This is a genomic window from Geodermatophilus sp. Leaf369 (assembly GCF_001424455.1).
Classification (GTDB): Bacteria; Actinomycetota; Actinomycetes; order Mycobacteriales; family Geodermatophilaceae; genus Klenkia.
In genome coordinates this window covers 852,963-962,812 of sequence record NZ_LMQA01000002.1, presented here as the reverse complement: position 1 = coordinate 962,812, position 109,850 = coordinate 852,963, and the positions used below count along the sequence as shown (strand labels likewise).

The window sequence follows — 109,850 nt, the reverse complement described above, 5'->3', positions numbered from 1 at the left end:
ACCGGCCAGGCTCACCCCTCGGGAGGGGCGGGCCGGCCAGGGTGTCGACGGAGTCGACGCAGGGGTCAGCGGCCCCAGCGGGGGTTCCGGCCCCAGCGGGGGTTGCGGCCCCAGCGGGGGTTGCGGTCGGTGGACATGGCGGTGGTGCTGGACATGACGCCTCCTCAGGCATGGCAGGACTGCTCAGAGATGCGGGCAGCCGCCCACGCGGGGGCAGAGCAAGGTCGGCACGGACCGCTTCCTCAAGACTCCGGCGTGTCACCCACACGAGCAAGCCGTTGACAGCACGAACAGGTGACGACATGTGGCGTCATCACTCTGCGTCGAACCGATGGCACCCGGTGTCATCGAACGGGTGACACCCGGGACGGGTGGGTCAGGACGGGCCCCTGGTCCCGGAGTGGTGTCCGGAGTGGTGTCCGAGCTGGTCAGCGCGGGCCCGGCGCGCCGACACCGGGGTGGCCCGGCAGCACCGGTCGGCCGGGGCGACCGTCGGTGCGGTCGGGCAGCGCGAGCTCGGGGGCCACTGCCGGGGACGGTGCCAGCGGCACCGGCAGGGCCAGGGCCGCCGCCACCTCGTCGTGCGCCTGGAGCGCGCCGGCCAGCACCGCGGGGTCCAGCGCCGCTCCGGGGGACGTGTCCAGGCGTGCGGCGACCCCACCGGGACCGGTCGGCACCGGGGCCGGTGCGGGGCGGGCGACGGATCCGTCGGCGTGCAGCACCGGGGCGAGCAGACCCGCACCGGCCTGCAGGGCCTGGCCCCAGGGCCCGCGCACCAGCAGCACCGGGAGGGTGACGAGCAGGTCGTAGTCGGCCTTGCGGCCCGCGGCGTCGTGCCGGGCCACCACGGTCGGCAGCAGCCACGCCAGCCACCGCGCGTGGTCCTCCAGGGCGACCAGGGCGCCGGTCACCGCGGCCGAGGTGTCCGTGCCGGCCGCGGCCCGCTCGACGGCCGTGGCGACCAGGCCGCGGCGTTCCTCGGTGGACCCGAGCAGGGCGGCGCCGGACAGCAGGGCGGCCGATCCCGGCGCCCCGGGACTCCCCAGCCCGGCGACCAGGGGCGCGGGGTGGTCCACCGCCACCCGGGTCAGCGCAGGTGCCACCACCGCCCAGGTGCCCGGGTCGACGGTCAGCACGCGGGCCGAACCGGGCAGCAGGTCGGCACCGGCCGCGGTCAGGGCAGCCGCGACCACGTCCTCGGCCGCCGCCCCCGACCGACCCGCCAGCTCGACGAGGTCGACGAGGTCGGCTGCGCCGTCGGGCCAGGTGCGGCCGAGCAGCGCGTCCCAGGTCGGCCGGTCCGACAGCAGCCCCGCCGCGGTGTCGGACCGCCCCGCCGCCACCAGCACACCCAGGCCCACGGCCACCGGGTCCGGACCGGTGCCGGTGGTCCGGTCGACCGAGGACGACCCCTGCGCGGCCTCCCGGTGCAGCAGCCGGCGGACCCACCGAGCCGCGAGGTCGGCGCCGGCACCGGGCTCGGCCAGCACCGCCCCCATCCCCAGCGCCACCACGTCGGGGTCCCCCGACGGGTCGTCGGGGTCCAGCACCCCGTCGAGGACCGGGGCCGCGCCCGGCACGCGGTCACCGGCAGCCCCCGCCGCCCCGAGGGTCCGGGCCAGCACGCCGGCCAGCGGGTCGGTCGACCCGTCGGCACCGGAGGCCCCGACCTGGGTGAGGAGCTGGGTCAGCCCGCTGCGCCCCAGGGCCACGACCGCAGCCGCAGCCACCACCGGGTCGGCGAGGACCGGTGCGTACCGCTCCGCCGCGGCCACCACCTCTGCCGCGGTGCCCGGGGCCGTGAGCGCCCGGGCGGCCTCCCACCCGAGGTCCAGGAGCACCGAGGTGCCGTGGCCGGGCAGCACGACGGCCAGGTGCAGGGTCACCGCCGCCGAGGCCGACGACCCGCCCAAGTCCCCTCCCCCGCCCACCCCCGCCAGCGCACCGGCGAGCACGGCGGCGGTGCTCGCCGCGTGCTCGGCCACCGATCCCAGGAGGGCGGCGTGCTCGGCGGCGCGGTCGGCCTCGGCGGCGTCAAACCCGGCGAGCACCCCGGCCACGCCCGGCGGGTCCACCACCGAGCTGACCTGGGCGGCCGGGTCGACCAGGCTCGCGAGCCGGGTCTGCGCGTCGGCCGCGTCGGCCTCCTGGTCGGCCCGCAGCACGGACAACCGGGCACGGGCGGCGACCAGCTCGTCGTGGTGGGCGTCGACGGCGACCACCGCCGAGGTCACCGCGTCGTGGAGCGTCTGCACCACCGTGGCCGCCGTCCCGGTCTGCAGCGCCGCCGCCGAGGCATCGGCACCCAGCCACGCCGCCGCTCGGGCGGCCGAGCCCTGGAGGTGGGCGGCCGCCACCCCCAGCGCGAAGCCCGCCCCGGCCAGGTCGTCCCGCGCCGCGGCCAGCACACCGGGGTCACCCGGCGGGTCGAGCAACTCCACCGGCGGGGGCAGCACCGCGGTCACCGGGCCACCACGCCGCCCGGCGGCGCCAGCAGCGAACCGTCCAGACCCAGCCACGCGTCGGCGACCGCGGCGATCGTGGTGCCCAACCAGTCCAGCTCCCCCGCGACGAGGGTGGCTGCCGCCGCGGCGGCGGCGCAGAACGAGACCAGGGCCGGCTCGACGTCCCCGCCCACGGCGCCGTCCCCCAACCGGGCCGGGACGGCGGCGACGGTGGAGGAGGTGGCGGTCAACCCGTCGGCGAGGTCGTACAGCTGCCCCGGTGGCACCTCGATCGTCATGCCGGGGAGTGTGTCGCCGCCGTCCGACCGTCCGGACCCGTCGTCCACAGGCCCGTCGTCGTCCACAGGGCGGCCCACGGACGTCGCCTCCGGCCCTACAGTGCGCGCGTGGTCCCGCCGCCGAGGAGCTCCGAGGAGGGCTCCACGCTGCCGTTCGTGCTGGTCTGCTGGTCGGTGGCCGCCCTGATGGCCTTCGGCGCGATCGCCGCCTCGGACGCCTTCCTCGAACAGCGCCGCGTGCAGTCGGTCTGCGACGGGGCGGCGCTGGCCGCGGCCAACCGGACCGACGAGGGGCTCGTCTACCGCGAGGGCGTCGGCACCAGCCTGCCGCTGACCCGGGACAGCGCGCAGGCCGCGGTCGCCGACCAGCTCGCCGACGGGGGCACCCGGCTCGAGGCGTGGTCGGTGCAGACCGACGGGGTCGAGGTCACCGTCACGTGCACCCGCACCGTGAAGATCGCCTTCGGGTGGCTGTTCCTCGCCGGTCAGGGGCTGGAGCGCACCGCGGTGGCCAGCGCCCGGGCCCCCACCGCATGACGACGGCCCCCGACCGTAGGGTCGGGGGCCGTCGCACCAGGCGTGGCGGGTGAAGGATTCGAACCTTCGAAGGCTAAGCCGGCGGATTTACAGTCCGCTCCCATTGGCCACTCGGGCAACCCGCCGCGTGCGTTGGTGCCCGACGAGCGTACAAGACCGATCGGGCCGCCCACCGGGTGGTCCGACACCAGACAGAGAGGACCCCGGACATGGCAGATGCGTCCTTCGACGTCGTCAGCAAGGTCGACCGCCAGGAGGTGGACAACGCCCTGAACCAGGCGGGCAAGGAGCTCAGCCAGCGCTTCGACTTCCGTGGCACGAACGCCGCCATCGCGTGGGCCGGCGAGGAGGGCGTCACCCTCACCGCCGACACCGAGGAGCGGGTCGCCGCCGCGCTCGAGGTGTTCAAGGAGAAGCTGGTCAAGCGGGGCATCTCGATGAAGGCCCTGGACGCCGGCGAGCCCCAGGCCTCCGGCAAGACCTACAAGATCTCCGCGACCATCCAGCAGGGCATCGCCTCGGACAAGGCCAAGCAGATCGCCAAGACCATCCGCGACGAGGGCCCCAAGGGCGTCCAGGCCCAGATCCAGGGCGACCAGCTCCGGGTCAGCGGCAAGAAGCGCGACGACCTCCAGGCCGTGCAGGCCCTGCTGAAGTCCACCGACTTCGAGATCGCCCTGCAGTTCGACAACTACCGGTAAGGACCCCCTCGCCCCCCGCGCCACGCTCCGCGCGGCGCGGGGCCCTGCGAGGGGGCCGTTCCAGCACGTCACCTCGCGGCCATGGCCTCCAGGCGGGCGATGCGCTCGGCCATCGGGGGGTGGGTGGCGAACATGGTCGCCAACCCGGCCCCGCGGAACGGGTTGGCGATCATCAGGTGGCTCTGGGCGACCAGCCGGTCGTCCTGGGGCAGCGGCCGCGCCGTGACGCCGCTCTCCAGCTTGCGCAGCGCCGAGGCCAGCGCGAGCGGGTCCTCGGACAACTGCGCGCCCGAGGCGTCGGCCTGGAACTCCCGGCTGCGGCTCACGGCCATCTGGACCACCCCGGCCGCGACCGGACCCAGGACGACCAGCAGCAGGCTGCCCAGCGCGTTGCCCCCACCGCCGCGGTCGGACCGGCCGCCGAAGAGGCTCGAGAACGCTGCCACGTGCGCCAGCCAGGTGACCACGGTGGCCATCGCCCCGGCCACCGACCCGATCAGGATGTCCCGGTTGTAGACGTGGGACAGCTCGTGGGCCAGCACGCCGCGCAGTTCGCGACGGTCCAGCAGCTCCAGGATCCCCTGGGTGCAGCAGACCGCGGCCTTGCGCGGGTTGCGGCCGGTGGCGAAGGCGTTGGGCTGGTTGGTGGGGCTGACGTAGAGCCGCGGCATCGGCTGGCGGGCCTCGGTCGCGAGCTCCCGGACGATGGCGTACACCTGCGGCGCCTGCGTCTCGGTCACCGGGAACGCCCGCATGGACCGCAGCGCGAGCTGGTCGCTGTTGAACCACGCGTAGCCGTTGACGGCCACCGCGACCACCAGGGCGACCAGCAGGCCGCCCCGGCCGCCGATGAGCGCACCGGCGGCGAGGACCACCCCGGCCATCAGGCCCAGCAGCAGTGCGGTCTTCAGACCGTTGTTCCAGCGGTGCACGCCGGGGTCAACGCGGGGGCCCGGGAGGCCGTTCCCCGGCTGAGGCCCCCGGACCGGGCCGGTGCACCTCGTATGCTCGATCGATCGCCCGCCCCCCCGCCCCGACCGCCACGGAGCACCGTCCCATGAGCACCGACACCAGCACCGGCGAACAGATCTCCCTGCAGCCGGTCCTCCGGGACACCGCGCAGGACTCCGGCCCGCTGCCCAACCGGGCGTCCACGCGCGACACCCGCGAGATGGTCGCTCACGTCGCGGCAGCCCGGCCCGCGGCCGTGGCCCGGGTGGTCGAGGCGCTGACCGGGCCGGGCGTGCACGGCCGTGAGGTCACCGAGCTGCTGCAGTGGGTCGCCGTGCTCGCCAAGGAGGTCGTCGGGGACTGCGACGCCGCCGGCGTCACCGTGCTGAAGGACGGCACGCCCTTCACCTCGGCGTGGACCGACGAGCGCACCCTGGCCGTCGACCGGGACCAGTACGACGCCGACGAGGGCCCCTGCCTGCACGCCGCGCGGGAGGGCGTCTGCGTCCGGGTGACCGTCTCGGAGTCGATGCAGGCCTGGCCGGAGTTCACCCAGGCCGCGGTCGCCGACGGGGTGCGGGCCTTCCTGGCCTGCCCGTTGGTGGTCGACGACCAGCGTTTCGGGGCGCTGAACCTGTACAGCCACTCCCTCGACGGCTTCTCCGACGACGACGAGGCGGTCGCCACGCTGATCAGCCGGATCGCCACCGGGTTGGTCGCCGGGCAGCTGCAGCAGCACCGGTCGGCCACGCTGATCAGCCAGCTCGAGGAGGCCATCGCCTCGCGGGCGGTGATCGAGCAGGCCAAGGGCGCGGTCGCCGTCGTCCGGCGGATCTCCCCCGACGACGCGTTCGGGGTGCTGCGGACGGTCTCCCAGGACACGAACGTCAAGCTCCGCGAGGTCGCGGCCCGCACGCTGGCCGACTTCGGAGCACTCCCGAACCGAGCCGGCTGAGGGCACCCTCTGTGGGCTCGGCCACTGCAGGGGTCCTGAGCCGTCGCGCCCGCGACCCGCGCCGTAACCTCGGCCGGTGGAGGTACACCCCTGATGACTGACACCACCCCCGCCACCACCCCCGAGACGCAGCCCTCGGCGCCCGGCGGGCTCGTCAAGAGCGTCGTGGCCCTCGACCGGGTCGTGATCCGGCTCGCCGGCGACTCCGGCGACGGCATGCAGCTGACCGGCAACCGCTTCACCAGCGAGACCGCGTCCTTCGGCAACGACCTGTCGACGCTGCCCAACTTCCCCGCCGAGATCCGGGCGCCCACGGGGACCCTGCCCGGCGTCTCCAGCTTCCAGCTGCACTTCGCCGACCACGACATCATGACCCCCGGGGACGCCCCCGACGTGCTGGTCGTGATGAACCCGGCCGCGCTCAAGGCCAACATCGCCGACCTCCCCGGCGGTGGCCTGCTGATCGCGGACTCCGACGAGTTCTCCGCCCGCAACCTGGCCAAGGTCGGCTACGCGGAGAACCCGCTGACCGACGGGTCGCTGGACGGCTGGCAGCTGGTCAGCGTGCCGCTGACGTCGATGACCACCGACGCGCTCGCGGACTCCGGCCTGGGCAAGAAGGAGGCCGAGCGCAGCAAGAACATGTTCACCCTCGGCCTGCTGTCCTGGATGTACCACCGGCCCACCGAGGGCACCGTCCGCTTCCTGGAGCGCCAGTTCCGCAAGAAGCCCGAGATCGCCGCGGCCAACATCGCGGCCTTCCGCGCCGGGTTCAACTACGGCGAGACGACGGAGGCCTTCGCGGTCTCCTACGAGATCAAGCCGGCCCCGATGGCTGCGGGCACCTACCGCAACATCTCGGGCAACCAGGCACTGGCCTACGGGCTGGTCGCCGCCGGCGTCCGCTCCGGCCTGCCGGTGTTCCTGGGCGCCTACCCGATCACCCCGGCCTCGGACGTGCTGCACGAGCTGTCCAAGCACAAGTCCTTCGGCGTGCGCACCTTCCAGGCCGAGGACGAGATCGCCGGCATCGGCGCCGCCCTGGGGGCCAGCTTCGGCGGTGCCCTGGGCATCACGACGACCTCGGGCCCGGGTGTCGCCCTGAAGGCCGAGACGATCGGGCTGGCCGTGATGACCGAGCTGCCGCTGGTCATCGTCGACGTCCAGCGCGGTGGCCCCTCGACCGGGCTGCCCACCAAGACCGAGCAGTCGGACCTCCTCCAGGCCCTCTACGGGCGCAACGGCGAGGCACCGGTGCCGGTGGTGGCCCCGCGCTCCCCCGGTGACTGCTTCGACGCCGCGATCGAGGCCTGCCGGATCGCGCTGACCTACCGCACCCCGGTGTTCCTGCTGTCCGACGGCTACCTGGCCAACGGCGCCGAGCCGTGGTCGGTCCCGGCGACCGAGGACCTGCCCGACCTGCGGGTGGAGTTCACCACCGAGCCCAACGGCCAGGCCGCCGACGGGACGCCGGAGTTCCTGCCCTACCTGCGCGACCCGGAGACCCTGGCCCGTCCGTGGGCGGTGCCCGGCACCTCCGGCCTGCAGCACCGCATCGGTGGGCTGGAGAAGGCCGACGGCACCGGGAACATCTCCTACGACCCGGCCAACCACGACTTCATGGTCCGGACCCGGCAGGCCAAGGTCGACGGCATCGCCGCCAGCCTGCCCCCGACCGAGGTCGACGACCCCGACGGCGACGCCCGCGTCGCCGTCATCGGCTGGGGCTCCACCTACGGTCCGATCGGGGCTGCCTGCCGGCGGATCCGCCGATCCGGGCGCTCGATCGCCCAGGTCCACCTGCGGCACCTCAACCCGCTGCCCAACGACCTCGGGGAGATCCTGCGGTCCTACGACCGGGTGGTCTGCCCGGAGATGAACCTCGGCCAGCTCTCCAAGGTGCTCCGCGCGGAGTACCTGGTCGACGTGCAGAGCCACACCCAGGTGACCGGGTTGCCCTTCCGGGCAGCCGAGCTCGCCGCCGTCCTCCAGGACGCCATCGACGGGGCGACCGTCCCCGCCACCACCGGAGGCCAGTCGTGACCACGTTCTCGGACGACACCGCACACGCCATCGACACCCACGTGCACGAGCTCGGGATGCCGGCCTACGACCAGCGCATCGCCGACGCCGTCGCCCGCTCGGTGGAGACCAACGGCGAGAAGCAGACCACGCTCAAGGGCAAGGACCTCAAGACCGACCAGGAGGTGCGCTGGTGCCCCGGGTGCGGTGACTACGTCATCCTCAACGCGGTCCAGTCGTTCCTGCCCTCGCTGGGGATCGCCCGCGAGGACATGGTGATCATCTCCGGGATCGGCTGCTCGTCGCGGTTCCCGTACTACATGAACACCTACGGGATGCACTCGATCCACGGCCGCGCGCCGGCGATCGCGACCGGGCTGGCCGCCTCCCGTCCGGACCTGTCGGTCTGGGTGGTCACCGGGGACGGCGACGCGCTGTCGATCGGCGGCAACCACCTGATCCACACCCTGCGCCGCAACGTGGACCTGACGATCCTGCTGTTCAACAACCGGATCTACGGGCTCACCAAGGGCCAGTACTCGCCCACCTCGGAGATCGGCAAGGTCACCAAGAGCACCCCCATGGGCTCGCTGGACCACCCGTTCAACCCGGTGTCGCTGGCGCTGGGCGCGGACGCGACCTTCGTCGGCCGGGCGATGGACTCCGACCGCAAGGGGCTCACCGACGTGCTGCGGCAGGCCGCGGAGCACAAGGGCACCTCGCTGGTGGAGATCTACCAGAACTGCAACATCTTCAACGACGGCGCCTTCGAGCTGCTCAAGGACCCGTTGACCGGCAAGCAGTGGACGATCCCGCTGGTGCACGGGGAGAAGCTGGTCTTCGGGCCCGACGGCGCCTCGTGCGTGGTCGCCGACGGCTCCGGTGGCCTCCGGATCGCCGAGACCCACCAGGTCGCCGAGGCCGACATCGTGGTGCACGACGCGCACCGCACCGACCCGGCCTACGCCTTCGCGCTGTCCCGGCTGTCCAGCCAGGACCTCCGGTACACCCCGATGGGCGTCTTCCGCTCGATCGAGAAGCCGACCTACGAGGCGATGATGAGCGACCAGCTCGAGGACGCCCGCAGCGCCCAGCCCGCCGACCTGGACGCGCTGCTGCGCGGCAGCGACAACTGGGTCGTGGACTGACCGACGTGGACCACGCGCGGCCCCGGACGGCGATCGGCCAGCTGACGGCCGACGCCGTCCTGGGGTTGCGCATCGGCGCCCTGCGCGCCGGGGGGATGGCCCTCGCCGTCCGGGGCGACCGGGTCGCCCGCCTGCTGCACCGGCCGTGGCGGACCGACCCCTACCCGGTCTTCGCCGAGCTGCGGGCCGCCCAGGCGGCCGGCGGCCCGGTGCGCAGCCGCACCGGGCTCACCGCACTGGCCACGCACGCCTCGGTCGAGTCGGTGCTGCGGGACCGCCGCTTCGGGGTCCGGCTCTCCGACGGCGGCAGCCGGCTCGGGGACGGCGGCGAGGACGGCTCGTTGCTCGAGCCGGTCGACCTCTCGCTGCTCACCCTGGACCCGCCCGACCACACCCGGCTGCGTCGCCTGGCGCAGCCCGCGTTCGCCCCCCGGCGGCTGGAGCACTACCGGTCGGTGGCCGAGCGGGTGACCGGGGAGCTGCTGGACGCCGCGCTCGCCCGGGGCCGCTTCGACCTGGTGCGCGACCTGGCCTCGCCGCTCCCGATCACCGTCATCGCGGCGCTGCTCGACGTGCCCGACGTGGACAGCGAGCGGTTCGCCCGCTGGGGACGGGCGCTGGGGTCCTCGCTGGAGGGCGTGCGCTCCCCCGCCCACGCGCGGGAACTGGCGCAGGCCACCGCGGACCTGCGGGCGCTGTTCGCCGAACTGCTGGAGCAGCGCCGGGCCGACCCCGGCGAGGACGTGGTGTCGACCCTCGCCCAGGCCGTGGACGGCGGGCGGGCCACCGCCGACGAGGTGCTCGCGCTCGCCCAGCTGCTCCTGGTCGCCGGGTTCGAGACGACCACCAACCTCATCGGCAACGCCGTCCAGGCCCTGCACCGCACGCCGGGCCAGTGGGACGCCCTGGTCGCCGACCCGTCGCTGGCCGCGGCGGCCATCGAGGAGACGCTGCGCTACGACCCGCCGGTGCAGCTCACCGCCCGGTTCGCCCACGAGGACCTCGAGGTGGACGGCGCCCCGGTGCGGAAGGACAGCGGCGTGCTGCTGCTGCTCGCCAGCGCCAACCGCGACCCCGCCGTGCACGTCGACCCCGACCGCTTCGACCTGCACCGCGAGCAGACCGTGCCGCACCTGGCCTTCTCCGGCGGCGTGCACTACTGCCTGGGCGCGCCGCTGGCCCGGCTGGAGGGCGAGGTCGCGCTGCGGCTGCTCGCCGAGCGCGCGCCCCGGCTCCGTCCGGCCGGGCGGCCGGTGCCCCGCGTCGCCACCGTCCTCCGCGGTCCCCTGTCCCTCCCCGTCCGCGCCTGACCCCCCTGACGGGGGAGGCGCTCCTCGTCAGGGCGTGAGGGCGGTGGTCAGGACCTCGAGGGCGGGGACGAGGGCGGCCCGGGTGGGTGCGGCCCAGCCGACGACGAGGCCGGCGGGTCCGTCCGCGGCGGTGTGCCACGCCAGGCCGTCCACGGCGACGCCGCGGGCCGCTGCTGCGGCGCGGACGTGCTCCTCGGTCGCCCGGTCGGGCAGCGGGACGACGAGGTGCGCCCCGGCCGCGTCGCCCACGGTGCGGTGCCCGGCGGCCGTGACCGCGGCGCGGACCAGCTCCCGGCGGGCGGCCAGCTCGCGACGGAGTCGACGCAGGTGCCGGGCCAGGTCACCGGAGTCGGCGAGGTCGGCGAACACCCGCTGGCCGGCCCGGGCGGGCCGGGTCCCGGTGCGGGTGCGGGCCTCCAGCAGGGCGTCGCGCACCCACGGCGGGGCCACCAGCCAACCGACGCCCAGGGTGGGGCTGAGGACCTTGGACGTCGTCCCCAGGTGGACGACGACGTCGGGGCCCAGCGCGGCCAACAGCGGCAGCGGCGCCACGTCGTAGCGCAGCTCACCGTCGTAGTCGTCCTCGAGCAGCAGCAGTCCCTCGGCGCGGGCCCGGTCGACCAGCGCGACCCGGCGGGCGGCCGGCAGCCGGCCGCCGAGGGGGAACTGGTGGGCCGGGGTGCAGTAGACGGCGGCGAGACCGGGCGGCACCCGGTCGACCACCAGCCCGTCGGCGTCCACCGGCACCGGGACGCACTGCACGCCGGCTGCGGTGAGCGCACCGACCACCCGCTGGTAGCCCGGGTCCTCCACCCCGACCCGGGCGCCCGGCGGAAGCAACCGGGCGACCTCGGCGACCCCGGCCGACGTGCCGGACGTGCCCAGCACGTCGGCCGGGTCGGCCGGCAGCCCGCGGTGCCGGAGCAGGTGCTCGACGACGGCCGCCCCGAAGACCGGGTCGCCCCGGGGGTCCCAGCCGACGTCGGGGTCCCGGTCGCCGGCGGCCCGCCAGGCCCGGCGCCAGGCAGCCCGGTCCAGCACCTCCAGGCACGGCGCCCCGGGCCGCAGGTCGACCACGCCGGCGGCCGGGGCCACCCGGGACGACCGACCGGACGACGGCGCCGGCTGCGGGGTGCCGACGACGAAGGTGCCCACCCCGCGACGGCCCTCGAGCCAGCCCTCGGCGAGCAGCTGGTCGTAGGCCCCCGCGGTGACGGTCCGGCTGACCCGCAGCAGCGCGGCGAGCTCGCGGGTCGAGGGCAGCCGGTCCCCCGCACGCAGCGCACCGTCGGCGGTGGCCGCCCGCAGGCCGTCGGCGAGCTGCACGGCCAGGGGGGTGCCGACCGTGCGGTCCAGCACCAGCGGCGGGACGTCGACCACGGGCACCTCGAGGGGAGTGGACTGCCGGAACAGCGCGGGATTGGCTCTCGGAGGATGCCACGTACCGGGTCAGGGTGGTCCCGTGACCACGCCGCTCTCCCCCACCTCCCGCTCCACCGTGCGCCGCAACGCCGTCCGGGCCCGCAGCGACCGCGCGGAGCTGTACGCCCTGCTCGACGCCGGACTGGTCGGCCACCTGGGTCTGGCGATGCCGGCCGGGCCACTGGTCGTGCCCACCGCCTACGGCCGGGACGGCGACACCCTCTACCTGCACGGCTCGACCGGCGCGGCCACGCTGCGGGCGGCCGGGGGCGGACTGCCGGTGTGCTTCACCGTCACCCACGTCGACGGGATCGTCTACAGCCGCTCGGCCTTCCACCACTCGATGAACCACCGGTCGGCCGTCGTCCAGGGCACGGCCCGGCTCGTCGAGGACCCCGACGAGCGGTGGCACGGGCTCGGCGTCCTCACCGAGCACCTGGCACCCGGCTCGTGGACGGCGACCCGGCAGCCCGACCGGCGCGAGCTCGCCGCGACCGCCGTCCTCGCGCTGGACCTGACCGAGGCCAGCGTCAAGGCACGCACCGGCCCGCCCGGCGAGGACGAGCGCGACCTGACGGCCCCGGCGGCCGACTGGGCCGGCGTGCTGCCGCTGCGCACCACCTGGGGGACGCCGGAGCCCTGCCCGCTGCTGCCCGAGGACGTCCCCGTGCCCGAGCGGGTCAGCTCGCGGGGGTGACCCGGAGCAGCTGGTCGGCGCCCTCGCCGTTGTCGGTGGTCAGGTACAGCGAGCCGTCGCTGCCCAGCTGCGGGCTGCGGACCCGGCCGTAGGTGCCCTCCAGCTCGGGGATCCGGAACTGCTCGACCAGGCTGCCGTCCTCGCCCAGCCGCAGCGCCAGGACCCCGGTGTCCTTCTGCACGCCGAGCAGCAGCAGTCCGTCGTACTCGCCCCACTCCGCCCCGTCCAGGAACGTGATGCCGGAGACGGCGATGGTCGGGTCGCCGGAGCTCCACACGGCCTCGATCGCGCCGGGGATCTCGGTGTCGGTCATCGGGACGCTCTCGTCGTACTCGCCAGAGCCGACCGGGTCCCAGCCGTAGTTGCCGCCGTCCTCGGCGAGGTTGACCTCGTCGTCGACCTGGCTGCCCTGCTCGGCGGTGTAGACCGCACCCGTGCCGGGCTGCACCGCGATGCCCTGGACGTTGCGGTGCCCGTAGCCCACGATCGCGTGCGAGGTCGGGTCGGTGAGCTCGAGGAAGGGGTTGTCCGTCGAGGGCTGCCCGGTCTGCGGGTCGACCCGCAGCAGCTTGCCGGCCAGCGTGGAGAGGTCCTGCGGGTTGGTGCCGAGCGCGTTGTCCCCGGTGCCGACGAGCAGCTGACCGGTGTCGTCGAAGCGCAGCCGGCAGCCGCCGTGCCGGCCGGAGTCGGTGTTCACCGGGATCTGGCCGACCAGCGGGTCGGCCACCCGGGTCGCGGCGGTCCAGTCCGCGTCGACGGTCCAGCCGATCACCTCGATGCCGGGGCCGCCGTCCGCCCCGCCGTCGGTGACGCCCTGACAGGTGTAGAGGGTGCGGTCGGTGGCGAAGGCCGGGCTGAGCACCAGGCCCATGAGCCCGGTCTCGCCGTCGGCCCAGAGGTCGTCGAAGTCCGCCTCGAGCTGCCGGCTGGAGCCGTCGGGGAGCACGGCGGTGAACCCGCCGTCCCGCTCGTCGACCAGCAGGGTGCCATCGGGGGCCTGCGCGACGTCCCAAGGGTGGTCCAGGCCGTCCAGCACGGTCTCCACCTCGAGCGCCGGGGCGCCGGCGGGGGGGCTGGCGGCCGCGGCATCGGCCTCGGACTCCCCGGACGCCGACGAGCCGCAGCCGGCGAGCAGGACGACCCCGGTGAGGGCAGCGGTCAGGCGGGCGGTGCGACGGGTCCCCATGCGACCCATGGTCCCTGGGTCGCGTCGGTCATGCGGAGCGGGTCACCACGTAGTCGCACAGCGCGTCCAGCGCCTCGCGCACGTCGCCCTCGGGGACGGCGGTGAGCCGGGCGCGGGCCCGGTCGGCGTAGGACTGCAGCACCTCGGTGGCCCGGCCCAGCGAGGCCGAGGCACGCAGCAGGGCCAGCGCCTCGGCGTGGTCGGCCTCGTCGGTGACCGGCCCGGCGACGAGTGCGCGCAGCCGCGCCTCGGCCGGGTCGTCGCCGGCCAGCGCGAGCAGCACCGGCAGGGTGGCGATGCCCTCCCGCAGGTCGGTGCCGGGCAGCTTGCCCGACGTGCCGCTCTCGCTGGTGATGTCGATGAGGTCGTCGGAGAGCTGGAAGGCGACCCCGACCTCCTCGGCGAACGCGGTCAACTCGGCGACGAGGGCGGCGTCCACCCCGGCGAAGGTGGCCCCGAAGCGGGCGGAGGTGGCCACCAGCGAGCCGGTCTTGTCCGCCAGCACCGACAGGTGGTGGGCGATCGGGTCCTCACCGGCCGCGGGGCCCACGGTCTCCCGGATCTGCCCGGTGACCAGCCGCTCGAAGGTGCGGGCCTGGACGCGCACGGCCTCGGGGCCGAGGTCGGCCAGCAGGTCCGAGGCCCGGGCGAACAGGAAGTCGCCGGTCAGGATGGCGATGCTGTTGCTCCACCGGCTGTTCGCGCTCTGCGCACCGCGCCGGACGAGGGCCTCGTCCATGACGTCGTCGTGGTACAGCGTGGCCAGGTGGGTGAGCTCGCAGACCACCGCGGCGGTGGCCACCTGGGGCGCGTCGGCGTCGCCCAGGTGGGCGGCCAGCAGCGCCAGCACGGGGCGGAACCGCTTGCCGCCGGCGGTCATCAGGTGGGCGGCGGTCTCCCCGACGAAGTCGTGCTCGCTGACCACGGCGGCCTGCAGCTCGTCCTCGACCCGGGTGAGCCCTGCGGCCAGCGACTCCCCCAGCTCGCCCTCGGGCAACCAGGAGCCGATCGTGGAGGCCGGCGTGGCAGGGCGGTTCCACAGCTGCGTCTGGCTCCCGCCCCCGGCGGCGGGGAGGGCGGTGCGGGCTCCGGTCATAGACCGTCGAAGATAGACGCCGGACGAGGCCGGTGGACCGTCGGCCTGCTGTGCGTCCGCGCACCCCGCCGGCCGGTGCTCACCCGATCAGGGTGGCGGCGGACTCGGCCAGGTCCAGCACCGAGCCCGGGACGACGCCCAGCACCAGGGTGGCCGCCACGGTCACGGCCAGCACGACGGTCGTCGGCAGGCCGGGGACGCCGACGGTGGGGCCGTCGACCGCGGGCTCGGAGAAGTACATGAGCACCAGCAGCCGCAGGTAGAAGAACGCCGCGATCGCGCTGGTCACCAGGGCCACCACGGCCAGCGGCCAGGCCCCGACCTCGATCGCGGCCCGGAAGACCGCGAACTTGCCGGTGAACCCGCTGGTGAGCGGGATGCCGGCCAGCGCGAGCAGCAAGAAGGCCATGATCGCCGCGGTCAGCGGGGAGCGGCGGGCCAGCCCGGCCCACTGGGAGAGGTGGGTGGCCTCGCCATCGCCGTCCCGGACGAGGGTGACGACGGCGAAGGCACCGAGCGTGGTGAGGCCGTAGGCGAGCAGGTAGAACAGCGTCGCCGCCAGGCCGGAGCCGGTGCCCCCGCCCAGCCCGATGACCCCGGTGAGCAGGAAGCCGGCGTGCGCGATGGAGGAGTAGGCGAGCATCCGCTTGACGTCGGTCTGCGTGAGGCCGAGCACCGCGCCCACCACCATCGACACGATCGCGATGCCGTACACCAGCGGCCGCCAGGTCCAGTCCGCCGTCCCGAAGGCCACGTAGAGCAGCCGCAGGATCGCGCCGAACGCGGCGACCTTGGTGCAGGAGGCCATGAACGCCGTGACCGGGGTGGGGGCGCCCTGGTAGACGTCGGGGGTCCAGGTGTGGAAGGGCGCGACCGAGGCCTTGAACATGAGCCCGACGACGAGCAGCCCGAGGCCGAGCACCAGCAGGGTGCCGGTGCCGTCCTCGCTGACCGCGGCCCGGATCCCCGAGAGCCGGATGGTGCCGGTGGCGCCGTAGACCAGCGCCAGGCCGTAGAGGAAGAACGCCGAGGCGAAGGCGCCGAGCAGGAAGTACTTGACCGCCGCCTCCTGGCTGAGCAGCCGCCGGCGGCGGGCCAGCCCGCTCATCAGGTACAGCGGCAGGCTGAGCACCTCGAGGGCGATGAACATGACCAGCAGGTCGTTGGCGGTGGCGAAGAGCATCATGCCGCCGACGGCGAAGGAGGCCAGCGGGTAGACCTCGGTCTGCACCCGCTCGCTGGTCAGCAGCTCACGGTCCCGGGGGCTGCCGGCCGGCACCGCGGCGGCCGCGACGAAGGAGGACCGCGCCGGGTCCAGCCCGCGCTCGGCGAACAGCAGGATCGACAGCGCCCCCAGGCCGGTGATGGTGGCCTGCAGGAACAGCCCGGCCCCGTCGACGGCGAGCGCCCCGCCGGCGGTGACGGTCCTCGTGCCGGCGATGAGCAGGGTCGCGGCGAACCCGCCGACCATGCCGACCAGGGCGAGGGCGACCTGCACGGGGTGCCGCACGTGCCGGGGCGCGAAGGCCTCGACCAGCACGCCGATCGCGGCCGCCCCGAAGACGAACAGCAGCGGGGACAGCGCGGCCAGCGACAGCGACGGCGCCTGGATCGCACCCATCAGTTGGCTCCCTGCTCGGCGGTGACGGGTTCGTGCACCGGGGTCGACCCGGCCGGGTCGGAGCCGACGTCGACCATGGTCGCGGCGACCGCCGGGTCGATGAGGTCCAGCAGCGGCTGCGGGTAGACGCCCAGCCCGATGATCAGCGCGATCAGCGGGGCGACGACGGCGAGCTCCCGGCGGCCCAGGTCCCCGAAGGCCGACGGCTTCTCGGCCACCAGCCCGCGGGCCGGGCCGAACACCGTCCGCTGCACCATCAGCAGCACGTAGAGCGCGGCCAGCACGATGCCCACGGTGGCCAGCACGGTGAAGACCGGGATCGACGGGAACGACCCGATCAGCACCAGGAACTCCGACACGAAGCTGCCGGTGCCCGGCAGCGCGAGGCTGGCCAGACCCGCGACCAGCAGCACGCCGGCCAGCACCGGGGCCTTCGCCGCCACCCCGCCGTAGTCGCTGATCTGCCGCGACCCACCGCGGGCGATGAGCATCCCGACGACGAGGAACAGCGCACCGGTCGCGATGCCGTGGTTGACCATGTAGAGGACCGCGCCGGTGCCGCCCTCGGTGGTGAAGGCGAAGATGCCCAGCGCGATGAACCCGAAGTGCGCGATCGAGGTGTAGCTGACCAGCCGCTTGAGGTCCGACTGCCCCATCGCCAGCAGCGCGGCGTACCCGATGCCCAGCACGGCCAGCACCAGCACCGCGGGGGCGAAGGCCCGGGCGGCGTCGGGGAACAGCGGCAGGCAGTAGCGCAGGAAGCCGAAGGTGCCGACCTTGTCCAGCACCGCGACCAGCAGCACCGAGCCACCGATCGGCGCCTCGGCACCGGAGTCGGGGAGCCAGGTGTGGAAGGGCACCAGCGGGGCCTTGATCGCGAAGGCGATGAAGAAGCCCAGGAACAGGAGCTTCTGCACGCCGGGGTCGATCTCCAGCTGGCGCAGCGCGTCGAAGGCGAACGTGCCCGCCCCGAGCTGGGACTCGCTCACCACGAACAGCCCGATGACCGAGGCGAGCATCACCAGCCCGCCGAGCAGGCTGTAGAGGAAGAACTTCACCGCGGCGTACTGCCGGCGGGGCCCGCCGTAGCTGCCGATGATGAAGTACATCGGGACGAGCATCGCCTCGAAGAAGACGTAGAAGAGGAAGACGTCGGTGGCGGCGAAGACGCCGACCATGAACGCCTCGAGCACCAGCAGCCAGGCGAAGTAGGCCTGCATCGTGCGCCCGGCGGGCGCGGTGTCCCGCCAGGAGGCGACGACGACGACCGGCACCAGGAACCCGACCAGCAGCAGCATCACCAGCGCGATGCCGTCCACCCCGAGGGCGAAGTCGACCCCGAAGGCGGGGATCCAGGACACCGAGGTGACCAGCTGGAACCGGTCGCCGCCGGTGTCGAAGGCGACGGTGGCCAGCACGGCGAGGACGAACACCAGCCCGCTGACGCCGAGGGTGACCTGCTTGGCCAGGGCGTCCCGGCCCTTGGGCAGGGCCGCGACGACGGCGCCGCCGACCGCCGGGACGACGATCATCGTGAGCAGCCAGGGGTAGTCGCTCACGACAGCAGCTCCTCGTGGTCGGTGGGGGCGGTCATCCGGCGGCCACCGCGAGCAGGGCGCCGGCGACGAGCAAGGCGCCGCCGAGCATGCCGAGGGCGTAGGAGCGGACGAAGCCGGTCTGGGCGCGGCCCAGCCGGGCCGAGGACCCGCCGAGCCCGGCGCCGATGCCGTTGACCAGGCCGTCGACGCCGCGGTTGTCCACCCAGACCAGGGCCCGGGTCAGCCACATCCCCGGCCGCATCAGCAGCGACTCGTTGATCGTGTCCGCGTACAGCCCGGCGCGGGCGGCGCGGACCGGCAGCGACACCCGCTCAGGCGCCGTCGTCGGCACCTCGCGGCGGCCGACGACCACCCAGGCCAGCAGCACGCCCAGGGCGACCACCACGGTGACCAGCACGCTCACCACCAGCGGCGGGACGACGTGCGCGGCCTCCTCGGGCTCGCCGAACACCGGGGCCAGCCAGTCGGCGAGCGGGAAGACCTCGACCAGCAGGAAGCCCGCGGCGACCGACCCGACGGCGAGCACGACCATGGGCAGCGTCATCACCGCCGGCGACTCGTGCGGGTGGACGGCGTCCGGACCGGTGGTGGACCAGCGGGCCCGGCCGAAGAAGGTCATCAGCATCAGCCGGGTCATGTAGAAGGCGGTGAGCCCGGCACCCAGGACGGCGATCCCGCCCAGCAGGTACCCCGATGCGCCACCGCGGTCGAACGCGGCCTCGATGATCGCGTCCTTCGTGAAGTACCCGGACAGGAACGGGAAGCCGATGAGCGCCAGGTAGCCCAGCCCGAACGTCACGAAGGTGGTCTTCATCTTGGTGGCGAGGCCACCGAAGCCGCGCATGTCGGTGCGGTCGCCCATGGCGTGCATGACCGAGCCCGCGCCCAGGAACAGCCCGGCCTTGAAGAAGCCGTGGGTGAGCAGGTGCGCGATGCCCGCGGCGTAGCCGATCGGGCCGAGCCCCACGGCCAGGAACATGTAGCCGATCTGGCTGACCGTGGACCAGGCCAGCACCTTCTTGATGTCGTCGTAGGCGCAGCCGACGACCGCGCCGATCAGGATGGTGATCGCCCCGACCACGAGGACGACGGTGCGCGCGGTGGGGGTGGCGTCGTAGACCGGCGCACTGCGCGCGATCAGGTACACCCCGGCGGTGACCATCGTGGCGGCGTGGATCAGCGCCGAGACCGGGGTCGGGCCCTCCATGGCGTCGGGCAGCCAGGCCTGCAGCGGGAACTGGCCGGACTTGCCGCACGCCCCCAGGAGCAGCAGCAGGCCCAGGGCGGTGACGGTGCCGCCGGCCAGCAGCCCGACCGAGCCGAAGACGCCGGCGTAGGACGTCGTCCCCAGCTGGGCGAACATCAGGAACACAGCCAGGGCCAGGCCGACGTCGCCGACCCGGTTCATGATGAACGCCTTCTTGGCGGCGGTCGCCGCGGCCGGGCGGGTGTACCAGAACGCGATCAGCAGGTAGGACGCCAGACCGACGCCCTCCCAGCCGACGTAGAGGGCCACGAAGCTGTCGCCTAGGACCAGCAGCAGCATCGCGGCGACGAACAGGTTCAGGTAGGCGAAGAACCGGCGCCGCGCGGGGTCGTGGGCCATGTAGCCCACCGAGTAGACGTGGATGAGCGCGCCGACCCCGGTGATGAGCAGCACGAACACCGCCGACAGCGGGTCGAACAGCAGCCCGGCCGAGACGTCCAGCGAGCCGGTGGAGACGAAGGTGAACAGGTCGACGCCGACGCTCTTCGTCTCCAGGGCCGACAGCTCGAGCGCGCAGGCCACGCCCAGGGCGAAGGCGACGACGACGGTGCCGATCGCGAGGAGGTGGCCCCAGCGGTCGGTGCGCTTCCCACCCAGCAGGAGCACGGCGGCCCCGGCCAGCGGCAGCGCGATCAGCAGCCAGGAGGCAGCGAGGAGCCCGGTCGCGGGCACGGTGTCCATCTCGGCGCTCCGCTCAGTACTTCAGCAGGTTGGCGTCGTCGACCGAGGCCGACCGGCGGGTGCGGTAGATCGACATGATGATCGCCAGACCGACGACCACCTCGGCGGCCGCGACGACCATGACGAAGAACGCGATGACCTGGCCGTCGAGGGTGCCGGTGGACCGGGCGAAGGTGACCAGGGTCAGGTTGACCGAGTTGAGCATCAGCTCGATGCACATGAAGACCACGATCGCGTTGCGCCGCACGAGCACGCCCACGGCGCCGATGGTGAACAGCACGGCGGCCAGCACCAGGTAGTTGGCGATGCTCACCGCAGCTCACCCCCGGCGCCCCGGGTGGTGCCCAGCGCGCCGTCGGGACCCCCGCCGGTGTGGTCGGAGGCCGGCAGCTCGTCGACGACCTGCGGCTCCACGCCGGTGGCGAAGCTGGCCTCGGACGGGCTGCCGTCGGGCAGCCGGCCGGGGGCGGCGATCGAGTTGGCCCGGGCGTAGATGCCGGGGCCGGGCAGGGTCTGCGGCCGGTCCGAGGTGAGGAACCGGGCGCGGGAGAGCTCCTTCTGGGTCTGTCGGCTGCCGGGCTCGCGCTCGATGTGCGCCAGCACCATCGCGCCCACCGCGGCGGTGATCAGCAGCGCGCTGGTGACCTCGAAGGCCAGCAGGTAGCGGGTGAACAGCAGCTCGGCGATCGCCTGGATGTTGCCGTCGGCGGCACCCCCGGCCCCGCCCTGCACGGCCTCCAGCCCGACCACCGGGGTGTCCCGGGTGGCCTCGGCGATGCCGGCGCCGACCAGGCCCGCGAACCCGATGCCCAGCACGGTGGCCGCCACCCGCTGCCCGCGCAGGGTCTCCACCACCGAGTCCGAGGAGTCCCGGCCGACCAGCATCAGCACGAACAGGAACAAGATCATGATGGCGCCGGTGTAGACGATGATCTGCACCGCGCCCAGGAAGGGCGCGGACTGCACCACGTAGAAGACGCCCAGCGCGAGCATCGTGTTGACCAGGAAGAGCGCGGAGTGCACGGCGTTGCGGGCGAAGACCATGCCCAGCGCCCCGGCCAGGGCGATCGGGCCCAGGATCCAGAAGGTCACCGTCTCCCCGGTGCCGATGACGACGTCACCCACGGGGCGTCTCCTCGACCGGCACCCGCAGGTAGTAGTCCTTCTCGTCGTCCCCGAGGCGCATCGGGTGCGGGGGCTGCTCCATGCCCGGCAGCAGCGGGGCCATCAGCTGCTCCTTGGTGTAGATCAGGTCGCCGCGGTTGTCGTCGGCGAGCTCGAAGTCGTTGCTCATCGTCAGCGAGCGGGTGGGGCAGGCCTCGATGCACAGCCCGCAGAAGATGCAGCGCAGGTAGTTGATCTGGTAGACCGCGCCGTACCGCTCGCCCGGGGAGAACCGCTGCTCGTCGGTGTTCGTGCCGCCCTCGACGTAGATGGCGTCGGCCGGGCAGGCCCAGGCGCAGAGCTCGCAGCCCACGCACTTCTCCAGCCCGTCGGGGTGCCGGTTGAGCACGTGCCGCCCGTGGTAGCGCGGCTTGGTCACCTTGGGGACCTCGGGGTACTGCTCGGTGGTCACCTTCTTGAACATCGTCGAGAAGGTCACCCCGAAGCCCTGTGCGGGCGCGGGCAGCCAGCTGGTGCGCTTCGCCGGGGCGGACGCGGTGCCACCGGCCTGCTCGACCTCCCCGCCGGGGCGGCGGGCGGGGGTCCGGTCAGACATCGGTGTCCTCTCCTGCAGGGGTGGGACGGGTTCGGCGACCGGTGCCGACGACGGAGCCCGCGGCGACCTCCTCGCCCTCGCGCGACGACAGCCGCGGCGAGGGCGGGACGACGAGGTCCATCGGCGGGATCGGGAAGCCGCCCTCGGCGCGGGCCGGGCCGGTGCGCTGGGCCGGACGACGGCGCGCGCCGCCGGTGCGCACCGGGGGCAGCACCTCGGGCTCGGTCGGGTTGATCGACCCGGCGGCGGCGTTGAGCGCGGCGATCCGGGTGTCCTCGTTGCTCTTGCGGGAGGCCACCAGCAGCACACCGAGGACGACGACGGCGATCGGCACGCCCACGTAGAGCGCCACCTCGCCGCTGGACAGGTCGAACTCCCGGGACACGGTGCGCATGGTGGCCACCGCGAGGATCCAGACCAGCGCGGTGGGCACGAGCACCTTCCACCCGAAGCGCATGAACTGGTCGTAGCGCAGCCGGGGCAGCGTGCCGCGCAGCCAGATGAAGACGAAGAGCGCGGCGACGACCTTGCCGAAGAACCACAGCAGCGGCCACCAGCCGGTGTTGGCGCCGTCCCAGATCGAGATCGGGAACGGGGCCCGCCAGCCGCCGAGGAACAACGTCGCGGCCAGCGCGGAGACGGTGACCATGTTGACGTACTCGGCGAGGAAGAAGAGCGCGAACTTCAGCGAGGAGTACTCGGTGTGGAACCCGCCGACCAGCTCGGACTCGGCCTCGGGGAGGTCGAAGGGCGCCCGGTTGGTCTCCCCCACCACCGCGATGACGTAGATGACGAAGGACACCGGCAGCAGCACGGCGTACCAGCTGGGGCCCTGGAAGGTGGCGCCGAAGAAGCTGAGCTCGTTGCCGCCGGCCTGGGCCGCGACGATCTCCGAGGTGCTCATCGTCCCGGCGTAGAGGAACACCGCGACGATCGACAGCCCCATGGCGATCTCGTAGCTGACCATCTGGGCGGCGCTGCGCAGCCCGCCGAGCAGCGGGTAGGTGGAGCCGGAGGCCCAGCCGCCGAGCACGATCCCGTAGACGCCCATCGCCGAGCAGGCCAGCACGATCAGCACGCCGATCGGGGCGTCGATGAGCTGCAGCGGGGTCTGCTGGCCGAAGATCGACACCGACGGGCCCAGCGGAATGACGGAGAAGGCCAGGAACGCCGGGATGGTCGCGATGACCGGGGCGATGAAGTACACCGGCTTGTCGGCCAGCGTCGGCATGATGTCTTCCTTGAACGCCAGCTTCAGGCCGTCGGCCAGGCTCTGCAGGTAGCCGCGCGGCCCGACCCGGTTGGGGCCGGTGCGCTGCTGCATCCGGGCAACGACCTTGCGCTCGAACACGATCGCGAACAGCGTCATCACGACCAGCACGCCGAAGACGCCGACGACCTTGATCAGGATGATCCACCAGACGTCGTTCCCGAAGTCCTCCAGCGTGGGCTGGTCGGTGGCCGCCAGGACGCTCACGCGAGGCTCCCGCGGGTCAGGTGCACGACGCCGCCGGGGCCGACGCCCAGGTCGGTGCGCACGTGGCTGTCGGGCGAGCGCATCGGCACCCACACCACCCGGTCGGGCATCTCGGTGACCTGCACCGGCAGGGTGATCGACCCGGCCGGCCCGCTGACGGTGACCGGGTCGCCGTCGGCGACGTCCAGGCGCAGCGCGGTCTCCTTGCCCAGTCGGGCGACCGGCGGGCGGGCGGTGCCGGCCATCGCCGGCTCGTCGCGCTGGAGCGTGCCGTCGTCGATGAGCTGCCGCCAGGAGGCCAGCACCACGTCCTCGGCGCCCAGCCGCGGGCTGCCGGCAGGGGCGACGTCCAGGCCGCGCACCTCGCGGGTGCGGCCGGCGCCGCCGAGGGCGACCAGCTCGCGGCGGGCGTCGTCCACCCCGGACAGGCCCAGCCGGACACCGAGCGCGTCGGCCAGCCCCGACAGCACCCGGGCGTCGGTGAGCGCGCCGGTGCCGTGCAGCGTGGCGTCGAAGGGCCGCACCCGGCCCTCCCAGTCGAGGTAGCTGCCGGCCTTCTCCGGCGCGGCGGCGACCGGCAGGACGACGTCGGCGTGGTCGGTGACCGCACTCGGGAACAGCTCCAGGCTGACCACGAAGCCGGCCGCGGCGAGAGCGGCCTCGGCGAGGGCGGGGTCGGGCAGGTCGGCGGGGTCGACGCCGCCGACGAGCAGCCCGGCGAGCCGGCCGTCCCGGACGCCGGTGAGGATGCCGGTGGTGTCCCGGCCGACGCGGGCGGGCACCTCGACGCCCCACAGGGCGCCGACCTCGGTGCGGGCCTCGGGGTCGGCGACGGCGCGGCCCCCGGGCAGCAGGCTGGGCAGCGCACCCACCTCGACGGCACCGCGCTCCCCGGCCCGGCGGGGCACCCAGGCGACCCGGGCACCGGTGGCGCGGGCGACCGCGGACAGCGCCGACAGTGCGCCGGGCGTCTCGGCCAGCCGTTCCCCGGCGAGCACGACCGCACCCTCCAGGCGCAGCGCGGCGGCGGCCTCGGCACCGACCCCGCCGGCGGAGTCCGCGGCCAGGGCCCGGAGCACCGCGCCCTCCAGACCGGGCGGGGTGGCCAGCAGGGTGGCGTCGAGCTTCTCGCTGCCCCGGGTGGCGAAGGGGGCGACGTCGAAGACCGGCAGCGCCCGCTCGCGGACGGCGCGGCGGAGCCGGACGAAGACGATCGGCGACTCCTCCTCGGGCTCGAACCCGACCAGCAGCACGGCGGGGGCGGCGACCAGCTCGTCGTAGGTGACCGCGCCGGCGCCGGGCGCGGTGCCGGCGACGTGCGCCTCGAGGAAGGCGAGCTCCTCGGCGGAGTGCGCGCGGGCCCGGGCGTCGACGTCGTTGGTGCCCAGGGCGACCCGGGCGAACTTGGCGTAGGCGTAGGCGTCCTCGACGGTCAGCCGGCCGCCGGGGAGCACCCCGACCCCGCCGTCGGCGACCGCTGCGGCCAGGCCCTCGGCCGCCGCGGCCCAGGCCTCGGGCCACGACGCGGGCTGCAGTTCGCCGTCCCGGCGGACGAGCGGGGTGGTGAGCCGGGCGTTCGCGGCGGCGTAGCGGAAGGCGAACCGGCCCTTGTCGCAGTTCCACTCGGTGTTGACCTGGGGGTCGTCCCCGGCCAGCCGACGCATGACGGTGCCGCGCCGGTAGTCGGTGCGCTGGGCGCAGCCCGAGGCGCAGTGCTCGCACACGCTGGGCTCGCTGCGCAGGTCGAAGGGCCGGGAGCGGAACCGGTAGGCGGCGCTGGTGAGCGCACCGACCGGGCAGATCTGCACGGTGTTGCCGGAGAAGTAGGACTCGAAGGGCTCGTCGGCCGACACCGAGACCTGCTCGTTGGCCCCGCGCTCGAACAGCTCGATGAACGGGTCCCCGGCCACCTGCTGGGAGAACCGGGTGCACCGGGCGCACAGCACGCAGCGCTCGCGGTCCAGCAGCACCTGGGAGCTGATCGGCAGCGGCTTGGGGTAGGTGCGCTTGACGTCGACGAAGCGGCTCTCGGTGCGCCCGGAGCTCATCGCCTGGTTCTGCAGCGGGCACTCCCCGCCCTTGTCGCAGACCGGGCAGTCCAGCGGGTGGTTGACCAGCAGCAGCTCCATCGTGCCCTGCTGGGCCTTGTCGGCGACCTCGCTGGTGAGCTGGGTCTTCACCACCATGTCCGGGGTGACCGGCACGGTGCAGGAGGCCACCGGCTTGCGCTGGCCCTCCACCTCGACCAGGCACTGCCGGCAGGCCCCGACGGGCTCGAGCAGCGGGTGGTCGCAGAACCGCGGGATCTGCACACCGATCTGCTCGGCGGCCCGGATGATCAGCGTGCCCTTCGGCACCGCGACGTCGAAGCCGTCGATGGTGCAGCGGACGTGGTCCTCGGGGGTGTGCGGCCCGGGGACGGCGGGTGCCTGCGCGGGGGCGGGCTCGGGGGTGGTCATGCCATGGCTCCGACCGGCTCGAGGCGCAGGGAACGACCCAGCCGGCCCTGCTCGTCCTCGGGCAGCAGGGCGACGTAGTCGTCGCGGAAGTACTTCAGGGAGGACGCGATGCAGCTGGTGGCACCGTCACCGAGGGCGCAGAACGAGCGGCCCAGGATGTTGTCGCAGGTGTCGGTGAGCAGGTCCAGGTCGCGGGCGGTGCCGCGCCCGGCGACCAGCCGCTCCAGGATCTGGACCAGCCAGTAGGTGCCCTCCCGGCACGGGGTGCACTTGCCGCAGGACTCGTGGGCGTAGAACTCGGTGAACCGCAGGGTGGCCTCGACGATCGAGTCGGTCTCGTCGAAGACCATCAGCGCCGTCGTCCCCAGCATGGAGCCCGCGGCGGCGACGGAGTCGAAGTCCAGCGGGACGTCGAGGTGCTCGGCAGTGAAGTAGGGCGTGCTCGACCCGCCCGGCGTCCAGAACTTGAGCTCGTGCCCGGGCCGCACCCCGCCGGCCATCTCCAGCAGCTCGCGCATCGTGGTGCCCATCGGCGCCTCGTACTGCCCGGGGTGCACCACCCGGCCCGACAGCGAGTAGATCTTCGGCCCGGGCGACTTCTCCGGCCCGAACTCCTTGAACCAGGCCGACCCGCCGCGCACCACGAACGGCACGCTGGCCAGCGTCTCCACGTTGTTGACCACGGTCGGGGCGCCGTAGAGCCCGGCGACGGCGGGGAACGGCGGCTTGAGGCGGGGCTGCCCGCGCATCCCCTCCAGGGAGTCCAGCAGCGCGGTCTCCTCCCCGCAGACGTAAGCGCCGGCCCCGGCGTGCACCACGACCTCCAGGTTGTAGCCCGAGCCGTGCACGTCGGTCCCGAGGTGGCCGGCGGCGTAGGCCTCGGCGACCGCGGCGACCACCCGGCGGTGGGCGTGCACGGCCTCCCCGCGCACGTAGATGACCGCGACGTGGCAGCGGATCGCGTACGAGGCGATGGCCACGCCCTCCACCAGGGAGTGCGGGTCGGCCATCATCAGCGGGACGTCCTTGCAGGTGCCGGGCTCGCCCTCGTCGGCGTTGACCACCAGGTACTTCGGCTTCGCGGCCGGGCCGGTGGGGGTCTCCCCGGGCTTGGGCTGCGGGATGAACGACCACTTCATCCCGGTGGGGAAGCCCGCTCCCCCGCGGCCGCGCAGGCCGGAGTCCTTGACCAGGCCGACCAGCTCGTCGGGCGTCATGCCCAGCGCCTGCCGCCAGGCGACGTACCCCTCGGTGCGCTCGTAGGTCTCGATGGTCCAGGAGCGCTCTTCGGCGTACCGCGTGGTGAGGACGGGGGTGAGCGGCATGGCTCAGACCTCTCGCTCGACGGAGGTGCCGGCGCCGGACTGCGCCTGGCCATCGGTGCTGGTCTCGCTGCCGGCGTCCCGGTCGGCGGCCGCGCGGCCGGCCGGCTCGGGCCGGTCGGGGTGGTTCTGCTCGGCGCCGGAGCGCTCGGCCGGGTTGTCGGCCGCTGCCACCTGGGCGTCCGCGGCCTGCTCCCCCGGCGTCCCCCCGGTGTCCGGCCCCCCGGTGTCCCGGCTCACCGGGGTCCCCTCGTCCGGGGCGCTGACGGTCTCCGGGGTCTCGCGGGCGGGCATGGGCGGGGCGGCCTCGCCGCGCTCGGCGGCCAGCCGGACGCCGCGCAGGGTGGGGACGCCGGCCGAGGGCCCGTCGACGGCGGCCCGGGCGGCCCCGGCGTCGGCGTGCTGGGAGAGCCCGGCCAGCTGCCGGGAGATGCCACGGAAGTCCGTCAGCGGGGCCCCGCGGGTGGGGGCCGGCTTCTCGCCCCGGCGCAGCGCGGCCACGATCTCGAGGGCTGACTCGACGTCCTGCTGGTCGTAGAACTCGTAGTCCACGGTGACCACGGGGGCGTAGTCGCAGGCGGCCAGGCACTCGGCGTGCTCCAGGGTCACCGCGCCGTCGGCGGTGGTCTGGTCGTGGCCGACCCCGAGGTCGGCGCTGAGCCGGTCGTAGATGCGCTGCCCGCCGAGCACCGAGCACAGCGTGTTGGTGCAGACGCTGACCAGGTGCCGGCCGGTGGGGCGGCGCTTGTACATCGTGTAGAACGTCGCGACCGCGCCGACCTCGGCCTTCGTCAGGCCCAGCTCCTGGGCGCACAGCGCGATGCCCTCGGGTGAGACGTACCCCTGCACCGACTGGACCAGGTGCAGCATCGGCAGCAGCGCCGAGCGGGGCACCGGGTAGCGGGCCATCAGCTCGCGGCACTCGGCGCGGGTCTGCTCGGTCAGCGGCTCGAGGTCGGTGCGCTGCTCGGCCGGGCTGGAGTCCAGCCCGGTCACCGCCGTCCCCTCCGCCGAGCCCGGGAGACCCGTCATCGGTCCACTCCCCCCATCACGGGGTCGATCGAGGCGATCGCGGCGATGACGTCGGCGATCATGCCGCCCTCGCTCATCGCCGCCGTCGCCTGCAGGTTGGTGAAGCTGGGGTCGCGCACGTGGACCCGGAAGGGCCGGGTGCCGCCGTCGCTGACCACGTGGAAGCCCAGCTCGCCGCGGGGGGACTCGATGGCCTGGTAGACCTGCCCGGCCGGGACCCGGAACCCCTCGGTGACCAGCTTGAAGTGGTGGATGAGGGCCTCCATCGACTGGCCCATGATGTGCTTGACGTGGTCCAGGGAGTTGCCCATGCCGTCGGCACCGAGGGACAGCTGCGCGGGCCAGGCGATCTTCTTGTCCTCGACCATCACCGGGCCCGGGCGCAGCCGGTCCAGGGCCTGCTCGACGATCTTCATCGACTCGTTCACCTCGGCCATCCGGACCAGGTAGCGGCCCCAGGCGTCGGCGGTGTCGGCGGTGGGCACCTCGAAGTCGTAGGTCTCGTAGCCGCAGTACGGCTCGACCTTGCGCAGGTCCCAGGGCAAACCGGCGCTGCGCAGCACCGGGCCGGTGACGCCCAGGGCGATGCAGCCGGTGACGTCGAGGTACCCGACGTCGCGCAGCCGGCGCTGCCAGATCGGCTGGCCGGTGAGCAGCCGGTGGAACCCGGCGACCCGCTCGGGCATCACGGTGAGGAACTCGCGGATCTTGGCCTCGACGCCGTCCGGGAGGTCCTGGGCCAGACCGCCGGGGCGCACGTAGGCGTGGTTCATCCGCAGCCCGGTGATCTCCTCCAGCAGGTCCAGCACGAGCTCGCGCTCACGGAACCCGTTGGTCATCCCGGTGAGGGCGCCCATCTCCATGCCGAAGGTGGCCAGCCCGACGAGGTGGCTGGCGATCCGGTTGAGCTCCATGACCAGCACCCGGATGGTGGTGGCCCGCTCGGGCACCTCGATGCCCAGCAGCTTCTCCACCGCCAGGCAGTAGGCGGTCTCGTTGAACAGCGGCGCCAGGTAGTCCATCCGGGTCACGAACGTCGTGCCCTGGGTCCAGGTGCGGTACTCGGTGTTCTTCTCGATGCCGGTGTGCAGGTAGCCGATGACCACCCGCGCCTTGGTCACCGTCTCGCCCTCGAGGTCCAGCACCAGCCGGAGCACGCCGTGGGTGGAGGGGTGCTGGGGCCCCATGTTGACCACGAGGCGTTCCTCGGCGAGCGGGTCCGAGCCGAAGGTCAGGTCCCAGTCGCCACCGGTGACGGTGTAGACGCGGCCCTCGGTGGTCTCGCGGGACCCGGCGTACGGGTCGGTCGTCTGGGTCACCGGTAGCTCCGTCGCTCGTCCGGGGGCGGGATGGTCGCGCCGTGGTACTCGACCGGGACGCCGCCGAGCGGGTAGTCCTTGCGCTGGGGGTGGCCCTCCCAGTCGTCGGGCATGAGGATCCGGGTCAGCGCCGGGTGGCCGTCGAAGACGAGGCCGAACATGTCCCAGGCCTCGCGCTCGTGCCAGTCCGCGGTCGGGTAGACCGCGGTCACGCTGGGCACGTGCGGGTCCTCGGCCGTCACGGCGACCTCGAGCCGGATCCGCCGCCGGTAGGTCATCGAGGTCAGGTGGTAGAGCGCGTGCAGCCGCTTGCCGGCCGGGCCGCCGGCGTCGAGGTAGTCCACCCCGGACACCGAGGAGCACAGCTCGAAGCGCAGTGCGTCCTCGTCCCGCAGAGCCTGCACGAGGGTGAGCAGGTGCTCGCGCTCGACGAAGTAGGTGATCTCGCCGCGGTCGACCAGCACGCGGGGGACGGCGGCGTCGTAGGTGGCCTGCCCGACCGCCTCGATCAGCGCGTCGGTGACCTCGTCGAACCAGCCGCCGTAGGGCCGCTCGGTGGAGTGCAGCGCGACCGCGCCGCCGGGCTCGACCCGGACGAGCCCGCCGAAGCCCGAGGTGTCCCCGGAGCCGGTGACCCCGAAGGCACCGGTGCGGAAGGCCCCGGTCACGGACGCTCCCCCGGGAGCAGGACGGCGTTGCCGCCGCGCTGCTCGATGGCGAACTGGCCGGTGCGCCCGGCGGCCGCGGCGTCCTCGTAGGCCTTCTTCGCGGCCTTGTCCACCCGCACGGTGGAGGGCATCGCGACGTGCAGGTCCGGCGCGGTCCCGTCGGCCCGGGCGGCGGCGAGGGCGGCGGCGCGCTTGGGGCCCATCGGCTCGTGCTGGATCTTGTGGTGCAGCTTGAGGATGGCGTCCATGAGCATCTCCGGCCGCGGCGGGCAGCCGGGCAGGTACATGTCCACCGGGACGATGTGGTCGACGCCCTGGACGATCGCGTAGTTGTTGAACATGCCGCCGGAGCTGGCGCAGACGCCCATCGAGAGCACCCAGCGCGGCTCGGGCATCTGGTCGTAGATCTGGCGCAGGACCGGGGCCATCTTCTGGCTCACCCGCCCGGCCACGATCATCAGGTCGGCCTGGCGCGGGGAGGCCCGGAAGACCTCCATGCCGAACCGGGCCAGGTCGTAGCGGCCCGCACCCGAGGCCATCATCTCGATCGCGCAGCAGGCCAGCCCGAAGGTGGCCGGCCACAGCGAGGACTTCCGGGTCCAGTTGACCAGCTTCTCCACGCTGGTCAGCAGGACGCCGCTCGGCAGCTTCTCTTCCAGGCCCATGCGCTCAGTCCCATTCCAGTCCACCGCGACGCCAGACGTAGGCGTAGGCGATGAACACGGTGGCGATGAAGACGACCATCTCGATCAGGCCGAAGACGCCCAGGGAGTCGTTGGCGACCGCCCAGGGGTAGAGGAAGACGATCTCGATGTCGAAGACGATGAACAACATCGCGGTCAGGTAGTACTTGATCGGGAAGCGCCCACCGGTGAGCGGCTGGTCGACCGGCTCGATCCCGCACTCGTAGGCCTCGAGCTTGGCCTGGTTGTAGCGGCGCGGGCCGATGAAGGGCGCCGCGGTCACCGAGAACAGCGCGAACCCGGCCGCCAGCACGAACAGGCCGACCAGCGGCACGTACGTCGCGAGCACCAGCGCCTCCCCGAGTTCCCGCCGAGCTTGTGAATTGCTTCACAAGTGGTTTCAGCTCGACCCTATGTCGCCGGTCACAGGAAACGGAAGCCACCCCGGGTGGGCGTGGCGCAACTCAGGGCACCCTCACCGCGGGTGGCCGGGGTGCTCAGGCGGCGGGGAGGACCTTCGTGAGGACGGCGATGGTCCGGTCGACGGCGTCGCCGTCCCGGCCGTCGTGCAGGTTGCCCATCAGGCGCAGCGCGGCACGGACCAGCGCCGGGCGCTTGAGCCCGTGCGCGAGGGCGAACCGGGTGAACTCCGGGCGGGCCAGCAGGGCGAGGAAGCCGGCACCGAGCCGGTGGTGGCCGCCGTAGGAGTCCCGCAGCAGCTCCGGGTAGCGCCGCAGGACGGCCTCCCGGGCCGGGCCGACGGGCAGCGCGAGGGCCTCGACGACCACCTCGGCGGCCGTCCGCCCCGTCTCCATGGCGTAGCTGATGCCCTCGCCGTTGAACGGGTTGACCGAGCCGGCGGAGTCACCGACCAGCACCAGGCCGCGGGTGTACGCCGGTCGGCGGGACAGCGAGGTGGGCAGGCCGGCACCGCGCAGCGGGGTGGCCGCCTCGACGTCGAGCTCCCACTCGGGCGGGAGGGTCGCCAGCCAGCGGCGGTAGACGGTGCGGGCGTCGTCGTCGGCGGTGCGCCGGGTGTCCAGGAAGCCGAACCCGACGTTCGCCGTCCCGTCGCCCATCGGGAACAGCCAGCCGTAGCCGGGCATGGACGCAGCGTCCGGGCCGCGGTCGGTGAGGTCGAAGGAGATGTCGAGGTACGGGTCGGCCGCGCGCGGCGTCGGCACGTACTGCCGGACGGCGACGCCGAGCGGCAGGTCGGTACGCCGGTTCAGCCCGAGTGACTTCGCCAGCCGGCCGGACAGTCCCTCGGCGGAGACCACCAGCGGGGCGTGCCAGGTGGCCGGTTCTTTGTCCGGCCCGACCTGCGCGCGCACCCCGGCGACCCGGCCGGCCTCGTCGAGCAGCGGCTCGGTGACGGTGACGCCGTGGTGCACCTGGGCACCCGCGGACTCCGCGTGCCGGGCGAGGGTGTCGTCGAGGTCGGCGCGGGTGCGGATCAGCCCGTAGCCGGGCCAGTGCGACAGCTCCGGCCAGTCGACCTCGGTCACCCGACCACCACCGAACACCCGCAGCCCGCGGTGCCGCACCCACCCGTCGGAGGTGTCCACGCCCATCGCGTGCAGCGCGGCCACCCCGCGCGGGGTCAGCCCGTCGCCACAGACCTTCTCCCGGGGGAAGTGCGCCTTCTCCAGCACCACCACGTCCAGCCCGGACGACGCCAGCCACCAGGCCGCGCTGGACCCGGCGGGGCCGGCGCCCACGACGACGACGTCGGCACGGCGGCCGGTGGGGAGGGGCACCGGCCGATCCTAGGTGCGCCGACTCAGGTGGGCGGCGGCGCGATCGGGTCCGTCGGGCTGGGCGTGGGGCTCTCCGGCGGGCTGGGCTCGGAGGGCACCGGGTCGACCGGGGTGGGGGGCAGGCCCTCGGGGCCGGGGTCGGGTGTCGCGGGGAAGGTCATGCCGGGGTGTGCCCGGCGTCACGCGCCCGGAAACGACGGGTCAGACCCGGGTGCCCCGGTGCAGCGCGACGATCCCGCCGGTGAGGTCGCGCCAGGCCACGTCGGACCAGCCGGCGTCCTGCAGCTTGCGGGCCATCACCGGCTGCGGGGGCCAGGCCCGGATCGACTCGGCGAGGTACACGTAGGCGTCGGGGTTGCTGCTGACCGCGGTGGCCACCCGCGGCAGCGCCTTCATGAGGTACTCGGTGTAGACGGTGCGGAACGGCGTCCAGGTGGGGCTGGAGAACTCGCAGACCACCAGCGTGCCGCCCGGTCGGGTGACCCGGCGGAACTCGCGCAGCGCCGCGTCGGGGTCGGCCACGTTGCGCAGGCCGAAGGAGATGACGACGCCGTCCACGCTCTCGTCGGCCAGCGGCAGCGCCATCGCGTCCCCGGCCAGGAACGGCACGTCGCGTCCGGAACCCGCGCGCAGCATGCCCAGGGAGAAGTCGCAGGCGATGGCGGTGACCCCGCCGGAGGCGAGCTCGACGGTGGACACCCCGGTGCCGGCGGCCACGTCGAGGACGGTCTGCCCGGGGCGCGCGCCGAGGGCCTCGCGGGTGGCCCGGCGCCAGCCGGCGTCCAGCCCGCCGGAGAGCACGGTGTTGGTGAGGTCGTACTTGCCGGCGACCCCGTCGAACATCGCGGCGACCTCGGCGGGCCGCTTGTCCAGCGTGGCCCGGTAGCCCTGTGTCCGATCTCCTGCGCTCACGCCCGACGACGATACGGCGGTGCTCCTACTCTGGCTGGGGTGAGCACGGTGGCCGCGACGACGACGGACGTCGTCGTCACGACCCCGGTGGGCGCCCGCCGCACCCCCCTGCTGAACCTGCTGCCCGTCGAGGGCGCGGTCACCTGGGTGCGCCGCGGTGAGGGCCTGGTCGGCTGGGGTGAGGCCGACCGGCTCGAGGTGTCCGGCCCCGACGCGCTGGCCCGTGCCCAGCAGTGGTGGACCGACCGGTGCGCGCGCACCGAGGTGGTCGACCCGGTGGGCGTCCCCGGCTCCGGTCCGGTGGTGTTCGCCTCGATCGCCTTCGACCCGACCGCGGGCAATTCGGTGTTCGTCGTCCCCGAGGTCGTGGTGGGCCGGCGCGGCGGGCAGACCTGGGTGACCACCACCGGGGACGCGCTGGACCGGCCGGTGTTCGAGACCTCCGGGGAGGAGGCCGACACCTCCATCGGGCAGCTGGCCTACGCCGACGGCGCACTGGACCCGGTGACCTGGTGCGGCGCCGTGGCCCGCGCCGTGGCCCGGATCGACGCCGGTGAGCTGGACAAGGTGGTGCTGGCCCGCGACCTGCTGGTCACCGCCGACCACCCGTTGGACCCCCGCCGGCTGCTGCTGCGGCTGGCCGCGCGGTTCCCCGACTGCTGGACCTTCTCCGTCGACGGTCTGCTCGGCGCGACCCCCGAGCTGCTGCTGCGACGCACCGGGCGCGAGCTGTCCTCCCGGGTGCTGGCCGGGACGACGTCGCGCGGCGCGGGCGCCGAGGACGACCGGCTGGCCGACGCGCTGACCCACTCGGGCAAGGACCTGGCCGAGCACGAGTACGCCGTCGCCTCGCTGGTGGCCACGCTGAGCCCGTTCTGCGCGACCCTGGACGTGCCGGCCACCCCGCAGCTGCTGACGCTGCCCAACGTGCGGCACCTGGCCACCGACCTGCGCGGCACCCAGCGGACCGACTCCCCCGCCGGGCTGCTCGACCTGGTCGCCGCGGTGCACCCCACCGCCGCCGTCTGCGGCACGCCCACCCCGGTGGCCGCCGCGCTGATCGCCGAGCTCGAGGGCATGGACCGCGGCCGCTACGCCGGCCCGGTCGGCTGGCTGGACGCCGCCGGCGACGGCGAGTTCGGGCTGGCGCTGCGCTGCGCCCAGCTGACCGGGGGCGACGGCGGCGCGCAGGCACGGCTGTTCGCCGGCTGCGGCATCGTCGCGGGCTCCGACCCGGCCGCCGAGCTCGCCGAGACCCAGAACAAGCTCGCCGCCTTCCAGGCCGCGCTGGAGGACTAGGCGAGCACGGCCCGGACGCCGTCCTCGGCCCCTGGGCTGATCGCCGCCTTCCACAGCGCCCAGCCGCGCCCGCGCGCCCAGGTGTCCTCGTCGAGCCCGAGGCTGTCCCGGAAGACCGTGCGGCCGGGGCCCTCGAACACCGTCCAGGCGGGGACGACGTCGCAGGCCGGGTCGCCCACGCCGGAACAGCCGAGGTCGAGCAACCCGGCCAGTCGACCGTCCCGCACCAGCAGGTTGTCCACCGCCACGTCGCCGTGGAACCAGACCGGGTCGGCCGTCCACGTGCTGGCCAGCGCCTCGTCCAGCACGGCGTGCGCGGCGGCCCGCAGACCGTCGGGCAGCGCCTCGACCGCCGTCCGGGCCTCGTCGGCGTAGTGCGCGAGCGGACCGCCGCGATGGGCGCTGTGCCCACCCGGCGGGGGTCCGCCGGCGGCCGGGACGCCCCGCAGCGCGACCAGCGCGGCGGCGAGGTCACCGGCGAACACCACCGGGTCGGGGCGGGCACGGGAGGCCACGTCGCCGGTCAGCCACCGGCGCACCGACCACGGCAGCGGGAAGTCCGGCGTGGACTCCGCGACGGCCACCACCTCGGGCACCGGAAGAGGCAGGTGGGCGGCCAGGTGCGGGAGCCAGCGCACCTCCTTGGCCAGCTGCGGCACGTACTCCGGTGCGCTCGGCAGCCGGACGGTGAGCTCCTCGCCCAGCCGGAACGTGCGGTGGTCGTGGCCCTGCGGCTGCACCTCGCGCACCGGCAGGTCTGCCCAGTGCGGGAACGCACGGGCCACCAGCCGGGCGGCGAGGTCGGCGGTCAGTCGTCCACCCACTCGAGCAGGTCGCCGGGCTGACAGTCCAGCACCCGGCACATCGCCTCCAGGGTGCTGAACCGCACCGCCTTCGCCCGGCCGTTCTTCAGCACCGCGACGTTGGCCGGGGTGAGCCCGACCCGTTCGGCGAACTCGCCGACGCTCATCTTGCGGCGGGCCAGCTCCACGTCGATGCGGACGACGATGGACATCAGATGACCTCGTCGAGGTCCGACCGCAAGGTGGTGGCCTCCTTGAGCAGCGAGCGCATGACCACGACCACCAGGCCGAGGACGGCGACCCCGGTGGCCACGAGCAGCACCAGCAGGAGGACGCCGGGGTCGTCCGCCGTGGCGCCGACGAAGGCCAGCAGCGCGAGCAGGAGCAGCTCGGCACCGGCGACGGCGTAGACGATCCCGTCGACCCAGCCGAGCGAGGCCGGGGTGAAGATCCGGTCCCGCTGCACCAGGGTGAGCAGTCGCCAGGTGCACACCAGCACGACCTGCACGCACAGCACCCCCAGCACGGCGCCGATCGTCAGCGGCCAGCGCAGGTACGCCAGGTCCGGCTCCTGCTCGGCCATGTGCCGGAACTGACCGGGCAGCGAGAGCACCTGGAACACGACCAGCACCGCGAAGAGCGCGACCAGACCGGCGCGGAGCAGGGGCACCACACGGCGGGTCGTCAGCATCCACCGATGATCGATCGATACCGATCGGAGGTCAAGCGTCACCCGAGGGTGTCGGCGACCACCGCGCGGATCCGGACGGCCAGCTCGGCCTCGGCCCGCTGGTCACCCCGGACGACGACCACCCGGGGCCCGCCGGCCGCCAGGGCCGGGCCCAGCTGGGCGGCGTCGCTGATCGCGGTGGCGGCCCAGCCCATCGCCCGGGCGACCGAGACCAGGTCGCGGCCGTGCGGGGTGCCGAAGACCCGGCGGTAGCCCGCGGCGTGCTCGGCCCGGCCCGGTTCGAGCTGGGCGAAGATGCCGCCGCCGTCGTTGTCGGGGACCACCACGGTCAGGTCGGGCACCGGCTCGCCGTCCCCGGTGAGCAGGCCCTGCAGGTCGTGCAGGAACGTCAGGTCGCCCATCAGCGCGAACGCCGGGCCGCCACCGGCGCCCTGGTGGGCCAGTGCGGCCCCGATCGCGGTGGACACCGTGCCGTCGATGCCGGCCACCCCGCGGTTGGCCAGCACGGTCACCCCCTGGCGGGGGGCGGCCAGCCGGTCGACGTCGCGCACCGGGTTGGACGAGCCGAGCACCAGCAGCGCCCCGGCGGGCAGGGCCGCCACCAGGTCGCGGGCCAGCCGACCGGCGGTCAGCCGGGGCTCGGCGTCCAGCACGGCGTCCACCGCGGTGCCCACCGCGAGCGCGGCCTGCGCCCACTCGTCGGCCCAGCCGTCACTGACCAGGTGCCCGGACACGTCGAGCCCGCCGAGCGCGGCACCCGGGTCGGGCAGGACCCCGGACACCGCCGAGGAGCCGCGGCCGGCGTCGGGCCAGGTCGGGTGCGGGGTGAAGGTCTCGACCACGACGTCGGAGGCGGCCAGCAGTGCCGAGACCGGCCGGGTCAGCGTGGGCCGGCCGACGACGAGCACCCGGTCGGGCCGGTGCGCGTCGGCCCAGGCGCCCGAGCCGAGCAGCAGCGATCCGCCGCGCACCGCCGTGGCGGCACCCCACGCGCCGCTGCTGGGCTCGGCGAGCACCGGCCAGCCCCGCTGCTCGGCGACGACGGAGGTGCTGCGGCCGACCGCGGGGGGCGCGTCGCCGGCGACCACCAGGGTGCGTCGGCGCCGCGGGGTGCCGACGGCGGCCGGGGGCAGCGGGGTGCTGACCATCGGCCCGGAGCCCGGCGCCACGGTGGTCCAGGGCGCGCCGTCGGGCCGGCCGGCCCAGACCCCGGACGGCGGTTCCGGACGCGGGTCGTGGCCCTCGGGCATCAGCGGCTCGCGCAGTGCCAGGTTCAGGTGCACCGGCCCCGGGTCACCGGACAACGCCCCGCCGGCCACGATCAGCGCGCGCGCGGTCAGCGAGCGCCAGTACCGGTTCTGCGGGGCATCCCGGCCCTCCTCGGGGGCGCCGAGGTCGGCGGCCCAGCGCACCGCGCCGCCGTAGAGCCCCACCTGGTCGATCGTCTGGTTGGCCCCGGTGCCACGCAGCTCGGCCGGTCGGTCGGCGGTCAGCGCCAGCAGCGGCACCCCGGACTCGTCGGCCTCCAGCACCGCGGCGTGCAGGTGCGCCGTCGCCGTCCCCGAGGTGGTCAGCACCGGCACCGGCCGCCCGGAGGCCTTGGCCAGCCCGAGGGCCAGGAACGACCCGGTGCGCTCGTCGATCCGCACGTGCAGCCGCAGCCGGCCCGCCAGCTCGGCCTGGTGCAGCGCCAGCGCGACCGGGGCCGACCGCGACCCGGGGCAGACCACGGCGTCGGTCACCCCGCCGCGCAGCAGCTCGTCGACGAAGACCCGGGCGAAGGCGGTGGACGGGTTCACGCCGCGGCCACCCGCTCGAGCCGCTCGCGCCAGCGCCGGTCGGTCTCCGGGTCCGCGGCGACCGCGTCCACGGCGTCGGGGACGACGGCGCCGACCGGCAGCGCGCCGTCCACGGGGAGCAACGGGCTGGAGCTCACGTCGGCGGTGAACAGCGCCAGGCTGCCCAGCCCGCAGGCGAAGGGCAGCTCGGGCAGCGCGGCGGCCAGCGCGACCCCGGCGGCCAGACCCACCGAGGACTCCAGCGCCGAGGACACCACGCAGGGCAGCCCGTGCGCCTGCGCCACCTCCAGCGCGGCCCGCACCCCACCGAGCGGCTGCACCTTGAGCACCACCACGTCGCAGGCCTCCCGCAGGTCCACCCCGGCCGGGTCGGCGGCCCGGCGCACCACCTCGTCGGCGGCGACCCGCACCTCGATCCGGCGGCGCAGGGCCACGAGCTCCTCGACGCTGGCACAGGGCTGTTCCACGTACTCCAGGGTCCACCGGTCCAGCGCGCGGATGCGGGCCACCGCGGTGTCGACGTCCCAGGCGGCGTTGGCGTCGACCCGCAGGCCACCGGCCGGGCCCAGCGCGTCGCGCACGGCCTCGACTCGTGCCTCGTCGTCGGCGGCGGTCTGCCCGGGCTCGGCGACCTTGACCTTCGCCGTCCGGCAGCCCGACGTGGTGACGATGGCGTGCGCCTGCTCGGGGCCGACCGCCGGCACGATGCAGTTGACCGGCACCGAGCTGCGCAGCGGGGCGGGCCAGCCGACGGTCGCGGACTCGACGGCCGATGCCCACCAGCGACGGCTCTGCGCGTCGTCGTAGTCCCAGAACGGCGAGAACTCACCCCAGCCCGCCGGGCCGCGCACCAGCACGCCGTCCCGGACGTCGATGCCGCGGAAGCGGGTGCGCAGCGGGGTCGCGTACACCCGCACCTCCATCACGGGCGCGAGCCTAGGCCGCCTACCCTCGTCCCCCGTGGCCCGGCAGCTGTCCCTCGTGCCCGCGCCGCCCCTGGGTCCCGCGGTGCTCGAGCACGTCTGGCCCGCCCTGCGCGCGGCCCTGGACGGTGCCGCCCCCCTGGCCGTGCTGCCCGCCGGCGACGGTCCGGCCGCGACCGCCCGCGCCGTGCTGCGCCCCGAGGTGCCGCTCGAGGACGACGTCGACCTCGTCGTCGTCACCTCCGGGTCCACCGGCACCGGCCGGGGCGTGCTGCTGTCCGCGGCCGCCGTCCGGGCCTCGGCGACGGCGACCCTGGACCGGCTCGGCGGACCCGGCGACTGGCTGCTGGCCCTGCCGGTGAGCGCGATCGCCGGCCTGCAGGTGCTGGCCCGCGCGGCCCTCGCCGGCCGGACGCCGACCGTGCTGGGCCACGGCCAGCCGCTCACCGACGCCGTGGCCGCGATGCCGGGCGGGCGCCGCTACACCGCGCTCGTGCCCACCCAGCTGCGCCGGTCGCTGGCCGCAGAGCCCGAGGCGCTGCGGGCCTTCGACGCGGTGCTCGTCGGCGGGGCGGCCACCGACCCCGACCTGCTCACCGCGGCCCGGGACGCCGGGGTGGCCGTGGTGACCACCTACGGGATGACCGAGACCGCCGGCGGCTGCGTCTACGACGGCGTCCCGCTGGACGGGGTCGCGGTGCGGGTCGCCGAGGGGGTCGAGCTGGCCGGGCCGGTGCTCGCGCAGGGCTACCGGCTGGACCCCGCGGGCACCGCGGAGGCCTTCGCCGACGGCTGGTTCCGCACCCGGGACGCGGGCACGTGGGCCGAGGGCCGGCTCACAGTGAACGGCCGTCTCGACGACGTGCTCATCAGCGGCGGGGTCAACGTCTCCCCCCAGGCCGTCGAGGCCGCGCTCCGGGCGCACCCGGACGTGGCCGACGCCGTGGTCTCCGGGGTGCCCGACGCCGAGTGGGGCCACCGCGTGGTCGCCGCCGTCGTCCCCGCCCCCGGGGCCGCTCCCACGCTGGAGACGCTGCGGCCCTGGGTGGCCGCGCGCCTCGGCGCCGCGGCCGCCCCCCGGCAGCTGCACCTGCTCGACGCCGTCCCCGTGCTGCACACCGGCAAGCCCGACCGCCGCGCGGTCACCCGTCTGATCGAAGGAGCCTGATGGCCACCCCCGCCCAGTGGCTGGCCGGCGCCCGCCCGAAGACGCTGCCCGCCGCCGTCGCCCCCGTGCTCGTGGGCTCCGGCGTGGCCCAGGCCCTCGACGGCTTCCGGCTGCTGCCCGCGCTGCTCGCCCTGCTGGTGGCGCTCGCGCTCCAGGTCGGGGTGAACTACGCCAACGACCACTCCGACGGCAAGCGCGGCACCGACGCCGACCGGGTCGGCCCGATGCGGCTGGTCGGGTCCGGCGCGGCCTCGGCCCAGGCGGTGCTGGTCGCGGCCCTGCTGGCGTTCGCGGTCGCCGGGGTCGCCGGCCTCGCGCTGGCCGCGCTGTCGAGCTGGTGGCTGGTACTGGTCGGCGCGGTGAGCATCGCCGCGGCGTGGACCTACACCGGCGGCCCGATCCCCTACGGCTACCGGGCGCTGGGCGAGGTCTTCGTCTTCGTGTTCTTCGGCCTCGTCGCCACGGTGGGCACCACCTTCGTGCAGACCCGCACCGTCGAGGGGCTGGCCTTCGCCGCGGCGGTGCCGGTCGGGCTGCTGATCACCGCGATCCTGGTGGTGAACAACCTGCGCGACGTGCACGGGGACGCCGCCGTCGGCAAGCGGACCCTCGCGGTGCTGCTCGGCGAGCGGTCCACCCGGTTCTTCTTCGTCGGGCTGCTGGCGGTCTCGTTCGTGGTGGTGCTGCTGGTCGGGCTGGCCCGGCCCTGGGCGCTGCTGGGGCTGCTGGCCGCGCCGCTGGCCGTCCCCCCGGCCCGCACGGTGCTCCGCGGCGGCACCGGACCGGCCCTGATCAGCGCCCTGCAGGGCACCGGGCAGGCGACCCTGGTGACCGGCGTGGTCTTCGGGCTGGGGCTGGCCCTCAGCTGATCGGGTCGTCGGTCCCGCGCAGTCGGGCCCGCAGGTCCTCCTTGCCGGCCTTGCGCACCGCCGAGCGGGCCGCCAGCGCCTCCGTGAGCCGCTCCCGGACGCCCTTGAGGAGCACGAACGACAGCGGCATGGACAGCAGCAGCCCGAACAGCAGGCCGGGGAAGCTGCCCAGCCCCAGCGCCCACAGCAGCGCGACGAGCGCTGCGGCCAGCGCGAGCCGGCCCAGGGTGTAGAGCGCGAGCAGCGGCCACGGCGAGGGCGGCGTGGCCGGTCCCCCGGTCGGGCTCACCGGACGGGCCGGCTCGGGACGGGTCTCACTCGGTTCCGGTGCGGCCATGACGGCCCTCCCACTTGGTCGACAGCACGACGGTCGTCCGGGTGCGCGCGACGCCCCGGATCCTGTTCAACGCGCTGATGGTGTGCTCCAGTGCCGGGATGTCGGTCACCCGGACCTTGAGCACGTAGCCCTCCGAGCCCGCGGTGCGCCAGCAGTCCTCCACCGACGGCAGTGCGGACATCGCCTCCTCGAGGCCGACGTCGTCGACCTCGTCGCTCTCGATCACCCCGACCAGCGCGGTCACCCCGAGCCCGACCGACGCCGGGTCGACGACCGCGGTGTAGCCGGTGACGACGCCGTTGCCCTCGAGCTTGCCGACCCGCTCGTGCACGGCCGGGGCGGAGAGCCCGACCTGCCGGGCGAGCTCGGCGTAGCTGGCCCGCCCGTTGGCGCGCAGCAGCGCGATCAGCTGCTCGTCGACGGCGTCGATGTCGTCCTCCGGTGTGGTGGTCCTGTGCAGTCGGGTGATCACCCACCCCCGAGTATCGCCGCGCACGTACGCTGGGGGCAGAGCGGGTCTGCACGTCAGCGCACGGCGGGGAAGAGGGTGGCCCAGTGGTCTTTCTGGTGATGCTGGTGATCGCGGTCGCGGTGGTGGTGCTCGTCATGCGGGCGGCAGCCACCCAGGGCGGCGGTCCCGGCGGGTCCGGCGGCGGGGGTTCCCGGCCGCCCCGGCCCACGCGCGGCCCCAAGCCGCCGCAGCGCTTCGTGGCCCCGGACGACGACCCGGACTTCCTCCGCGAGCTCGACCGGCGCACCAAGCGCGACGACGCCTGAGCGTCCCACCCACCAGTCCCTGACGGGCCCCTCCGCACCGCGGAGGGGCCCGTCGGCGTCTCAGGCCGCGCTGGTGGTGGAGCTGTGACCGCCGCCGAAGAAGCGCCGCCACCCGCTGCGCCGCGGGGTGGGCACCTCGGCCGGGGCGTCCTGCGCTGCGTCCAGGGCCGCCAGCAGGGAGCCGTCGTCCCCGGTCGGCGCGGTGTCGGGCTCGCCGGGCCAGCCCAGGCCCTCGCCGCGACCGGGCGGGGCCGGCCAGCCCACCGAGGACGTCGACTGCGGGGCGGTCACGTTGGCCTCGCCCCGGTGGGTGCCGCGCGGCGCGGGCACCGTGCGGCGCCCGAGGGCGTCGGCCACCAGCGGGTGCGACCCGGCCCCGTCGATCGACGCGTGCCTACCCACGGTGGGCGCCTGAGAGCTCGTCCATGGGGGAAGAGTCCCACGGACAGGCGTCCGTGGCACCCCTCAGGCCGTCACGACCCCCCGGTCGGATGACGCAGCGTCACCGTCCGGGGAGTCAGACCCCGCCGTAGGAGTGCAGACCGGTCGAGACCATGTTCACGTAGAGCAGGTTGAAGACCATCACGGCCAGACCCACGACGTTGACCCAGGCCGAGGGCCGGCCACGCCAGCCGGCGGTGGTGCGGGCGTGCAGGTAGGCGGCGTAGACCACCCACGCGATGAACGCCCAGGTCTCCTTGGGGTCCCAGCCCCAGAACCGGCCCCAGGCGCTCTCGGCCCAGATGGCGCCGGCGATGACCGCGAACGTCCAGATCGGGAAGCCGAAGACGGCGGTGCGGTGCGCGGTGCGGTCCAGCGAGGCCGCGCTGGGCAGCTTGTGCACGATGCGCGAGGCCGGGGCGTCACCGGCGGCCACGCGGGACTCGTACCGGGAGCGCACCAGGTACATGACGCTGGCGATGCCGGACACGAAGAAGATGCCGAAGCCGAGGATCGCGGTGGTGACGTGCACGGCGAGCCAGCTCGAGCGCAGCGCGGCGACCAGCGGGCCGGCCTCGGCGTAGAGGAACAGCCCGATGCCCACCATGGACAGCACCACCGGGGCCAGCACGAAGACCCCGATGTGGCGCAGCGCCGGGGTGCGCACGGCGAGGACCAGGTAGACGACGACGGCGACCAGCACGACGGCGGTGCCGAACTCGTACATGTTGCCCCAGGGCAGCCGACCGGTGGCCGCACCGCGGGTGACGAGCACCCCGGCCTGGACCACGGCGCCGAGTGCGGTGAGCACCATCGCGGCGGTGCCGACCCGGCGGGCCCTGACCGGCTCGGCGGCGTCGGTGTCGGCACCGGTGACCGGACCGCCACCGCCGGCGGCGACGAGCTCGCGGGACCGGGCCGGGGCGTGCTTGCCACCGAAGGCGAGCTCGGCGCAGAAGGCCACGACCGCCAGGGAGTACAGGGCCACGGCGATGGAGAAGAAGGTGTCCGACAACGCGGCGAGCGAGGGGTCTGTCACGAGCGCTGGTTCTCCTCAGGCGTGGTGCGGGGGTGGTCGGCGTCCCGGCGGGCCAACGCGGCCGCGACGTCGTCGGTGAGTGTGGTGAAGCGTGGCGCGGTGTCCGCGCTGCCGCGGGTCAACGAGCCCACGGCGAGGACGGTACCCGCGCCGCCGGGCCCGGTGGTGGTGCGGGCGAACACCCGTTCCCGGCGCAGCAGCAGCATCCCGAGCAGGCCCACGAGCACCGCGATGGCGGCGCCGAGGACCCACACCTGACCGGGGTCGTGGTTGAGCTGCATGGCCGCGAACTGCTTGAGCCCGGAGAACGTGATGACCGTGCCGTCCTCCAGGGTGGTGGACTCCCCCACCGACAGGTTGGCCCGGCCGACCTCGCTGAGGGTGCCCCGGTCGATCTGGGTCTGGTCGACCGAGTAGACCGACTGCGGCAGCCCGGAGTCCAGTCCCAGGTAGCCGCGGTAGACGAACAGCGCGACCTGCGGGTCCAGCGGGCGCGGGTCGACCGAGGTGAGGACGCCGCCCTGCACCGAGCCGGTCGGGGCGAAGAACCCCTCCAGCGCGAGCTGGTCGTCGCTGCCCGGGACGTCGGGGAGCTTGAGCGCCCCCTGGCTGGCCATGGTCGTGGTGTCCGAGGGCAGGAACGGTGCCGAGACGTCGGTGAAGGCGTCCCCGTTGGGGAAGGTGACGGTGAAGACCGGCGAGAACCCGTGCCCGGTGGTGTAGACCCGCACGCCGTCCTGGCGCAGCGGGCTGTTCACCCCGATGGTCGTGTTCCGGCTGGCCTGCCCGGCCAGGCCGTAGTCGATGTCGGCGGTGAAGGAGGCCGCGGTGAGGTTCTCCTCGTAGTCGGCCTTGAAGTCCTCCAGGCCCACGCAGAGCGGGGCCATGTCGGAGGCGTCGACCAACGGGCCCGCGGAGTAGGTGTCGTACTGCTGGAAGGTGTTGCAGAACCGGTCGCCCTCGGTGACCAGGATCGACCCCTCGTAGCCCCAGAGCTTCCCGCCGGCCAGCCCCAGGAGCAGGGCCAGCAGCGCGAAGTGGAAGACGACGTTGCCGGTCTCCTTGAGGAAGCCCTTCTCCGCCGAGAGCTCGGGGCCGTGCCTGCCCTCGCGCCGGACGACGCGGAACCGGCGGACCCGGAGCTCCTCCTCGACCACGTCGAGGGTGTCGGCGGCGGGCAGCGGGCTGTCCAGGGTGGTGGACTCCGGCAGCCGGTGCAGGTGCCGTGGGGCCGGCGGGGGCTTCGCGACGACCGCACGGGCGTGCTCGATCGCCCGCGGGACGACGCAGCCGATGAGCGACAGGAACAGCAGCAGGTAGATCGCGGCGAACCACGGCGAGGCGAAGACGTCGAACAGGAACAGCTTGTCCAGCACCGGGGCCAGCGTCGGGTGCTCGGCGAAGTAGCCGGTGACCTGCGACTGGGACAGCGAACGCTGGGGCAGCAGCGACCCGGGGATGGCAGCCACGGCGAGCAGGAACAGCAGGATCAGCGCGGTGCGCATCGCGGTGAGCTGGCGCCACCAGCGCAGCAGCGTCGACCCCACGCGCGAGAGCGGGCTGGGCCGCGGCGGCGGTGCCGGGGACTGCGTCGGACGTTCGACCGTCGTGGTCACAGGAGTCCCTCCCCGAAGCCGGTGCTGGCGATCCAGGAGCGGAACCAGATCATCATCTCGGTCCAGGCGCCGGTGAGCAGGAGCAGTCCGACGACGATCAGCACCGCACCGCCGAAGCGGCTGACGGCGGCGGCGTGCCGGCGCAGGAAGGTCGTCGCGCCCACCGCCCAGCGGGCGCCGAGGGCGACGAGCACGAACGGCACGCCCAGACCCAGGCAGTAGGCGACGCCCAGGAAGGCGCCACGGGCCGCGGTGGCCTCGGTGAAGGCCAGCGAGTTGACCGCCGAGAGCGTCGGGCCCAGGCAGGGGGTCCAGCCCAGGCCGAACACGACCCCGAGCAGGGGCGCCCCGGCCAGCCCGGTGGCCGGCTTGACCGACAGCTTCTTGGTGCGCTGCAGGAACGGCAGCCAGCCCAGGAAACCCAGGCCGACGAGCACGGTGACCCCGCCCATGACCCGGGTGATGACGTCGGCGTGCACCAGCAGCAGCCGGCCCAGCCCGCCGAACGCGGCGCCGAAGGCGACGAACACGGCGGTGAACCCGAGCACGAAGAGGACCGCGCCCAGCACCATCCGGCCACGCGGGGAGCGCTCGTCGACCGGGGCGCGCACCGCGGTGGCCACCGCGCCGTCCCCGGCCGGAGCCGGCGTGGCCGGGGTCGCGGTGCGGACGCCGGTGCCGACCAGGCCGGTGACGTAGGACAGGTAGCCGGGCACCAGCGGCAGCACGCAGGGCGAGGCGAAGCTGATCAGCCCGACCAGCGCGGCCACGGCGGCGGCCACCAGCAGCGGGCCGTCGGTCACCAGTCCGGCGAAGGTCTCACCCACGGCTCAGCCCTCGTCCAGGACCCGGTCGAGGGCGGCGCGGAGGTCCTCCTGCGAGACGGCCGCGGTGTAGACGGCGGCCACCCGGCCCTCGCGGTCGAGCACGATCGTCGACGGGATGGCGGTGGCCGGGTAGTCCCGGAAGGCCAGCGCGACCTCACCGGCGGGGTCGAAGACCGAGGGGAAGGTGACGCCGACGTTCTCCACGAAGGCCTGGGCGAGCTGCTCCTGGTCCTTGACGTTCAGCCCGAGGAACTGCACGCCCTGGTCCTGGACCTCGGTGTAGACCTCCTGGAACTCGGGGGTCTCCACCCGGCAGGGCGGACACCAGGAGCCCCAGAAGTTGAGCACCGCGACGTCGCCGTCCAGCGAGGTGGACTCGAACTCCCCGCCGCCGAGCAGCGTGCCGGAGAACTCCGGACCGGAGGCCCGCTCGGCCTCGGGGATGACGTCACCGGACGGGGTGCCCTCGACGAACCGGAACTCCCCGCCGTTGTTGACGTCCACGGCGTTGGCCCCGGTGGTGCACCCGGTCAGCACGGCGCCGGCGAGTGCGAGACCCAGCAGCCTCCTCATGCGCCACCCACCGTGCCCTTCCCCGCGGGGCCGGCGGGCTCGGCGTAGTCGACCCGGGCCAGCCGGTCGTCCTCGAAGGTGAACGAGGTGACGCTGGCCAGCCCGCACTGCCGCTTGCGGGGGTCGTGCAGGTAGGAGCGGCCCTCGGCGTTCAGCCGCAGGGTCCAGATCGGCAGCTGGTGGCTGACGCAGACGGCGGCCGAGCCGCGGGCGGCGTCCCGGGCGGCGTGCACGGCACCGGTCATCCGCCCGGCGATCTCGGTGTACGGCTCGCCCCAGGAGGGCGTCCACGGGTTGCGCAGCCGCCACCAGTTGGCCGGGTGCTTGAGCGCGCCGTCGCCGACCCCGAAGGTCTGGCCCTCGAAGGAGTTGCCGGCCTCGATCAGCCGCTCGTCGGTGGCGATGGGCAGGTCCAGCGCGGTGGCGATCGGGGCCGCGGTCTCCTGCGCGCGCTGCAGCGGCGAGGCGACCAGGTGGGTGATCGGCGGCCGCTGGGCGAACCAGTCGGCGGCCGTGGCGGCCATCCCGTGGCCGGCGTCGGACAGGTGGAACCCGGGCAGGCGGCCGTAGAGCACGCCGGACGGGTTGAACACCTCGCCGTGCCGCATCACGTGCACCACGGTGGTCGTCACGGCTGGAGCACCTGGGCGTCGTGGGAGACCGCGGGGGCGGTGCCCGGGGTGGCCCCGGCGGCGGCGCGGGCCGCGGCCGGCAGCGCGTCGAGCACGTGGGAGACGGCCTCGTCGTCCATCGCGGCGTTGACGAACCACGACTCGAAGGCCGAGGGCGGCAGGTAGACGCCCTGGGCGAGCATCGAGTGGAAGAACGCGGTGTGCTGCGCGGTCTCCTGGGTGCGGGCGTCGTCGTAGTCGCGCACGACGCGCTCGTCGGGGACGAAGAAGACCGAGAACATCGAGCCGGCCCGCTGCACCCGGTGCGGCACCCCGGCCGCCGACAGCGCGGTCGACACCGCACCGCGCAGGGTGGTGGCGACCGCGTCGCAGCGCTCGTAGACCTCGGGGGTGCAGTGCTGCAGCGTGGTCAGCCCCGCGGCGACCGCGACGGGGTTCCCGGCCAGCGTCCCTGCCTGGTAGACCGGCCCGAGCGGGGCCAGCTGCTCCATCAGGTGCTGCTTGCCGCCGAAGGCCGCGGCCGGCAGGCCACCGCCCATCACCTTGCCGAAGGTGAACAGGTCGGCGTCGACGGGGTCCAGGCCCTGCCAGCCGGCCCGGGTGACCCGGAACCCGGTCATCACCTCGTCGACCACCAGCAGCGCGCCGTGCGCGGCGGTGATCCGGCGCAGGTGCGCGTTGAACCCGTCCAGCGGGGGGACGACGCCCATGTTGCCGGCGGCGCCCTCGGTGATGACGCAGGCGATCTCGCTGCCGCGCTCGGCGAACACGGCCTCGACCGCGGCGACGTCGTTGTAGGGCAGCACCACGGTGTCCGCGGCCGCCCCGGTGGTGACACCGGGGGTGTCGGGCAGGCCCAGGGTCGCGACGCCGGAACCGGCCGAGGCCAGCAGCGCGTCGACGTGCCCGTGGTAGCACCCGGCGAACTTGACGACGACGGGACGACCGGTCGCACCGCGGGCCAGCCGGATCGCCGACAGCACCGCCTCGGTGCCGGAGTTGACCAGACGGACCTGCTCGACGGCGTCCACCCGGTCGACGATCTCGGCGGCCAGGTCGATCTCCCCGGCGGTGGGGGTGCCGAAGGAGAACCCACGCCCGGCGGCGGCCACCACGGCCTCGACCACGGCGGGGTGCGCGTGGCCCAGGATCATCGGTCCCCAGCTGCTGACCAGGTCGACGTAACGGCGCCCGTCCACGTCGGTGATCCAGGGGCCGGACCCCGACGCCATGAAGCGCGGGGTGCCCCCCACGGCGCGGAACGCGCGCACGGGTGAGTTGACGCCACCGGGGGTCACCCGGGCGGCCCGGGCGAACAGCTCGGCCGATGCGGGGGCCTCGTACGGGAAGGTCACGCCCCCACTGTCCCAGGCGCGTCGGGCGGGGTGGTGGCCCCCGGGTGAGCTGTGAGCAGGGCCTCCGTCAGCTGTGCGGGGCGGCGCGTGGGGGCGAGCACGGTGGTGCCGTCGGTGCGCCGCAGCGGCAGGCCGACCCTGCCCTTGGGCACCGTGACCCCGCCACCGAGCACCGGGGCGCCGACGTCGACCCCCGCACTGCCGGTGCGCAGCGCGTGCAGGTCGACCTCGGCCAACGGCAGCCGCTCCCGGCCGACGACCAGGGTCGCGTCGGTGCCCCGGCCCTCGACCTGCACGGTCCACACCCGGTCGGCCGACACCACGCCGGCGGCGATGATGCCCAGCACCACGACGATGGCCAGCACCCACAGCAGCGGCGGCACGTCGCCCCCGGGCAGCAGCACGTCGGCGACGGCGAGGACGAGGAACACCGCGGTGACGCCGTAGAAGGTCCGCCAGGACCCACCCGGCTCCCGGTAGCTGGGTTCCATCAGCGGTTCAGCACCGGGATCAGCGCAGCCAGCCGGCTGCCTCGACCGCCCAGTAGGTCAGCACGGTCCCCGCGCCGGCCCGGCGGATCGAGGTGAGGGTCTCCAGCACCGCGCGCTGCCGGTCGACCATGCCGCGGGCGGCGGCCGCCTCGACCATCGCGTACTCACCGCTCACCTGGTAGGCGCTGACCGGCACGTCGACGGCGTCGGCGACCTGCCGGACGATGTCCAGGTAGGGCAGCGCCGGCTTGACCATGACGGCGTCGGCGCCCTCGGCGAGGTCCTGGGCCACCTCGCGCAGCGCCTCGGCCGCGTTGGGCGGGTCCATCTGGTAGGTCGAGCGGTCACCGAACTGCGGGGCGCCCTCCGCGGCCTCGCGGAACGGGCCGTAGAAGCCCGAGGCGTACTTGGCCGCGTAGGCCAGGATCGGCACCTCGGTGAACGCGGCGGCGTCCAGGCCGGCGCGGATCGCCGCGACCTGCCCGTCCATCATCCCGCTGGGGGCGACCAGGTGGGCCCCGGCCTGCGCCTGGGCCACGGCCACCGCGGCGTAGCGGTCCAGGGTGGGGTCGTTGTCGACCACGCCGGCCGGGGTGACCACGCCGCAGTGCCCGTGGTCGGTGTACTCGCACAGGCACAGGTCGGCCATCAGCACGAGCTCGTCGCCCAGGTCGGCCCGCAGCTGCTGCAGCGCCACGTTGACGATCCCGTCGGCGGCGTCGGCCTGGGAGCCCACCGCGTCCTTGTCGGCGGGGATGCCGAAGAGCATCAGCCCGCTGATCCCGGCCTCGGCCGCCTCGTGGGCGGCCTTCCGCAGCGAGTCCAGCGAGTGCTGGACGACGCCGGGCATCGAGCTGATCGGCACCGGGTCGGTGACGCCCTGCTTGACGAAGACCGGCAGCACGAGGTCGGCGGGGCTCACCCGGGTCTGCGCGGTCATCCGCCGCATCGCCGGGGTCGAGCGCAGCCGCCGTCCCCGCGCGAAGCCCGGGTGCGCCCCGCCGCTCACTCGGCGTCCTCGCTGGTGGCGGTCTCCCCGGCGGCCTCGGCGCGGCGGGCCTCGGCGAACGCGGCGAGGGCGTCCACCAGCGGGCCGACCGCGGCGGTCTCGGGCTGCACGTCGACCCGCAGGCCGAACTCGGTGGCGCTGGCCGCGGTGGCCGGGCCAATCACCGAGACGACGGTGCGGGCGTGCGGCTTGCCGGCGATGCCGACCAGGTTGCGCACGGTGGAGGAGGAGGTGAAGCAGACGGCGTCGAAGCCGCCGCCCTTGATCGCCTCGCGCACGGCGGCGGCCGGCGGCGCGGCGCGCACCGTCCGGTAGGCGGTGACGTCGTCGACCTCCCAGCCGCGGTCCTTCAGGCCCGCGGTGAGGGTCTCGGTGGCGATGTCGGCACGCGGCAGGAGGACCCGGTCGATCGGGTCGAACACGTCGTCGTAGGGCGGGAAGTCCACCAGCAGGCCCTCGGAGGACTGCTCCCCGGCCGGCAGCAGCTCGGGCACGATGCCGAACTCGCGGACGGCGTCGGCGGTCTGCTCACCGACGCAGGCGACCTTGACCCCGGCGAACGCGCGGGCGTCCAGGCCGAGCTCGGCGAACTTCTCCCGGACGGCGCGCACGGCGTTGGTGGAGGTGAACACGATCCAGCCGTAGCGGCCGGTGACCAGGCCCTTGACGGCGCGGTCCATCTGGGCCGGGCTGCGCGGGGGCTCCACGGCGATGGTGGGCACCTCGACCGGGACGGCGCCGTAGGCACGCAGCCGGTCGCTCATCTCCCCGGCCTGCTCGCGGGTGCGCGGGACCAGCACGCGCCAGCCGAACAGCGGGCGGGACTCCCACCAGGAGAGCTTGGCGCGCTTGTCCACGACGGCGCCGACGGTGACGACGACGGAGCCGGTGAGGGCCTCGACCCCGGCGGTCTTCTCCGCGACCGCGGACAGCTTGGCGGCGACCGACTTCTGCGAGGTGCCGGTGCCCTCGGCGGTGACGACCACCGGGGTGGAACCCGACAGCCCGCCCTCGACCAGGCCCGCGGCGACGCCGGCCAGCTGGTCGGCAGCGACCTGGAGCACCAGCGGGCTGCCGGTGCCGGTGGACGCGGCGGCAAGCGCCGCGAGGTCGGTGGGGGTCTCCCCGCGCAGGTCGGCCTGCACCGAGCCGGCACCGATCGCGACACCGGCGTAGGCCGGCACCGCGGTGCCGACGGCCACGCCGGGGACGACGTCGAAGGGCACGCTGGTCCGGGTGACCGCGAGGGTCTCCTTGACCACCGCGTCGGTGGTGAACGGGTCACCGGCGACGAGCCGGACGACGACCGAGCCGTTCTTGGCCGCGGCCACCGCCGTCTTGGCGGTGTCGGCGGGCTCGCCGCTGGCGACGGTCAGCTCGACGTCGGGGTGGGCCTCGCGGACCGCGTCGGTCAGCGGCGCCGGGACGTCGGCGTCGGTGATGACCAGGTCGGCGGCGGCCAGGGCGTCGGCGGCGCGGGTGGTCAGCAGTCCGGGGTCGCCGGGACCGGCGCCGACGAACACGACTCGGCCGGTCTGCTTGCGTGAGCGCGTCATCGCGTGCTCCTCATCTGATCCCCGGGGTGGGGTCGCTTGCGGGTGGATCGGGGGTCTGTGGGGTGCTGCTGGGTGGTGCGGTGGGTCATCGGCTGACGGCCATGAGGGCCGCCGCGCCGCGGTCGAGCAGCTCGGCGGCGAGCTCGCGGCCCAGCCGGGCCGGGTCGGCCGCGGGGCCCGACGTCGACCCGCGGACGGCGTCGCTGCCGTCGATCGCGGTGACCGAGGCCCGCAGGTACAGCTCGTCGCTGCCGTCCTCGGCCTCGCCGATCTCCGCGTGCGCGGCGACCGGGGCACTGCAGCCGGCCTCCAGGGTGGCCAGCACGGTGCGCTCGGCCACGACGCAGGCGCGGACGCCCGCGTCGTCGAGGGCGGCCAGCAACGACCGGGTGGTCGCGTCGTCGCTGCGGCACTCCACGGCGAGCGCCCCCTGCGCCGGCGCGGGGAGCACCTGCAGCGGGTCGAGCACCTCGGTGACCGCCTCGAGCCGGTCGAGCCGGGCCAAGCCTGCCCGGGCGAGGACCACCGCGTCCAGTTCGCCGCTGCTGACCTTGCCCATGCGGGTGTCCACGTTGCCGCGGATCGGCACGACCTCCAGGCCCAGACCGAGCGCGCGCAGCTGGGCCACCCGGCGCGGGGCGCCCGTGCCGACGGTGGAGCCGACGGGCAGCTCCCCCAGGGTCAGGCCGTCGCGGGCGACGAGGGCGTCGCGGGGGTCCTGCCGGGCCGGGACGGCGGCGATGGTCAGCCCCGGCTCCTCGGCGGTGGGCAGGTCCTTGTAGCTGTGCACCGCGAGGTCGACCGTGCCGGCGTGCAGGGCGTCGCGCAGCGCGCTGACGAACACCCCGGTGCTGCCCAGCTGGGTGATGGCCGCGGCCGACCGGTCGCCCTCGGTGGTGATGTGCACCAGCTCGACGGGGACCCCGCTGGCCGCGGTGATGGCATCGGCGACGTGCTGGGACTGGGTGAGCGCCAGCCTGCTGCGCCGGGTGCCCAGCCGCAGCGGTGGGCGGGTCACGAGACCTCCCGGTCGACCCGGGGCCGGCCGGTGCCCGCGGGCAGGTCGGCGTCCACGACGGCCTCGGCCAGGGTGGCCGAGCTCGTGTCGGCGTCCAGGCCCAGCCCGAACAGCGCGCGCAGCGCGTCGGCGTAGTCGGTGCCGCCCGGGGCCCCGGCGAGCTCCTTGACCCGCACGGTCGGCTCGTGCAGCAGCTTGTCCACGACCCGGCGCACGGTGCGGGCGATCTCGCTGCGCGCCCGGGCGTCGAGGTCGGGCAACCGGGTCGACAGCCGCAGCAGCTCGGCGTCGACTACCCCGGCGGCCTGGCTGCGCAGCGCGGACACCGTGGGCGCCACGGCGGCGGCCTGCCGCTCGGCGCGCAGCAGCGAGGTCTCCAGCTCGACCAGGGCGTGCGCGGCGGCGATGTCGTCGCTGGCCACCGTCCCCGCCAGCGAGCCGGCGTGCCGCTCGGCGCGCTCGCCCTGCAGCATCGCGAGGTCGACCACGTGCACCCCGGGCAGCGCGCCCACGGCCGGGTCGACGTCGCGCGGCAGGGCCAGGTCGACGACCACCAGCGGACGGTCGCGGCCGACCATCGCCGAGGTGACCACGTCGGTGCCGATCACGGTGCCGGTGGCACCGGTGCAGGTGACCAGCACGTCGGCGAGGGCCAGCTCCTCGGCGAGGGACTCCAGGTCGGCGGACCGGCCCTGCAGGGACTCGGCGAGCCGGGCGGCCGAGGCCGGCGTCCGGCTGGCGACGGTGAGGGCGGCGCCGCGGCGGGCCAGCGTGGTCGCGGCCAGTGCGCCCATCGAGCCCGCGCCGACGACGAGCACCGGACGCCCGGCCAGGTCGCCGATCCGCTCGGTGACCCGCTCCAGGGCCACCGACACCAGCGAGGCGCCGGCCTTGTCGATGCCGGTCTCCGAGTGCACCCTCTTGCCCACCCGCAGCGCGCGCTGGGTGATCGGGTGCAGCTCGCGGCCGATCGTGCCCTCGGCCTGCGCGAGCGCGTACGCCGCCCGCAGCTGCCCGAGCACCTGGGTCTCCCCGACGACCATCGAGTCCAGACCGGCGGCGACGGTGCAGAGGTGGCCGATGGCCTGGTCCTCGTAGTGCACCGTGACGTAGGGCGACAGGTCCTCCACGGTGGCCCCGGCGTGCCGGGCGAGCACCCGGCTGACGTCGGTGACCCCGCCGTGGAAGCGGTCGACCTCGGCGAAGACCTCGACCCGGTTGCAGGTCGCGAGAACCAGGGCCTCGGAGACGTGCTCGGAGTCCAGCAGCTCGTGCAGGGTCTTGGCCGTGTCGTCCCCGGTCATCGCGACCTGCTCGAGCAGGGCGACCGGCGCGGTCTGGTGGCTGATGCCGACGGCGAGCAGGCTCATCGGGCGACCCCCACGGCGGTGAGGTCGGTCGGGACGGTGTCGGGCACCAGCTGCACGCCCTTCTGCTGGTCGAGGAAGGCGAGCACCTGCAGCTCGACGGAGAGGTCCACCTGCCGGACGTCGACGCCGGCGGGGACGGTGAGCGCCTGGGGGGCGAAGTTCACGATGCTGCGCACGCCGGCGGCGACGAGCCGGTCGCAGACCGACTGGGCGACCTCGGCCGGGGTGGTGACGACGGCGATGGTCACGCCGTGCTCGGCCACCACGGCCTCCAGGTCCTCGACCGGGCGCACGGTGGTGTCCCCGACGAGGTCACCGACCCGGGCGGGGTCGGCGTCCAGCAGCCCGACGAAGGTGAAGCCGCGGCTGCCGAAGCCGGCGTACCCGGCCAGGGCCGAGCCCAGGTTGCCCATGCCGACCAGCACGCAGGCGCGCTGCTGCTCGACCCCGAGGGCCCGGGCCAGCCGCTCGCGCAGCGCGGGCACCGCGTAACCGACCCCGCGGACCCCGCAGGGGCCCAGGTAGGAGAGGTCCTTGCGCAGGCCGGCCGGGTTGACCCCGGCGGCCGAGGCCAGCTCCTGGCTGGACACGTGACTGCGACCGCCGCCGGAGAGCCCGGCGAGCACACGCAGGTACACCGCCAACCGGGCGACGGTGGCCTCCGGGATCATCCGGGGCCGCGGCTGCATCACGGGCCAACTCCACAGCGGTCGGAGACCGCGCGACGGGCGGGAGCCCGGGCGATCTCGCAGACATCGGGGGTGCCGGGGCACGTCTCGCTCCGGCAACGCCACGGTAACCGCTTGTGAACGCAGGAACAAAGTCGCTGCGGGCGTCTGTGCAGGTCATGCGCGTCCGCTGTGGTGGAGAGCACCCTACGGCGGCCCGCCGGAGCCGTCTCAGGCGGTGCCGAGGTCCCGGCGCAGCCGCGGCACGTCGACGGTGAAGTAGGAGTGCTCCCGCCCGTCGAGCAGCACCACCGGCACCCGGTCGCCGAACTCGGCCTGCAGCTCGGGGTCGCCGTCCACGTCGACGGCGGTCACCGTGAGCGACGCCTCCTCGGCCAGCCGACCCAGCGTCTCGGCCGCCACCGCGCACAGGTGGCAGCCGTCCCGGGTCAGCAGCTGCAGCCGCGGGGTCTCCGGCTCAGTCACCCCGGGTCACCCCCTCGACCTCCTGGGTCTCCGCGGCCATCCGGTCAAGCCCCAGCTCGCGCAGGCGGGCGCGGCTCACCTTGCCGGTGAGCGAGTGCGGCAGCTGGTCCACGAACCGCACCGAGGAGGGCACCTTGAACCGAGCCAGCGAGCGGGCCGCGAAGGTGCGCAGCGTCTGGACGTCGACCTGCGACCCGGGCGTGCGGACGACGACGGCGCGCACCGACTCCCCGGTCCGGTCGTCGGGGACCCCGATGACCGCGGCCTCCGCCACCTCCGGGTGGGCGTCGAGCACCCGCTCGACCTCGCCGGGGTAGACGTTGAACCCGCTCACCAGCACCAGGTCACGGCGGCGGTCGACCAGGTGCAGGTCGCCGACCGCGTCCCGGTAGGCGATGTCCCCGGTGACCAGCCAGCCCTCGTCGTCCGGGCCGTCGGCGCCGTCGGGCCAGTAGCCGGAGAACAGGTTGGCCCCGCGCACGCAGACCTCGCCGGCGCTGTCCGGGGGGTCGTCGCCCCACGGGTCGCCGAACACGTCCTCGCGCACCTTGCTGCCGGGGTCCGGCCCGGCGCCCGGGCCGCCGGCGGTGTCGCGCAGCACCAGCTCCACCCCGGGCACCGGGGCGCCGATGCAGCTGGGCTTGGCCCGGCCGGTGACCAGCGTGGTGGCCAGCACCGGGGCTGCCTCGGTGAGCCCGTAGCCCTCCCAGACCGTCACCGCGGCCCGGTCGCGCATCGCCGTCCAGACCCGGGCCGGCAGCGGGGCGGCCCCGCAGCTGGCGGTGTGCACGGCGGCGAACGCCCGGCGCAGCGCGGTGTCCGAGCCGGTGTGGTCGGCCGCGGCCAGCCAGGCCTGGTACATCGGCGGGGCGCCGGGGACGGCCGAGACGCCCTCGGCGGCCATCAGCTCCAGCGAGGACACCGGGTCGAAGGCGTCCACCAGCACCCCGCACGCCCCGGTCGCCGCGGTCAGCCCGAGCCCGCCGTTGAGCCCGTAGACGTGGAACAGCGGGAGCACCAGCAGCACGACGTCGCCCGGGCGCACCGGTGCCGGCTCGACGGCGAGCACCTGCCGCTGGTTGGTCAGCAGCGCCGCGTGGGTGAGCATCGCGCCGCGCGGGCGCCCGGTCGTGCCGCTGGTGTAGGCCAGCAGGGCCAGTGCGGAGGCGTCCGAGGGCGGGGCCGGCGGGGCGTCGTCGGACTCCGGCGGGCCGTCCAGCACCGGCACCCCGGCCGGGCCGGTGCGCTCCTGCGTGGCCACCACCAGCCGGGCGCCGGAGTCGGTGAGCAGGTGCTCGAGCTCGGGGTCGGTGTAGGCCGGGTTGACCGGGACGACGACCAGGCCGGCCCGCAACGCGCCCACCACCGCCAGCACCCAGTCCACGCCGTTGGGCAGCTGGACGGCCACCCGGTCGCCGGCGGCGAGCCCGCGGGCGGCGTAGCCGGCGGCGGTACGGTCCACCTGGGCGTCGACCTCGGACCAGGTCAGCCGGCGGTCGCCCTGCACCAGCGCGGGGGCGTCCGGGGTGGCGCGCGCGGCGGCCCGGAACAGCCCGTCGAAGGTGGCGACGCCGTCCGCGCCGCCGTCGTCGTCGTGGTGTGCCGGCACCGGGACCACTCCCTCGTCAGTCGGCTGCGTCGCTCGTCCCGGGGGGTCCCGCGTGGACGCAGGCCACGGATGTTGTCACCATGGGCCCCACCTGCGCAGGTCGCCCCGTGCGAGGTCCGCCGGTCCGGTGACGAGGAGGTGCACGAGGCAGTGGCCCGTCCGCACCCGACCGATGCCGCCCCGCTGTCCGGACGCGCCGCCGCCCCCGACTCCGAGGACCTCCCCACGGTCCCCCGCCCCCGGCCCTCGCCCCGTCCGCGCACCACGGACCGGCCCACCCCGGCACCCCGCCGCCCGGTCGACGACGCCCCGCCGGTCGTCGCCGTCCCCGCGGAGCCGGAGCCGGAGGAGGACGTCGAGGACCTCGAGGACCTCGGGGACGACCTCCCCCTCGAGCCCGAGGGCGAGGAGCAGATCGCCGTCTGGACCCTGGTCCAGCGCGCCCAGGAGGGCGAGGCCGAGGCGTTCGGCCTGCTCTACGACCGGTACGCCGACATGGTCTTCCGCTTCCTCTACCACCGGGTCTCCGACCGGCAGACCGCCGAGGACTTCACCAGCGAGACCTTCGTCCGCGCGCTGCGCCGGATCGACTCGCTGTCCTTCCAGGGCCGCGACGTCGGGGCCTGGCTGGTCACCATCGCCCGCAACATCGTCCGGGACCACGTGAAGAGCAGCCGGTTCCGGCTGGAGGTCAGCACCGCCGACATGCGCGACGCCGACCGGGCCACCGACGGCCCGGAGGACGCCGTGCTGCAGGGGCTCACCAACGCCGAGCTGCTCTCCTGCATCGGCCGGCTCGGCGACGAGCAGCGCGAGTGCATCGAGCTGCGGTTCCTGCAGGGCCTCTCGGTGGCCGAGACCGCGGCCGCGATGGGCAAGAAGGACGGCGCGATCAAGGCGCTGCAGCACCGCGCGGTCAAGCGGCTGGGCTCGCTGTTGCCGGAGGGTCTGCGATGAGCCCGACGGGTGTGACAAGTTACCCATCGGTACCCCGTACCGGTACCCGGCGACCGTCGTTGCGCCTGGTGACGGCCCCCTCGGGGCTGCACGGGGCAGACGGAGGACGGCAGTGAGGCACGGCGCGCAGGAGGGACCCACGGTCGAGGCCGGGGACGGCCCGGTCACGCCCGCCGACGCCCTGCTGACGCGGCTGGCGCTGCTCTCCCGGGACGCCCCCGACCTCGAGGCCGACGTCCGGTCGGCCCAGCGGGCCCGGCTCGTGGCCATGGCCGCCGTCCGCACGCCGGAGCCCGCACCGACCCTGGCGCAGCGGGTCCTGGCCCGCCGCGCCGTCGACGCACCCGCATCGCCGTGGCGGACCCGCCTCACCGCGGGGCTGGCCGGTGCCTCGCTGACCGTCGCCGCACTGGGCGGTGTGGTGGCCCTGGCGCAGGGCGCCGAGCCCGGCGACCTGCTCTACGACCTCAAGCGGGGCACCGAGCAGACCCAGCTCGCGCTCGCCTCGGACTCCGAGCGCGGGCTCACCCTGCTGGGCTTCGCCTCGACCCGGCTCCAGGAGCTCGGCGAGCTGGCCGCCGGCGAGGCCGGTGCCCTGCCCGCGGCCGCCCCGACGGCCGACGGTCCCGACGTCGTGCTGGCCGCCGGCGGCCTGGACGCGGCCACCGTGACCAGCGTGCTCGACACCATGGACGACCAGACCCGGGAGGGCGCCTCGGCGCTCACCACCTACGCCCTGCAGGCCCAGGACCGGGCCTCCTTCGGCGTGCTGTCGGACTGGGCGGACGGCCAGCGCAGCGGGCTCGACGCGCTCCAGCCCTCGGTGCCCGAGGCCGCGGTGACCGAGGTCAGCGAATCCCGGCAGATCGTCTCCCAGGTGGCCGCCCGGGCCACCGCCCTCCTGGCCGCCCTGGACTGCCCCGGCGGCCCGGTCACCGCCGGCAGCGATGCCCTGGGTCCCGTCCCCAGCGCCTGCGTCAGCGCCACCGGGCCGGCCACCTCGACCACCACGGCCCCGGTGCCCGGCTCGGTCGCCCCGAGCACCGCGGCCCCCGCGCCCGGGACGGCGGCCCCGACCGCGGCCCCCACCTCCGGGGGCGCTGCGAGCACCGGGGGCGGTCAGGGCGGCGGCGCCGGCGGGACCGGTGGCGCCGGCTCACCGGCACCCACCACGGCTGCTCCCGCCGCCCCGACGTCGTCCGCGCCGACGGCCGGGCTGCCGCTCCCGGTCCCGGTCCCCACCGCGGTCCCCACGACCTCGGGTGGCGCGCTGGTCGAGCTGCCCCCGGTGGGCCCGATCGAGGCCTGCCTGCCCCCGCTGGTGACGGTCGGCTGCCGCTAGGGTCGTCCCCGGTCGACCGTCCGTCCGTCCCGACAGTCCCAGGGGGTCCACCGGTGGCTCGAGTCCCCTTCCGCGGAGCCCGCGCCCGCACACCGGCGCTGATCGAGGACGAGGAGACCCGCGCCCTCGTCGCCGGTGCCGCCGCGGCGGCGGCCACGGAGGTCGAGCCCCCCGCGGCCGCCGAGCCCGACCCCACCGCGGCGGCGTTCTTCGACTGCGACAACACGATGATGATGGGCGCCTCGCTGTTCTGGTTCGCCCGTGGCCTGGCCGCCCGCAAGTACTTCACCGGCCGCGACGTGGCCTCCTTCGTCTGGCAGCAGGCCAAGTTCCGGGTGGCCGGCAGCGAGCAGGCCATCGACCTGCACACCGTGCGCGACAACGCACTGGCCTTCATCGCCGGCAAGACGGTGGTCGAGATCGTCGACGCCGGCGAGGAGATCTACGACGAGCTGATGGCCGACCGCATCTGGGCCGGCACCCGGCTGCTGGCCCAGCAGCACCTCGACGCCGGTCAGCGGGTCTGGCTGGTCACCGCGACCCCGATCGAGCTGGCCTCGATCATCGCCCACCGGCTGGGCCTGACCGGCGCCCTGGGCACGGTCTCCGAGGTGGTGGACGGCGCCTACACCGGCCGGCTGGTCGGTGAGCTGATGCACCACGAGGCCAAGGCGCAGGCGGTGCGGGCGCTGGCCGAGCGGGAGGGCCTGGACCTGCGTCGCTGCACCGCCTACAGCGACTCCTCCAACGACCTGCCCATGCTGTCCCTGGTGGGCACCGCGGTCGCGGTGAACCCCGACGCCGAGCTCAAGGCGGTCGCCCGGTCCCGCGGCTGGGTGGTCAAGGACTTCCGCACCGGCCGCAAGGCGGCGCGCATCGGCGTCCCCACCCTGGGTGCGGCGGCCCTCGGCGGCGGCGCGGTCAGCGGCCTGCTGGCGCTGCGCCGACGCAACGTCTGGCCGTTCTAGCTGAAGACCGACCGGCGCTTGAGGAGCAGCTGGTAGAGCGAGTGCTGGATGGTCTCGCGCACCTGGTCGGTGAGGTTGAAGACCAGCATCGGGTCCTCGGCGGCGTTCGGGCCGAAGTGCGCGGTCTCGATCGGCTCACCGAAGGCGATGAACCACTTCGAGGGCAACGGCACCAGCCCGGCGGGGCCCAGCAGCGGGAACGTCGGGGTGACCGGGAAGTAGGGCAGGCCGAGCACCCGGGCGACGGTCTTGGCGTTGCCGATCATCGGGTAGATCTCCTCGGCCCCGACGATGGCGCACGGCACGATCGGCGCCCCGGTGCGCAGGGCGGCGGTGACGAAGCCGCCGCGGCCGAAACGCTGCAGGGTGTACCGCTCGCTGAACGGCTTGCCCACGCCCTTGAACCCCTCGGGGAAGACCCCGACGAGCTCGCCCTCCGAGAGCAGCCGTTCGGCGTCCTCGTTGCAGGCCAGCGTCGCGCCGAGCTTGCGGGCCATCGCGCCGATGAAGGGCACCTGGAACACCAGGTCGGCGCCCAGCAGCCGGAAGCGGCGCTCGGCGGGGTGCTCGTCGTGCAGCGCGACGGTGGTCATCAACGCGTCGACCGGGATGGTGCCGGAGTGGTTGGCGACGACGAGGGCGCCCCCGACGTCGGGCACGTTCTCCAGGCCGAGCACCTCGACCCGGAACCACTTCTCGAACAGCGGGCGCAGCACCGGCATGAGCAGGTGGTCGGCGAGGTCGGGGTCGAACCCGAACTCGTCGGTGGCGTACTCCCCGGTGAGCCGGCGGCGGAGGAACTCCAGCCCGCCGGCGACGTGGGCGTCCCAGCCCTTGCCGGGCGGGGCCGGCTCGGGCGGGGGCTCCGGGCCGTCGGGGTGCAACCGGATGACGCGGGCCTCAGGCATCGCGCACCGCCCGGAGCCCGGCGGCGACCGGGGTGCCGGGGCGACGACGTCCGCCGGCGAGCGAGCCGACGTCGTCGAGGAGGGTGGCCACCTGCCCGACCACGTGCTCGGCCGCGGCCGCGACGCCGCCGACCAGCTCGGGCCGGACGACGGGGGCCACGGTGCGGGCGTAGTCGGCCAGGGCCTGCTCGGTGGTGAAGCGCGGGGTGTAGCCGAACTCCTCGCGCAGCACCCGGGTGTCGACGACCCGGCCGAAGTTGAGGAAGCGCATCTGCTCCGGGGAGTAGTCGGTGATCCCGGCCTGCCGGGTGAGCCGGCCCAGCGGCCCCATCGCCGCACTCGGCAGCGGCAACGCGACCCGGCCCAGCCGGCGGATCGCCTGGGAGAGCAGCACGGTGCCGGGGGCGCCGACGTTGACCGTCCCGGCGAAGTCCCCGGTGGTGGCCCGCACCAGCACGGCCACGGCGTCGTCCTCGTGGAGCAGCTGGACGCGGGCGTCGAAGCCCAGCGCGGTCGGCACCACGGGCATCCGCAGGAAGCCGGTGAGCAGCGAGTCGATCCGCGGGCCGATGAAGTTGGTGAACCGCAGCACGGCGACGTCGACCTCGGGCCGCCGGCGGGTGAAGGACCGGACGTAGCCCTCGATGTCCAGGCTGTCCTTGGCGAAGCCACCACCGGGCACCCGGCGGGCCTGCATGGACTCGGTGAACACCGCGGGGTCGCGGGGGCTGGCGCCGTAGACCGCACTGGTGGACTTGAGCACCAGGCGCCGGACGGAGGGCGCGCGCTGGCAGGCGGCCAGCAGCTGCATCGTGCCGATGACGTTGAGTTCCTTCATCGACGTGCGCCCACCGGATCCGCCCGGGGTGGAGCTGATGTTCATGTGCACGACGGTGTCGACCGACGCCGAGGCGATGACCTTGCCGATCAGCGGGTTGCGGATGTCGGCACGCACGAACTCGGTGCGCCCGAGGCGGCGGAGCGCCTCGGGGCCGGGGGGCACGGAGTCCACCCCGATGACCCGCTCGATCGAGGGGTCGGCCGCGAGCTCGGCCGCCAGCGCCCCGCCCAGCCACCGGCTCACACCGGTGACGAGCACGACCGCGGGCGGCACGAGCGTCAGCTCACTTCTTGTTGCGACGCTGGACGCGCGTCTTCTTCAGCAGCTTGCGGTGCTTCTTCTTCGCCATCCGCTTGCGGCGCTTCTTGATGACCGAACCCATGTGATGCTCCCGACGTCGTGGTCGCCGGCACCCGACGAGCGACCCGGAGGTCACGCCGGGCACCGCGCGAGGGTGTTCCGCTCGTGACGCCGCCCCCGGTGGGGGCACGGCGTTCAGCGACCGAGCCTACCTGGGGCCCTCGGCCCCGGCCCCTTCGCAGGGTCCCGGCCGGCGCGGAGCGTCGGTCGGGGGGCGGAGGGGTCCTTCCTCAGGCGATGTCGGTGTACGCGTCGCGCAGGTAGTCCTGCACGGCGCGCTCGGGCACCCGGAAGGACCGGCCGACGCGGACGGCCGAGAGCTCGCCACCGTGCACCAGGCGGTACACCGTCATCTTGGAGACCCGCATCATCGCGGCGACCTCGGCGACGGTGAGGAACGTGACGGCCGACCGCTGCGGGGCCGCAGGGGCCTGGCGGTTGACCGGGCCGGCGGCCGGGTGGGCTGCAGGCACGGGACGGGCGACCGACGCAGCCGAGACCGGGCGGGCGACGGGTCGCGGGCCGGGCTGAGCGGGACGGGCGTTGTAGCCGGTGCTGCGCTGGGGCATGGTCATCTGTTCATCTCCGCTACCTGGCACGAATCGGGCCGCCGGCTTCCCCACCGGCGGACGGGACACGTACGTGCTGGAAGAGACGTTAGGGGGCGGTTGGGACAGATGCGATGGGTGAAGCGGACAAGCGGACCGGTCCGTCCTGGGCACATGTCGACACGACAGAGCGTGGTCACCCCCTGACGGCGCGTCGTTGCCGGGTCGACACGTCGTCATGACGCTCGGTGGCGACAGGGTTGTGCCGGTCTGGACGGACTGCTGTCACATGTTCACCACGGGTGAGGACGGAGCGGTTCGCTCGAAAACAACCGCACCACGTGCCACTCGGGCGTGTCGCAGCCCCACGGGCGGGTGTCGAGGGGCGTAGAGACCGACGGCCGTCTCCGTCACCCCCTCGGACGACCCTCGATCGGGCTCAGCGACCGAGCTCGACCGAGCGGTCGTGGGCGGCCTCGATGGCGGCGATCAGGGCGGCCCGCACCCCGTGCCGCTCGAGCTCGCGGATGGCCGCGATCGTGGTCCCGCCGGGGCTGGTGACCGCCTCGCGCAGCTGCACCGGGTGCTCCCCGGAGTCCCGCAGCATGGTCGCCGCGCCCAGGGCGGTCTGCACGATCAGGTCCGCGGCCAGCGTGCGCGGCAGGCCGAGCAGGATCCCGGCGTCGATCATCGCCTCGACGAGGAAGAAGAAGTAGGCCGGGCCGCTGCCCGACAGCGCGGTGACCGCGTCCTGCTGGGACTCCGGCACCCGGCGCACCTGGCCGACCGCCGACAGCAGCGCCTCGGCCTCGTCCAGGTGGGTCTCGTCGGCGTGCGCCCCGGCCGACAGCACGCTCATGCCCTCGTCGACCAGCGCCGGGGTGTTGGGCATGACGCGCACGACCGGCGTGCCCGGGGGCAGGGCGGCCTCGATCCGGGCGGTCGGGACGCCGGCGGCGACGGAGACGACGAGGTGGTCGCCGTCCACGTGCGGGGCCAGCAGGCCCAGCAGGGTGTCGACGTCCTGCGGCTTGACCGCCAGCAGCAGCACCCTGCTGGCCGCGGCAGCCGCGGCGAGGTCCATCGCGCGGATGCCGTGCCGCTCGACGAGCTCGGCGGCCCGCTGGGGGCTGCGCTCGACGACGACGATGCCCGCGGCAGCGCCGGGACGCCGGACCAGGCCGGACACGAGGGCCTCGCCGATCTTCCCGCCGCCGACGACGGCGAGTCCGGTGCGGCCGTGGCCGGGTGCGGGGGTGGGTGCGCTGGTCACGCGCAGACGCTAGCGGGGGCCGGTCAGGTGCCCGAGAGCAACCCGGCCGCGGGCACCACGGCCAGCAGGGTGCCGGCGAACAGCAGCACGAGCAGCACCCGGGTCTCCAGCGGCGGCTGCTTCTGCCTCGCCCGCCAGGTGGCGACCCCACCGACCAGACCGGTGACGACGACCGGGGCGGCGACCGCCGCCAGGTAGGGCAGGAGCTCCCAGAGCACGGTGAACAGGTAGTAGACGCCGATGCCGACCCCGACGGCCACCAGCAGCTCCGCGGCGAAGCGGGCCCAGGCCAGCGCCGACTGCCTCCCCGTGAGCGGTTCGCGCTCCTCCTCGGCCGCCGGCAGCACGACCTTGGGGATCGGACCGGTCGAGGCCAGGTCGGGCGCACCGGACCGCGACCCCACGCCACCGGGCACCCCGGGGGTGCGGGAGGGGCGCAGGCCGGGGATGGCGGCCGTGGTGGGCCCGCTCTCGAAGAGCACGCCCTGTCCGGGGGCGACCGGCTCGGGGAGGTCGACGTCGGTCTTGCGGCGACCGACACGGGGTGGCGCGGGCTCGGCCGCGGGGGTGGCCTCGTCGTCCGCCCGGCGGCCGGCGCTGCGGCGGTCGCCCGTGCGCCGGTCCCCACCGGAGACCGGGGGCCTGGTAGACCCCTCACCCGGACGGCGGCGCCGTCCGGCGGGTGGGCCCGACGTGCCCGGCCGGGTGCCCGCCTCGGACTCCAGGCCGTGCTCACGCAGGATCTCGGCCAGGGAGCGGACCGAGTGGTCCACGGGATCGCTCACGCGCCCTCCAGTGCGTCCAGTCGGCGCAGGATGATGCCCTCGCGCAACGCCCAGGGGCAGATTGCCACGAACGGGACGTCGACCGCCCGCAGCGCCGCCCGGGCCACGACCGCCCCGGCCGCGACCTGGTGGGCCCGGTCGACCGAGACGCCCTGCAGCTGCGACAGCGCCCCGGCGTCGATCCGGGAGACGAACCCGACCAGCTGCCCCAGGCTCACCGCGCTCATCTGGCGGGGCACCCGGAGGCCGGCCGAGTAGGGCGCGGCCCCGGTCAGCCGGGCCAGCGTGCGGAAGGTCTTCGAGGTGGCGACCACGAGATCGGGGGGCCCGGCCGCGGCCAGCCGCCGGGCCGCCGGGGCGAGCAGGCGGGAGGCGTGCGCGTCGAGCTCGGCGAGGGCCTCCAGGCTCGGGGTGCCGCCGCCGTGCGCCGAGGGCAGGAACCGGCGGGTCATCCGGCCGGCGCCCAGGGGCAGCGACAGGGCGACGTCGGGGTCCTCGTCGATGCCGGTGGCCAGCTCCAGCGAGCCGCCGCCGATGTCCAGGGCCAGCAGCCGGCCCGCGCTCCACCCGAACCAGCGGCGGACGGCGAGGAAGGTCAGCCGCGCCTCGTCCTCCCCGGTGAGCACCTGCAGGTCGACGCCGGTGGCCTCGCGCACCCGCTCGAGCACCCGCGGGCCGTTGGAGGCCTCCCGGATGGCCGAGGTGACGAAGGCCAGCAGCTCCTCGCAGCCCTGCTCGTCGGCGACCTGCCGGGCCCGGCGGACGGCGGCCAGCAGCGCCTTCTCCCCCGCCTTGGACAGCACTCCGTCGTCCCCGACGTGCTCGGAGAGCCGCAGCACCGACTTGTCGTCGTGCGCCGGGGTCGGGTGGGCGCCGCGGTGGGCGTCCACCACGAGGAGGTGCACCGTGTTCGAACCGACGTCGAGCACTCCCAGCCGCATGGTCGGACAGTCTGCCGGGTGGCCGGGCGCCGGCCCGCACGTGGTGGACTGGACCGGTGCCCGAGGACGACGTGAGCGGTGAGGTCGGGCCGGACTTCGCCCGGGAGTGGGTGGAGTTCACCGACCCGGCCGACCCCGACCACCGGGTGCGTGCCGACCTGACCTGGCTGACCTCGGCGTGGACCTGCGTCTACGGCCGGGGCTGCGCAGGGGTGGTCGCCGGGCGGGCCGAGGACGGGTGCTGCAACCACGGCGCGTTCTTCACCGACACCGACGACCTGGAGCGGGTCACCGCGGCCGTCGCCGAGCTGACCGGCGCCGACTGGCAGCGTCGCCCGGAGTGGGCCGCGGACTGGACCGAGCCCGACGAGCTCGAGGACGACGGGGAGCAGGCACTGCGCACCCGGGTGGTGGACGGGGCCTGCGTGTTCCTCAACCGGGCCGACCACCCCGGCGGCGGGGGCTGCGCGCTGCACGGGCTGGCCGAGCGCACCGGCCGGCACCCGCTGGAGACCAAGCCCGACGTGTGCTGGCAGCTGCCGGTGCGCCGCGAGCAGGAGTGGGTGGACCGCCCCGACGACACCCGGGTGCTGGTGAGCAGCATCGGGGAGTTCGACCGCCGCGGCTGGGGCCCCGGCGGCGCCGACCTGCACTGGTGGTGCACCGGGTCACCGCTGGCCCACGTCGCGCCCGAGCCGCTGGTGCTGACCTACGCCGCCGAGCTCACCGAGCTCCTGGGCCGGCCCGCCTACGCCGAGCTACGCCGGCTGACCGAGGCCCGCCTGGACCTCGGCCTGATCGCCCCGCACCCCGCCAGCCCCCGCCCGGTGCCGGTCCAGGTCCACCGGCACCGACCCACCACCTGAGCCCAGCCGGGTGCGGAAGGCCTGCCGGTAGGCCCGCGGGCTGATCCCCCGGCGGCGGGCGAACTGCTCGCGCAACCCGGCCGCGGTGCCGAAGCCGACCAGCCGGGCCACCTCCTCCACCGGTGCGTCGGAGTCGGTCAGCAGCGTCTCGGCCGCGGCCAGCCGCTGGTCCAGCAACCAGGCGTGCGGCGTCGTCCCGGTGGTGGCCTTGAAGCGGCGGGCGAAGGTGCGCGGGCTCATCAGCGCCCGGCGGGCCAGGCCGTCGACGGTGATCTCCTCGGCCAGGTGCGCCTGGGCCCAGCCCAGGACGACGCCCAACAGGTCGTCCTCGCACCGGGCCACCGGGGTGTCGACGTACTGGGCCTGCCCGCCGTCCCGGTGCGGGGGCACGACCATCTCCCGGGCCAGCGCGTTGGCCGGTCCCGGCCCGTACTCGCGGCGCACCCAGTGCAGCAGGGCGTCGACCCCGGCGGCCGTGCCGGCCCCGGTGATGACCGACCCCTCGTCGACGTAGAGCACCCGGGGGTCGACGTCGACGGCGGGGAACCGGGCAGCCAGGTCACCGGCCATCCGCCAGTGCGTGGTGGCGCGCAGGCCGTCCAGCAGGCCGGCCTCGGCCAGCACGAAGGCGCCGCTGCAGTGGCTGATCAGCTGGCCGCCGCGGGCGTGGACCGCGCGCAACGCGTTGAGCACCGCGGGCGGGCAGGGCGCCTCCTCGTCGTGCCGGGCGGTCACCACCACGACGTCGGAGAGGGCCAGACGGTCCAGCCCGTGCTCGACGACCACGGTCAGGCCGGTGTCGGTGCGGACCAGGCCCGGCACCTCGGCCACCAGCGCGTAGTCGAAGCGCGGCAGGCCGAAGCGGGTGTGGTCGTAGCCGAACACCTCGCTGGCCGAGCCCAGCCCGAAGGCCCCGAGCGTGCCGTTGCCGGCCAGGACGCTCACCACCAGGGGACGCGGGTCGCTCATGCGGCAGAGCATGGCAGGAAATCGACGATCGTGGTCGTTCCTGCCACTTCTGGTCCCGGCCGGACCGCGCCAGGCTGCTCCCATGCTGCTGATCACCTGCCCCGTGACCCACTCCGACCAGCTGGTCGCCGACCGTCGGGTGCGCCCGGTCGCCGACCCCCGCACCCGCCCCGGCGTGGTCGCCGTGGCGGTCGGGTGCCCGTGCGGGCAGAGCCACGTCTACCTCACCGGCCGGCGCATCGAGGAGGCCCGGGCGCGGCTGTCCTGCACCGCCCGGGGCCGGGCCCCGCAGCCCGCGGGCGCTCGCCGCGCGGACTCCCCGGTACCCGCCTAGCCTCGAACACATGAGCGAATCAGAGTCGAAGGTCAACACCGGCCAGCCCGGTGACCCCACCGCCGAGAAGGACCCCAACGACTGGGTGACCGGCGACGAGCCCGCCACCGGTGCGCAGAAGAGCTACCTGTCGACGCTGGCCCAGCAGGCCGGTGAGGACGTCCCCACCGACATCAGCAAGGCCGACGCCTCGATCAAGATCGACGAGCTCCAGGAAGAGACCGGCCGCGGCAAGTGAAGGACCCCCTCGCCCCCCAACGGCACGCTCCGCGCGCCGTTGGGGCCCTGCGAGGGGGCCGTTCCATCGGGCTGCGGTTCTAGGCCTCGAACTTGTAGCCCAGGCCCCGCACCGTCACGAGCCACTTGGGGGTGGCGGGGTCGGGCTCGATCTTGGCGCGCAACCGCTTGACGTGGACGTCGAGGGTCTTGGTGTCGCCCACGTAGTCCGAGCCCCAGACCCGGTCGATGAGCTGCCCGCGGGTGAGCACCCGGCCCGCGTTGCGGAGCAGCAGCTCCAGGAGGTCGAACTCCTTGAGCGGCAGGGAGACCGGCTCGCCGTCCACGGCAACGGTGTGCCGTTCGACGTCCATCCGCACGGGGCCGGCGCCCAGCGTGGCCTCACCGACCTGCTCGGTGTCGGTGCCCCGGCGCAGCACCGCGCGGATGCGGGCCAGCAGCTCCCGCGCGGAGTAGGGCTTGGTGACGTAGTCGTCGGCCCCGAGCTCCAGGCCCACCACCTTGTCGATCTCGGTGTCCTTGGCGGTCAGCATGATGATCGGCACCGCGCTCTTGGAGCGCATGGTGCGGCACACCTCGGTGCCCGACAGCCCGGGCAGCATGAGGTCCAGCAGCACGATGTCGGCGCCGTTGCGGTCGAACTCGGCCAGGGCGTCGATGCCGTTGGCGGCGACGACCGCCTCGTACCCCTCACGGCGCAGCATGTAGGACAACGCGTCGGAGAAGGACTCCTCGTCCTCCACGACCAGCACTCGGGTCATGACCGTCCTCTCGGGGAACTCGGTTCGGCGTCGGCGTGACCCACGGGGGTCGCTCCGACGGCAGCTCGCAGGGCGGCGACCCGGTCGACCGACCGGCCCGCCTGGTCGTCGGTGGGTGCGGTGGTCGTCTCGGCGGGCTCCACGGGGGCCAGCGGGATGCGCAGGGTGAACGTCGACCCCAGGCCCTCCTCGCTCCACACCGTCACCGAGCCACCGTGGTTGGTGGCCACGTGCTTGACGATCGCCAGCCCGAGCCCGGTGCCGCCGGTGGCGCTGGCCCGCGACTGGTCGACCCGGTAGAAGCGCTCGAACACCCGGGCGCGGTCCGCGCGCGGGATCCCGATGCCGGAGTCGGTCACCGCGATCTCGGCGAACCCCGAGCGGGCCCGGGTGCCGACGGCGATCTTCGTGGCGTCCGGGGAGTAGGCCACCGCGTTGGCCAGCATGTTGGTCACCGCGGTGGCCAGCTGGGCCTCGACCCCGCGCACGACCAGGCCCTCCTGCTCCCCGACCGCCAGGTCGATGCCCTTGGCGGCCGCGGCCAGCCGGGTGCGGTCCACGGCCTCGGCGACGACGGTGGAGACCTCGACGGGGGCCAGGTCGGGCAGCGGCTCGGCGCCCTGGAGCCGGGACAGGTCGATCAGCTCGCGGACCAGCCGGGCCAGCCGGTCGGCCTCGTGGGTCATCCGGGCGGCGAAGCGCTGCACCGTCTCCGGGTCGTCGGCAGCACCCTGGGTGGCCTCGGCCAGCAGCGCGAGCGCCCCGACCGGCGTCTTCAGCTCGTGCCCGACGTTGGCGACGAAGTCGCGGCGGACCGCCTCGACCCGGCGGGCCTCGGTGACGTCCTGCAGCACCAGGGCCACCGGGCCGGGCTCCAGCGCCGGGCCTCCGCCCAGCCGGACGCCGTGCACGCCCACCATCCGGGGGCCGGAGCCCACGAGGTCACCGGGCAGCTGGACGTCGGCCCGGCAGCTGCTGCCCCCGCGCACGTCCTGGGCGATGGCCAGCAGACCCGGGACCAGGAGCCGGGTGCCCCGGACGATGCCCAGCGCGCGGGCCGACGGGTTGGCCAGGACCACCTCGTCGGCGGCGTCGAGCAGCACGACCGCGGGGTCCATCAGGTCCACCAGCCGACGGCTCAGGACGGCGACCGGTGGCGCCGGGTCGGGCTCGTCGACCGGCGACGTGGGCGGCCCGGCACCCACGGGACGGGAGCGGGCGACGAGGAGGCCGACGGTCACCCCGCCCAGCAGCAGGCCGAGCGCCAGCCACAGCAGCGGGTGCACGGGATCGATGCTAGGCCGCTCCGGGCCCCGTCCTGCCCCGGATCCGGCCCGCGCACCCCCACCGGGGGAGGTGTTCACGGGCGCGTGTCCGGTCGTTCACCTGCGAGGCCCGACAGCGGTGCCCCGCCCTCCCTATCCTGGCCCCAGGCGCGACGGAGGCACCCAGACCGGGGTGCGCCGCGCCGGTGACGACGCGGCGAACGGGCCGCGTGCTGGAGGGGACCATGCGGGACAGCTACCGCGAAGAGCTCGACGACATCAACGCCCAGCTGGTCGAGATGACCAACTCGGTGGGCTCGGCGATGAGCAAGGCCACCACCGCCCTGCTCGACGCCGACGTGGCCCTGGCCGACCTCGTCATCGCCGGCGATGCGCACATCGACGCCGTGCGGGAGAACGTCGACGACCGGTGCTTCACCCTGCTGGCCCGCCAGCAGCCGGTGGCCACCGACCTGCGCGCCATCACCACCGCGATGGCCACCGTGCAGGACCTGGAGCGGATGGGCGACCTCGCCCAGCACATCGCCAAGGTCGCCCGGATGCGCTTCCCCGACCACGCGGTGCCGCAGGAGGTCCGCCCGGTCTTCCTGGACATGGGCCACATCGCCGAGAGCCTCGTCGCCCAGGCCGGCACGATCATCGCCAAGCGCGACGTCGAGGCCGCCGTCCGCCTCGAGGCCGACGACGACCTCATGGACCGCAACCACCAGCAGCTCTTCCGCGAGCTGCTCAGCGACGACTGGCCGCACGGCATCGAGTCGGCCATCGACATCACCCTGCTGGGCCGCTACTACGAGCGCTTCGCCGACCACGCCGTCAGCGTCGCCCGCCGGGTGGTCTACCTCGTGACCGGCGAGCGCCCCCTCCCCATCGCGAGTTAGGGGCCAGGCCCCGGGGCGATCTCCCGGGGCCCGGCTCCTAGCGCTTGCCCTGGTTCGCCACCGCCTCGATCGCGGCAGCGGCGGCGTCGGGGTCGAGGTAGCGGCCGCCGGGGGTGGTCGGCCTCAGGTCGGCGTCCAGGTCGTAGCGCAGCGGCACGCCGGTCGGGATGTTCAGCCCCACGACCTCGTCGTCGCCCATGCCGTCGAGGTGCTTGACCAGCGCCCGCAGGCTGTTGCCGTGCGCGGTGACCAGCACGGTCTTCCCCGCCCGCAGGTCCGGGACGATCGCGTCGTACCAGTACGGCAGCATCCGGACGACGACGTCGGCCAGGCACTCGGTGGCCGGCCGGGCCTCCGGGGGCAGGAAGGCGTAGCGCGGGTCGGCGTCCTGGCTGTACTCGTCGCCGGCGTCGATCGGCGGCGGCGGGGTGGCGTAGCTGCGCCGCCAGGTCATGAACTGCTCCTCGCCGTACTCGGCGAGGGTGGCGGCCTTGTCCTTGCCCTGCAGCGCGCCGTAGTGCCGCTCGTTCAGCCGCCAGGAGCGGGTCACCGGGATCCACTGCCGGTCGGCGGCGGCCAGCGCCAGCTCGGCGGTGGTGATCGCCCGCTTCAGCAGCGAGGTGTGCAGCACGTCGGGCAGCAGGCCCTCGGCGGCCAGCAGCTCGCCCCCGCGGGCGGCCTCGGCGCGGCCCTTCTCCGACAGCTCGACGTCCACCCAGCCGGTGAACAGGTTGGCCTTGTTCCACTCGCTCTCGCCGTGGCGGAGCAACACGAGAGTCCCGGTATCGGTCACGGGACCATCCTGCCCGACGCTCAGCCGGTCAGGAGCGGCCAGGCCAGCCAGAGCTCCAGCAGCGCCGGGGGCACCAGCCCGACCAGCAGCCAGACGCTGCGCACCCGCCGCCCGGTGCTCCAGCGGACGACGCCGACGACCGCCACGCACAGCGCCACGGTCAGCACGCCGTAGACCACGGCCGCGCCGTCGTCACCGGTGGCGAACTGGGCGAAGGCCGAGCGCACCGCGCACCACAGCAGCGGGTAGGCCAGCGCCGAGGCCAGCACCACGCCGGTCAGCGCTCTGGTGCGCTCCCGGGCGGCCTGCTGGCGCGCGTCCACCGGACTCAGCCCAGGGTGCCGGCCCGCCAGCGGCGGGCCGTGGCGGCGAGCTGCTCGGCGGTGCGCCCCAGCGCGTGCCCGCCGCGGGTCACCCGGTCGGCAGCCGCGGAGTCGGTGTCGTCGAGCTCGTCGGCCAGCGCGGCCCGCCCCCCGGCGACCACCCAGCAGAACGCCGCCGCCCGGTCCAGGGCGACGTCGAGGTCGCCCTCGAACACCCCGGTGAGCACCGCGTCGGCGAGGTCGCGGACGCCGTCGGGACCCGGCGGGTCGGCCAGCCCGGCGACGACCTCGCGGGGCAGCACCCGGCCCCGGCCGGCCTCGAACTGGCGGGCCGCAGCGACCGGGTCGCGCTGCACCCAGGCACGCAGCAGGTAGAGCCGCCACAGCGCACCGGGCAGCGACACCGGCGGGCTGTCGGCCCACAGCTCGGCGAGCTCGTCGAGGCCCTCGTCGTCGGCCAGGGTGACCAGTCGGCGGGTGACCTCGGGGTCGTCGGTGTCGCGGGCCCGGTCGACCAGGGCGAAGGCGACCCCGCGGGCGGCCTCGACCGCGGCGATCGGGTCGACCTCCCCGGCGAGGTGGTCGCCGAGGGTGGCGCGCAGCAGCGGTCGGCGGGATCGGGCGGCCATCGGTCCTCCTCGGTGGTGACGGCCGCGGGTGGGACGACCTCCTCCGTTGTACGTGGCCGGACGCCGGGAGGCCAGCCGGTCAGCCCTGGTCCCCCGCCGGTTCGACCCGACGGCCCGGCAGCCAGACCAGGCAGATGACCGCGGCCACGACGGCCGAGGCCGCCGTCCCCACGGCCGTGACGTGCATGGCCTCCACGAACGCCTGGCGCGCCGGGGCGAGCAGCCCCTCGGCGTCCGGCCCGGCGACCCGCACCGCCTCGATGGTGGCCACCACCGACTGCCGGGCCTGCTCCCGGGCACCCTCGGGCAGCAGCTCGACGGCGTCCCCGAGCCGGGCGGCGTAGACCCCGGCCACCAGCGACCCCAGGATCGCGACGCCCAGGGCGCCACCGACCTGGCGGACGGTGTTGTTCACCGCTCCCCCGGCGCCGGCCTTCTCCCGGGGCACCACGCTCATGATCGACTCGGTGGCCGGGGCAAGGACGGTGCCCAGGCCGAGGCCCTGCACGAAGAGCACGACGAGCACCAGCCAGACCGGCGGGTCGACGTCGAGCAGCTGGTTGGCCGCGAACGCCGAGGCCATCAACCCGAACCCGGCAGCGCAGACCAGCTTGGCGCCGAACCGGTCGGCCAGCCGGGACGCCCGCGGGGAGGCGATGGCGATGGCCACCGCCATCGGCACCAGGGCGGCGCCGGACTGCAGCGGCGAGTAGCCCAGGGCGCCCTGCAGGTAGTAGACGAGGTAGAACGTCGCGCCCTGGAGGGCGAAGAAGTTCAGCGCGAGCGCGGCCGCGGCGGCCGAGAAGGCCGGCAGCCGGAACAGCGACACGTCCAGCGCCGGGTGCTTCGTGCGGCGCTGCCACCACACGAACACCCCGAGCACGAGCAGCCCGCCCAGCAGCGGTGCGAGCACCCCCGGGGTGCCCCAGCCGACGCCCTCGCCGCCCCGGATGATGCCGAACACCAGCGCGCCCAGCCCGGCCACCGACATCAGCACACCGGGGACGTCGAGCCGGCCGGGAGCCGGGTCTCGGGACTCCGGCACCAGGAACAGCACCCCGAGGGCGCCCAACGCCGCCACCGGGATGCCGAGCAGGAAGACCGCGCCCCACCAGTAGTGCTCCAGGACGAGGCCCCCGGCCAGCGGCCCGCCGGCGATGCCGATGCCGGCGGCCCCGGCCCAGACCCCGATCGCCCGACTGCGCTCGGCGGCGGGGAAGACGTTGCTGATCACGGCCAGCGTGGCCGGTTGCACGGCGGCCCCGCCGACCCCCATCAGGGCCCGCCAGGCGATCAGCTCGCCGGCCGAGCCGGAGAAGGCGGCCAGCAGGGAGCCCACGGAGAACACCGCGAGGCCGATGAACAGCACCCGCCGCCGGCCGATCCGGTCACCGATGACACCCCAGCTGAACAGCAGCCCGGCGAACACCAGGATGTAGGAGTCGATGGCCCACTGCAGCTGGCTCTGCGTGGCCCCGAGGTCGCGCTGCAGGGTCGGCAGCGCCACGTTCAGCACCGAGTTCCCCATGATCACGACCAGGACGCAGACGATCATGGTGACCAGCACCCACCAGCGGCGCCGGTGGGCCTCCCCCGTCGTCGCGGTGGGCGGCTGGTCCGTGCGGGTCACGACTCCGGCGCGGGGTCCGGACGGCGCTGCGCGAAGTCGGCGAAGGCCTCCAGGTTGCGCAGGGACTCCCCGCGCTTGACCCGCCAGTCCCACTCACGCCGGATGGAGCTGCCGAAGCCGATCTCCAGCATGGTGTTGAAGTGGTCGTCGGCGTAGCTGAGGACCGCACCCAGCAGCCGGTCCAGCTCCTCGGCGCTCACCGCGGCGTGGCTGAGCCGACCGGTCAGGTAGACGTCCCCGACGCTGTCGACGGAGTAGCTGACGCCGTACATCCGGGCGTTGTGCTGCAGCAGCCAGGTCCACAGCTGCTCGCGGTTCTCGTCGGGCTGGCGGCAGACGAACGCCTCGACCCGCAGCCCGTGGTCGCCCAGGATCAGCCCGCAGACGGTCGTGAGCTTGTTGTGCCCGGGCAGGTCGACCAGGAAGCGGCCGGCCGCCGGGTGCTCGTAGACCAGCTCGGCGTCGCGCAGCGCGGCGTCCACGACGGCCTCGAGCTCGTCCAGCGACCTCACCGCGAGCCCCCGGTGCCCGAGAGCGCCCGGACGGCGTCGCGCACCCGGTCGCGCGGGGAGCGGACCTGCTGGGCGGCGTCGAGCTCGGCGATCGCGGCGGTGTAGGCGCCGAGCAGGGAGTCCGCGGTGCGGTCCCAGCTGAACCGGGCGGCGTGCCGGCGGGCGCCCGGTGCCAGCACGTCGCGCTGCTCGACGACCTTGCGGATGGCCGCGGCGTAGTCGGCCGGGTCGTGCCCGTCGACCAGGACGCCGGAGACGCCGTCCTCGACCGCGGTGGGCAGCCCGCCGACCGCGGCCGCCACCACCGGGGTGGCGCAGGCCTGGGACTCCAGCGCGACCAGCCCGAAGGACTCGTTGTGGCTGGGCACCACGGTGACGTCGGCGGCCCGGTAGTGCTCGGCGAGGGAGTCCGGGGCCTGCGGCGGGACGAACCGGACGACGTCGGCGATGCCCAGGGAGACCGCGAGCTCCTGCAGCTGGCGCGGCTCGGCCAGGCCGCTCCCGCTGGGGGCCCCGACCACCAGCACCTGCAGCCGGTCGCGCAGCGCGGGCTCGTCGGCGAGCATCCGGGCCGCGGCGTACAGCAGCACGTCGGGGGCCTTCAGCGGCTGGATGCGGCCGACGAACAGCAGCACCAGGGCGTCGTCGGCGACCCCGACGGCGCGTCGGGCGGCCGCCCGGTCACCCGGGGAGAACCGCTCCAGGTCCACACCCGGCGGGACGACGAGGGTGCGCGCCGGGTCGGCGTCGTACCAGCGCACGAGCTGGCGGGCCTCCTCGGCGGTGTTGGCGATGAGCCGGTCGGCCTCGGCGACCACCTGCTCCTCGCCGATCACCCGGGCGCGGGGCTCGGGGGCGTCCCCGTCGGCGAGCGCGGCGTTCTTGACCTTGGCCAGCGTGTGCGCCGAGTGCACCAGCGGCACGCCCCAGCGGTCCCGGGCCAGCCAGCCGACCTGCCCGGAGAGCCAGTAGTGGCTGTGCAGGACGTCGAAGTGCCCCGGTTCGTGCCGGGCCTCCTCGCGCAGCACCGCGGCGGTGAAGGCGCACAGCTGGGCCGGCAGGTCGTCCTTGCCCAGGCCCTCGAAGGGCCCGGCCGACACGTGCCGCACGGTCACCCCCGGCACCATCTCCACGACCGGCGGCAGGTCGGAGCTGGTGGCCCGGGTGAACACCTCGACGGCCACGCCGCGGGCGGCCAGCCGCCGGGAGACCTCGACGATGTAGACGTTCATGCCCCCGGCGTCACCGGCCCCGGGCTGGTCCAGCGGGCTGGTGTGCACGCTGAGCGTGGCGACCCGGCGGGGCAGCAGCGGCTCGCCGGAGCGGAGCACCCCCGGGCGCAGCGGACGGCGAGCGGGCACGTGGCTCCTCCCGCCGGTTCGTGTCCAGCGCTCGGACGGGCACCGGTGTCGACTCACCATCCTGCACCAGCAGACTGGGGGCATGCCTGCCGAGCACCCCACAGCGCGCCCCTCCGCCCACCCGTTCCCCGGCGACGGCCGGGTCGCCGTCGTCACCGGGGCCTCCAGCGGCATCGGTGCCGCCACCGCCCGCCGCCTGGCCGCCGACGGGTTCTCCGTCGTCCTGGGCGCCCGCCGGATGGACCGGCTGATGCCGCTGGCCCAGGAGATCGGCGGCACGGCCGTCGAGCTGGACGTGACCGACGACGCGTCGGTCGCGTCCTTCGCGGCCGGTCTGGAGCGGGTCGACGTCCTGGTGAACAACGCCGGTGGCGCCTTCGACGCCGCCCCCGTCGCCGAGGCCGACCTGGACTCCTGGTCGCGCAGCTTCGAGGTCAACGTGCTGGGCACCGTGCGGGTGACCAAGGCGCTGCTGCCGGCGCTGCGGGCCTCCGGCGCCGGGGACGTCGTCTTCGTCGGCTCCACCGCCGGGCTCGTCAGCTACGAGGGCGGGGCGTCCTACACCGCGGCCAAGCACGGCGTGCACACGCTGGCCGGGACCATGCGCCTGGAGCTCGTCGCCGAGCCCGTGCGCATCGTGGAGATCGCCCCCGGGATGGTGAAGACCGAGGAGTTCGCGCTCAACCGCACCGGCGACCCGGCGAAGGCCGCCGCGGTCTACCAGGGCGTGCGCGGGCCGTTGGTCGCCGAGGACGTCGCCGACTGCATCGCCTGGGCCGTCACCCGCCCGCACCACGTGAACATCGACCTGATGGTCGTCCGCCCGCGTGCCCAGGCCGCGCAGCACAAGGTGCACCGGGAGGGCTAGGGACGGACCGCCGTCGGCTCGGGGACGAGGGTCACGCCGAAGCGGTCCCGGACGGCGTCGACGACGCGGCCGGCGAAGGCGAGCAGCTCGTCGGCGGTGGCGCCCGGCTCGGTGGTGAGCGCCAGCGAGTGCCGGGACGACGTCCCCACGTGGCCCTCGCGGGTGCCGCGGCCGAAGCCGGCGTGCTGCACCAGCCAGGCCGCCGACAGCTTCACGTCCTCGCCCGCGGGCCAGCTCGGGCAGCCCTCGACCGCCATCGACGCGGGCACCACGGGGTTGGTGAAGAACGAGCCGGCGCTGCGGGAGTCCGGGTCGCCCGGGTCGAGCACCATGCCCTTGCCGCGGCGCAGTTCGACGACGGCGGCCCGGACGTCGGCCAGCGGGGCCCGGTCGCCGGGAGCCACCCCCAGCCGCTTCGCCAGTTCCGCGTACCCGACCGGCATCGACAACGGCGAGGCCTCGAGCCCGAACGTCACGGTGAGGACGACGAAGACGCCGGGGTGCTGCTTGAGCGCGGAGTCCCGGTAGCCGAACCCGCAGTCGGCCGGCGACAGCGTGCGCACCGACCCGTCGCGCCGGTCCAGCACCTGCACGGCGGTGACCGTCTGGGCGACCTCCTGGCCGTACGCGCCGACGTTCTGCACCGGGGTCGCGCCGGTGCTGCCCGGGATCCCCGACAGCGCCTCGATGCCGGCCAGTCCCTCGGCGACGGTGTGGGCGACCAGGTCGTCCCAGGGCTCGCCGGCCTGCACCTCGAGCGCGTCGCCGGTGCGGACGACCCCCCGCGACCGGACCGCGACGACGTCCCCCGGCCAGCCGGCGTCGGGGGCGACCACGTTGGAGCCACCGCCGAGCACCAGCAGCGGACGGCCGGCGTCGTCGGCCTCGCGGACGGCGGCGACCAGCTCGTCGGCGGTGGTCACCTCGACGAGCCGGTCGACCGGCCCCCCGACCCGCAGCGTGGTGAGCTCGGACAGCGGGACCCCGGTCAGCAGCTGCACGGCACCACGGTAGCCACCGCGCGACTACCCTCCGGCCCGGTGAGCGACTCCGGCAGTGACCACACCGCCAAGGCGGTCCTGCCCCCCGCGCGCAAGCGGCCCCGGCTGGCCGCCGGCCGGGCCCGGGCGATGGGCCTGCCCACCCGCGGGACGACGAACGCCAACCGGCTGCGCCGGGTGGACCGCTGGCTGGTGGCCACGCAGGTGCCCCGGCTGCGCGACGCGACCCGCCCGCTGGTGGTCGACTTGGGGTACGGCGCGTCGGCGGTGACCACGCTGGAGCTGGTCTCCCGGCTGGGCGACGAGGTCGACGGCCTGGAGGTGGTGGGCCTGGAGATCGACCCGGAGCGGGTGGCGTCGGTCGAGGCCGACCGGGACCCGCCGCGGGTGGACTTCCGGGTGGGCGGCTTCGAGCTGGCCGGGTTGCAGCCGGTGGTGGTGCGGGCGTTCAACGTGCTCCGCCAGTACGACGAGGAGTCCGCCGCCCGGGCCTGGCAGACGATGTGCGCGGCGCTGGGCGCCGGCGGGCTCCTCGTGGAGGGCACCTGCGACGAGTGGGGACGCCGGGCGACCTGGGTGGCGCTGGACGAGTCCGGGCCGCTGACCCTGACGCTGAGCGCCAAGGCCTCGGACCTGGAGCGGCCCTCCGACCTGGCCGAGCGGCTGCCCAAGGCACTGATCCACCACAACGTGCCCGGGCAGCCGGTGCACGCGTTCCTGCAGGCCTTCGACGCCGCGTGGGCCGCGGCCGCGGGGTTCTCCACGTTCGGCCCGCGGCAGCGCTGGACGGCCTCGGTCGAGGCGCTGGCCGAGCAGGGCTGGCCGCTGGTGGGCTCCAGCCGGCGCTGGCGGCACGGCGAGACGACCGTCCGCTGGGAGGCCGTCGCGCCGGTCTGACCGGCGGCTGCGCGAGGATGGCCGGGTGCACCTGCCCGTGGATCGTCTGGTCGACGCCGTCGTCTCCGACGGCGAGCGCTTCGGGGTGGTCGCCGAGCTGCTGGCCACCGGCCGCACCCCGGTGCAGGGCGGGCTCGCCGCCCCCGTGCCCTGGGTGCCGGAGTGGACCGCCCGCGACCTCGTCGTCCACCTGGGCACCGTGCACCGCTGGGTCACCGGCATCCTCCGGGCCGGCGCCGCCGGAGACACCTCGCCGCCCCCGTCGCCGCACCACCCGCCGCACGACGACCTGCACGGCTGGTTCGCCCTCGGCCTCACCGAGCTGGTGGCCACGCTGCGCACCACCGACCCCGACCAGCCGACCTGGCACATGAGCCCGGCCGCCGACACCGCGCGCGACTGGGCGCACCGGCAGGCCAGCGAGCACCTGGTGCACCGGTTGGACCTCGAGGCCGCCGCGGGGGTCGAGCACGCACCGGTCGACCCGGAGCTCGCCGCCGACGGGGTGGGCGAGCTGCTGCACGTCGTCGTCCCCCGCTGGGCGCACACCGCCCCGCTGGCCGACGCCCGGGCGACGGTGCGGGTCCGGGCCACCGACACCGGGGCCACCTGGTCGGTGTCGGTGCGCGACGGCGTGGTCGGCGCGGACCCCGACGGCGAGCCCGACGCCGTCCTCGCCAGTACCGCCGAGCACCTGCTGCGCCGGCTCTGGGGCCGCCCGGCCGAGGTCGACGTGACCGGCGACCCCGCCGCCGAGCGCCTGCTGCGCGGCCGCTGATGGCCCGCCGCGAGAAGCGCACCGCACCGCCGCCGGAGCACCCCGAGCTGCCCGGTCCGGTGACCACCGCCGGGGGCACCGCGGAGATCCTGGGCGACGCCGACCGGGAGCGCTCCTACGTGCTGATGCTCGACGGGGTGCCGCAGTCCCACGTCGACCTCGACGACCCCGCGCACCTGGAGTTCGAGTACGTCCGGCGGATGGGCCACGTGCTCGACCTGCACGGGGACGACGACAGCAGCCCGTTGGACGTCGTCCACCTCGGCGGCGGGGCGCTCACCCTGGCCCGCTACGTCGCGGTGACCCGCCCCGGGTCCCGCCAGCGGGTGGTCGAGCTCGACGAGCCGCTCACCTACCTGGTGCGCGCCCACCTGCCGCTCCCCCGCGCCGCCCGGGTGCGGGTGCGCGCCGCCGACGCCCGGGCCGGGCTGGAGGCGTTGCACGACGCGAGCGCCGACGTCGTCCTCGTCGACGTTTTCGCCGGCGCCCGCACGCCCGCGCACCTGACCAGCACGCAGTTCGCCGCACAGGTCGCCCGGGTGCTCAAGCCGGGCGGGGTCACCGCCTGGAACGTCTCCGACGGCCCGCCGCTGACCTTCCTGCGCACCCAGGCCGCGACGCTGGCCGGGGTCTTCGCCCACGTGCTGCTGGTCGCCGAGCCCGGCACGCTGCGCGGGCGGCGCTACGGCAACACCGTCGCCGTCGCCTCCGACGCCGAGCTGCCCGTCGCGGGCCTGACCCGGCGCACCGCGGGTGACCCCATGCCGGCCCGGGTGGTCGCCGGCCGCGACCTGACCACGTTCATCGGCACCGCGGTGCCGGTTGACGACGCGACCGCGGTGCCCTCCCCCGAGCCGCCCGCCGGCGTCTTCGGCTGACAGGCGGCCCCCAGCCGCCACCCCTAGGGTCGGGTCATGACCGCTCCCAGCCGCCGCTTCGCCCGCGACACGAACAACAAGGTCATCGCCGGGGTGTGCTCCGGCCTGGCCCGCCAGTTCGGGATCTCCCGCAACGGCCTGCGCATCGCCGCCGTCGTGTCCTGCATCCTGCCGGGCCCGCAGTTCATCGCCTACGTCGTGCTCTGGGTGGTCATGCCCAAGGGCTGATCAGCCCACCGGTTCCACCGGCGGGGTCGGCGGCGGCGCGACGGCCATCATGGTGGCCTGCATCGCCGCCACCAGCTTCTCCCCGCCGGCGCCGTCCAGGGCGTGCACGTCGCCCCGGGTGACCACGATCGTCCGGCCGGCGCGCAGCACGGTGGCCGTCGCCCGGAAGCGGGCACCCGCCGCCGGGGCGACGAAGTTGGCCGTGAAGTCCACGGTCAGCACCTCCCGGTCCGCGCCCATCGTGGACAGCGCCGCGTACCCGCAGGCGGTGTCGACCAGCGTGGTGACCGCACCCGCGTGGGTGTAGCCGAACTGCTGGGCGAAGCGCGGGTCGCTGGGCATCTCCAGCACCGCCCGGCCGTGGCTGATCTCGACCAGCTCGGCGCCCAGGGTGGCGAGCATGGCCTGGCGGTCGAAGCTGGCCCGCAGCCGCTGCTCCTCGGACTCCGGCAGCGGCTCGGTCACCAGCTGGTGTTGCCCTGCTGCAGGCCCTTGAGCGCCGGTCGCACGTCGACCAGGTACACGATGATCGCGATGATCGCCGGCAGGCCGAGGAAGCTCATCGGCGAGAAGGCGAAGACGATCAGCGTCGCGACGGCGGTGATGCCCACCCAGGCCGGCTTGGACAGCTTCCCGGCCGCGACGTACCCGGGCGCCGGTCGGATGATCGCGTCGACCGTCGCCCACGCGCCCAACGCCAGCACGGCGTAGGTGATGACGGCGAACAGTGCGCTGTCGAAGCCCGGCATGGCCCGAGGGTAGCCGCCGCCGACCGCCCCCGGGCCGATCCGGTCAGCTCTGGGAGGACGGCGCCGAGCTGGAGGACGACGGCGCCTGCGAGGAGGCCGACGGCGCGTTGCTGGAGGCCGAGGGGGCGGTGGACTTCGCCGGGACGGCGGTGGCGCGGGGCAGCGGGGCCTTGCTGGTGGCCTTCGCGGGGGTCCGCTTGGCGGCGGCGCGCTTCGCGGGGGCCTTCTTCGCCGGCGTCTCCTTGGCCTCGTCGACGGCCTTGCTGGTGCGTGCCTTGGTCTTCTGGGCGGCCGAGGTCACCTCGTTCGCCGCCTTCGAGGCCTTCGACGCGCTCTTCTGGGCCACCGAGGTCACCTCGTCGGAGGCCTTCGCGACGACCTCGTCGGTGGTGTCCAGGACGTCCTCAAGGGCGTCCTCGACGGTGTCCACGGCGCGCTCGGCGCGGCCGACGACCGAGCGGAAGCCGGGCTGGCGGCGCAGGTCCTCCACGACCTCCTCGCCGCGGGCGGCCAGGCCGGACAGCGTGCTGGCGGCCTGCTCCCGGACGCTCCCGACGAGACCGCCGGCGTTGCCGGCCTTGCTGCGGGCGGCCTCGGCCCGGCTGCGGACCTCCTTGGCGGCGAGGTCGGCCTGGACCTGGGCCTCGCCGGGCAGCGCCTCGGCCTTGGACCGCAGCGAACCGACCACGGACCGGGCGTGGTCGACGACGACGTCGGTGGCGCCGATGGCGGCCAGCACGCCGGTCTTGCCGGTCTCGACGAGCGCGTCGGCGACCTTGCGGCCCTCGGTCACGGCGGCCTCGCCGTAGCTCTTGATGGTCTCGGTGGGCTTGCTCATGCCGACTCCTCCTGGGGGTCCGGTGCGGGGTTGGTCAGTGCGTGCTCGCGGGCGTACGTCTCGTACAGCTCCAGGAGCACCTGCTTGTGGCGCTCGGAGAGGGACAGGTCGGCGCGGATGGCCGCGACGGTGTCCGGGTTGCCCGACCGGCGGTCGAGGATGCCGGCCTGCTCGTAGAGCGTCTCGGCGGAGATCTTCAGGCCCCGGGCGATCTGGGCCAGGATCTCCGCCGACGGCTTGCGCAGTCCGCGCTCCACCTGCGAGAGGTAGGGGTTGCTGACCCCGGCGGTGCGGGCCAGCTCGCGCAGCGACACCTGGGCGGTGTTGCGCTGGCTGCGGATGAAGTCACCCACCTGGGAGCTGACCGCCGTCGACACCGTGGTCGCCTCGGCCGCCGCGGAGGCGGCAGCATGGGTCACGCTGTCGCGGACGGTGCTGACGATCTCCGACGGGTTCTGCACACCGGCGACGCTAACCGTGGGTGCTAGCTCCAGCAAGCGGGGCAGCGGGCGGAGTGACCGATCCCTCAGCCCAGCACGGCGGCGGGGCGCACCTCGCCGACGGTGCCGTCCCCGCCGCTCACCGGGGTCACCGCGAACGGGGCGAGCTCGGCCTCGGAGACCCCGAGCAGGCGCAGCCCGGCGCTCAGCGCGGGCATCCGGCCACGGTCGCCGCCGTCCTCCAGCTTGAGCGCGACCGCGCCGCGACCGGGCAGCGCGGCGACGTGCACGCCGTCGGCACCGCCCTTGACCAGCAGGTCGGGCACGGCGCCCATCAGCAGGGTGTCGTCCCGGCCGGTGCCGGCCACCAGCCACGGGTGGGCGCGCATGGCGTCGGCGACCGAGCGGTCCCGGCTGCCCCCGGGCGCCTGGACCAGGGAGAGCACGCCGCGGGCCAGCGCGGTCACCGACAGCGCGTGCTGGGGTGCCCCGCACCCGTCGACGACGACGGCGCTGACCGGCTCGCGACCGGCCTCGCCCAGCCGGGCCTCGACGGCCTGCTGCAGCGGGTGTGCCGGGTCCAGGTAGCCCTGGGTGGGCCAGCCGGCGGCGACGCAGGCCGACAGCATCGCGGCGTGCTTGCCCGAGCAGTTCATCGCCGCGCGCCGGGGCGCCCGGCCCTCGACCAGCCAGGTGGCCCGTTCGCGTTCGTCCGAGGGCAGCGCGGGCGGGCAGCCCAGGTCGTCCTCGGTGAGCCCGACGGCGGCCAGCATGGCCAGGGCCAGCTCGACGTGCCCGGGCTCGCCGGTGTGCGACCCGGCGCCGATCGCCAGCTCCTCCGTCGTCCGCGGCGTCCAGCCGGCGGCCAGCAGCGCGGTGGCCTGCACCGGCTTGTTCGACGACCGCGGCAGGGTGGGCCGGTCGACGGCGCCGACGGCGTGCGTCACGGCCCCGTCGGCGTCCAGCACGACCAGCGAGCCGCGGTGCGCGGACTCGGGGAACCCCGACCGCCACACCTCGACCAGGACGGGCTGGTCCGGGAAGTCCATCAGTGGCGACCTTCTGCGGCGAGGAGCTGGGCGACGTCGGCCTCGCCGTCCCGGTACCGGCGGCCGAGCTCGCCGGCCAGGGCGTCCATCACCTGCTGGACACCGCGGCGGCGCTCGGACAGCCCACGCTCACCGGCGGCCAGCGAGCGGGCGGCGTGCTCCAGCTGGTCGTCGGGCAGCTCGCCCACGTCGGAGAGGTCGACCCCGGGCGCCAGGGAGTTCACCCAGTGCTCGTGGTCGGCGGGGTTGCTGGGCTGCACGGTCTGGTGCCGGCCCAGGCCGTGCGCGGGGCCGCGCCCCTTCTCGGACAGGATCTCGGGCAGCAGGTCGACCAGCGAGCGGCCGTCGTGCTCTGCCCGGCGCTGGAGCTCGCGGCGGACGATGTCGAGCCGGCCCTGCAGCAGCCGACGGGTGTAGGAGAGGTCGACCTCGGACTGCTCGGCCTGCCGGCGCAGCGCGCGGACGTCGGTCATCGTGCGCTGCTCGACCCCCTCGAGGAACTGCGGCGCCAGCAGGGTGTCCACGGCGGGCCCGCCGGCGGTGGACGCGACGGGGGTGGGCTCGGTCATCGGGGTGCCTCCTGCAGGGAACGGATGCCCAGCAGCTCGCGCGCCTGGGTGGTGGTCAGGGCCGGCCGCTGGGCGATCCGGGCGAGGCCGGCCGCGCGGGCGACCAGCTGGACGTTGTCGCGCACGGGTTCGCCGGGCGCGTAGGTGAGCGTGTCCTCCATGCCGACCCGCAGGTGACCGCCGGCCGAGAGCGCGGCCAGCATCACCGGCAGCGACGTCCGGCCGACGCCGGTGGCGGCGAAGGTCCAGCTCGGGTCCAGGACGGGCAGGCACGCCGCGAGCGCACCGGTCGTGCCGGGCATCCCGCCGGGCACGCCCATCACCAGGTCGACGTGCACGTGCCCGCCGTGCGGCAACCCGTGCCTGTCCAGCAGCCGGCGCAGCGTGGTCAGGTGCCCGAGGTCGAAGGCCTCGTACTCCGGCACGATGCCGCGCTGCTGCATCTGGGTGTGCAGCTCGACGATGAGGTCCCACGGGTTGCTGAAGACGTCCCGGCCGAAGTTGACCGTGCCCAGCGACAGGGACGCAGCGTCGGGCTCGGCGTCGAGCACCGCGACCCGGTCGGGCAGCGGGTCGGTGACCGCGCCTCCGGAGGACAGCTGCACGACCAGGTCGGTGGACTCCCGGACGGCGGCGACGACCTCGCGCACCCGGACCAGGTCCAGCGTCGGCCGGGTGTCCAGGCCGCGGACGTGCAGGTGGACGACGGCGGCACCGACGGCCTCGCAGTCCCGGGCGGTGGACACGACCTCCTCCACCGTCACCGGCAGGGCGGGGACGTCGGCCTTGGCCGACTCCGCTCCCGTGGGGGCGAGGGTGATGAGGGTGCCCGGCTGGCTCACCGGCCGATCGTCGCAGACCGGACCGCGCGCACCCGCTCCCGGGCGGCGACCAGGGTGTCGTCGAGGGTGACCACCAGGTCGTCGGGGTCGACGACGGCGACGCTGCCGCCCACCCGCAGCTCCACCGGGGCCGCGGCGGACTTCTCCAGCACCGAGGACTTCACCAGCGCCAGGCCGACGACGCCGAGCTCGTGGTGCCGGACGACGGTGCCGACCCGGCCCACCTCCTTGGTGCCCGAGAGCAGCGGGGTGCCCGCCTCGGGGAGGTGCTCCTCCATGCCGTCCAGGTGCACCAGCACCAGGCGGCGCGGCGGGCGGCCCAGGTTGTGCACCCGGGCGACGGTCTCCTGGCCCCGGTAGCAGCCCTTCTCCAGGTGCACGGCGGTGCGCAGCCAGGGCGTCTCGTTGGGGATGGTGCGGTGGTCGGTGTCCACGCCCAGCCGGGGGCGGTGGGCCTCCACGGCCAGCGCGGTCAGCGCGTCGACCCCGGCGAGGGTGGCGCCGGCGTCCAGCAGGACCTGCGCCCGGGCGTCGAGCTCCGCGCGCGGCACGAGCAGGTCGACGACCTCGGCGGTGCCGTCACCGACGGCCGGGGAGCGGCGGGCCCAGCCGCCGCCGTCCAGCGCGACGACCGACCACGGACCGACCGGCACGGGCAGTCCCGCGGCGGTGAGGACGTCGTCCCCGCGCGGGCCGACGAGGCTCAGCAGCGCCCACTCGGGCGTCACCAGGGCGGGCTCGACGCGCAGCATGAAGCGCATCCGGTCCAGCCAGCCGACCAGCTCGGCGCCCCGGCCGGGCTCGGTGTCGCCCCAGGTGGTGCCGCCGAGCTCGGCGAGCACGACGTGGTGCTCGACGTGGCCCTGCGGGCTCAGCACGAGCGCCTCGGTGCCCGCGCCGTCGGTGAGCTGGTCCAGGTGCTGGCTGAGCAGGCTGTGCAGCCAGGTCAGCCGGTCGACGCCGGGGACGACGAGGACGTCGCGGTCGCTGCGGTCGACGAGCACGGCGGCCTCGGCGCCACGGCGCTGCTCGGACAGCGGTGAGCCGTAGTGCGCGGCGACCGCGCCGGACTCGGTGGCGACGGCAGCCGGTCGGTGCAGCAGGGGCGAGCTCATGGGGACTCCGTTCCGGCCGCGGCACTGCAGTCCCGGCAGGTGCCGGACAGCGCCACATGACCCACGTCCACCCTGAAACCCAGGTCGGCGCCCAGACGTTCCGCGACGCCGTCCATCAGGCCCGGGTCGACGGACTCGATCTTCCCGCAGGTGGCGCAGACGACGTGCAGGTGCGGGTGCTCGGCGGCGTGGTAGACCGGCGCGCCCTTGCCCAGGTGGGTGTGCCAGACCAGGCCGAGCCGGTCCAGCAGCTCCAGCGTCCGGTAGACCGTCGAGGTGTCCGGGGCGGCTCCCCCGGGCCCGGCGTCGGCGCGCAGCCGGGCGCCGATCTCCTCGGGCGTGCCGTGCTCGAGGTCGGCGACCGCGGCCAGCACGCGCTGCCGCTGGTTGGTCAGCCGCAGACCGCGCGAGCGCAGCTGGTCGGCCAGCGGGGGCGCCTGCTGCGGGTCGTGGCTGTGGTCGGGCACGCCCGCGAGCCTAGGACCGCCCCTCCCACCACGACAGCACCCGCATCGCACCGAGGGTCACCCACCGGGAGGGCTCGCCGGTGGGGACGTCGACGTCGAACCACACCGCGCCGGGTTCCACCGGCCCCTGCAGCCAGCGGCCGTCGGGCTGCCGACCGGCGCGGAGCAGCTCGACGGCGTCGGCGGCCCGCGGGTCGGGAGGAGTGCCGTCGACCAGGCTCGCGGCTCGCAGGTGCTCCAGCGCCCGGAGGACGTCGTAGCGCCAGCGCGAGGGGTGCGTCGGCGGGGTCAGGCACGCGTCGAGCAGCTCGTCGGTGGAGAGCCGGCGGGTCAGCCGCCGCTCCAGCAGGTACCGCTCCCCGCGGTGGCGGGCCGCGCGCAGGTCGTCGTCCCCACCGGTGGCGAGCTCGTGGGCGAGCAGGCCGCGGACGGCGTTGAGCGTGGAGTGCACCGAGGAGCGGGTGGAGCCCTCGACCCACTCGCAGTTCCAGCCGCCGTCGGCGAGCTGGTGGGCGGGGAACCAGTGCGCCAGGGCCTCGACGTCGGCGCCGAGCCAGCCACCGGTGGCCAGGGTGGTGGCGTTGATGCAGACGTCGACCTCGCCACCCCAGAACGGGAGCCGCTCGTCGTACTCCCAGCGGCTGTTCGCGGCGAGCAGCTCGGCGGTGCCGGCCAGCCGGTCGGCGTCCAGACCCCACTCGCGGAGGGTGGCCAGCGACCAGGTGGTCGCCGTCCAGGGCTGACCCTCGCCCTCGGGGACGTGCACCTGCCCGTCGACCTTCGGGAAGAAGGCGCCGCCGGCCCACTGGCCGTCGGGGTCCTGGTGGGCGAGCAACCGGGCGCCGAACCCCTCGGTGGCCACCCGCGCGCGGGTCGCCTGCCAGACGTCGTCGGGGGCGCCCGCCAGGTCGCGCTCGACCTGCCAGCGCAGCGCGGGGTCGCTGTCGAGCAGCCAGCCGAGGACGTCGTCGTCCGCCATGCCGGAGACCGTAGGGCCTCCTAGGCTCTCCCGGTGTTCTTCCTCTTCGGGTTCGGCGACAAGCAGAAGGACCTCGGTCCGGGCCAGACCCGCACCTGTCCCCGCTGCAGCAACACGACGACCTGGGGCCGGGTGAAGCGGTACCGGCAGTTCACCGTCTTCTTCGTGCCGCTGCTGCGCTGGAAGCGCCAGGAGCTCGAGATCTGCGGGATCTGCGGCACGACGCTGGCGGTCTGACCGGTGGACGACGTGCGCGCGGTGGCCGTCTGGCGGGACGGGACGGCGGTGCGGGTGCCCGCCGACGAGCCGGTGGTGACCGCCTTCGACACCGGCCTGGCCCGTGGGGACGGCGTCTTCGAGTCCGTCTGGGTCGTCGGGGGCCGCACCCCGCACCTGGCCGACCACCTGGCCCGGCTGCACCGCTCGGCGGCGCTGCTCGACCTGCCGCCGGTGGACGACGAGGTGTGGACCGCCCTGGTGGCCGCCGCGACCGACGGCTGGCCGGCCGACGTCGAGGGCGCGTGCCGGCTGTTCCTCACCCGCGGACTGGGCGAGGGCCACCCGCCGACCGCCCTGGCCCTGCTGGCCCCGGTGCCGCCGGAGACCGTCACCCAGCGCATGGCGGGCATCTCCGTGGTCGCGCTGACCCTGGGCGTCGCAGCCGACGTCCGCGCGGTGTCGCCGTGGCTGCTGGGCGGGGCGAAGACGCTGTCCTACGCGGTGAACATGGCAGCGCAGCGGCACGCCCACAGCGTCGGCGCCGACGACGTCGTCTTCACCTCGGTCGAGGGTCGCCTGCTCGAGGGCCCCACCTCGACGGTGGTCTGGGCCGCCGGCGGCACGCTGCACACCCCGCCCCTGGACACCGGCATCCTGGCCGGCACCACCCAGGCCCGGCTCTTCGCCGCCGCCGAGGCCACCGGCTGGCCCACCGCCGTCACCCCCGGCACCCTCGCCGACCTCCACGCCGCCGACGCCGTCTGGCTGCTGTCGGGCATCCGCGGCGCCGCCCCGGTCACGTCGCTGGACGGCACGCCGCGCGGCGACGCCGGGCTGACCGTTCGCGTGCAGGAGCTGCTGGCCGACTGACCCTCCGGGGGGCGGACGGTCCTGCGTCCAGCTCGCCGCAGGACTCAGGCCGCTCTCGTCGGGCCCGTCGCGAGGTGGCGGGCCAGGAAGTCGCACGTGGTGCGGAGCAGGGCGAGGGCGTGGCTGTCGGAGTACATGCCGTGGTCGGCGCCGGCGATCTCGTGGTGCTCGACCGGCACGCCGCCGTCCCGCAGGGTCCGGGCGAGGCGGGCACCCTCGGCGGCGAGGGTGTCGAGCTGCGCGGTCTGCACCAGGGTGGGCGGCAAGGCGTCGGCCAGGTGGTCGTCCCAGGCGGGGGAGACCGTCGGCTCGGCCTGCCGTGCGGGGTCGGGGACGTGGGCCCACTGGGCGAAGCCCTGGACGAAGGGGCTGATGGCCGGCCGGCGGGCCGAGGACCGGCGGTCGGTGCGGGTGAGGTCGAGGACCGGGACGGTGAGGCAGGCGGCGGCGGGTCGGGGCAGGCCGCGGGCGTGCAGGTCCTGGCAGATGTTGACGGCGAGCTTGGCACCGGCGCTGATGCCGGACACCACGAGCTGGTCGGGGTCCCAGGCGTGGGCCGCGGCGTGCTCGCGGACCCACCGGGCCACGTCGGCCATCTGCTGCTCGGGCACCGGGTACCGGACACGGGGGGCGGTGTCGTAGTCCGGCAGGACCACGCCAACACCCAGCTCGGCGACCAGGTGCCGGGCCAGCGGCAGGTCCTGCTCGGGATTCCGGTTGACGAACCCCCCGCCGTGCAGGTGCAGCACCACCGGGACCGGTCCGGAGGAGGCCTCGGGGTGCAGGACCACGGCGCGGACCCGTCCGTGTCGGGTGGGGATCTGCACCGTGGTGGGTGCGGGCCCCTGAGCGTGCGGGAGCCGCCGGAGGGCCGGGGGTGTGAGCCGCACCCGGGAACCGAGGTGCGCCAGGACCCAGAACGCCGGGTGGAACGGTCGTCGCCTCATCGGTGGTCCACCCTGCCACGCCCACGCTCACCCACCCGGGGCACCGACGACCACCAGCTCGATTCCCTCGGGGTCGGCGAGCGACCACCGGCCCGCGGACTCCCCCAGGACCCGGCCACCGGCCGCGACGGCGATGGCCAGGCGCGCCTGCACGACGTCGGCCGGCACCGCCAGCTCGACGTGGACCCGGTCGCGCTGCCTGCGCCGCTCGGTGTCCGTCGCGTCCAGCTCTTGGAAGACCAGCGTGGGGTTCAGCCGCCGCGGGTCGTGGACGTCGCTGGCCCCGTCCCGGCGGTCGGGTTCGTAGCCGAGCGCGGCCGTCCAGAACGCACGGACGGCGTCGACGTCGGCGGCGTCGAGGAAGAGCTGCACGAAACGCGGTAGCGCCGGGTCCGCGGTCGCCCCCAGCTCGCGCGCCACGGTCTGGAGGCGGGCGGCGAGGTCGGTGAAGTCCAGCTCGAGGCCGTGGGCGGCGGCCTCCCAGCGGTCCTTGCCGCTGTCCAGGACCACCAGCCCGGGGCGCAGGTCGATCAGCAGGGGGAACCCGGCGTCGTCGGCAAGGGCCGCAGCCGCGGCGGCCAGGTCCCGCTGCTGGCCCGTCGAGGTGGTGCGGTAGCAGGCCACCGCACCGAACACGGCGGACCAGTCGGCGGTCGCCGGGCTATCGCCGAGCCGGTCGCCGGGCACGAGGTCGACCTCGTTGCCGTCGGGGTCGGCGTGCCGGACGCCGTAGGGCCCCGACGGCTCGCCCGGGCTCACCTGGGCGACCACGGCGGCCGGCCGCACCACGTCGAGGTGGAGGCGGTTGCGCAACGGTCGCGGGTCGGTGGCCGGCCGGATGCCCATCGCGGGGTCCCGCCGCAGCGGGTCCGCCAGCCCGTCGTCGTCCCCCGGCTCGTAGCCGAGCACCCGCTGCCAGAACGGCCGCACCGCGGACGGGTCGCCGGCGTCGACCACGACGCGGAGGTGCTGCAGCACGGTCGGATCGGCGGTCAGCCCCAGCTCCCGCGCGGCGGCCGACACCGCGTCGGCACGGTCGTCGGAGTCCAGGCGCACCCGCAGGCCGGTGTCGCGGACGTCGACCGCCGCCCCGGCCGACAGGTGCGCGACCTCCCCGGCGAGCGCGGCCCCCGCGACGAGCGAGGGCGCGTCGAACCACGCCGTGGTGACGCCGTCGACCGTCCGCCAGTCTGCTTCCGGTGCTGTCATGGCGGCACCCTAGGGACTCGACGGGCATGCTGCAGCCGTGCTCGTGGCCATCGGAGGACTCCCCGGCGTCGGCAAGACCACCGTGGCCCGGGCGGTGGCCGGCGCGCTGCCCGCGGCCCACGTGCGGATCGACGCGCTCGAGGTGGCGCTGGTGCGGCAGGGCGTGGTCGCGGAGGGCGAGGTCGGACCACACGGGTACGGCCTGGCGCTTGCCGTGGCCGACACCTGCCTGGCAAGCGGTGGGCACGTCGTCGTCGACGCGGTGTTCGACGTGCACGAGGCCCGGCAGCCCTGGGACGAGCTCGCCGCCCGGTACGGGACGGAGCTGCACTGGGTGCGGCTGGTGTGCAGCGATCCGGCCGAGCACCGGCGCCGGGTGGTGGAGCGCAGCGCGGACATCGCGGGCCACCAGCTGCCGAGCTGGGACGACGTGACCGGGCGCGTCGTGGACACCTGGGACCAGCCGCACAGCGTCGTGGACACCGCAGCCGGCGATCCGGTTGCAACCGTTCTCGCAGCTCTGCAGGGTGTTCAGGACCCTGGCGCAGGCCCTACCGTCCGGTCATGACGACGTTCTGGATCGTGGTGGGCGTGCTGGTGGTGGCCGCGCTGGCGGCGATGCTGGTGCACGACCGCCGCGCGAAGGCCCGGGGCTCCCGGTTCGACGCCGACGGCATCGGCGGCGGTGCGACGGGCAGCCCGGAGGCCTACCGCAGCTCGCCGGGCAGCCACCCGACCGGCTGGGGCCGGGGGACGGGCGGCGGCGCGGGCTGATCGGCGTGGATCCGGCTCAACGCCGGTCGCGGACCCACCGGTCGCGCAACCGCCGGAGCCGGACACCGGCGACGGTCAGGAACGCCGCGATGCCGACGACGGCGAACGCGATGCGCCCGTAGGAGCCGTCGACGGACACGGCGACCACCAGAGCGATCACGGCCAGGAACGCTGCGATGCCCAGGGCGAGCTGGTACCGGGTCAGGTCGACGGGTCGGGCCACGACGGCAGGCTAGGGCCGCGGACCCCGACACGGGCAGGGACGACGGTCAGACGCGCAGGCGGTCGAGCACGATCTCGGTGCCGTCGGGGCGGAACGTGCGCCAGCGTTGCCCGGGTGGTGCTCCGTCGTCACGCTCGACCCGGAACCCGTGGTGGACCTTCGTGTGGTGGCGTTCGCAGAGCAGCGCCGAGTTGTCGAGGCTGGTGTCGCCGTCGTCGCGGAGCCACTCGAGCAGGTGGTGGACGTCGCACCAGTGCGTGGGGGCGTGGCAGCCGGCGAAGACGCAGTGCCCGTCCCGGGCTTCGACGGCCTTGCGGATGTGCGGTGGGACGACCCGCTTGGTGCGCCCGACGTCCAGCGGGAGCCCGTCGGGGCCCATGACGATGCGGGTGATGGCCGAGTCACAGGCGATCCAGCGGGCCCGGGCCGCGCTGATGGTGGCGCCGAAGCCGGTGGTGGCGGTGTCGCGACCGGTGGCGGGGTCGACCAGGTCCTCGAGGTCGATGGTGACGACGACCTGCGGCTTGACCGTGCGCAGGAACGGCAGGTCCCCCTGGGCCAGGGCGTTGTCGCAGAGCTGGACGAACGCGTCGCCCTTCTGCTGGGCGCGGGTGCGCAGATCGCCCAGCGGGCGGTCGGCCTGCACGATGGACTCGATCGCGGCCAGTGCCTTCTCGAACCCGACCGGGTCCAGGTCGAACCGCCCCGACCCTGAGCCGTCGGCGCGGCGGCTGAGCGTCAACGACCGCCGCTCGGTGGGGTCGGGCTCGGGCCCGTCGGGGTCCAGGGCGTTGCGGAACGCGTTCACCGCGGTGGCGAGCTTCGCGTGCGGCAGTGTGCGTGCGACCTCGGTCCACGCCTCGTCGAAGGCGTCGAGGTCGACGTCCTGCTCCGCGGCCGCAGCGATGTCACACGGCCGCAGCGCGTCGGCGACCACCCCGACCTGGGCGGCGGTGACCGCCCCCTCGGCGAACGCGGCCTCCAGACGTGGAAAGTGCTCCAGCGCCCGGCCGGCCCGCACCACGGCAGCGGCTGCTCCGTTCGAGAAGTGGTGGTGACCGCGCAGCAGCGACTGCATCGTCCTGAGCCCGTCGTGCTCAGCAGCACCGACCACGTCGGCGTGCCGGACGGTGCGGGTCAACTCGGCCGAGGCCCGGTTGACGAACTCGACCAGATCGGCCGTCCGCTCCAGCAGCGCACCGTCAGGCAGTGCATGGAGGTCGTCGACAGCCAGGGCGTCCAGCGCGGACCGCAGCTCGCTCACGACACCTCCCAGCTGTTCGATCAGGTGTTCGAAGTCTACCGCAGCAGGAGACCCCGGAACAGCTGAATCCCCAGCTCAGAGGCCTGTCCACAGATCCGCGAACGGGCTTGACACCCGTCATAGCTGCGGGTGCCCGAACAGCCCGGGCAGCCCCCCGGTGTGCAGGAAGACCACCCGCCCCGGCGGCAGCGACCCGGCGGTCGCCGCGGCGACGAGGCCCGCCATCGCCCGGCCGGTGTACGTGGGGTCCAGCAGGACGCCCTCGGTCCGGGCCACGAGGGTGAGGGCGTCCCGCGTCGCCGGGGTCAGGTGCTCGTAGCCCTCCCCGATCTGCCCGTCGTCGACCCGCAGACCCGCAGCGGAGACCCCCATCTCGTCGAGCAGCGTCGCCACCGTGTCGTGGGCGTCGACGACGGCACCGGTGGCCACCCCGAGCACCCGCGAGGTGCCCAGCGCCGCCACGAGGCCCGCCATCGTCCCGCCGGACCCGACCGCGACCACGACCAGACCGACGTCCGGCACCTGCTCCAGCAGCTCCTCCCCGGCCCGCCGGTAGGCCTCGGCGCTGCGGGCGCTGGTCCCACCGAACGGGATGAGGTGGGCGTGGCGCTGCTGGGCGAGTCCGGCGGCGACGGCTGCGGGGTCGTCGTCCCCGGCGAACACGACCTCGGCACCGAGGAGGTCGTCCAGCAGGAGGTTCCCCCGCCGCTGCTCGGGCTCGTGCCCCGAGAGCACCAGGACGCAGCCCAGCCCGCACCGGGCGGCCGCGGCGGCGGTGAGCCGGGCGTGGTTGCTCTGCGGCGCCCCGGTGGTGACGACGACGTCGGCGCCGGCCTCGAGGGCGTCGCCGATCGTGACCTCCAGCTTGCGGACCTTGTTGCCGCCCCCGCCCAGACCGATCAGGTCGTCGCGCTTCACCAGCAGCCGGTCGGCGGGCAACCCCAGGGCGTCCGCCAGGCGCGGTGCGGCGTCGACCGGCGTGGGCCCGCCGACGAACGGGGGTGCGCCGGTCATCGCCCGTCCACCACCGTGTCCACCGTCCACTCCCCGCGGGGCTGGGCGTGCAGCTCCCAGTACGCGTCGGCGAGCCGGTCGGGGTCGAGGACCGTGCCCGGGGCGATGACCCCGACGACCGTCACGCTCGCGACGTGCACGCCGTCCTCGGCCAGCTGATCGTGCAGCACGGCCACCGCGTTGCGCAGCGCCGCCTTGCCCAGCGTGAGCGAGGCGTGCTCCGGATCGGGGTACAGCGCCGGTCCGCCGCCGGTCACCAGCAGCGTCCCGGCACCGGCCGCGCGCATCGCCGGGGTGAACACCTGCGCCGCGACCACGGCGCCGACCACGTCCACGGTCAGCGCGTGCTGCAGGTGCTCGGCGTCCGCGGTGAGCAGGTCGTCGCTGACCACGAGGCCGACGTTGTAGACCACCACGTCCGGGGAGCCGACGGTCTCCAGGGCGGCGCGGAAGGCGGTCGGGTCACCGGCGTCGGCGGTCACCGTGGAGACGGCCACCCCGGCCGCTCGCAGGTCGGCCGCGATCGGGGACAGCGTCTCGGCGGTGCGGGCCACGAGGGTCACGGTGGCGCCCTCCCGGCCGAAGCGGCGGGCGATGCCGGCACCGAGGCCGGGTCCGGCGCCGATGACGACGACGTGGCGGGGGGCGGTGGATGCAGTGGTCACGGGACGGGGAGATGCCCACGCCGCGCCCGCCCGACACCGGTAACCTCGAGAACGGTGCGCCGGGAAGTCTGGTCGGCAACTCCTCAGTCGACCCCTGCACCCGGAGCCGCCCCGTGACCACCCCCGCCCGGCTCTTCTCCCGCGGCACGTACTCCGAAGCCACCCGGATCGCCGCCCTCCTGCGCAAGGAGACCGTCGGCGGCGTCCTGCTGATCCTCGGCGCCGCCATCGCCCTCGTCTGGGCCAACACCCCCTGGGCCGCGGCCTACGAGGGGCTGCGCGACACCGTCGTCGGGCCGTCCGCGCTCCACCTGGACCTCAGCCTCGGCACGTGGGCCGCCGACGGGCTGCTGGCGGTCTTCTTCTTCGTCGCCGGCCTGGAGCTCAAGCGCGAGTTCGTCGCCGGCGACCTGCGCGACCCCAAGAAGGCCGCCCTCCCGGTCGCCGCGGCCGTCGGCGGCATGGCCGTCCCGGCGCTCATCTACACCGCGATCAACCTCGGCAGCGACGACGGGCTGACCGGCTGGGCCATCCCCACCGCGACCGACATCGCCTTCGCCCTGGCCGTCCTGGCCGTGATCAGCACCCACCTGCCGGCCGCGCTGCGCACCTTCCTGCTGACCCTCGCGATCGTCGACGACCTGCTGGCCATCACGATCATCGCGGTCTTCTACACGTCGTCGCTGGCCTTCGGGCCGCTCGCCCTGGCGCTCGTCCCGCTGGCGCTGTTCGGGTTCCTGGTCCAGAAGCGCATCCGGCACTGGTGGCTGTTGATCCCGCTCGCCGTCCTCACCTGGGGCCTGGTGCACGAGTCCGGGGTGCACGCCACGGTCGCCGCCGTCCTGCTGGCCTTCACGGTCCCGGTCGTGCGGCAGGCCCCCGGCGAGGGCCCCGGCCTCGCCGAGCACTTCGAGCACCGCATCCGGCCGATCTCGGCGGGCATCGCCGTCCCGGTCTTCGCGTTCTTCTCCGCCGGCGTGACCGTCGGCGGGTTGTCGGGTCTGGGCGCCTCGCTCACCGACTCCGTGGCCATCGGGATCATCGCCGGCCTGGTGCTCGGCAAGGCCGTCGGCATCACCGGGGCCACCTGGCTGGTCAGCCGGTTCACCAAGGCCGAGCTGGACACCGACCTGCGCTGGCCCGACGTCGTCGGCCTCTCGCTGCTGGCCGGCATCGGGTTCACCGTCTCGCTGCTGATCGGGGAGCTGGCCTTCGGTGCCGGGTCGCTGCGCGACGAGCACGTCAAGGTCGGGGTGCTCACCGGCACGCTGCTGGCGGCGCTGCTGGCCACCGCGGTGCTCAAGCCGCGCGACCGGGTCTACCGCCGGCTGGCCGAGGCCGAGGCCCGGGACGACGACGGCGACGGCATCCCCGACGTCTACCAGGAGCACGGCCGCGCCGTGGAGCAGACGCCTCCCCGGGAGACCGTCGACGAGGCCTCCGAGCGCCGCCGCCAGCCGTTCACGGACAGCTGAAAAAGGGTGTTGCGCGGGTGCGAAAACCGGTCGTACGGTGACTGCACACGAGAGAGGAGGTGGTCCGAACAATTGATGTCGTTCAGGACGCGTGAGGTGGCTGTCCGCTAGCCGCCGTCCAGATGGGCCGCCCGCTCGGCACCGGATCAACCCGGTCTGAGCGCGTGGCATCGCCCGTCCGCCGATGGCGGCGAGCGAATACCGGACAGTCACCCGACCCCCGGGCCGCCGACCCAGTCCAGTCGGCCCGCGAGCCGCTCCCCCGCCCCAGGGCAGGGTCCAGCGCCGCGGAGCAGCCCGGGGGTTGTCCACGTCCAGGGCCGGTCAGAACCCCCGTGCGGCCGCCACCCCTGCGGCCAGGTCGGCGTCCAGCGGCCCCAGCGCCGCCGCCAGGTCGGCCTCGGTGAGCCCCGCTCCCGCCCGGCCCAGCGCCTGCACCGCCGCCCGCGGCGTCGGCCAGTTCTGGCCCTGCTCGTCGGCGACACCGTCCAGGTAGGAGTCCACGAACCCGACCAACGCCGCGTCGCTGCCCGCCGGCAGCTGCAGCTCGGCGAAGCCGTCGGGCAGGTCGTAGATCGCGCGCTGCCACCGGGCGCCGTCCCAGCCGTAGACGAACCCGACCTCTCCCTCGCGCGGCACCCCGGCCGCCCACCACCCGGGGACGTCGACCAGCAGCTCCCCGGCCGGCTCGCCGTCGCCGGCCCGGGTCAACGCCGTGCGGGAACTCTCGTGGTCCCAGCCGCTGAGCACCGCGAACCCCGGCGCGGGCTGCACCAGCTGCGCGGTGTTCCCGCCGCCGTCGTCGTGCCACCAGAGCCGACCCGCGGCGCCGTCCCGGGCGTGCGAGGTGCCCGGGAAGCCGAGCGCGGCGACGACGGCCGAGCAGGCCGCCCACCGTCCCCGCAGCACGTCGAGCGGGTCGAGGTCCACGGTCTGCAGCGGCACGGCTCGACACTAGGCACGATGGCCCGCATGGACTCATCGACGGTCGAGACCCGACTCACCCAGGTGCTCACCGGCTGGGCGGCGGCCTCGATGGTCGTCGGAGCAGCGCTGTCGGTCGACCCGCGCACCCGCGGGTTCGGCCGGCAGACCGCCGCCTGGGGCGCGGTCGACGGCCTCATCGCCGGCGTGGGCGCCCGCAACCGGGCCCGCCGCGGGCCCACCGACCCGGCCCGCCTGCGGAAGGTCCTGCTGGTCAACGCCGGTCTCGACGTCGGCTACCTCGCGCTCGGGGCGGCCCTGCTGCGCACGACGCGTTGGCGTGGGGACGGCGCGGCGGTGGTCGTCCAGGGCGCGTTCCTGCTCGCCCTGGACGCCACCGCCGCCTCAGCCCTCAGAGGCGACTGAGCTCGTCGGCCAGGTCGTCCAGGCCCAGCGACCCCTGCGACAGCGCCGCCATGTGCCAGGCCTTGAGGTCGAAGTCGGCCCCGCGGGCGGCCTGCGCGGCGGCCCGGCCCTCGAGCCAGGCCCGCTCCCCCAGCTTGTAGCTGATCGCCTGCCCGGGCATGCCCAGGTAGCGCACGAGCTCGCTGTCCAGGAAGGCTGCGTCCCGGCCGCAGTACTCACCGAAGAACGCCCGCGCCAGCTCCGGGGTCCAGGGCTGCCCGCGGTGCTCGGTGAGCGCGCCGTCGGCGTCGTCGGGGATCGTCAGCTCCAGGTGCATGCCGATGTCCACGACCACCCGGACCGCGCGCATCTGCTGGGCGTCCAGGTAGCCCAGCCGGGCGCCGGGGTCGGTGAGGAAGCCGAGCTCGTCCATCAGGCGCTCGGCGTAGAGGGCCCAGCCCTCGAGGTTGGCGCTCACCCCGCCGACCGCGGTCTGGTAGGTCGAGAGGTCCTTGGCGACGTACGTCCACTGCGCCAGCTGGAGGTGGTGGCCGGGGACGCCCTCGTGGTACCAGGTCGAGACCAGGTCCCAGAGCGGGAAACGGTCCTTGCCCAGCGTGGGGAGCCAGGTGCGGCCGGGCCGGGAGAAGTCCAGCGAGGGCCGGCTGTAGTACGGCGCGGCAGCGCTGCCCGGCGGGGCGATCATCGCCTCGACCCGCTTGATCGGCTCGGCGATGTCGAAGTGCGTGCCGTCCAGGGCGACCATCGCCTCGTCCATCATCTGCTGCAGCCGCTCGCGGACGGCCTCCACGCCCTCCACGGCCTCCCCGTGCTCGCCCAGCCAGCGCATCGCCTCCATCGGCGTGGACCCGGGCAGCACCTGCTCGGCCGCGGCCCGCTGCTCCTCACGGATCCGCAGGTGCTCGGCCCAGCCCCAGGCGTAGGCGTCCTCCAGGCCGGTGCCGGCACCCAGGTCGCTGCCGTTCCACCGGCGGGCGAAGCGGGCGTACCGCTCCCGGCCGACGGCGTCCGGGGTGCCCTGGGCCTGCGGCAGGTAGACGTCCCGCAGGAAGTCGCGCACGTCGGCCACCGCACCGTCCGCAGCCGCGGCGGCGGCGTCCAGCTCGGTGCGCAGCTCGGCCGGACCGTCGGCGACGAGCCCGGCGAAGTACGGCCCGGACAGCCACTCGCCCAGCTGTCCGACGACGGTCTCCACCTGCCGCGGGGCGGCGAACAGCCCGCGGGAGGCACCCTCGATGAGGGCCTCGAGGTAGCCGCGGTACGCCTCGGGCACCCGGGCCATCCGGCGGCCCAGCACGGCCCAGTCCTCGGTGCTCGCCAGCGGCATCATCGAGAACACCTGGCGGACCGAGTGCACCGGGGAGAACAGGTTGGACAGGTCCCGCAGACCCTCGTCCGCGTCGTGCACGTCGAGGGCGGCACCCAAGCGCTCACGCAGCAGGCGGGCGCAGCGGAACTCGACCGGGTCGTCGGCCAGCGCGGGGTCGGCGGCCAGCACCCGGTCCAGCTCGGCGAGGGTGTCCCGCACCAGCTGGGCCTCGGCCTCGAGACCGGCCGGGGAGTACGTGGGCAGCCGGTCGTCACCGGGGCGGGTGCCCAGCGCGGTGGCGGTGATCGGGTCCAGGTCGCAGAGGGCGTCGACGTAGGCGTCGGCGACCTGTCGGGGGGTCGTGTTCATCGGATCCTCTCCAGGCGTGCCGACATCACCGGGCGCAGCCGGCCGTCGTCCCCGGCGCGGTCGACGGCGTACATCAGCGCGCCCTCGACGATGCCGTAGAGCCGGGCCGCCTTGGTGACGTCGGGGTGGTCGGGGGTGCGGGCCAGCACGTCGCTGGCCAGCTCCCAGCTGGTGGTGGTGCGGGCGGTGCCGACGTAGATCTCGACGAGGCCCTCGGGGTGGGCCACGAGCAGCTCGACCTCGTCGTCCCCGCGGGGCCGCCAGAACCCGGACTCCCGGACGTCGGGGCCGGCGACGGTGCCGTCCTCGGCGATCCGCCAGGTGCGGGACTCGTAGGACAGGAAGTCCCGGCCGTCGTGGGCGAAGCGCACCCACTGCCCGAACCGGTGGTCGCCCTGCGTGCCGGCCGCCTGGCCCTCGCCGTGCCACTCCCCCAGCAGCGGCAGCACCGACAGCAGCTCGTGGGCCACCTCGGGGCCGGTGCGCACGTCGGTGGTGTCCACGACGGGCAGCTCGGTGGGACCGGAGACGGGCTGCTCGGGCAGCCCGGCCGGGGTCGGGTTCGTCATCGGGGGCGTTCCGTCCTCTCGTGGCGGGTGAGTCGCAGGGCACCGGCGGCGCACGCCAGCGCGGCCAGCACGGTGAGGGCGACGAGCACCCAGGCAGTGACCAGACCCATGCCCGCCACGGTAACGAGCCCTCAGGCCGCGCCCACCCGGGCCGTCGCGACCGTCACCCGGCAGACCTCGTCCCAGGGGGTCGGCTCGATCCCGAGCACCGTGGTGGTCTCCGCGCCGTCGACGGTGAAGTCGGCGTCCCACTGGTGTCGGATCGCGGTGATCTCCCGCATCTGGGGGACGACGAGGCCCATCGCGGTGAGCACCGGCCACGGGATGCCCGAGACCCGAGCCGGCCGTGCGCCCATCGCGGCAGCCAGGTCGGTGAGCGCCCGCCGCTGGCTGCGGGCCGGGGTGGACGGCACGATCCACGGCCGTCCCCAGGCCCGCTCGTCGGTGCCCAGCACCGCCATCGAGGCACCGACGTCGGGCAGGTACGCCCAGCTGTGCAGCACGTCCGGGTCACCGACCACCCAGGCCCGCCTCCCGGCCCGCAGCCCGGCCAGCTGACGCACCAGGTGCGAGTGCGCCGGGGGCACCGTCGGCCCGACGAAGTCCGACGCCCGCGCCTCGGTGACCCGCACCCGGCCGGCCTCGTGCGCGGCTGCCATGTCGGTCCACACCCGGGTGCGCACCCGGCCCTTCACGTCGGTGGCGGCCAGCGGGCTGTGCGCGGTCATCGGCCCGGTCGGGCGGCCGTGCACGTAGAGGTTGCCCATCGCGACGAGCACGGCTCCGGTCTGCTCGGCCGCACCCAGCAACGCCGCCGCCAGCGGGGGCCAGTCGGTGGCCCAGCGGTGGTACTCCGGGTTCACCGCGTTGTAGAGCGCGTCGGCACCCCGGGCGGCTGCGGCGATCGCGGCGGCGTCGGTCGCGTCGACGGCGACGTGCTCGACGTCGGCCGTCGACGTCCCGCCGCTGCGGGAGAGCACCCGCACCTCGTGCCCGGCCCGCAGCAGCGCCTCCGCCGTCGCCGTCCCGACCGGTCCCTTGCCCACGATCACGTGTCGTCCCACGACTGCTCCTCAGCTCGGTGCGAGAGCACTGCTCTCGCTGCATGGGGAGCCTGGTCCGCTGCACGTCCCTTGTCAAGAGCGGTGCTCTCGTCGCAGATCGCTGCTAACGTCCGCTGCATGGTGAGCAACGCCCGGGAACGCGCCCGCGTCGCGTTGACCGAGGAGATCCTCGAGGCGGCGCGCGGCCAACTGGGCACCGTCGGCGCCGCCGCGCTGTCGCTGCGCGCGGTCGCCCGGGAGCTGGGGATGGCCTCCTCGGCGGTCTACCGGTACTTCCCCAGCCGGGACGACCTGCTCACCCGGCTCATCACCGAGTCCTACGACGCGCTGGGCGCAGCTGCCGAGGAGGCCGACGACCCCGCGGCGTCCCCCCGGGCCCGCTGGCACGCCGTCTGCGCCGCCGTCCGCACCTGGGCCGTGGCCCACCCGCACGAGTACGCCTTGCTCTACGGCTCGCCGGTCCCCGGGTACGTCGCCCCGCAGGACACGGTGCCGGCCGCGGTGCGGGTGGGCGTCGTCCTGGGCCGGGTGCTGGGCGACGCCGCCCGGGCCGGCCTGCTGCCTCCCGCGGCGGGGGCGCCACCGCACCTGGTCACCGCCGACGCGGCCACCGTGCTGGGCGGCGAGCACCCCTCCCTGGACGACGCCGTCCGCGCTCGGGCCCTGCTCACCTGGAGTTCGCTCTACGGGCTGGTCGGCTTCGAGCTGTTCGGCCACTTCGTCAACTCGGTCGCCGACGCCGATGCCTTCTTCACCGCCCAGGTCGACGTCCTCGCCGACCTCCTCGGGCTCTGACCCGGACGCACGAGAGCCCGCCCCCACCACGTGGGGACGGGCTCAGGTGAGGTGCTTCAGGCGATCGCGAGGGTGGTCTCGTTCAGGCCGACCTCGGCCGACAGCACCCGCTCGGCCCTGCCGACGCGGGCCAGCGAGCGGAGCTTCCAGTCACCGGGGGCGGCGAAGAAGCGGAACTCGCCCTCGGGGCTGGTGACGACCTCGGCGGTGAACTCGTCGGTCGAGTCCAGCAGCCGGACGTAGGCGCCGGCGACGGGGTTGCCGTCGTGCCAGACCTGGCCCTGGATGACCGTCTGGGTGGTGAGGTCGACCCCTGCCAGGGAGCCGCCCTGCTTCGGCGCGGAGCACATCGTCAGGCGCCCTTGGCGATCGGGACGCCGACGAGGGAGCCGTACTCGGTCCACGAGCCGTCGTAGTTCTTCACGTCGCTGTGGCCCAGCAGCTCGCGCAGCACGAACCAGGTGTGGCTCGAGCGCTCGCCGATGCGGCAGTAGGCGATGGTCGACTTGCCGTCGTCGAGGCCGGCGTCGGCGTAGAGCTTCGCGAGCTCCTCGTCGCTCTTGAAGGTGCCGTCCTCGTTCGCGGCCTTGCTCCACGGCACGTTGACCGCCGAGGGGATGTGGCCGGGACGCTGGGCGCCCTCCTGCGGCAGGTGCGCGGGGGCCACGAGCTTGCCGGCGAACTCGTCGGGGCTGCGCACGTCGACCAGGTTCTTGGTGTCGATCGCGGCCACGACCTCGTCGCGGAAGGCACGGATGGAGGTGTCGGGCTCGGCGGCCTGGTACTGGGTGGCCGGGCGGCTCACGGCGTCCGAGGAGAGCGGACGGCCGTCGAGCTCCCACTTCTTGCGACCGCCGTCGACCAGCTTGACGTCGCGGTGGCCGTAGACCTTGAAGTACCAGTAGGCGTACGCGGCGAACCAGTTGTTGTTGCCGCCGTAGAGGACGACGGTGTCCTCGTTGCTGATGCCCTTGGCGCTCAGCAGCGCGGAGAAGCCCTCGCGGTCGACGAAGTCACGGGACTCGGCGTCCTGCAGGTCGGTCTTCCAGTCGAGCTTGACGGCGCCCTCGAGGTGGCCCCCGTCGTAGGCGGCGGTGTCCTCGTCGACCTCGACGAAGACGAGGCCGGCGTCGCCCAGGTGCTCCTGGGCCCAGTCGGTGCTGACGAGCACGTCGGTGCGGCTCATGGGTGTTCCTCCTGTGTGTGCGGTCTGGGGGGTGCGGATCGAGCGGTGCAGGTCAGGCGGTGCGCGCGCGACGGGCGAGCAGGTACAGCTCGCAGCCGAGACAGAACCCGACGGCGGCGTTGAGGAGGGCGGCCACGAGGGCCAGCCCGGTGGCGACGAACCCGACGAGGGGGGCGCCGGCGAGGAAGCCGACGGTGCCCACGAGGGCGAAGCCGAAGCCGACGAGCTGGGCGAACCGCGGCGGGGCCTCGGCCTCCCGCTCGCGGACCGGCCCCAGTCGCGGGGCGACCAGGGTGCGGAAGAGCACGCCGTACGGGGCGTACCGCAGCCCGGCGAACGCGCCGACGGCGAAGACGACGGCCTGGACGGCGAGGAGCCAGCCGCTGCCGGTCAGCAGCACGACGGCGAGCACGACGGTGGTGACCCAGGCGCCGAAGCGCGGGCCGCGGACGTCGACCACCGGCGTCCGGGTGGCGGACGCAGGGGGGTGCAGCGGGGGTGTCACGGTGTGGGGCCTTCCGACGGCGGTCAGGGCGCGTCGAGGCGGGGTGTGCGCCTCAGGAGGCGCGACACAGGCAGCTGCCCAGGCGGCACAGGTCCACTGTGCGTCGCCGAGTCAGCAGGGTGCCCACGGCGCGAGGGTAGCAACACCCGGGGCGGGGCGTGATCACGAGGCCGGAGCGGCCGGGGCGTGCGCGTCCACCAGGGCGCGCAGCTCGTCGGGCCGGGGGGCGCCGCTGCTGCGGCCCAGGACCGTGCCGGCGCGGTCGAGGTAGAACAGCGTCGGGGTGCGCCGGACGTCCAGGGCGCGGACCGCCTCGAGCTGGCTCTCGGCGTCCACGTGGACGGCGGCCAGGCCCGGGTGGGTGGTCTGCAGCTGGGTCAGCCGGGCCTTCGTGGCCCGGCAGGGTGCGCAGAACGCGGTGGCGAACTGGACGACGGTGAGGTCGGCGTCCTCCGGGCGGACGCCCAGCGAGCGGAGCACGTCGGTCGTCGTGGTCACGTCGTCCTCCCCGGTCGTGCGGACGGCGCCGCTGCGGCTGCGCAGCCACCAGGCTGCGACACCGGCCACCACGAGGGAGACCAGCAGCACGACTGCACCGGTCCCGTCCACGCTCCGCCCAACACGACCGGGTTGGTGGGGATTCCCGTCACTGCAGGACGACGTCGGTGGCCTCCACGGTGACGTCGACGCCGGTGTCGGTGGTCTCCAGCCCGGTGAGCTGCAGGCCGAAGGGCAGCGTGGGGATCGTGTACCGGAAGTCGAGCAGGTCCTGCGCGGCGTCGACCAGGAAGTCCGGGACGTCGATGCCGGCCCCGGACGCCTGCTGCACGTCGATGACGAGGTCCTGCCCGTCGAGGGCGACCGTCCCGGCTGCGGTGAGCCGGATCGACTGGCCGAGCACCTCGACGGTGCGGGTCACCCGCACACCGTCGCCCTCGCGGGTCAGCTCGACGTCCCCGTCGATCTGGGAGGCGACCAGGGCGTAGGTCAGGGACGCGCGCCCGTCGACCCGTTCGACCGGGATGGCCGACACCTCGCCGCCGACCACGTCGGACAGCGGCACCTGGACGCCCTGCAGGGACACCTCGGCGCTGCCGCCCTCGGGCAGGCCCAGGTCGGCCGCGGTCAACCCCAGCCGGACGTCGGAGTACCGGCCCTCGACGGCCTGGGTGAGGAACGGGAACCCGGTGATGTCGACGTCGGGCTCGCCGGCCAGCTGGCCCTGCCGGGCGACCTGGGCGGCCACCTGGTCCTCGGCGACGACCACCCCGACCCGGTCGGCGGCCACGAGCAGGCCGAGCAGGACGAGGACGGTGATCAGCAGGCCCTTCACCGGCCCGATCCTCCCCGAGCCCCCGCCCGGGCGCTCAGAGGCTGGTCTGGGCCAGCGCGTACGCCACCGGGGCGGCGGCGGCGAACGGCACCACCGCCTGGACCACGGGCAGCGCCCACCCGCGCTGCGGGCGTTCGGCGACCACGTAGCTGGCCCCCACGGCCACCAGCGCGGCGACCCCGGCCACCGCAGCGCCCGTGGTGGCCGCCGACAGGCTGTCCACCAGCTCCCCCGGGGTGCGCCGCAGCACCGACACGGCGACGCCGGCGAGCACCGCGAGCAGCAGTGCCAGCAGGCCGCGGGGCACGCCGAGGGCGATCTGCGGGCGGGGCAGCAGCAGGTCGACGAGGTGGCCGACCAGCAGGGCGACCCCGACGACGAGGACCGTGGTGTCGACGGCCCGGTCGGCGTCGGCGTCCCCGGCGGAGGTGAGCAGGACCGCCAGCGCGGCGACGACGCACAGCAGCATCACCACCCCGGCGAGCGAGGCGACGAGGTAGCGGCGGGGGGCCGGGCGGGCCATCTGGTGCAGCACCGCCACGAGCAGCCCGGGCCCCAGCACGACCAGCAGCATCCCCGGCTGAGGCCGGTCCGGCAGCGCCATGAGGAGGTCCGCGCCGATCGCGGCAGCCGCCCCGATGGCCAGCGACCCGACGAACCCGCGGATGCCGGTGGCGGTCACCCACGCCGCGACCAGGGCCAGCTGCACCACGAGCAGGGCGGCCAGCCGGCCGGGGTCGCCGGCGACGGCGGGCACCCCGACCAGCAGGGCGGTGACCACGACGACGACGCCGGCCGCGGGCAGGTGGTGGGCCGCGCGGGGGAGCTCGGTCTCCAGCGCCGAGTGGCTCACGGGTGGCTCGGGTCGCTGGGCACCGGCGCATCGTCGCAGAGCCCGACGCGGCCCACGGTCTCCCGCGCCCAACGGCCGATCCGCTCGGCCAGGGGCACCGTCATCCCGGACTCGGCGTGCCCCATCCCGGGCACCTCCCACACCGTCGTCCCCGGCCCGGCCGCCCGCGCCAGCGCCCGCACGTGCTCCAGCGGGAAGTAGTGGTCGCGGTCGCCGTGCACCAGCAGCAGCGGGGTGGGCGCGATCCGGCTGACCAGCTGGACCGGGGCAGCGGGCAGCTCGGCCCAGGGCGCCCCGAGCCGGATGCCGGTCACCCGGGGGCCCAGCCGCCGGCCCAGCCCGGTCTCCAGCATCCCGTTGACCCGGCGCATCGGGACGGTGTCCCGGACGTACCAGCGGCTGACCGCGCTCACCCCCACGACGGCGTCGGGCCGGTGCTCCCCGACCGCGGCCTGGCGCAGGGCCACACCCGCGCCCATGGACAGGCCCACGGTCACCACGGTCCCGGCGCCGGCGGCCCGGGCCGCCCGCACGGCCGCGTCGACGTCGAGCACCTCGTCGTCCCCGCCGACGCCGGTGGCGCCACCGGACCGGCCGTGGCCGCGGAAGTCCAGGCCGCGCACCTCGCCGAAGGCCGCGAGCACGTGGGCCAGCCGGCGGAACGGGGCGCGGGCGGTGGAGTTGGTGAACCCGTGCGCCAGCACGAACGTCAGCGGCCGCTCGTCACCGCCCAGGGGCCGCGGCAGCGCGGCGGGGACGACGATCCCGCGCAGGTCCACCCCGTCGGCCGTGCGCACCGTCACCGCACGGACGTCGCTCGAGGTCGGTACGGCGGGGCCCACGTCGGCTATCCTGCCCTCTCACCTCGACACCGGCGTCGACGCCGAGGCAGTGCAGTGCGTGTGAGGAGACGACATGCGGCTCGTGCTCATGACATCCGCCCGTCAGGCGACGACCGAGGTGCTCCCCGCCCTGGGTCTGCTGGCCCACCAGGTCCGCGTGGTCGCCCCGGAGCTGTCCAGCCTGCTCGACGGGGACGCCGGCGACGTCGTCCTGGTCGACGCCCGGCACGACCTGGTCTCGGCCCGCACGCTGTGCGCGCTGCTGTCCTCGACCGGCGTCGCGGCCTCGGTGGTCGCCGTGCTCAGCGAGGGCGGCCTGGTCGCGCTGTCGGCCGACTGGGGGGTCGACGACGTCGTCCTGGACACCGCCGGCCCGGCCGAGGTCGACGCCCGGCTGAAGTGGGCCTCGGCCCGCCGGCTGGCCGCCTCCACCCCGACCGCCGCCGACGACGGCGGGGTCACCAAGGCCGGTGAGCTCGTCATCGACGAGCACAGCTACTCCGCCAAGCTCCGCGGCCGCCCGCTGGACCTCACGTACAAGGAGTTCGAGCTCCTCAAGTACCTGGCCCAGCACCCGGGCCGGGTCTTCTCCCGCGCCCAGCTGCTCCAGGAGATCTGGGGCTACGACTACTTCGGGGGCACCCGCACCGTCGACGTCCACGTGCGTCGGCTGCGCGCCAAGCTCGGCACCGAGCACGAGCAGCTGATCGGCACGGTGCGCAACGTCGGCTACAAGCTCGACCAGCAGGTCGCCGATGCGACCGCGGCGGCCAACATCGCGGCCGAGACCACCGACAGCGGCGCCCCGCTGCGCTGATCGGCAGACCCTGACCCCCACCCCGCACCCGACCGTCACCGACGTCGACCGGCTCCCCGCCGGCGACGTCGCGGACGTGCTCGCCCTGCTCGCCGCGGCCACGGCCGCCGACCGGGTGCGTCCGGTGTCGGAGGAGGCCGAGCTCCGGCTGCAGCACGGCGGTCCCGCGGGCGGCCACGACGTGCTCGCCCGGGACGACGTCGGGGCCCTGGTGGGCTACGCCCGGCTGGAGACCGAGGGCGAGGAGGCCGAGGCCGAACTCGTGGTCGCCCCCGCCGCCCGGCGCACCGGGGTGGGCGGCCTGCTGCTCACCCGGCTCGAAGCGCTCGCCGCCGACCGCCCGCTGCGGGTGTGGGCGCACGGGGAGCTGCCCGGCTCCACCGAGCTGGCCACCGGCCGCGGGTACGCCCGGGCCCGCACGCTGCTGCAGATGCGCCGCCCGCTGGACACCGTGGACCCCGACCCGCGCCCGGAGCTGCCCGCCGACGTGGTGGTGCGCGCCTTCCGCCCGGGCCAGGACGAGGACGCCTGGCTGCACGTCAACGCCCGCGCCTTCGTCCACCACCCCGAGCAGGGCGGGATGACCGCGCAGGACGTCGCCCTGCGCGAGGCGGAGGCGTGGTTCGATGCGGCCGGGTTCCTGCTCGCCTGGCGGGTGGCCCCCGACGGCACGGAGACCCTGCTGGGCTCGCACTGGACCAAGACCCACCCGGCCGGCGAGGTCGGCGACGAGGCGGTCGGCGAGGTCTACGTGCTCGGCGTGGACCCCGACGCCCAGGGCCTGCGGCTGGGCCGGGCGCTGACCGACCTGGGCCTGGCGCACCTGCGCGGCCGCGGTCTGGCCGAGGTGCTGCTGTACGTGGAGGAGGACAACACCCCGGCGGTGTCCCTGTACGAGAAGACCGGGTTCACCCGGTTCGCCGTGGACGTCTCCTGGCGGCGGGACCCCGCTCCCTCCTGACCGACGGTCACCGCAGTACCACTCCCCACCCCGATGACGTGAGCCATCCCTCACCCCGTCGGGCGATCCTCGGGCCGCGTTCACCTCCCGTTCACCGACGCACCCGGATCCGTCCACCTCGCACTCCTAGGTTCCAGGAGGTCGGGCTGCCGCTCGGCCGTGCACGGGCACCGCCGAGGCGAGAAGGGCACCGAGATGACACAGGTCCGCCCCTCCGCTCCCCCGCCGGGACGTCCTGGCTCCGACGCCGCCGTCGCCGTCGAGTCCCCCACCCGCAGCGCACGAGCTCATGGAGCCCAGCGGTGACCACCACCGAGACCCCACCCCTCCCCACGACCGGCCCCCGCCAGGTCGGTGACTCCGTCTTCGCCGGCACCGCCCGCGCCGCCGGCATCCTGATCCTGGTCGTCCTGGCCGGGGTCGCCCTGTTCCTGGTCACCGAGGCCACCCCGGCGATCACCGCGGCCCCCGAGGACGTCCCGGGCGGCGAGGGGCTCGCCGCCTACATCGGCCCGCTGATCTTCGGCACGCTGCTCGCGGCGGTCATCGCGCTGGTCGTGGCCACCCCGCTCGCAGTCGGCATCGCCCTGTTCATCACGTACTTCGCCCCGCGCAAGCTGGCCCAGACGCTGGGCTACGTGGTCGACCTGCTCGCCGCGATCCCCAGCGTCGTGTTCGGCTTCTGGGGCATCTTCGCCCTGGCCCCGGCGCTGGTCCCGCTGTTCGGCTGGCTGGAGGAGCACCTCGGGTTCATCCCGCTGTTCGCCGGGCCCGCCTCGAGCACCGGCCGCACGATGCTCACCGCCGGTCTCGTCCTCGCGGTGATGATCCTGCCGATCATCTCGGCCATCTCGCGCGAGGTCTTCCGCCAGGCCCCGACGCTGCACCAGGAGGCCGCCCTGGCCCTGGGCGCCACGCGCTGGGAGATGATCAAGATGGCGGTGCTGCCCTACGGCCGCTCCGGCGTCATCGGCGGCGCGATGCTCGGTCTGGGCCGCGCGCTGGGCGAGACCCTCGCGATCGCCCTGGTGCTCTCGGTCTCCGGTGGCATCACCTTCAACCTGATCTCCTCGAGCAACCCCTCGACCATCGCGGCGAACATCGCGCTGAACTTCCCGGAGTCCACCGGGCTCGACGTGAACGCGCTGATCGCCAGCGGTCTGGCCCTGTTCGTCATCACCCTCGCCGTCAACATGGCCGCCCGGTACGTCGTCAACCGGCGCGCCGACTTCACGGAGTGACCCCGATGAGCACCCAGACCCCCACTGCCCCCAGCCGCCCCGAGTCCACCCCCGAGTTCGACCTCGCCGCCGAGTCCGGCAACCGGCTCCCCCGGTTCGCCGGCTGGGGCCTGTTCGTCCTCGGCGCCCTGCTCGCCGCCGCCCCGACCGCCCTGCTGGGCTGGTCCACCGGCCTGTTCGTCGTCCTCG

122 protein-coding genes, 1 tRNA gene and 1 pseudogene (1 of these 124 only partly in view) are annotated in these 109,850 nt (G+C 74.9%); 34 read left to right on the top strand and 90 right to left on the bottom strand.

Annotation, left to right across the window (positions count from 1 at the left end; translation table 11 throughout):
• Positions 1 to 428 precede the first annotated feature (428 nt).
• Both ASG36_RS13520 and ASG36_RS13515 read right to left on the bottom strand, forming a co-directional pair.
• Positions 429 to 2,465, bottom strand: a complete 2,037-nt coding sequence (locus tag ASG36_RS13520) for a hypothetical protein (protein WP_055764571.1) — start codon at positions 2,463 to 2,465, stop codon at positions 429 to 431.
• On the bottom strand, positions 2,462 to 2,743 hold the full coding sequence (locus ASG36_RS13515; RefSeq protein WP_157498792.1) for a hypothetical protein: 282 nt from the start codon (positions 2,741 to 2,743) through the stop codon (positions 2,462 to 2,464). The genes ASG36_RS13520 and ASG36_RS13515 overlap by 4 nt, the downstream gene beginning before the upstream one ends.
• 108 nt (positions 2,744 to 2,851) lie before the next feature.
• Here ASG36_RS13515 and ASG36_RS13510 point away from each other — a divergent pair, with 108 nt between their 5' ends.
• Positions 2,852 to 3,280 carry a pilus assembly protein TadG-related protein gene (locus ASG36_RS13510; protein ID WP_055764566.1) on the top strand — a complete coding sequence of 143 codons (429 nt, stop codon included), beginning with the start codon at positions 2,852 to 2,854 and terminating at the stop codon, positions 3,278 to 3,280.
• A gap of 43 nt (positions 3,281 to 3,323) precedes the next feature.
• Here the strand turns inward: ASG36_RS13510 and ASG36_RS13505 are convergent.
• Positions 3,324 to 3,405, bottom strand: a tRNA-Tyr gene (locus ASG36_RS13505).
• Between the two features lie 84 nt (positions 3,406 to 3,489).
• On the opposite strand from ASG36_RS13505, the gene ASG36_RS13500 reads away from it, so the two are divergent.
• Positions 3,490 to 3,981 (top strand): YajQ family cyclic di-GMP-binding protein, encoded by a 492-nt coding sequence (locus ASG36_RS13500; protein WP_055764564.1) that lies wholly within the window; start codon positions 3,490 to 3,492, stop codon positions 3,979 to 3,981.
• 68 nt (positions 3,982 to 4,049) lie between these two features.
• Here the strand turns inward: ASG36_RS13500 and htpX are convergent, their stop codons facing one another.
• Positions 4,050 to 4,913 (bottom strand): zinc metalloprotease HtpX, encoded by an 864-nt coding sequence (gene htpX, locus ASG36_RS13495; protein ID WP_055764562.1) that lies wholly within the window; start codon positions 4,911 to 4,913, stop codon positions 4,050 to 4,052.
• A 125-nt stretch (positions 4,914 to 5,038) separates the two neighbouring features.
• Between htpX and ASG36_RS13490 the strand changes: the two genes are divergently transcribed.
• The 4 genes from ASG36_RS13490 (at position 5,039) to ASG36_RS13475 (ending at position 10,367) form a co-directional block, all read left to right on the top strand.
• Complete coding sequence (locus tag ASG36_RS13490) at positions 5,039 to 5,887, top strand: GAF and ANTAR domain-containing protein (RefSeq protein ID WP_055764559.1); 849 nt, start codon at positions 5,039 to 5,041, stop codon at positions 5,885 to 5,887.
• 93 nt (positions 5,888 to 5,980) lie between these two features.
• Complete coding sequence (locus ASG36_RS13485; protein ID WP_055764557.1) at positions 5,981 to 7,930, top strand: 2-oxoacid:acceptor oxidoreductase subunit alpha; 1,950 nt, start codon at positions 5,981 to 5,983, stop codon at positions 7,928 to 7,930.
• Entirely contained in the window at positions 7,927 to 9,057 is a 1,131-nt protein-coding gene (locus ASG36_RS13480; protein WP_235494960.1) for a 2-oxoacid:ferredoxin oxidoreductase subunit beta, read from the top strand. The genes ASG36_RS13485 and ASG36_RS13480 overlap by 4 nt, the downstream gene beginning before the upstream one ends.
• A 5-nt stretch (positions 9,058 to 9,062) precedes the next feature.
• On the top strand, positions 9,063 to 10,367 hold the full coding sequence (locus ASG36_RS13475; RefSeq protein ID WP_235494957.1) for a cytochrome P450: 1,305 nt from the start codon (positions 9,063 to 9,065) through the stop codon (positions 10,365 to 10,367).
• 27 nt (positions 10,368 to 10,394) lie between these two features.
• On the opposite strand, the gene ASG36_RS13470 is transcribed toward ASG36_RS13475, so the two are convergent.
• Positions 10,395 to 11,747 (bottom strand): PLP-dependent aminotransferase family protein, encoded by a 1,353-nt coding sequence (locus tag ASG36_RS13470; protein ID WP_055764555.1) that lies wholly within the window; start codon positions 11,745 to 11,747, stop codon positions 10,395 to 10,397.
• 82 nt (positions 11,748 to 11,829) lie between these two features.
• Here ASG36_RS13470 and ASG36_RS13465 point away from each other — a divergent pair, with 82 nt between their 5' ends.
• Positions 11,830 to 12,486: a pyridoxamine 5'-phosphate oxidase family protein gene (locus ASG36_RS13465; RefSeq protein ID WP_055764553.1), complete on the top strand. Its 657-nt coding sequence runs from the start codon at positions 11,830 to 11,832 to the stop codon at positions 12,484 to 12,486.
• Here ASG36_RS13465 and ASG36_RS13460 read toward each other — a convergent pair.
• The 19 genes and pseudogenes from ASG36_RS13460 to ASG36_RS13375 all read right to left on the bottom strand — a co-directional run bounded on the left by ASG36_RS13460 (position 12,470) and on the right by ASG36_RS13375 (position 33,248).
• Entirely contained in the window at positions 12,470 to 13,672 is a 1,203-nt protein-coding gene (locus ASG36_RS13460; RefSeq protein WP_055764551.1) for a sorbosone dehydrogenase family protein, read from the bottom strand. The two genes, ASG36_RS13465 and ASG36_RS13460, sit on opposite strands and share 17 nt — an antisense overlap.
• A gap of 28 nt (positions 13,673 to 13,700) precedes the next feature.
• Positions 13,701 to 14,768, bottom strand: coding sequence for a polyprenyl synthetase family protein (locus ASG36_RS13455; RefSeq protein WP_082523078.1), 1,068 nt, complete (start codon positions 14,766 to 14,768; stop codon positions 13,701 to 13,703).
• A gap of 79 nt (positions 14,769 to 14,847) precedes the next feature.
• Entirely contained in the window at positions 14,848 to 16,389 is a 1,542-nt protein-coding gene (gene nuoN, locus ASG36_RS13450) for an NADH-quinone oxidoreductase subunit NuoN (RefSeq protein ID WP_055764549.1), read from the bottom strand.
• Positions 16,389 to 17,948, bottom strand: a complete 1,560-nt coding sequence (locus ASG36_RS13445; protein WP_055764547.1) for an NADH-quinone oxidoreductase subunit M — start codon at positions 17,946 to 17,948, stop codon at positions 16,389 to 16,391. Before ASG36_RS13445 ends, nuoN begins: the two co-directional genes overlap by 1 nt.
• 31 nt (positions 17,949 to 17,979) lie before the next feature.
• Positions 17,980 to 19,896 (bottom strand): NADH-quinone oxidoreductase subunit L, encoded by a 1,917-nt coding sequence (gene nuoL, locus ASG36_RS13440; protein WP_055764545.1) that lies wholly within the window; start codon positions 19,894 to 19,896, stop codon positions 17,980 to 17,982.
• Between the two features lie 13 nt (positions 19,897 to 19,909).
• The gene (nuoK, locus tag ASG36_RS13435) at positions 19,910 to 20,209 is read right to left on the bottom strand and encodes an NADH-quinone oxidoreductase subunit NuoK (protein ID WP_055764543.1); all 300 of its coding nucleotides are present in this window, start codon (positions 20,207 to 20,209) and stop codon (positions 19,910 to 19,912) included.
• A complete protein-coding gene (locus ASG36_RS13430; RefSeq protein WP_055764541.1) occupies positions 20,206 to 21,021 on the bottom strand; it encodes an NADH-quinone oxidoreductase subunit J in 816 nt (271 codons plus the stop codon). Before ASG36_RS13430 ends, nuoK begins: the two co-directional genes overlap by 4 nt.
• Positions 21,014 to 21,616: an NADH-quinone oxidoreductase subunit NuoI gene (gene nuoI, locus ASG36_RS13425; protein WP_082523077.1), complete on the bottom strand. Its 603-nt coding sequence runs from the start codon at positions 21,614 to 21,616 to the stop codon at positions 21,014 to 21,016. The genes ASG36_RS13430 and nuoI overlap by 8 nt, the downstream gene beginning before the upstream one ends.
• The gene (nuoH, locus tag ASG36_RS13420) at positions 21,609 to 23,093 is read right to left on the bottom strand and encodes an NADH-quinone oxidoreductase subunit NuoH (protein WP_055764539.1); all 1,485 of its coding nucleotides are present in this window, start codon (positions 23,091 to 23,093) and stop codon (positions 21,609 to 21,611) included. Before nuoH ends, nuoI begins: the two co-directional genes overlap by 8 nt.
• On the bottom strand, positions 23,090 to 25,552 hold the full coding sequence (locus ASG36_RS13415) for an NADH-quinone oxidoreductase subunit G (RefSeq protein ID WP_055764537.1): 2,463 nt from the start codon (positions 25,550 to 25,552) through the stop codon (positions 23,090 to 23,092). Before ASG36_RS13415 ends, nuoH begins: the two co-directional genes overlap by 4 nt.
• A complete protein-coding gene (gene nuoF / locus ASG36_RS13410; RefSeq protein ID WP_055764535.1) occupies positions 25,549 to 26,877 on the bottom strand; it encodes an NADH-quinone oxidoreductase subunit NuoF in 1,329 nt (442 codons plus the stop codon). Before nuoF ends, ASG36_RS13415 begins: the two co-directional genes overlap by 4 nt.
• A gap of 3 nt (positions 26,878 to 26,880) precedes the next feature.
• Positions 26,881 to 27,906 (bottom strand): NADH-quinone oxidoreductase subunit NuoE, encoded by a 1,026-nt coding sequence (nuoE, locus tag ASG36_RS13405; RefSeq protein WP_055764533.1) that lies wholly within the window; start codon positions 27,904 to 27,906, stop codon positions 26,881 to 26,883.
• The gene (locus ASG36_RS13400; protein WP_055764531.1) at positions 27,903 to 29,225 is read right to left on the bottom strand and encodes an NADH-quinone oxidoreductase subunit D; all 1,323 of its coding nucleotides are present in this window, start codon (positions 29,223 to 29,225) and stop codon (positions 27,903 to 27,905) included. The genes nuoE and ASG36_RS13400 overlap by 4 nt, the downstream gene beginning before the upstream one ends.
• Positions 29,222 to 29,893, bottom strand: coding sequence for an NADH-quinone oxidoreductase subunit C (locus ASG36_RS13395; RefSeq protein ID WP_055764529.1), 672 nt, complete (start codon positions 29,891 to 29,893; stop codon positions 29,222 to 29,224). The genes ASG36_RS13400 and ASG36_RS13395 overlap by 4 nt, the downstream gene beginning before the upstream one ends.
• Positions 29,894 to 30,090: 197 nt before the next feature.
• A pseudogene (locus ASG36_RS13390) lies at positions 30,091 to 30,558 on the bottom strand (NADH-quinone oxidoreductase subunit B family protein); the annotation flags it as partial.
• A gap of 4 nt (positions 30,559 to 30,562) precedes the next feature.
• Positions 30,563 to 30,925, bottom strand: a complete 363-nt coding sequence (locus tag ASG36_RS13385; protein WP_200944464.1) for an NADH-quinone oxidoreductase subunit A — start codon at positions 30,923 to 30,925, stop codon at positions 30,563 to 30,565.
• Between the two features lie 148 nt (positions 30,926 to 31,073).
• Positions 31,074 to 32,336, bottom strand: a complete 1,263-nt coding sequence (locus ASG36_RS13380; protein ID WP_055764523.1) for an NAD(P)/FAD-dependent oxidoreductase — start codon at positions 32,334 to 32,336, stop codon at positions 31,074 to 31,076.
• Between the two features lie 23 nt (positions 32,337 to 32,359).
• Positions 32,360 to 32,497 carry a hypothetical protein gene (locus tag ASG36_RS22340; protein ID WP_200944463.1) on the bottom strand — a complete coding sequence of 46 codons (138 nt, stop codon included), beginning with the start codon at positions 32,495 to 32,497 and terminating at the stop codon, positions 32,360 to 32,362.
• A 40-nt stretch (positions 32,498 to 32,537) separates the two neighbouring features.
• Positions 32,538 to 33,248 carry a demethylmenaquinone methyltransferase gene (locus ASG36_RS13375; RefSeq protein WP_082523076.1) on the bottom strand — a complete coding sequence of 237 codons (711 nt, stop codon included), beginning with the start codon at positions 33,246 to 33,248 and terminating at the stop codon, positions 32,538 to 32,540.
• Positions 33,249 to 33,287: 39 nt separating this feature from the next.
• Between ASG36_RS13375 and ASG36_RS13370 the strand changes: the two genes are divergently transcribed.
• On the top strand, positions 33,288 to 34,547 hold the full coding sequence (locus ASG36_RS13370; RefSeq protein ID WP_082523075.1) for an isochorismate synthase MenF: 1,260 nt from the start codon (positions 33,288 to 33,290) through the stop codon (positions 34,545 to 34,547).
• Here ASG36_RS13370 and ASG36_RS13365 read toward each other — a convergent pair.
• From ASG36_RS13365 to ASG36_RS13345, 5 genes are read right to left on the bottom strand one after another with little or no spacing between them, the layout of a single operon-like run.
• Complete coding sequence (locus ASG36_RS13365; protein ID WP_055764519.1) at positions 34,544 to 35,371, bottom strand: aminoglycoside phosphotransferase family protein; 828 nt, start codon at positions 35,369 to 35,371, stop codon at positions 34,544 to 34,546. The genes ASG36_RS13370 and ASG36_RS13365 overlap by 4 nt on opposite strands.
• Positions 35,356 to 35,562 (bottom strand): helix-turn-helix transcriptional regulator, encoded by a 207-nt coding sequence (locus ASG36_RS13360; protein WP_055764516.1) that lies wholly within the window; start codon positions 35,560 to 35,562, stop codon positions 35,356 to 35,358. The genes ASG36_RS13365 and ASG36_RS13360 overlap by 16 nt, the downstream gene beginning before the upstream one ends.
• Positions 35,562 to 36,041 carry a DUF2975 domain-containing protein gene (locus tag ASG36_RS13355; RefSeq protein ID WP_055764515.1) on the bottom strand — a complete coding sequence of 160 codons (480 nt, stop codon included), beginning with the start codon at positions 36,039 to 36,041 and terminating at the stop codon, positions 35,562 to 35,564. The genes ASG36_RS13360 and ASG36_RS13355 overlap by 1 nt, the downstream gene beginning before the upstream one ends.
• Before the next feature lie 38 nt (positions 36,042 to 36,079).
• Complete coding sequence (gene menD, locus ASG36_RS13350) at positions 36,080 to 37,840, bottom strand: 2-succinyl-5-enolpyruvyl-6-hydroxy-3-cyclohexene-1-carboxylic-acid synthase (RefSeq protein ID WP_055764513.1); 1,761 nt, start codon at positions 37,838 to 37,840, stop codon at positions 36,080 to 36,082.
• Complete coding sequence (locus ASG36_RS13345; RefSeq protein WP_055764511.1) at positions 37,837 to 38,763, bottom strand: o-succinylbenzoate synthase; 927 nt, start codon at positions 38,761 to 38,763, stop codon at positions 37,837 to 37,839. The genes menD and ASG36_RS13345 overlap by 4 nt, the downstream gene beginning before the upstream one ends.
• A 37-nt stretch (positions 38,764 to 38,800) precedes the next feature.
• On the opposite strand from ASG36_RS13345, the gene menE reads away from it, so the two are divergent.
• Together menE and ASG36_RS13335 are read left to right on the top strand one after the other, a co-directional pair.
• Entirely contained in the window at positions 38,801 to 39,931 is a 1,131-nt protein-coding gene (gene menE, locus ASG36_RS13340) for an o-succinylbenzoate--CoA ligase (RefSeq protein WP_055764509.1), read from the top strand.
• Positions 39,931 to 40,800, top strand: coding sequence for a 1,4-dihydroxy-2-naphthoate polyprenyltransferase (locus ASG36_RS13335; protein WP_055764508.1), 870 nt, complete (start codon positions 39,931 to 39,933; stop codon positions 40,798 to 40,800). Before menE ends, ASG36_RS13335 begins: the two co-directional genes overlap by 1 nt.
• On the opposite strand, the gene ASG36_RS13330 is transcribed toward ASG36_RS13335, so the two are convergent.
• Both ASG36_RS13330 and ASG36_RS13325 read right to left on the bottom strand, forming a co-directional pair.
• Positions 40,793 to 41,137 carry a DUF4229 domain-containing protein gene (locus ASG36_RS13330; RefSeq protein WP_055764506.1) on the bottom strand — a complete coding sequence of 115 codons (345 nt, stop codon included), beginning with the start codon at positions 41,135 to 41,137 and terminating at the stop codon, positions 40,793 to 40,795. The genes ASG36_RS13335 and ASG36_RS13330 overlap by 8 nt on opposite strands.
• Complete coding sequence (locus tag ASG36_RS13325) at positions 41,115 to 41,609, bottom strand: Lrp/AsnC family transcriptional regulator (protein ID WP_235494954.1); 495 nt, start codon at positions 41,607 to 41,609, stop codon at positions 41,115 to 41,117. Before ASG36_RS13325 ends, ASG36_RS13330 begins: the two co-directional genes overlap by 23 nt.
• Positions 41,610 to 41,692: 83 nt before the next feature.
• Here ASG36_RS13325 and ASG36_RS13320 point away from each other — a divergent pair, with 83 nt between their 5' ends.
• Positions 41,693 to 41,914: a hypothetical protein gene (locus ASG36_RS13320; RefSeq protein ID WP_055764504.1), complete on the top strand. Its 222-nt coding sequence runs from the start codon at positions 41,693 to 41,695 to the stop codon at positions 41,912 to 41,914.
• 60 nt (positions 41,915 to 41,974) lie between these two features.
• On the opposite strand, the gene ASG36_RS13315 is transcribed toward ASG36_RS13320, so the two are convergent.
• The 15 genes from ASG36_RS13315 to ASG36_RS13245 all read right to left on the bottom strand — a co-directional run bounded on the left by ASG36_RS13315 (position 41,975) and on the right by ASG36_RS13245 (position 56,604).
• The gene (locus ASG36_RS13315; RefSeq protein ID WP_055764502.1) at positions 41,975 to 42,316 is read right to left on the bottom strand and encodes a hypothetical protein; all 342 of its coding nucleotides are present in this window, start codon (positions 42,314 to 42,316) and stop codon (positions 41,975 to 41,977) included.
• 115 nt (positions 42,317 to 42,431) lie between these two features.
• Positions 42,432 to 43,394, bottom strand: coding sequence for a c-type cytochrome biogenesis protein CcsB (gene ccsB, locus ASG36_RS13310; RefSeq protein WP_055764499.1), 963 nt, complete (start codon positions 43,392 to 43,394; stop codon positions 42,432 to 42,434).
• Complete coding sequence (locus tag ASG36_RS13305; protein WP_055765123.1) at positions 43,391 to 44,941, bottom strand: cytochrome c biogenesis protein ResB; 1,551 nt, start codon at positions 44,939 to 44,941, stop codon at positions 43,391 to 43,393. Before ASG36_RS13305 ends, ccsB begins: the two co-directional genes overlap by 4 nt.
• Positions 44,942 to 45,006: 65 nt before the next feature.
• Positions 45,007 to 45,837: a cytochrome c biogenesis CcdA family protein gene (locus ASG36_RS13300; RefSeq protein WP_055764497.1), complete on the bottom strand. Its 831-nt coding sequence runs from the start codon at positions 45,835 to 45,837 to the stop codon at positions 45,007 to 45,009.
• A 3-nt stretch (positions 45,838 to 45,840) separates the two neighbouring features.
• On the bottom strand, positions 45,841 to 46,410 hold the full coding sequence (locus ASG36_RS13295; protein WP_055764495.1) for a TlpA disulfide reductase family protein: 570 nt from the start codon (positions 46,408 to 46,410) through the stop codon (positions 45,841 to 45,843).
• The gene (locus ASG36_RS13290; RefSeq protein ID WP_055764492.1) at positions 46,407 to 47,042 is read right to left on the bottom strand and encodes a histidine phosphatase family protein; all 636 of its coding nucleotides are present in this window, start codon (positions 47,040 to 47,042) and stop codon (positions 46,407 to 46,409) included. The genes ASG36_RS13295 and ASG36_RS13290 overlap by 4 nt, the downstream gene beginning before the upstream one ends.
• Positions 47,039 to 48,397, bottom strand: a complete 1,359-nt coding sequence (gene hemL / locus ASG36_RS13285; RefSeq protein ID WP_055764490.1) for a glutamate-1-semialdehyde 2,1-aminomutase — start codon at positions 48,395 to 48,397, stop codon at positions 47,039 to 47,041. The genes ASG36_RS13290 and hemL overlap by 4 nt, the downstream gene beginning before the upstream one ends.
• Positions 48,394 to 48,888 carry a hypothetical protein gene (locus tag ASG36_RS13280; protein WP_055764488.1) on the bottom strand — a complete coding sequence of 165 codons (495 nt, stop codon included), beginning with the start codon at positions 48,886 to 48,888 and terminating at the stop codon, positions 48,394 to 48,396. Before ASG36_RS13280 ends, hemL begins: the two co-directional genes overlap by 4 nt.
• 19 nt (positions 48,889 to 48,907) lie before the next feature.
• A complete protein-coding gene (gene hemB, locus ASG36_RS13275) occupies positions 48,908 to 49,897 on the bottom strand; it encodes a porphobilinogen synthase (protein ID WP_055764486.1) in 990 nt (329 codons plus the stop codon).
• Positions 49,894 to 51,453 carry a uroporphyrinogen-III synthase gene (locus ASG36_RS13270; protein ID WP_055764484.1) on the bottom strand — a complete coding sequence of 520 codons (1,560 nt, stop codon included), beginning with the start codon at positions 51,451 to 51,453 and terminating at the stop codon, positions 49,894 to 49,896. Before ASG36_RS13270 ends, hemB begins: the two co-directional genes overlap by 4 nt.
• 85 nt (positions 51,454 to 51,538) lie before the next feature.
• Positions 51,539 to 52,471 (bottom strand): hydroxymethylbilane synthase, encoded by a 933-nt coding sequence (gene hemC, locus ASG36_RS13265; protein WP_055764482.1) that lies wholly within the window; start codon positions 52,469 to 52,471, stop codon positions 51,539 to 51,541.
• A complete protein-coding gene (locus ASG36_RS13260; RefSeq protein ID WP_055764480.1) occupies positions 52,468 to 53,841 on the bottom strand; it encodes a glutamyl-tRNA reductase in 1,374 nt (457 codons plus the stop codon). The genes hemC and ASG36_RS13260 overlap by 4 nt, the downstream gene beginning before the upstream one ends.
• Positions 53,838 to 54,530 (bottom strand): redox-sensing transcriptional repressor Rex, encoded by a 693-nt coding sequence (locus ASG36_RS13255; protein WP_055765120.1) that lies wholly within the window; start codon positions 54,528 to 54,530, stop codon positions 53,838 to 53,840. Before ASG36_RS13255 ends, ASG36_RS13260 begins: the two co-directional genes overlap by 4 nt.
• 210 nt (positions 54,531 to 54,740) lie before the next feature.
• A complete protein-coding gene (locus ASG36_RS13250) occupies positions 54,741 to 54,995 on the bottom strand; it encodes a glutaredoxin family protein (RefSeq protein WP_055764477.1) in 255 nt (84 codons plus the stop codon).
• Positions 54,988 to 56,604: a class I adenylate-forming enzyme family protein gene (locus ASG36_RS13245; protein ID WP_055765117.1), complete on the bottom strand. Its 1,617-nt coding sequence runs from the start codon at positions 56,602 to 56,604 to the stop codon at positions 54,988 to 54,990. Before ASG36_RS13245 ends, ASG36_RS13250 begins: the two co-directional genes overlap by 8 nt.
• 150 nt (positions 56,605 to 56,754) lie before the next feature.
• Between ASG36_RS13245 and ASG36_RS13240 the strand changes: the two genes are divergently transcribed.
• From ASG36_RS13240 to ASG36_RS13230, 3 genes are all read left to right on the top strand, one after another.
• Positions 56,755 to 57,561 (top strand): sigma-70 family RNA polymerase sigma factor, encoded by an 807-nt coding sequence (locus ASG36_RS13240; protein WP_055764475.1) that lies wholly within the window; start codon positions 56,755 to 56,757, stop codon positions 57,559 to 57,561.
• Between the two features lie 112 nt (positions 57,562 to 57,673).
• On the top strand, positions 57,674 to 58,903 hold the full coding sequence (locus ASG36_RS23025; protein WP_055764473.1) for a DUF5667 domain-containing protein: 1,230 nt from the start codon (positions 57,674 to 57,676) through the stop codon (positions 58,901 to 58,903).
• 53 nt (positions 58,904 to 58,956) lie between these two features.
• A complete protein-coding gene (locus ASG36_RS13230) occupies positions 58,957 to 59,871 on the top strand; it encodes an HAD family phosphatase (protein WP_082523070.1) in 915 nt (304 codons plus the stop codon).
• On the opposite strand, the gene ASG36_RS13225 is transcribed toward ASG36_RS13230, so the two are convergent.
• The 7 genes from ASG36_RS13225 to ASG36_RS13200 all read right to left on the bottom strand — a co-directional run bounded on the left by ASG36_RS13225 (position 59,868) and on the right by ASG36_RS13200 (position 65,527).
• Complete coding sequence (locus ASG36_RS13225) at positions 59,868 to 60,779, bottom strand: lysophospholipid acyltransferase family protein (RefSeq protein WP_055764471.1); 912 nt, start codon at positions 60,777 to 60,779, stop codon at positions 59,868 to 59,870. The genes ASG36_RS13230 and ASG36_RS13225 overlap by 4 nt on opposite strands.
• A complete protein-coding gene (locus ASG36_RS13220; RefSeq protein ID WP_055764469.1) occupies positions 60,772 to 61,893 on the bottom strand; it encodes an NAD-dependent epimerase/dehydratase family protein in 1,122 nt (373 codons plus the stop codon). The genes ASG36_RS13225 and ASG36_RS13220 overlap by 8 nt, the downstream gene beginning before the upstream one ends.
• A gap of 10 nt (positions 61,894 to 61,903) precedes the next feature.
• Entirely contained in the window at positions 61,904 to 62,002 is a 99-nt protein-coding gene (locus tag ASG36_RS21570) for a 30S ribosomal protein bS22 (protein WP_012854759.1), read from the bottom strand.
• A gap of 208 nt (positions 62,003 to 62,210) precedes the next feature.
• The gene (locus tag ASG36_RS13215; RefSeq protein ID WP_055765112.1) at positions 62,211 to 62,453 is read right to left on the bottom strand and encodes a helix-turn-helix domain-containing protein; all 243 of its coding nucleotides are present in this window, start codon (positions 62,451 to 62,453) and stop codon (positions 62,211 to 62,213) included.
• A gap of 514 nt (positions 62,454 to 62,967) precedes the next feature.
• Positions 62,968 to 63,801 carry a pyrroline-5-carboxylate reductase gene (gene proC, locus ASG36_RS13210; protein ID WP_055764467.1) on the bottom strand — a complete coding sequence of 278 codons (834 nt, stop codon included), beginning with the start codon at positions 63,799 to 63,801 and terminating at the stop codon, positions 62,968 to 62,970.
• A gap of 23 nt (positions 63,802 to 63,824) precedes the next feature.
• Positions 63,825 to 64,586: a hypothetical protein gene (locus ASG36_RS13205; protein ID WP_082523069.1), complete on the bottom strand. Its 762-nt coding sequence runs from the start codon at positions 64,584 to 64,586 to the stop codon at positions 63,825 to 63,827.
• Positions 64,583 to 65,527 (bottom strand): hypothetical protein, encoded by a 945-nt coding sequence (locus ASG36_RS13200; protein ID WP_055764464.1) that lies wholly within the window; start codon positions 65,525 to 65,527, stop codon positions 64,583 to 64,585. Before ASG36_RS13200 ends, ASG36_RS13205 begins: the two co-directional genes overlap by 4 nt.
• A 56-nt stretch (positions 65,528 to 65,583) precedes the next feature.
• Here ASG36_RS13200 and ASG36_RS13195 point away from each other — a divergent pair, with 56 nt between their 5' ends.
• Complete coding sequence (locus tag ASG36_RS13195) at positions 65,584 to 66,393, top strand: hypothetical protein (RefSeq protein ID WP_055764462.1); 810 nt, start codon at positions 65,584 to 65,586, stop codon at positions 66,391 to 66,393.
• On the opposite strand, the gene ASG36_RS13190 is transcribed toward ASG36_RS13195, so the two are convergent.
• Complete coding sequence (locus tag ASG36_RS13190) at positions 66,286 to 67,362, bottom strand: helix-turn-helix domain-containing protein (protein ID WP_055764459.1); 1,077 nt, start codon at positions 67,360 to 67,362, stop codon at positions 66,286 to 66,288. The two genes, ASG36_RS13195 and ASG36_RS13190, sit on opposite strands and share 108 nt — an antisense overlap.
• An 82-nt stretch (positions 67,363 to 67,444) precedes the next feature.
• On the opposite strand from ASG36_RS13190, the gene ASG36_RS13185 reads away from it, so the two are divergent.
• Together ASG36_RS13185 and ASG36_RS13180 are read left to right on the top strand one after the other, a co-directional pair.
• A complete protein-coding gene (locus tag ASG36_RS13185) occupies positions 67,445 to 67,696 on the top strand; it encodes a hypothetical protein (RefSeq protein WP_055764457.1) in 252 nt (83 codons plus the stop codon).
• Positions 67,697 to 67,706: 10 nt separating this feature from the next.
• Complete coding sequence (locus tag ASG36_RS13180; RefSeq protein WP_055764455.1) at positions 67,707 to 67,934, top strand: DUF3072 domain-containing protein; 228 nt, start codon at positions 67,707 to 67,709, stop codon at positions 67,932 to 67,934.
• Positions 67,935 to 68,013: 79 nt separating this feature from the next.
• On the opposite strand, the gene ASG36_RS13175 is transcribed toward ASG36_RS13180, so the two are convergent.
• Complete coding sequence (locus ASG36_RS13175; protein WP_055764453.1) at positions 68,014 to 68,694, bottom strand: response regulator transcription factor; 681 nt, start codon at positions 68,692 to 68,694, stop codon at positions 68,014 to 68,016.
• Positions 68,691 to 69,980 (bottom strand): cell wall metabolism sensor histidine kinase WalK, encoded by a 1,290-nt coding sequence (locus ASG36_RS13170; RefSeq protein ID WP_082523068.1) that lies wholly within the window; start codon positions 69,978 to 69,980, stop codon positions 68,691 to 68,693. The genes ASG36_RS13175 and ASG36_RS13170 overlap by 4 nt, the downstream gene beginning before the upstream one ends.
• A gap of 224 nt (positions 69,981 to 70,204) precedes the next feature.
• Between ASG36_RS13170 and phoU the strand changes: the two genes are divergently transcribed.
• Positions 70,205 to 70,861 carry a phosphate signaling complex protein PhoU gene (gene phoU, locus ASG36_RS13165; protein WP_055765110.1) on the top strand — a complete coding sequence of 219 codons (657 nt, stop codon included), beginning with the start codon at positions 70,205 to 70,207 and terminating at the stop codon, positions 70,859 to 70,861.
• A 37-nt stretch (positions 70,862 to 70,898) separates the two neighbouring features.
• Here the strand turns inward: phoU and ASG36_RS13160 are convergent, their stop codons facing one another.
• The 6 genes from ASG36_RS13160 to mshA form a co-directional block, all read right to left on the bottom strand.
• Positions 70,899 to 71,654: a phosphoglyceromutase gene (locus ASG36_RS13160; RefSeq protein WP_055764451.1), complete on the bottom strand. Its 756-nt coding sequence runs from the start codon at positions 71,652 to 71,654 to the stop codon at positions 70,899 to 70,901.
• A gap of 20 nt (positions 71,655 to 71,674) precedes the next feature.
• Complete coding sequence (locus ASG36_RS13155; RefSeq protein WP_055764449.1) at positions 71,675 to 71,977, bottom strand: hypothetical protein; 303 nt, start codon at positions 71,975 to 71,977, stop codon at positions 71,675 to 71,677.
• A gap of 5 nt (positions 71,978 to 71,982) precedes the next feature.
• Positions 71,983 to 72,606: a hypothetical protein gene (locus tag ASG36_RS13150; RefSeq protein ID WP_055764447.1), complete on the bottom strand. Its 624-nt coding sequence runs from the start codon at positions 72,604 to 72,606 to the stop codon at positions 71,983 to 71,985.
• A 79-nt stretch (positions 72,607 to 72,685) separates the two neighbouring features.
• Complete coding sequence (locus ASG36_RS13145) at positions 72,686 to 74,236, bottom strand: MFS transporter (protein ID WP_055764445.1); 1,551 nt, start codon at positions 74,234 to 74,236, stop codon at positions 72,686 to 72,688.
• Entirely contained in the window at positions 74,233 to 74,748 is a 516-nt protein-coding gene (locus ASG36_RS13140; RefSeq protein WP_055764443.1) for a YbjN domain-containing protein, read from the bottom strand. The genes ASG36_RS13145 and ASG36_RS13140 overlap by 4 nt, the downstream gene beginning before the upstream one ends.
• Positions 74,745 to 76,109, bottom strand: coding sequence for a D-inositol-3-phosphate glycosyltransferase (gene mshA, locus ASG36_RS13135; RefSeq protein ID WP_235494949.1), 1,365 nt, complete (start codon positions 76,107 to 76,109; stop codon positions 74,745 to 74,747). Before mshA ends, ASG36_RS13140 begins: the two co-directional genes overlap by 4 nt.
• Positions 76,110 to 76,191: 82 nt before the next feature.
• Here mshA and ASG36_RS13130 point away from each other — a divergent pair, with 82 nt between their 5' ends.
• Positions 76,192 to 76,977 carry an SDR family oxidoreductase gene (locus ASG36_RS13130; RefSeq protein WP_055764441.1) on the top strand — a complete coding sequence of 262 codons (786 nt, stop codon included), beginning with the start codon at positions 76,192 to 76,194 and terminating at the stop codon, positions 76,975 to 76,977.
• Here the strand turns inward: ASG36_RS13130 and ASG36_RS13125 are convergent.
• Complete coding sequence (locus tag ASG36_RS13125) at positions 76,974 to 77,978, bottom strand: UDP-N-acetylmuramate dehydrogenase (protein WP_055764439.1); 1,005 nt, start codon at positions 77,976 to 77,978, stop codon at positions 76,974 to 76,976. The genes ASG36_RS13130 and ASG36_RS13125 overlap by 4 nt on opposite strands.
• 39 nt (positions 77,979 to 78,017) lie before the next feature.
• On the opposite strand from ASG36_RS13125, the gene ASG36_RS13120 reads away from it, so the two are divergent.
• From ASG36_RS13120 to ASG36_RS13105, 4 genes are read left to right on the top strand one after another with little or no spacing between them, the layout of a single operon-like run.
• Positions 78,018 to 78,875, top strand: a complete 858-nt coding sequence (locus ASG36_RS13120; protein WP_082523066.1) for an SAM-dependent methyltransferase — start codon at positions 78,018 to 78,020, stop codon at positions 78,873 to 78,875.
• 25 nt (positions 78,876 to 78,900) lie between these two features.
• Positions 78,901 to 79,653, top strand: coding sequence for a maleylpyruvate isomerase N-terminal domain-containing protein (locus tag ASG36_RS13115; protein ID WP_055764437.1), 753 nt, complete (start codon positions 78,901 to 78,903; stop codon positions 79,651 to 79,653).
• Positions 79,653 to 80,531, top strand: a complete 879-nt coding sequence (locus ASG36_RS13110; protein ID WP_055764436.1) for a spermidine synthase — start codon at positions 79,653 to 79,655, stop codon at positions 80,529 to 80,531. The genes ASG36_RS13115 and ASG36_RS13110 overlap by 1 nt, the downstream gene beginning before the upstream one ends.
• Before the next feature lie 36 nt (positions 80,532 to 80,567).
• Positions 80,568 to 80,759 carry a PspC domain-containing protein gene (locus ASG36_RS13105; RefSeq protein ID WP_055764434.1) on the top strand — a complete coding sequence of 64 codons (192 nt, stop codon included), beginning with the start codon at positions 80,568 to 80,570 and terminating at the stop codon, positions 80,757 to 80,759.
• Here ASG36_RS13105 and ASG36_RS13100 read toward each other — a convergent pair whose 3' ends face one another.
• From ASG36_RS13100 to ASG36_RS13055, 10 genes are all read right to left on the bottom strand, one after another.
• Positions 80,760 to 81,224 carry a PaaI family thioesterase gene (locus ASG36_RS13100; RefSeq protein ID WP_200944462.1) on the bottom strand — a complete coding sequence of 155 codons (465 nt, stop codon included), beginning with the start codon at positions 81,222 to 81,224 and terminating at the stop codon, positions 80,760 to 80,762.
• Positions 81,221 to 81,508: a DUF2516 family protein gene (locus tag ASG36_RS13095; protein WP_055764432.1), complete on the bottom strand. Its 288-nt coding sequence runs from the start codon at positions 81,506 to 81,508 to the stop codon at positions 81,221 to 81,223. Before ASG36_RS13095 ends, ASG36_RS13100 begins: the two co-directional genes overlap by 4 nt.
• A gap of 43 nt (positions 81,509 to 81,551) precedes the next feature.
• Positions 81,552 to 82,346: a hypothetical protein gene (locus ASG36_RS13090; protein ID WP_157498791.1), complete on the bottom strand. Its 795-nt coding sequence runs from the start codon at positions 82,344 to 82,346 to the stop codon at positions 81,552 to 81,554.
• Positions 82,343 to 82,807 carry a helix-turn-helix domain-containing protein gene (locus ASG36_RS13085; protein WP_082523064.1) on the bottom strand — a complete coding sequence of 155 codons (465 nt, stop codon included), beginning with the start codon at positions 82,805 to 82,807 and terminating at the stop codon, positions 82,343 to 82,345. The genes ASG36_RS13090 and ASG36_RS13085 overlap by 4 nt, the downstream gene beginning before the upstream one ends.
• Before the next feature lie 65 nt (positions 82,808 to 82,872).
• On the bottom strand, positions 82,873 to 83,835 hold the full coding sequence (locus ASG36_RS13080) for an asparaginase (RefSeq protein ID WP_055764431.1): 963 nt from the start codon (positions 83,833 to 83,835) through the stop codon (positions 82,873 to 82,875).
• Positions 83,835 to 84,404: a hypothetical protein gene (locus ASG36_RS13075; RefSeq protein ID WP_055764429.1), complete on the bottom strand. Its 570-nt coding sequence runs from the start codon at positions 84,402 to 84,404 to the stop codon at positions 83,835 to 83,837. The genes ASG36_RS13080 and ASG36_RS13075 overlap by 1 nt, the downstream gene beginning before the upstream one ends.
• Positions 84,401 to 85,246 (bottom strand): 3-keto-5-aminohexanoate cleavage protein, encoded by an 846-nt coding sequence (locus tag ASG36_RS13070; RefSeq protein ID WP_055764427.1) that lies wholly within the window; start codon positions 85,244 to 85,246, stop codon positions 84,401 to 84,403. The genes ASG36_RS13075 and ASG36_RS13070 overlap by 4 nt, the downstream gene beginning before the upstream one ends.
• On the bottom strand, positions 85,243 to 86,361 hold the full coding sequence (locus ASG36_RS13065) for a folate-binding protein YgfZ (protein WP_055764425.1): 1,119 nt from the start codon (positions 86,359 to 86,361) through the stop codon (positions 85,243 to 85,245). The genes ASG36_RS13070 and ASG36_RS13065 overlap by 4 nt, the downstream gene beginning before the upstream one ends.
• Positions 86,358 to 86,828 carry a Fur family transcriptional regulator gene (locus ASG36_RS13060; RefSeq protein ID WP_082523063.1) on the bottom strand — a complete coding sequence of 157 codons (471 nt, stop codon included), beginning with the start codon at positions 86,826 to 86,828 and terminating at the stop codon, positions 86,358 to 86,360. Before ASG36_RS13060 ends, ASG36_RS13065 begins: the two co-directional genes overlap by 4 nt.
• 10 nt (positions 86,829 to 86,838) lie before the next feature.
• The gene (locus ASG36_RS13055) at positions 86,839 to 87,807 is read right to left on the bottom strand and encodes a hypothetical protein (protein WP_055764423.1); all 969 of its coding nucleotides are present in this window, start codon (positions 87,805 to 87,807) and stop codon (positions 86,839 to 86,841) included.
• A 33-nt stretch (positions 87,808 to 87,840) separates the two neighbouring features.
• On the opposite strand from ASG36_RS13055, the gene ASG36_RS13050 reads away from it, so the two are divergent.
• Both ASG36_RS13050 and ASG36_RS13045 read left to right on the top strand, forming a co-directional pair.
• Positions 87,841 to 88,044, top strand: a complete 204-nt coding sequence (locus tag ASG36_RS13050; protein WP_055764421.1) for a zinc-ribbon domain-containing protein — start codon at positions 87,841 to 87,843, stop codon at positions 88,042 to 88,044.
• A gap of 3 nt (positions 88,045 to 88,047) precedes the next feature.
• A complete protein-coding gene (locus ASG36_RS13045) occupies positions 88,048 to 88,896 on the top strand; it encodes an aminotransferase class IV (protein WP_055764419.1) in 849 nt (282 codons plus the stop codon).
• A 44-nt stretch (positions 88,897 to 88,940) separates the two neighbouring features.
• Here the strand turns inward: ASG36_RS13045 and ASG36_RS13040 are convergent, their stop codons facing one another.
• Together ASG36_RS13040 and ASG36_RS13035 are read right to left on the bottom strand one after the other, a co-directional pair.
• On the bottom strand, positions 88,941 to 89,843 hold the full coding sequence (locus ASG36_RS13040; RefSeq protein ID WP_055764417.1) for an alpha/beta hydrolase: 903 nt from the start codon (positions 89,841 to 89,843) through the stop codon (positions 88,941 to 88,943).
• A 27-nt stretch (positions 89,844 to 89,870) separates the two neighbouring features.
• Positions 89,871 to 91,052, bottom strand: a complete 1,182-nt coding sequence (locus tag ASG36_RS13035) for a VOC family protein (RefSeq protein WP_055764415.1) — start codon at positions 91,050 to 91,052, stop codon at positions 89,871 to 89,873.
• 37 nt (positions 91,053 to 91,089) lie between these two features.
• Here ASG36_RS13035 and ASG36_RS13030 point away from each other — a divergent pair, with 37 nt between their 5' ends.
• Positions 91,090 to 91,620: an AAA family ATPase gene (locus ASG36_RS13030; protein ID WP_055764413.1), complete on the top strand. Its 531-nt coding sequence runs from the start codon at positions 91,090 to 91,092 to the stop codon at positions 91,618 to 91,620.
• A complete protein-coding gene (locus tag ASG36_RS13025; protein WP_055764411.1) occupies positions 91,617 to 91,826 on the top strand; it encodes a hypothetical protein in 210 nt (69 codons plus the stop codon). The genes ASG36_RS13030 and ASG36_RS13025 overlap by 4 nt, the downstream gene beginning before the upstream one ends.
• 16 nt (positions 91,827 to 91,842) lie before the next feature.
• On the opposite strand, the gene ASG36_RS13020 is transcribed toward ASG36_RS13025, so the two are convergent.
• From ASG36_RS13020 to ASG36_RS13005, 4 genes are all read right to left on the bottom strand, one after another.
• Positions 91,843 to 92,049, bottom strand: coding sequence for a hypothetical protein (locus ASG36_RS13020; RefSeq protein ID WP_055764409.1), 207 nt, complete (start codon positions 92,047 to 92,049; stop codon positions 91,843 to 91,845).
• Between the two features lie 46 nt (positions 92,050 to 92,095).
• Positions 92,096 to 93,313, bottom strand: a complete 1,218-nt coding sequence (locus tag ASG36_RS13015) for an HNH endonuclease signature motif containing protein (RefSeq protein ID WP_055764407.1) — start codon at positions 93,311 to 93,313, stop codon at positions 92,096 to 92,098.
• A 117-nt stretch (positions 93,314 to 93,430) separates the two neighbouring features.
• Positions 93,431 to 94,327: a pyridoxal-phosphate dependent enzyme gene (locus ASG36_RS13010; RefSeq protein WP_055764405.1), complete on the bottom strand. Its 897-nt coding sequence runs from the start codon at positions 94,325 to 94,327 to the stop codon at positions 93,431 to 93,433.
• Positions 94,324 to 94,992, bottom strand: coding sequence for an SDR family NAD(P)-dependent oxidoreductase (locus tag ASG36_RS13005; RefSeq protein WP_055764403.1), 669 nt, complete (start codon positions 94,990 to 94,992; stop codon positions 94,324 to 94,326). The genes ASG36_RS13010 and ASG36_RS13005 overlap by 4 nt, the downstream gene beginning before the upstream one ends.
• A 113-nt stretch (positions 94,993 to 95,105) precedes the next feature.
• On the opposite strand from ASG36_RS13005, the gene nhaA reads away from it, so the two are divergent.
• A complete protein-coding gene (nhaA, locus tag ASG36_RS13000; protein WP_055764401.1) occupies positions 95,106 to 96,467 on the top strand; it encodes a Na+/H+ antiporter NhaA in 1,362 nt (453 codons plus the stop codon).
• A gap of 324 nt (positions 96,468 to 96,791) precedes the next feature.
• Here nhaA and ASG36_RS12995 read toward each other — a convergent pair whose 3' ends face one another.
• Positions 96,792 to 97,412, bottom strand: a complete 621-nt coding sequence (locus ASG36_RS12995) for a hypothetical protein (protein ID WP_055764399.1) — start codon at positions 97,410 to 97,412, stop codon at positions 96,792 to 96,794.
• Between the two features lie 27 nt (positions 97,413 to 97,439).
• On the opposite strand from ASG36_RS12995, the gene ASG36_RS12990 reads away from it, so the two are divergent.
• Complete coding sequence (locus ASG36_RS12990; RefSeq protein ID WP_157498790.1) at positions 97,440 to 97,817, top strand: hypothetical protein; 378 nt, start codon at positions 97,440 to 97,442, stop codon at positions 97,815 to 97,817.
• On the opposite strand, the gene ASG36_RS12985 is transcribed toward ASG36_RS12990, so the two are convergent.
• The 3 genes from ASG36_RS12985 to ASG36_RS12975 all read right to left on the bottom strand — a co-directional run bounded on the left by ASG36_RS12985 (position 97,804) and on the right by ASG36_RS12975 (position 101,128).
• Complete coding sequence (locus ASG36_RS12985; RefSeq protein WP_055764394.1) at positions 97,804 to 99,495, bottom strand: DUF885 domain-containing protein; 1,692 nt, start codon at positions 99,493 to 99,495, stop codon at positions 97,804 to 97,806. The two genes, ASG36_RS12990 and ASG36_RS12985, sit on opposite strands and share 14 nt — an antisense overlap.
• Positions 99,492 to 100,064, bottom strand: coding sequence for an FABP family protein (locus tag ASG36_RS12980; protein ID WP_055764391.1), 573 nt, complete (start codon positions 100,062 to 100,064; stop codon positions 99,492 to 99,494). The genes ASG36_RS12985 and ASG36_RS12980 overlap by 4 nt, the downstream gene beginning before the upstream one ends.
• Positions 100,065 to 100,195: 131 nt before the next feature.
• Complete coding sequence (locus ASG36_RS12975; RefSeq protein ID WP_055764389.1) at positions 100,196 to 101,128, bottom strand: NAD-dependent epimerase/dehydratase family protein; 933 nt, start codon at positions 101,126 to 101,128, stop codon at positions 100,196 to 100,198.
• A 117-nt stretch (positions 101,129 to 101,245) separates the two neighbouring features.
• On the opposite strand from ASG36_RS12975, the gene ASG36_RS12970 reads away from it, so the two are divergent.
• On the top strand, positions 101,246 to 101,923 hold the full coding sequence (locus ASG36_RS12970) for a TetR/AcrR family transcriptional regulator (RefSeq protein ID WP_055764387.1): 678 nt from the start codon (positions 101,246 to 101,248) through the stop codon (positions 101,921 to 101,923).
• 56 nt (positions 101,924 to 101,979) lie between these two features.
• Here the strand turns inward: ASG36_RS12970 and ASG36_RS12965 are convergent, their stop codons facing one another.
• The 7 genes from ASG36_RS12965 to ASG36_RS12935 all read right to left on the bottom strand — a co-directional run bounded on the left by ASG36_RS12965 (position 101,980) and on the right by ASG36_RS12935 (position 106,603).
• Positions 101,980 to 102,273, bottom strand: coding sequence for a DUF1416 domain-containing protein (locus tag ASG36_RS12965; protein WP_055764385.1), 294 nt, complete (start codon positions 102,271 to 102,273; stop codon positions 101,980 to 101,982).
• Positions 102,274 to 102,275: 2 nt separating this feature from the next.
• Positions 102,276 to 103,109 (bottom strand): sulfurtransferase, encoded by an 834-nt coding sequence (locus ASG36_RS12960; protein ID WP_055764384.1) that lies wholly within the window; start codon positions 103,107 to 103,109, stop codon positions 102,276 to 102,278.
• A 52-nt stretch (positions 103,110 to 103,161) separates the two neighbouring features.
• Positions 103,162 to 103,569, bottom strand: coding sequence for a DUF4395 domain-containing protein (locus ASG36_RS12955; protein WP_055764382.1), 408 nt, complete (start codon positions 103,567 to 103,569; stop codon positions 103,162 to 103,164).
• Positions 103,570 to 103,776: 207 nt separating this feature from the next.
• Positions 103,777 to 104,202, bottom strand: coding sequence for a thioredoxin family protein (locus ASG36_RS12950; protein WP_235494945.1), 426 nt, complete (start codon positions 104,200 to 104,202; stop codon positions 103,777 to 103,779).
• A gap of 58 nt (positions 104,203 to 104,260) precedes the next feature.
• Complete coding sequence (locus ASG36_RS12945; protein ID WP_055764380.1) at positions 104,261 to 104,947, bottom strand: DUF2993 domain-containing protein; 687 nt, start codon at positions 104,945 to 104,947, stop codon at positions 104,261 to 104,263.
• A gap of 34 nt (positions 104,948 to 104,981) precedes the next feature.
• Entirely contained in the window at positions 104,982 to 105,800 is an 819-nt protein-coding gene (locus ASG36_RS12940) for a hypothetical protein (protein WP_055764378.1), read from the bottom strand.
• Positions 105,797 to 106,603, bottom strand: a complete 807-nt coding sequence (locus ASG36_RS12935; protein WP_082523144.1) for a S9 family peptidase — start codon at positions 106,601 to 106,603, stop codon at positions 105,797 to 105,799. The genes ASG36_RS12940 and ASG36_RS12935 overlap by 4 nt, the downstream gene beginning before the upstream one ends.
• Positions 106,604 to 106,715: 112 nt before the next feature.
• Here ASG36_RS12935 and ASG36_RS12930 point away from each other — a divergent pair, with 112 nt between their 5' ends.
• From ASG36_RS12930 to pstA, 4 genes are all read left to right on the top strand, one after another.
• The gene (locus ASG36_RS12930; protein ID WP_055764376.1) at positions 106,716 to 107,459 is read left to right on the top strand and encodes a response regulator transcription factor; all 744 of its coding nucleotides are present in this window, start codon (positions 106,716 to 106,718) and stop codon (positions 107,457 to 107,459) included.
• On the top strand, positions 107,398 to 108,420 hold the full coding sequence (gene mshD, locus ASG36_RS12925) for a mycothiol synthase (protein WP_082523060.1): 1,023 nt from the start codon (positions 107,398 to 107,400) through the stop codon (positions 108,418 to 108,420). Before ASG36_RS12930 ends, mshD begins: the two co-directional genes overlap by 62 nt.
• 302 nt (positions 108,421 to 108,722) lie before the next feature.
• Positions 108,723 to 109,661, top strand: coding sequence for a phosphate ABC transporter permease subunit PstC (pstC, locus tag ASG36_RS12920; protein ID WP_055764373.1), 939 nt, complete (start codon positions 108,723 to 108,725; stop codon positions 109,659 to 109,661).
• Between the two features lie 5 nt (positions 109,662 to 109,666).
• On the top strand, positions 109,667 to 109,850 hold the beginning of the coding sequence (gene pstA, locus ASG36_RS12915) for a phosphate ABC transporter permease PstA (protein ID WP_055765093.1). The gene runs 908 nt beyond the window's last position; the window shows 184 of its 1,092 coding nt (coding positions 1-184); it begins with the start codon at positions 109,667 to 109,669; its stop codon lies off the right edge, out of view.

What these genes read in the sequence shown, in the direction of transcription:
- ASG36_RS13515 (WP_157498792.1), bottom strand. Translation starts at nt 2,743, where the DNA reads ATGACGATCGAGGTGCCACCGGGGCAGCTGTACGACCTCGCCGACGGG.
- ASG36_RS13500 (WP_055764564.1), top strand. Translation starts at nt 3,490, where the DNA reads ATGGCAGATGCGTCCTTCGACGTCGTCAGCAAGGTCGACCGCCAGGAG.
- ASG36_RS13490 (WP_055764559.1), top strand. Translation starts at nt 5,039, where the DNA reads ATGAGCACCGACACCAGCACCGGCGAACAGATCTCCCTGCAGCCGGTC.
- ASG36_RS13485 (WP_055764557.1), top strand. Translation starts at nt 5,981, where the DNA reads ATGACTGACACCACCCCCGCCACCACCCCCGAGACGCAGCCCTCGGCG.
- ASG36_RS13460 (WP_055764551.1), bottom strand. Translation starts at nt 13,672, where the DNA reads ATGGGGACCCGTCGCACCGCCCGCCTGACCGCTGCCCTCACCGGGGTC.
- ASG36_RS13455 (WP_082523078.1), bottom strand. Translation starts at nt 14,768, where the DNA reads ATGACCGGAGCCCGCACCGCCCTCCCCGCCGCCGGGGGCGGGAGCCAG.
- nuoN (WP_055764549.1), bottom strand. Translation starts at nt 16,389, where the DNA reads ATGGGTGCGATCCAGGCGCCGTCGCTGTCGCTGGCCGCGCTGTCCCCG.
- nuoL (WP_055764545.1), bottom strand. Translation starts at nt 19,896, where the DNA reads ATGGACACCGTGCCCGCGACCGGGCTCCTCGCTGCCTCCTGGCTGCTG.
- nuoI (WP_082523077.1), bottom strand. Translation starts at nt 21,616, where the DNA reads ATGTCTGACCGGACCCCCGCCCGCCGCCCCGGCGGGGAGGTCGAGCAG.
- ASG36_RS13415 (WP_055764537.1), bottom strand. Translation starts at nt 25,552, where the DNA reads ATGACCACCCCCGAGCCCGCCCCCGCGCAGGCACCCGCCGTCCCCGGG.
- nuoF (WP_055764535.1), bottom strand. Translation starts at nt 26,877, where the DNA reads ATGCCGCTCACCCCCGTCCTCACCACGCGGTACGCCGAAGAGCGCTCC.
- nuoE (WP_055764533.1), bottom strand. Translation starts at nt 27,906, where the DNA reads ATGACGGGTCTCCCGGGCTCGGCGGAGGGGACGGCGGTGACCGGGCTG.
- ASG36_RS22340 (WP_200944463.1), bottom strand. Translation starts at nt 32,497, where the DNA reads ATGACCTTCCCCGCGACACCCGACCCCGGCCCCGAGGGCCTGCCCCCC.
- ASG36_RS13360 (WP_055764516.1), bottom strand. Translation starts at nt 35,562, where the DNA reads ATGTCCATCGTCGTCCGCATCGACGTGGAGCTGGCCCGCCGCAAGATG.
- ASG36_RS13355 (WP_055764515.1), bottom strand. Translation starts at nt 36,041, where the DNA reads ATGCTGACGACCCGCCGTGTGGTGCCCCTGCTCCGCGCCGGTCTGGTC.
- ASG36_RS13345 (WP_055764511.1), bottom strand. Translation starts at nt 38,763, where the DNA reads ATGGAGGTGCGGGTGTACGCGACCCCGCTGCGCACCCGCTTCCGCGGC.
- ASG36_RS13335 (WP_055764508.1), top strand. Translation starts at nt 39,931, where the DNA reads ATGGCCACCCCCGCCCAGTGGCTGGCCGGCGCCCGCCCGAAGACGCTG.
- ASG36_RS13330 (WP_055764506.1), bottom strand. Translation starts at nt 41,137, where the DNA reads ATGGCCGCACCGGAACCGAGTGAGACCCGTCCCGAGCCGGCCCGTCCG.
- ASG36_RS13295 (WP_055764495.1), bottom strand. Translation starts at nt 46,410, where the DNA reads ATGAGGAGGCTGCTGGGTCTCGCACTCGCCGGCGCCGTGCTGACCGGG.
- ASG36_RS13280 (WP_055764488.1), bottom strand. Translation starts at nt 48,888, where the DNA reads ATGGAACCCAGCTACCGGGAGCCGGGTGGGTCCTGGCGGACCTTCTAC.
- ASG36_RS13270 (WP_055764484.1), bottom strand. Translation starts at nt 51,453, where the DNA reads ATGACGCGCTCACGCAAGCAGACCGGCCGAGTCGTGTTCGTCGGCGCC.
- ASG36_RS13260 (WP_055764480.1), bottom strand. Translation starts at nt 53,841, where the DNA reads ATGAGCCTGCTCGCCGTCGGCATCAGCCACCAGACCGCGCCGGTCGCC.
- ASG36_RS13255 (WP_055765120.1), bottom strand. Translation starts at nt 54,530, where the DNA reads ATGCAGCCGCGGCCCCGGATGATCCCGGAGGCCACCGTCGCCCGGTTG.
- ASG36_RS13225 (WP_055764471.1), bottom strand. Translation starts at nt 60,779, where the DNA reads ATGCCTGAGGCCCGCGTCATCCGGTTGCACCCCGACGGCCCGGAGCCC.
- ASG36_RS21570 (WP_012854759.1), bottom strand. Translation starts at nt 62,002, where the DNA reads ATGGGTTCGGTCATCAAGAAGCGCCGCAAGCGGATGGCGAAGAAGAAG.
- ASG36_RS13200 (WP_055764464.1), bottom strand. Translation starts at nt 65,527, where the DNA reads ATGCGGCTGGGAGTGCTCGACGTCGGTTCGAACACGGTGCACCTCCTC.
- ASG36_RS13190 (WP_055764459.1), bottom strand. Translation starts at nt 67,362, where the DNA reads ATGAGCGACCCGCGTCCCCTGGTGGTGAGCGTCCTGGCCGGCAACGGC.
- ASG36_RS13185 (WP_055764457.1), top strand. Translation starts at nt 67,445, where the DNA reads ATGCTGCTGATCACCTGCCCCGTGACCCACTCCGACCAGCTGGTCGCC.
- ASG36_RS13180 (WP_055764455.1), top strand. Translation starts at nt 67,707, where the DNA reads ATGAGCGAATCAGAGTCGAAGGTCAACACCGGCCAGCCCGGTGACCCC.
- ASG36_RS13175 (WP_055764453.1), bottom strand. Translation starts at nt 68,694, where the DNA reads ATGACCCGAGTGCTGGTCGTGGAGGACGAGGAGTCCTTCTCCGACGCG.
- phoU (WP_055765110.1), top strand. Translation starts at nt 70,205, where the DNA reads ATGCGGGACAGCTACCGCGAAGAGCTCGACGACATCAACGCCCAGCTG.
- ASG36_RS13150 (WP_055764447.1), bottom strand. Translation starts at nt 72,606, where the DNA reads ATGGCCGCCCGATCCCGCCGACCGCTGCTGCGCGCCACCCTCGGCGAC.
- ASG36_RS13130 (WP_055764441.1), top strand. Translation starts at nt 76,192, where the DNA reads ATGCCTGCCGAGCACCCCACAGCGCGCCCCTCCGCCCACCCGTTCCCC.
- ASG36_RS13110 (WP_055764436.1), top strand. Translation starts at nt 79,653, where the DNA reads ATGGCCCGCCGCGAGAAGCGCACCGCACCGCCGCCGGAGCACCCCGAG.
- ASG36_RS13105 (WP_055764434.1), top strand. Translation starts at nt 80,568, where the DNA reads ATGACCGCTCCCAGCCGCCGCTTCGCCCGCGACACGAACAACAAGGTC.
- ASG36_RS13095 (WP_055764432.1), bottom strand. Translation starts at nt 81,508, where the DNA reads ATGCCGGGCTTCGACAGCGCACTGTTCGCCGTCATCACCTACGCCGTG.
- ASG36_RS13090 (WP_157498791.1), bottom strand. Translation starts at nt 82,346, where the DNA reads ATGAGCAAGCCCACCGAGACCATCAAGAGCTACGGCGAGGCCGCCGTG.
- ASG36_RS13080 (WP_055764431.1), bottom strand. Translation starts at nt 83,835, where the DNA reads ATGGACTTCCCGGACCAGCCCGTCCTGGTCGAGGTGTGGCGGTCGGGG.
- ASG36_RS13075 (WP_055764429.1), bottom strand. Translation starts at nt 84,404, where the DNA reads ATGACCGAGCCCACCCCCGTCGCGTCCACCGCCGGCGGGCCCGCCGTG.
- ASG36_RS13065 (WP_055764425.1), bottom strand. Translation starts at nt 86,361, where the DNA reads ATGAGCTCGCCCCTGCTGCACCGACCGGCTGCCGTCGCCACCGAGTCC.
- ASG36_RS13055 (WP_055764423.1), bottom strand. Translation starts at nt 87,807, where the DNA reads ATGGCGGACGACGACGTCCTCGGCTGGCTGCTCGACAGCGACCCCGCG.
- ASG36_RS13040 (WP_055764417.1), bottom strand. Translation starts at nt 89,843, where the DNA reads ATGAGGCGACGACCGTTCCACCCGGCGTTCTGGGTCCTGGCGCACCTC.
- ASG36_RS13035 (WP_055764415.1), bottom strand. Translation starts at nt 91,052, where the DNA reads ATGACAGCACCGGAAGCAGACTGGCGGACGGTCGACGGCGTCACCACG.
- ASG36_RS13025 (WP_055764411.1), top strand. Translation starts at nt 91,617, where the DNA reads ATGACGACGTTCTGGATCGTGGTGGGCGTGCTGGTGGTGGCCGCGCTG.
- ASG36_RS13010 (WP_055764405.1), bottom strand. Translation starts at nt 94,327, where the DNA reads ATGACCGGCGCACCCCCGTTCGTCGGCGGGCCCACGCCGGTCGACGCC.
- ASG36_RS12990 (WP_157498790.1), top strand. Translation starts at nt 97,440, where the DNA reads ATGGACTCATCGACGGTCGAGACCCGACTCACCCAGGTGCTCACCGGC.
- ASG36_RS12985 (WP_055764394.1), bottom strand. Translation starts at nt 99,495, where the DNA reads ATGAACACGACCCCCCGACAGGTCGCCGACGCCTACGTCGACGCCCTC.
- ASG36_RS12980 (WP_055764391.1), bottom strand. Translation starts at nt 100,064, where the DNA reads ATGACGAACCCGACCCCGGCCGGGCTGCCCGAGCAGCCCGTCTCCGGT.
- ASG36_RS12970 (WP_055764387.1), top strand. Translation starts at nt 101,246, where the DNA reads ATGGTGAGCAACGCCCGGGAACGCGCCCGCGTCGCGTTGACCGAGGAG.
- ASG36_RS12965 (WP_055764385.1), bottom strand. Translation starts at nt 102,273, where the DNA reads ATGTGCTCCGCGCCGAAGCAGGGCGGCTCCCTGGCAGGGGTCGACCTC.
- ASG36_RS12960 (WP_055764384.1), bottom strand. Translation starts at nt 103,109, where the DNA reads ATGAGCCGCACCGACGTGCTCGTCAGCACCGACTGGGCCCAGGAGCAC.
- ASG36_RS12930 (WP_055764376.1), top strand. Translation starts at nt 106,716, where the DNA reads ATGCGGCTCGTGCTCATGACATCCGCCCGTCAGGCGACGACCGAGGTG.
- mshD (WP_082523060.1), top strand. Translation starts at nt 107,398, where the DNA reads ATGCGACCGCGGCGGCCAACATCGCGGCCGAGACCACCGACAGCGGCG.